This window comes from Pseudomonas sp. PS01303, from assembly GCF_029959385.1.
Taxonomy (GTDB): domain Bacteria; phylum Pseudomonadota; class Gammaproteobacteria; order Pseudomonadales; family Pseudomonadaceae; genus Aquipseudomonas; species Aquipseudomonas rustica.
The window spans coordinates 51,971-166,263 of sequence record NZ_JASCPK010000003.1; the positions used below are offsets into that span (position 1 = coordinate 51,971).

Genomic DNA, 114,293 nt, shown 5'->3' on the forward strand with positions numbered 1-114,293 from the left:
TATGAAACCACTGATCATAAAGAAAATGTCTACACCAGATGCGGCGCCGCCAAATATTGGTGCTCTAATGCTCTCGGGTAGATATTTAGCACAGTGATGCATTACCACCATTAGAGCGGCAATTCCTCGCAAATAATGAATTCCGTAATACATCCATAAATTCCTTTATGTATTAAAAATATTTGATATGAAAGACTAAGTGTTATCAATGTCTGGTTTTTAAGGCCGAATTTTCACATTAAACGTTGTCAATGGCAATCAGAGTCGAATTTATAGAGCGCCTCGACAGTTTAGGTTTTTTGCCTTCCGGAGAAAAGTCATGCCCATCACCGCGCAGCAATTGCTGCAGATCCTTCCGAACGCCCGCACCCAAGCGGGCGTTTTTGTTCCTGCCCTCAATACAGCTATGCAGCGCTACCAGATCGTCGGCAGTAACCGAGTTGCCGCATTCATCGCTCAGGTCGGCCATGAATCCGGCCAGTTGCGGTGGGTGCGCGAGATCTGGGGGCCGACTGCGGCTCAGGCAAAGTACGAGGGCAGGGCAGACCTGGGCAACACTGTGGCGGGTGACGGCTCCAAGTATCGCGGCCGTGGCCTGATCCAGATTACTGGCCGGGCGAGCTACGCGGCGTGCGGCGAAGCGCTGGGTATTGACCTGATCAATCAGCCTGAACTGTTGGAACTGCCGCAGCATGCCGCGATGTCGGCGGCGTGGTTCTGGAAGCAGAAGGGGCTGAACGACTTGGCTGATCGAGACCAGTTCAACACGATCACTCGGCGGATCAATGGCGGGCTGAACGGGCTGGCTGATCGACTGGCGCTGTGGGAAAAGGCGCAGGCGGTGCTGGCGTGACCGTGTCGTGGAGGCTGGCCGGGCTACTGGTGCTGGTTATCGCCGCCGCCGGCAGTGCGTGGCAGTTTCAGGGCTGGCGCTACGGGAAGCAGCTGGCCGAGCAGGCGCGGCAGCACGCCGACGCCATGAATCAACTGACGCAGGCTGCCGCCGCCGCGCAACAAGCTGAGCAGGACAAGCGTTTTGCGCTCGAGCAGAAGCTAGCGATCAGCGAGAAAACCCACTTCGAGAAAATGACCAATGTACAAAACGATCAGGCTCGCCTGCGCGATCGCCTTGCCACTGCTGATGTGCGCCTGTCAGTCCTCCTCAATGCGACCGACGTTGCCAAAGGCTGCGACGTGCCAGCCACCACCGGCACCGGCCGCTTGGATCATGGAACCCTACGAGCCAGACTTGACCCGGCGCATGCTCAACGAATTATCGCCATCACCGACAAAGGCGACCGGGGATTGATTGCCCTGCAGGCGTGCCAGGCTTATGTGAAAGCCTTGGCTCAATGACGCTCAGCTGCGCTTTCTATGATGATGAAGAGAGCCTCAATAGTGGCATCGGTTAAACAGCGCGCCGCTTCCAGCCCCTCCACGAATCCTTCTGCGCGCTCGACCGCCATGCGGATATCGACATCACCCTGTGCATCCGAAACCCTGCGTACCAGGGTGGAGATTTTGCTCTGGAGGGATTGTGGAAGCGTAAGGTCTTCAAGTCGTTTCATGTCGCGTCATCCATACAGCTACAGCATTGTGGTTTTGATTTGCATTATGTTCGGCAGAACGCCGGAGAAGGGAGGTTTGATCTCGTACCAGTTTTTGTACCAATTGATGTTCCCTTGAGGGACTCTACGGGGTCTCAAAGAGCGCTGAAACCCCTTGTCTAGCGCCTTTGGAATACGCCAGCTAATCCGCACATCATTTCAGTCTCAGTGCGGAAATGCAAAACCCCGAAGGTTCGCGGCTCCGGGGCTTCTATTTTCGCCTCCATCCCTTAATGTTTGGCGAACGTGGCGACGAGAATAACAGCGTTATATCCGTGATTCACTACTGCGATGAATGAATTGTGTTCGTTCGGCAGGACGCCGGGGGCGGGATTGTCTCTGTAGATTTCTTCCCCAAAACGCAACCGTTCGGGCCAATGTTTATTGAGTTCTGAACAGTCGCAAAATGTGGTGGTTTGCGGTGCTGATTTTGGGGGCAAGGCCTTGATTTAAAAGGCCTTGAACGATTCTTATAAGGCATCCCAGGCTTTGATGCCGAAAAGGTGCAACGTTTTACTTGAAACGGTCAAGGAATTGCCCCCTTTACAGGTGCTGGAGAAAAATGGTGACGGATTATGCCATGACCAAAGCGGTTCGCGGCGCCTCAGGTCGATTTGGCAATGCAAAACCCTGTGGGAGCGGGCTTGCTCGCGAAGGGGGCGTGTCAGTCAAAATATCTGTTAATGACACACCGTATTCGCGAGCAGGCTCGCTCCCACAAAGGGACTGCGTTCCAGCAGTGCGACATAGGTGCAAACGCCAGACGCATCCTAAGCGGCTAATATGGCAGTTCAACGCTGTCGATTGTCTGAGATTTCCGCTTTATGCAAACCGCTTACACCGTCCTGATCCTGCTGATGCTGGTCAGCGTCTCGCGTCTGGTCGGACGGGTCATCCCGCTGCCGCTTCCTTTAGTGCAAATCGCCGCCGGTGCCTTGCTGGCCTGGCCGACGCTGGGTTTGCACGTGGCCCTCGATCCCGAACTGTTCCTGTTTCTGTTCCTGCCGCCGCTGCTGTTTTCCGATGGCTGGCGCATGCCCAAACGCGAGTTCTGGCATTTGCGCGGGCCGATTCTGACGCTGGCGGTGGGCCTCGTGCTTTTCACCGTGGTCGGCGCCGGTTACTTCATTCACTGGTTATTGCCGACGATTCCGTTGCCCGTGGCTTTCGCCTTGGCGGCCGTGTTGTCGCCGACCGACGCCGTGGCCGTCTCGGCTATTTCGCAGAACCGCTTGCCGACCCCGCTGATGCACATCCTGCAGGGCGAGGCGCTGATGAACGACGCCTCTGGCCTGGTGACCTTCAAGTTCGCCTTGGCCGCAGCCATCACCGGCGTGTTCTCGCTGACCAACGCCAGCCTGACCTTTGTCGTGGTGGCGCTCGGTGGTCTGGCGGTCGGCGTGGCGCTGAGCTGGCTGGTCGGGCGCCTGCGCTCGTGGATGATCGCGCGCGGCTGGGATGATCCGGCGACCCACGTGGTGTTCATGTTGCTGCTGCCGTTCGCTGCTTATGTATTGGCTGAACGCCTTGGCGTGTCGGGGATTCTTTCGGCGGTGGCGGCAGGGATGATGCAGAGCTGGCTCGACTTGTTGCCACGCCAGACCAGCACCCGCCTGCTCAATCGCAGCGTCTGGTCACTGTTGGAATTCGCCTTCAACGCATTGCTGGTTTTTTTATTTCTTTCATGTAAACGTCACTTGCGGGCGCGTTACAGGCGTATTGATTCCAACGTTCTATCCGTTTAATCCAAGAAATAAGGGGTTTTAGGCGATTGTGTCGTTCGCTGGCACGCATCCATCATGGTGTCTTTTCATAAAAATGTAAACGCTGGATTTTTGACGCGATTTAGTCGGAAAAATGTAAACCTTGTGGCCGGTTTGCAAACTTATGAAGCCACAACCTTCCTTCAAAGAATGTAAACGGCGTCGGTTCTATTGGGGTTGACGGTTTACATTTGCACCGTAGATCCCTAGAGATTTTTACCTGATTTTCTCCGCCGCAGGTGCTTAGGCTGCCGCACGCGAAGCTACTGCGAGAGAATCAGCGACAGGGGGGCAAGATGAGTAACCACAACTGAGACGTGAGTTTGCCGTGCTTCACATGTTGGCACTCTACATTTTTCAGCGTCGCATGGTTATGTAAATGGCAACGATGTACTTCCACGATCCGCGAATCACTTTCAGTGCGCTAATTCTCAACCAGCACTGTTCTCTATTAATCCGCTCCAGATTCAGTAGCATTAATCCTCTTCCAGTATCGATGGACAGTCGATAGAGCTAGGCCGGTCTCGCGAGCAATCTGCGATTGATTCATCCCTGCCACCTTGAGCTCGCGAACGACGCTCTCCCCCTTTCTATTCTGAGGCTTGCCTGGCTTACGGTGGGCGACCTCCCCGTCAGGAAGCTGCTCAGCAAGAACTCTCAGTCCACCTTCTTTCTCAAAAGCGCGGAGCTGCTTTAGAGCGGTCTCCATTAGAGCCGGATAGGGGGTATTTAGCCGTTTGGATAGGCATAGAGCGAGGAGGGCTAGCGGGTCTATTCGAAGGCCCTCAGCAAGGCTCTCGAACTTTTCAAGAGTGATGCTTGTTTCGCCACGCTCTAGCGCGCTGAGCTTGGATTTCGCCGAGGCGTCGGAAAGGTCTTCGTGTCGAAGCTGACGCTGCAGGCGCAGGGCTCTAATTGCGCCTGCGAGAGCGATTCTAAGTTGCATGGCTCACTCAAAAGTCAGGATATAGCCACACAGGAGGGTTTCCGTTAAATATCAAAATGAGGTAGTATTGCGCATACTTTGATTTGAGGGCAGAACACAGCGGCCCTTCCGATCTATCTGCAGAGTCGTTTTAGGCAATTTTTGGAAATTACTGGTGAGCGGTGAGCCGTCACTGGAGGGCAGCGGGCCGACCGTCCAATAAGTCTCAAACCTCCTGCAGTCGGTTTATCACTGGTCATCAATTCAAGAGGCTTCAAATGGTCACGAGTTTCGATGAAGGACTTTTTGGTGACAGCGGAGCTCCTCTGGTTGGCTCGGAACTGAGTCTTGAAGGCGCGATGTCTGCAGCCAGAAAGCGCTACAAATGGATGCCTCTCTGCGCCGTAGAAGAATGGACAATCCTAGACGCCATCGTCACCGACGACGAGCGAGCCAAAGTAGCCGCCGCAGGCTGCCAACCAATCTTCATGTTTGCCCACAAAGTTGTGGACGACGAGCAGCGCCGTTTCGAGCCGGGACATTGGGTGCGCTCAAGTATGGGTACTGCGTTAAACGAAGGTTTTCTGTTCGAAACTCGGAATAGCGTCTATGTGCTCCTCGGGCCGGGTCATCGCAAAGCAGCAACCATCAAAGAGATCTTCTCTCTATTTTGAATTAACCAACCGGGCTGCTTTGCGTCCGCAGAAAACTGAGGCACCTGATGTTCAGAACACAAGACTCAGACCTAATCGGCGTTCCCGGCATTTTTGGTGAAGGCCTTGCGCATTGGCATAGCGTGTCACGGGTGCTCAGAACTCACTGGTATCACCTCACTGTTCGCTTGACTGACCAAGCTCGCAGCACTGAATTCGTTGACATGATTGAGGGGGAGCACAGGTTGCAAAGCATGCTCGTCACCCAGAGCGCTGAACGAGAGATAATTGATGTTCAGGTCACGACCCCCGCATGGATGAACAAAGGTGCCGGGTGGGACATGGAGCGCGTAACTAAAGTATCCCTCGGCTACGACAGTGATTTTGAGGTTTGCCTGATAGAGGTTGAGAGAGGAGCTATCTACCACAACTCGCACCGTCCAGACTTTCAAATCGATTCGCTGACAGACCTTCGCCCGATCTTTCTCTCGAGCATGATTAGATCAGGCTGAAAACTACCAAAGATCTTGCACGATACCAACGCGTTTGGTTCCGTGCGGAGTTCCCGATAACGACTTGCGGAAAAGCACCGGAGCGCAGTGATGCTCGACACCATAGATGTAAATTTCCACGGAAAACGCCACACGGATTTCGATCTCAAACGAATTATTAAAGCCCAGGAGCAAGGATTTGATGTGCCGGTGACCGCTTACCTTTGTGGTGTTTCCATCAGGTCGCGCGCAGGCATCGGTGTTGTTTTTGGCCACAAGCGTAAAAATCAGTACGGTCGGTTCGGTGATGGTCATCTGATCAGGACATCCGATGTGCTTAAGATCGAAAGAGAAGGTCGGTTTTGGGTAATGACTACGGTAAATAGCCGGTACGTGCTCGCAACATTCCAGCGTGAGAACGGGCGTGCGAGCCTGCGCGACTTTCTGCGCATCGCAAAGGGACAGCACCATTTCACGCCACGGATACTTCAGTAACGGTCTGTTCGTTTTTGCCGTGAGCGAGGCCTCCTTAAAAACCTTGAGAAGTCTTCATGATCGTGAAAGCCGGGGAAGTCATCTGCGTAGCATCAGGTGTGTTTGAGCAATACGACCGCGCCGGGCCATTTGTCGCAACGCAGGACTTCGACTTGGATTTATTTGTTGAAAAGGTGATGCCGCCGACTGCGGAACGATGGGAGATATCTGGTCTGATGAGAGACATCCCAAGACTGCTTCTGGAGCAAGGATTCATCATAAAAATGCCTTGTAAGAGGATTTACCTAGGCGCTTGGGGTGAATTCGAAATTAGGGAAGAGAAAGACGATGTCTGACCTTGCTCGTCATTACGTATGCGGTCATGGGCTGCACCAACGTTTGAATTCCTTCGCAGAATTATCAGGCCGGTTTGCGAATAATTATGAGCGACGACAAACGCATTGTTTGTAACTGGTAGGTAGCTGAAGACGGTAGCGGTGACATCATCATCAACATTCCACCAGAGATAGCTGACGCCCTGAAGCTTCAGGTTGGCGATGTGCTGAACATTGAGATGGTCAATGGATTGATTACGCTCTAGCCGAATCGGATCGGAGCAGTAGAGACTGACGCGTATCGCCGGGACAGCTGTTTTCTAAACCCCTGTAGATGCTGTAACAGATTGCTGCAGTGCAGAATTGCGCTATCAGGGAGGATTAACGCTTAAAGTTCCACGTTCACAGATTTAGTATCATGCCCCGCCATCTGACGGCCACTGAGCCCTAGGCTGAGAGGCAGTACCGACTGCTCTATCAACACCAGGGATTTTTACTCCTGCCAGACCCACGCATTCGCCCACTCGCGCTTTGCATCTTTAATCATCACGGAAAAATACTGGTCAACCAGTTCCATGACGCTGCTGGAGGGCAGACTCTTCTTCGCCCTGTTGGTGGAGGTATTGAGTTTGCTGAACGGAGTATCGATGCCATTGCCCGAGAGGTACAGGAGGAGCTCGCCTTTCGATCAGCGACGTCCGATTGATTGGCACCTTAGAAAGTATTTTCATCTACGAGGGTAAGACTGGACACGAGATAGTCCAGATCTACGATGCAAGATTTGACGACGTAACGGTCTATGACAAACCTTGGCCAGACGGCTGTGAGCGTGACGGTGCATCGTTCAGAGCCTCGTGGCATAACAGCTCCAGTTTCACTGCTACTTCCCGATTAGTCCCTGAGGGGCTATCTGATCTACTCATTAGAGCCTCGCTGTTGGTCTGAATCCGACGAAAGAAATACGCTCCTAACTACCAAATCGCAAAGGGGACTTATGAACGACGTGCTCTTACCAATCTTGCGGCGAAATTATCCCAAGATTTTTTCGAGCCCAGATCTTCGGGAAATTCGATGCTATCCAGGATGGCTGGATTTGCTCAACGACCTGTGTAATCAACTACAGACATACTTGGATGCTAATCCCAGCAAACCTCCGATAATCGTGAGCCAGGTTAAGGAAAAATTCGGCGGCTTACGATTTTACATATCTGGCGGCGATGAGTTTTGTCAGGCGATTGTGGATGCTGCGGAGGAGGCGTCGTTGACCCTTTGCGAGGTCTGCGGGCGTCCAGGAGCGCTGGTCGGGGAGAGGTGGGTCTGCGTCCGTTGTCCTCAGCATCTTGAATGGACGCCGGAAGCCACAAGCTAGGGGATCCCCTATGCGGTAACCTGCGCTTAATCACATGACCCGCTTGCTCGCGGTGTCACTTGGGCCAGACATTCGCTTAAACGCTGTGTCACCCGGCTTGGTCGATACGCCTCTGATCGCAGAGTGGACAGGTGCCCAAGAGTTGTGGCGAACTCGCTCACCTATGCGCAGTGCTGCGAGTCCAGATCAAGCCCCTCCTCAATGGCGTCTTGTTGTCCAACCGAGGGGCCGGCATTCACCAAAGTAGCTGCGCGCAGGGACATCCAATTAGCGCGATCACGCCCGTCTAGATCAATTTCACGAGCTTTTTGCAATGCAAGCTTGGGATCAGTATCCACCAAGGAACTGAGGTGTGATGAGAGCTTCGAAAATACGCTCGACATGTCTGGTATCTCCTTTCAAGTGAACGATTCAGCGATGCAGGCATGTCTCACTCATCCGCCAATACCTCAAGCGTGGCGAGCAGCTTGGCTAGCTCAGTAAGGTTGGCCGCAGTGACGATGTCATATTCTCCTCGACTGCTCAGCCGATACACATCTCGCGCCTTTTTGACGCGTTCGAGAAGAGGGACGACGATGCCGGATGCCCGCTCTAGGAAGTCGTTGATGTCTGCACGCGTCTGGGGAATTTTGTAACCCTTCGCCGCACTTGTGATGATGACGTCCGCATCCCGAAGCTTGGCTATGCCACTGGATCGAATTCTCTGGCCGTTGACCTCTCCCAATCCGCTGTCTTTTAGATGGGCCATGATCTCCGTAGTCAGCACATAATCCTTGGTGACGAATTCGCTTTGAAATCTTAAGAACCGCAGGATACTCAATTGAAGGCGCTCATCCTCATCAGGGTGTTCGCCTGCCCGCTCGCTAAAACGATCAGCCTGGCGGAGAGCTTCTTGGTGTACTTGGTAGTCTGCATACCCAGATTCATCCGTCGGCGGTGGCAGAAGAGACTGGTACTTGGATGGCCACTCAAGCATTCCAAGAGTCAGGCTGCGAAGGATTTTCTTGTAGGCAAGAACTGCTTCTTCCGATGCTTTCTCTTCGTAGATCTGAGCGACCGAGCCAGCAAAAAAGTCTGCAACCTGAACCAAAACGTTGTCCTTGCTGGCCATTGTCTGGAAAGCATCCTTATCGCCAAATAGGTCGTCCACGAATCGTTCTGCAACGTAGCTTTTGAGGCTCTCCTGAAATTCCTGGCCACCATGCTAGTCTACGATCATCTGGAGGTCAGGGTATACGCGGAACAAACGTTCATAGAGCAACCCGTTTACGTATTTTATGAACGAGGTTTTGATACGGAGACCGCCGTCTTTGTGAATTCGCGACTTATCAACGACGGTGAAATAGAGCTTGAATCGCAGCTCAGCTAGCTCGTTGAGGATTCGGGCACGGCGATTTGAATCTTTGGGTTTCAGATTGCTGGATTTGATCTCGCCAGTTTGAAAATGACGCATGCGGAGTGCTTCAGCTTGGGCATAAGCAGCTTCCAGGTCTTTCTCTGCCACCAGAATGGAGCACACGATGAAGAAGCCCGAGCTTCCTCCCTTTGACGTATCAAGGTCGGAATTCCCGGACTCATCCACGAAGGCATATGTTCTGTCCATGAGCTTGCTCCATCAACGACGTGCTGAGCGCAGTGGGTCGCCCAGTGGCAACGTGGCGAATTTAGTTCGTCGCAGTGGTAGTGCCTGGAGCGGGGCCTTCGCTGAACGTGTAGTTGATGACCACATCATTTCGGATCAAGACGTCGAGAGTTTTCTGAGTGCCCGTGGTCGTCACCTTCATGGTGACCACGTAGCTCTGGGCATGGGCTGAGCCATTGGTGTAGGTGTAGATCCACTTTTCGTCGGTCTCGCTGACAGCACTCTTGGCGTAGGGCTCACCAAACAGGGACTTCAACTCAGTAGTCGTCGTTTTGCCTTTGGTGATGCTCGCTACACTGGCCGACGGAAAGTCTCGTCCTGCGGTGTAGTGGGACGTAGCGCAACCGCCAAGTGCGACACAGATTCCCATTACTGCGATGAGCTTTTTCATATCCTTCCTTGATCGTAGAAAGCTCCAAATCTAGCTGGCATCGAGGCTAAAAGCCATCGTCTCCTTGATCGCCTGTGCTCGCTCTCGCCGACAGGGCACCACACACATAAATAAATGCACTCGAGGCCGGGCAGACCATAAAAACTCCGAACCATTGAACTCTAAATCGTGGGAGCAAGGGTGCCTTCATCTAAGAACGATACTTTCGGTTAGCAACCGGCTGGTTTTCGTTTATGAGCATGTCTGCGACGGCTATATACGGCCAAAAGCGGTCACTTAGCTTCTTCGCGAAACAGGAGCAGTTCAACCGTATTGAAAAATACTGTACGCACTCAACCAGGAGGGTATCTCGATGAGCCAGTGTAATTCAACTCTCAGGCAGTGCCGCAATGATGCTATTCAATATGTCGTTGTAGCGATCATAGAAAGGGCACTGATCGTCAGATAAAGCGAAATTACAGACTATGCATTCACACCCAACAAGCTTCAATGACAAAAGCTACCATTAAAGTAGCTTCTGCCAGCGACAAGCTATTTTTTTGTAGACTTGCTAGGCTTCAAGTCAGGATTGTTACTTGGCGTATCTTTATTGTCACGACGACGCTTATCAACTTCGCCGGTTGATTTGGCAATCGGTTTTGGGCCTGGTTTAAGCGCCATGAAATCTCTCCTTGATGTTAATTTTATTTTAGTTGCTGCGGCATCATCCTATTGGTACGGACGGATACTTTCAATAGGCAAGAGATACTTGATTTTAAGTATGTGAAAACTCGAATTAGCTTTGGCTCATCTACTGGAGTCTACCGACAGGTAACGTGTTGATCTTACGTTCATTGGCGACATCTTGCAGGTAGCACTGCACCTCCAGAATCATTCGAGCATCGCCAGACCGAACCTGTCTGCTACCTAGCCTTTACCGTCCACAACTGATCAACCTTCGTCGTATAGCTCTGACTCATCAACTCGCGGCGCATTGCCCAACCAGGGGCCGCAGGAACACTGGCTAAACGGACAACTCCCTTACCCCAACGGCTGTTGATCTCGTCCAGAACGCTCATGACCTTGTCCGCCATCGCAGGCTGCGAGTGCGCGAATAGGTCATCTGTGAATTCCCCTCGCGGTCGAAGATCCATCAGCAAAACCTCTGCTTTGCTGTACTTGAAGCCTGGTCGGAAGAGGCGATTGACCGCTTCGGTTGCAGCCTTGGTCATGAGTCGCACATCGTTTTTCGGGTAATGTAGGGGGCATGTGGTGGGATTATTCGCCCCAAAGACTTGGACGCCATTGGCGTAGCCTGGCATAAATTAAGGACAAAATATGTTCAGCAAATCTCAGATCATTACCATCCCAGTCCTGATCTCATCGGTACTTTTACTCACCGGCTGCCCGCCATCAGCGTCGTTCACCCAGTGGAAACGCGCTTCGACCACTGTTGAGGGTGTCAAAGCCGCAATGACAGAGTGTGGCGACCCGGTAGGTAGTTCGATAACCCACTTGCCAATAAACGAGCAAGTGCTGCAATTCCAGTGTATGCAGCGTCTTGGCTTTATTCGCAAGGACGGCTTTGAATACTGTGAAATAATGAAGAATATGCCAGCCTGCGTCGAAGAAAGGCAGGGGCGTCCTCTCAGTTTGTCGCAGCTCGAAGCGTTGCCGTTTGTAGAAGATGAAGCATTTCACCCAATCAAGCCTAATTCTGGTCGGGATGAACGTATGCAGGTCTCATGGCGTAAAGCGGGAGCATCACGTCATTTCGAATTCGAGGTAGCCAATGATAGTGAAGCCCTGCCGGTGATGTATGCGTGCGGCTATGCGAAACCACTTGGGTCGAATCTGGACGTCGCTAGCATAGGGCGCACTGCAGAAGTGCAGCGTTGCATGATTGATCACGGCTTTGAGCCCAAAAATAAAATTATGGTGGTTTGCCAGACTTACCCACAAGTGACGGGCTGTTCGTCGACAACGCCGTAGAGTTGATTCAGATAGAGAGCAGAGTGAAGAGGGGGCTTGTTCGTGAGAGATAAATATCTTCCTAAGTGAACGACGTGATAACTCATTAGCCCAGCTACCCTTTTCTACATCGATTTAACCGATACCACTTCCACGTACTTGTACTTCTTCCTCGCAGCCTTCACAGCCTCCTGCTCAGCAAGCAACGAGCTCAACGTATCAGCCTCGTGAATCAACTCGATCATTTTCCCTTCAAATTCGTTTCCAACACGTAACGTGACCCTCAGCCTAGGCGTAAATGATTTCGCCGCTTTCTTCTTGGCTGCTGGAGCAACCACCGGCTTTGTGAACACAACCTCTGGCACAGGTTCCAGAACTGGAGGAGCAGAAATCTGCACCTCAGGCTGAACCGTACCAAACAAGGCACGACGCATTTCTTCTTCGGTTAAATCAGAGTTCATAGAACATCTCAAAGTGGGCGGTAATCAGCTCGACGAATTCTACTAGGATGGCGGCTCCAGCGTGTCCTCTGGGAGCAAGTATGGTCACTGTGAATTCGGGCTACGTGGTCAACATTTCAACGTGGTAGTGGGCTAGATAGCGTTAAAAATGATGCAACGTAAGCTAGGCTATTGAGGGCTTAAGGGTTCATCGCAATGGTTGTCTGGCTTCGTCTTCGACAACTGAGTGAACTGCTCCAATGCGTTTTGGAAATCCTCCAATGCAAAGCTTACCGGCTTGCTCTCGGCGATCCATTTTGTCGAGATTCCAACTTCCAGTTTGTCCGAAATACTTCGACCGAAGCGCCGCCAGTGTACGGTGTCAGCCTCGATTACCTGCTCAGTGACCAAGACGATACAGTCGAAATTCATGTCATCGCTACAGACCAGCAACGGCACGATTGTGGAGCTTCCATCCTCCGCCGGGATGATGCGACGGTTCGCAAGAGCGTCTTCGTATTCGTCGATAAGCCAGATCAGAGAAAGACCAAGCCTTGCGACGTCTGACCATTCGAGATGAGTGGACAGCCATTGCTCAATGCCAATGCCGTCAATCATTAACCATGCGCAAGCGCTCCTGGCGAATCCAGGTCGGTAGTAAGCGGCGCTGATAACTTGGTGCATGGCGAAGTCCTTTAGTGCAGTGCTGCTGTGAGGATACTCCAGTGGTATCACGCCTAGGCGCCAGTAGATCACTACTCTCGGACGCTTGAAGGGAAGCTTATATTGCACCTGGACGGACGGGCAGCTTTCAACCTTGGCGCGACGATGAGGTCGGATTGTGAGTATCTTTCCCCGTCGGGCTTCCCTCACAAGCTGCTCCTTGGATTTTAATCAGGTACGATCCCGACGACTCATCAACAATCGAGATCGTGTCATGCAAGATGGCTGCTGGCACTTCCATCTCTTCGGTGCCAATTTCGCCACTGAAGTCGAGGCGCACAAATACGTGTTTGAACAGTGGGGGATAGAGCCCCTGAAACCGGGAGCGAAGCCGAGTACGTTTCGTGGGGAGACCGCAATCCTACCTGGCGAATAGCGGAAGATCTTGGGTTCAACATGGATTCAGATTTCGTTGAGCTCGCCAGTACACCAGAAGACGTCGCCAGTGCTGGCAGTACCGAGGACGTAGATAGTGGAATTCAACAGAGTCTTGAAAAAGTCTGGACGAAGGGCCGGTTCCTCCGCCGCCAGTCCGAGTGATTTTTCGAGGTTGTTTTCTTGCAGGGTATCCATGATGCCCATCGGCAGTTCCATCAAAACAGACAAAAAGTGAGCGGCAAAGAGCGCGCAGTTTTTCATGCCTTTGTGAAAACAGGAAGAACAGGAGGCTAATAAATTCAAAGCATACGCAGAGACACTCTGGACGGTATTGCAAGGAGAGCACCTCCACATCAGTGCTGTATGAAGCCAAATGCGGTTCGCCTCTAAGGGCTGCTTCTGGCGGATTCTGTTGAAAAAGTCGGCCATGGTTTCCGCAGTAGAAAAGTACGCGCTTGAGATTTAAATCTTTACATTGAGCAGAGGATTCCGAGCTCAGATTTCGCTTAGCGGCGCGCAAAAAAGAGTTTTCTGCGATTGGCGTTTGCTTCCCTGCAACAGACAGCTACCGGCCGACTCTGTTGAAAAAGTCGGTTCTTCCAGACTGCCCGCATACCAACCATGCCGTAAGCGAGGATAACGGGCGATTTGGTTATCGTGGTGCAAGATTGCTGGCCGCGCATGAGTGATGTCACAATGATGCACCTCGCCTGCATGCTCAACAATAACCGCGATTCACGGACTATCACCATGCCCAGCCTCTGTTGCTGTTCTAACACGCCAGGCGCGCCGGAGAGACTTCTCCTTGTTCGACTGCGTCGACTGCTTTGTTTTGTGCTGGTCTGGGGTCAGGCTGCGTGGGCGGTTCCTGGCGCTCAACAGAATGGCGCCGAACAGGTGATTGATGTACAGCTACGTTGGAAACATCAGTTCCAGTTCGCGGGCTACTATGCAGCCATCGCAAAGGGCTATTACCGCGAAGAAGGACTGGACGTGCGCTTGCACGAAGGTGGCCCCAGTGTCACACCAGTCGAAGAAGTGCTCTCTGGGCGTGCCCAATATGGCGAAGCCAATAGTGAATTGCTCTACGCACGCCTGCATGGAAAGCCCTTGGTAGCGCTGGCGGTGATTTTTCAGCATTCGCCTTCCGTGCTCGTGGCTCGCACAGACCAAGGTATTCGCACTGTGCACGATCTGATCAGCAAGCCGCTGATGTTGATGGATGCACAGACCGATGCTGATTTTCTGGCGATGTTCCGTAGCGAGGGTATACCCCTCGAAAAACTGCAACTTCTACCCAGCAGCTTTCAAATTGGGGATCTAGCCAGCGGTAAGGTGGCGGCGTTCAACTCGTACCTGACCAACGAGCCCTTCTACCTGCAAGAGCGGGGCGTTGATTACAACATCATCTCGCCCGCCAGTTATGGGATCGACTTCTACAGCGACATCCTGTTCACCAGCCAGGCCGAGATTGACGAAAATCCACAGCGGGTCGAGGCCTTCCGCCGCGCTACCTTGCGCGGCTGGCGTTACGCGATGGATAACCCCGAGCAAATCATAGACCTGCTGCTCAATCAGTATTCGGTGAAGAAAAGTCGCGCCCACTTGCAATTCGAAGCTGAGGCCATGCGTCCGCTGGTGGTATCTGACCTGATAGAGATCGGTCATATGAACCCAGGGCGTTGGCAACGAATGGCTGAAACCTTTCTCGAACTGGGTATGGTCGACAATATCGCCGGTCTGGAAAACTTCATTTACGATCCAAACCCGCCTCAACTGGTCGAGCGGCTGCGCAAGACCATTGTGCTGATCAGTATTGGCTGTGTGCTTGTCTTTATGTTTGCTCTGGTTCTTTTAAATGCCCAGCGCCATCTGCGCAACGAGATCAAGTTGCGCAAACTCGCCGAAGAGGAAGTACACAAACTGGCCTTCTATGACAGCCTGACTGGCTTACCCAATCGCAATAGTTTTATTCCCTTTGCAAGTCAGAAGTTGCTGGCCGCAAAGATCCGTGGAGAACATCTAGCCCTGTGCTATATCGACTTGAATCATTTCAAGCAGATCAATGATCGTTTTGGCCACCAGGCAGGCGATGCCATCCTGATCCACGTAGCCACGGCTATCAAATCCAGTATTCGCGAGTTTGAAATAGCCGCGCGCATGGGAGGTGACGAATTCGTAGTGCTGCTCGACGGCGCGCATCACAGTGGCGATATCCAGCGCATCACCCATGAAATCTGCAAGTCCGTCGACCTGCCCATTCCATGGAAAAACAGCCAGATCAAGGTCAGCGCCAGCCTAGGGGTGGCGTGGTATCCGGAAGATGGCGAAGGTCTGGACGATCTGATTTTCAAAGCCGACACCGCCATGTTCCAAAGCAAAGCCGGTATCGCTGTGCAGGCTTGAAGCTGCTTGCGTGGCGCCCCTCCGAAAAGACTTGGTAGTTAGAAACCAGTGCGCCACTGCGGTTTGCGTGTGTGTCGTCCTTCGCATGACGCTTCTAGTCAGCGCCGTGACTGACCCGGATTAAGCTGAATGATCTATGTAATTGAACGGGGATCACAGGTTGCGCAACGGCACCCAGTTATGCGGCAACAACTCGGCGATTTCACTTGCACGCTGCGTTAGCAGGTAACTGTTATCCCTACCGCTTACTCTGAGGTACGGAAAAACGGTTTGGAAAGGTGCTGCTCGAATGAAAATAGATGAGTTAAATGCTGGAAAAGTATGTTCATCTGACCGAGCTGGTTTTTTTGAGCCTCGGGCCACGAGCGCATCCAAAATCGATGTCCACTACAGACCGTCCCTGGAGCAAAAATGCAACAAGTGGCTGCGTAGCTTACCTTAAAGATGAAAATGGTCATCCTTAGGCTGAGTATCACCTTGAGCCAGCCCCCGGCGGTTGCACAGGAAGTTCCTAAAATCGTTGATAGGCATGGGCTTGGCAAAAAACCAGCCTTGGGCAAAGTGAACCCCAGCATCCACCAAGACGTCACGTTGCTCCTTAGTCTCGACCCCCTCAGCAATCATCTGTAATCCCTGAGAGCGGCCAATCTCTATGATGTTGAACAGCAGCGGCTTGCTAACGCGATTGCTGCCTATCTCGCTCACAAACGCTTTATCAATCTTCAAAAAGTCGAGATCGTAAGTAGACAGATACGACAGGCTCGAATTACCCATCCCAAAATCGTCGATTGCAATTTTAAAGCCATTCGCACGGATCGACTCCAACACTTTTTTAGCCTTGTCGGGCACGATCAAACCACGCTCGGTGACCTCGATCATGATGTTTTTAGGACGGGCGGCTGTCACGCGGATGAGCTCGAGAAGTTGTTGTTCGATCTCCTTGGAATGTATGTCTTCGGCTGAAACGTTGATGGCTATATGAGCGCTTGGGCAGTCTTTGAAGAGCTGCGTCGCGTCCTCGCGCACAATTTCAATGACTCGTTCGGTAATTTTCTTCATTAGTCCCTTGGATTCTGCGGCTGGGATGAAAATATCCGGACTAATGATACCTCTTTCGGGCTGATTCCAGCGAAGGAGAGCCTCAGCCCCAACACATCCGCCTGTCCCCAAGTTCATGACTGGTTGATAAAGCAGAAAAAATTCTCCCTTCTTGAGGCCGTCTAGGATCTGAGATCTGAATGACAGTCTTTGACGTGCAAATGCGCAGAGCAGAATGGCACCACCTACACCTGCCAAGATGCCTGCTACTAAATAAGTCGGTATGGCTGCAAGAACCATCTGATTGACACGCGCCTTGGGCATTGCCGCTAAGACCGAAGAGTCGCCATCACTGCTGAGTTTGATAGTGACCAAATAGTCAGTATCAAAAAATGACGTCGGTTGCCCAATGTAGTTGATCAGCCACTCGGACTTGAACGTACCTCTTGAGCGCACCACGTTTTGGTTGACGTTGCGAAAGTGGGTGATAGAAACATCAGGTTTGTCATCCTCGACATCGAGAACAAGACTTGGGGTGATGATCGCGGCATATCCATCTCGCTCGTTGATAACAAAGGTTGTGTCAGGGGCATTAGGTAAAATCAATCGATTCCAGCGTCGGCCTCCGGTACCGGTTGTGTGGCTGGCAGGCCCCAGATGTATGGGGGCGGTGGATAGATACAGCGCAGAACACAGCACGTCGTCGCCCTTGATGTACGCGAGGTCTTTCAGATAACTAGCATTGAGCAAAAGGCGTCGCATCAGGGCAACGTGGTCAGGCGAACAGGGCGCCAAGCCTGCTGTACGTTGGGCAGTTACTACCTCATCGACTTGCGATTGGGTGGTTACAGAGCGACGAATGACCTCATCCGCAACATCGCTCAAATCATCGCGCGCTCTTTCAGTGCCACTGCGGACAGCGAAATAGGCAGAAAACGCGATAACTGAAATGGCATAGATTATCGCGCCTAGCGCCGCCCAGTTTCGCAGATACTTTCTACGCATTTAGGTGCTATCCGATGTGCTGTCAATGACTGCAATTCTATACCAACAGAATTGTTATTTTGAGTCATAAATCTCTAGAGAAATCAATGGGTCGTGCCACACCTGTGTGCGCAGGCACGACTAAAAAGGGCGTTATGGTTCAGTCGGTCGAGAGATGTGACTAAAGCCTCACGAACACCTCAAGCATCTAAAGTCAAGCCCTCCAAGGGGGCGACCCAAAGGATGCTTGAGTTTGGGCACCAGTAAGGAGTCGATTTTGTGGAATGCCCGCAGCAGGTCATAAATAACGCACTGACTCGGCTAAGCGCCATAGGGCGAAGACTTTCACGTCTGGCTCTGTCAGCTAGCCGAAGGGTGAAGCGCCTTTCGGCTAGCTCGACTTGCTGGATCGCTGGGCAGAGGCAAGCGAGTTGCTGCGATCATGAACCTGATCCAGTCAGAATGAATCAATGGACATGACCAGTGTGCTTATCTCAAAAAACGTGCTTGCGCGGCTGCTGACGCAGCGAGCAACTGAGATTGAGTAACTGCTGCCGCATCAATGAATGCTTGTCTGATCTATGCGAGGTTGTTCGCTGGCCGCTCCCGATTTTCTACTTTCAGTCAAACGCTGAACATTGAGCAAGATTTGTAGGGCAGACGCCTACGGTGAAACGGCGTGTGTCCGTGCAGATTTCGTGCAGGAAAAACGCACGGCCTGTCCGATTATTTGATAAGAAGCCCTGGCGCGAAATCAAAAAAAGCCTGTTAAAACAACTTGAGAGACTACTTGCGCTTTTTTATGTGTTTTAGTTATATCGAGGGATAGAGGCCGTCGCTCTCGCCACATAATCGGCTTAGCGGTTTTAAGCGGGAGTAGTTTGACAATCGTTTTGATTTGACCCTATAAAACACGCTCACATTCTTTATTTGGGTTTTTTCCATGAAAGCGATGGTTTATTACGGTGAAGGCGACATTCGTTTGGAAGAGCGCGAAAAGCCAAAATTGCTTGCACCCACTGATGCGATAATCCGCATGACGAAAACCACCATTTGCGGTACGGATCTTGGCATATGGAAAGGTAAAAATCCCGAGATTGAGCAAGCGGCAAAAGATAAAACAGGAAGCTTTAATGGTCGCATTTTGGGTCACGAAGGCATCGGCGTCGTTGAAGAAATAGGCGATGCCGTAGGTAAATTCAAAAAAGGCGACAAGGTCATTATCTCCTGCGTGAGCCGGTGCGGCATTTGTGAGAACTGCCAAAAGCAACTATACGCCCACTGTCGCAATGGCGGCGGGTGGATCATGGGCTACATGATCGACGGCACTCAGGCAGAATTTGTGCGCACTCCCTTTGCAGACAATTCGCTGTACCTCCTGCCAGAAGCCCTCAACGAAGATGTTGCCGTTTTACTTTCTGACGCCCTACCAACCGCACATGAAATCGGTGTGCAATACGGCAATGTTCAGCCGGGCGATACCATCGCCGTCATTGGCGCTGGGCCCGTTGGCATGGGTTGTGTACTCACCGCTCAGCTGTATTCCCCTTCTAGCATCATTGTCATCGACATGGATGACAACCGTTTGGCCATGGCTCGCGAACTTGGCGCAACTCACACTATTAACTCCGCCCAGGAAGATGCTATCGCCCGCGTGCTAGAGATTACCGAAGGTCGCGGAGTGGATTGCGCGATTGAGGCTGTTGGCCTAGAAGCCACTTGGAATATTTGCCAACACGTCGTCAAAGAAGGTGGACACATTGCGAATGTGGGTGTGCATGGCAAGCCCGTGCAATTTGCGTTGGAGAAGCTCTGGATCAAGAATCTCACCATCACAACCGGCCTCGTAAACGCCAACACCACCAGCATGCTCCTCAAAACTTGCTGCTCCGGCAAACTACCGATGGAAAAGCTCGCCACTCATAGCTTTGGATTTTCCGAGCTGCCCAAGGCCTATGATGTGTTTAAACATGCCGCAGATGAAAAGGCCATGAAAGTCATGATTGACTTCTAAGAGTTCATCCGCAGCAAATAGGTTAACGGTGGATCCAAGCCGCATTGTGTGCGGTGTGGATCTAACCGTGGCGAAACTTATCGAGCCGCCGGTTCCTGCGCGTGGCAAGAAGATTTACGCGCGCCGGACGGGTACCGTTTGCCCACTTGAACCAATGCGACTCGTGTCCGAGACCCTCTTCTACGTGCTGCTCACCGGCCACTACGATTCGTCATCAACTGAGCCCGCGTGATCGAAGAACGGCCCCCCCCCCAGGACAGCCGCTGGATGCAGCTGTGGGGGTCTAAATGCTCAAAGAGACCCACTGTCAATTCGACGCGCAAGATCATTATGGTCTCGCGCGCGATGTCCAAAAGCTCAGTCAGCTGACTTTACTAAAGTCAGCCTGCACCCACTGGTTAGTGTCAATTGCCCTCGTTCAGCTCGCTTCGGGTGCCGGCTTTCCTAATTGCATTCGGGCGTTACTGCGAGCCTAGTGAAGGATCTACTCTGTGCAGCCTGCCAACCTTGAATAGTTTGGGCTTAGTCGCGCCTAACATCTCGAGTAGTCTAGGTGTATGGAACCACTCGCCAATCACGACATAGCAGTGCTCACAGTCGCTCAGGGCCATTTCACAATCAGGTCTGATGCCGCTCTGTAGAGATTCACCATGGACAGCCGACGCCCTCCATTGAAAATCCACGCTGAGTAAGTAGTTCAATGACGTCCATGCCCCCAAGTCGCCTAAGAAAACGTCCTGCAAATTATGATCTCAAGTGGATCATCAAAGCTTTGGGGCAAGGCTTCGATGAAGTGGCCACATCTGACCTATTATGAGTTTCCATTTGGTCGCGCGCTGGCATCGTTCTAATGCTCTCACAGGATCCAAGCAGGTATTCAGACAGTACATGCAAGCGTTTTAGGTGCCTGGCAGGAAGCCGGAGAATTACCAGTGATATCATCATCAACGTCACCAAGGCGGATTGTTGATGTGCTCGCGCTTCACGTTGCTGGCGTGCTGATCATTGGTGACGACGGATTGGTAGCGCTCAATTTGAAGCGAAGCGGAGCAGTTAAGGCTGACATGTAGGGCAGAGACAGGTCTGCGCCCGGGCATCATGCCTTGCGTGATTAAGCCGGCTGCCATTTACGCGGCAGCAACTGATCGATTTCATTCGCCTTTGTGCCGTCAGGCGCTAAAGAACAACCATAAGATGCGCGTGCGGATAATCACCATTCAGGCGCGCTGACTCAGCACATCCCTAAGATCAAATAGCTAGGCGCAGTGCGGCTTTGCCGCACCGAACAGGCAACCTTTTGGGCCAGCGCATCTCCTGTACCCGCATGTATGTCTGTGGGGTCGGATCGTATACCGATGGAGTACATGCGGATCATTGGGCAAGGCCTCTGATAACTCGATCGTAACCATCCGGATCAGAGGCTGGCCATTTCACGGTACTTGATTTATCGCCATGGGCTAGCGAGATGAGCACTATCTTTTCCGTTGCGCGCTTGGGTGCGGCTTTTACGGGTAGCGGAGCGAAGCACTATGATTCTTTCGGGCTTCAAGGTGGTACACGATGATCGCGGCAAATAGTGTAATGATGGCGAAAATCGTCATCAGGTCGGTACTGAAACAAGCATAGAAAATAGTAGCGGACAACCCCAGAGTGGCATAGCCGCATGCAACGCCACCTTTGGCAGTGTACCCACGATGCTTCGCGCCTTCTTTATGGTGCAGGCGTAGATAGGCCAGCGTGGTGACCGCATAGGCGCCAGTGAAAAGCACGACCATGGCGAGCAGTATGCTTTCAGCCGGGGCGAAGGAGATACCAAAACCCATTACCATGACCAGCCAGAGCGCCCTTGCCGGGATCCCTCTCTCCGTACTCTGCGCGAACATAGCAGGGAAAAACTGGTTGCGGGATAGGTCGAAGAGCTGACGAGATGCCGAATAAGACAAAGAGAAGAAGCTTGCAATCAGCCCAAATATTGCACCTAAACCGATCACCGTATGCAGCCCGGAAAAACCTCCGACATCTAAAGCGGCAAGCAATGGATCTCCTGCGCTTTTGAGTACCTCCACACCAGCAAGACTTGGAGCACCAAGCAATACGCCGGCGGCGGTGATGACTAGCACAACGATTGCTAACATCAACCCCCTAGGGATATCCCTAACAGGGTTGCGGGCCTCTTCCGAGGCAGTGACAGCCTGCTCGACTCCTACGAACATCCACAGCGCGTAAGGTAGTGCCTGAACCACGCCACTAAATGAAAGCACTGAGCCATCATCAGCTAGTTTTCGTAAGTCCAGGTGCGTCAGGCTGACTCCTGAGAAAATCAGCAATGTCATAACCGCGATCAAACCGGCGATTAGGATCACCCACATGGACTCTTTTGTTCCATACAAGTGCAGACACAGCACACCCGAAAACAGCAAAACCTTTATGAGCGTGCCGTCGAGTCCAAGCAGAGATTGTCCATATGCGCTGATAAACTCGCTGACAATGCCCGTACCCGCTATCAATGCGATGGCCATTGAAACATTTATTAGTCCGCCGGGAAGCCTTCCGAAAGCCAGCGTGGAAAATTTGGCAAGTCCCCCTGCACTGGGCCAGGTGCTGCCCATTTCTGATACAAGCTGCAGAAAACCGATGTAGAAGGCAAACATCACCACCGTGCCGACCAACATATTTTTCCAGCCATAGCTAAGTCCCAGATTCCACCCTGAAAATTGCCCAGCGATCACGATTGAAACCCCCAGCATAGCGATCATCGGCCAGCCAAGTTTATGTTGAGATCCCGACATGAAGCCTCCAAATGCGCGCCCACGTAGCGGAACGCTACGTGGGGCTAAAAATGAATTAAAGTGCTGGCAGGCAATAAGTAGCTTTGTGGGCAGTACGAGTTATTTTATGTGCACAGTGTTGGAGTTTTTATGCGAAGCGGCTGTATCGATATGGTGTTGGATCGACTATGGGCGACGTATTGGTTATCAAGTCTGCAGCAAGATAACCTGCAGCCGGCGATGTGCCGAAGCCGTGACCGGAAAAACCAGTGGCAAGGGTCAGGCCAGGTATCGCTGAAATCGGACTAATCACCGGATTGCTATCTGGAGTTACGTCGATCACCCCAGCCCAGCTTTGTTCTATTTGAGCTTGCGCAAATGCGGGCCAGGCCCCGATCAGGTTGCGCATGGCCTCCTGGTTTAAAGACTCGTTTACCTTAGGACTCATCGTCCGCACTTTTTCAAATGGCGAAACAGCACTGGGTGACCATCGGCGGGCCAAGCGCAGATCATCTAAGAAGTAGCGATTTAGCCCCACGCGCAAGTAGCCTCTTGAAGACCTGAGTTGCGGCAAAAAACGTCGACCGGTAAGAAGATGATCAAGCGTCAGAGGGGCGTCCAATGCGCCTCTCTGCATGATGATGTAACCACCATCGATATGCTTACGAAATGAAAAGTCCGGCGCACCTACTGCGATTTCAGTTGGGCCCTGCATGGCCTTGGTTTTCAGGACAGAAGCCACAAGCGGCAGCGTTGGCAGGTCTAAGCCTAGATTGCCCATAAACCGCCGTGACCATAAGCCGGCTGCGAGCAACACATGCTCGCATCGAATCTCTCCGCGTTCGGTGATAACACCGCTGACTCGGCCAGCCGACTTCACTATTGACCGCACGGCGCAACGTTCAATGATGATGGCCCCCCTCGCCATTGCGCCTCTCGCAATAGCGCTGCCCGCTAGTGTTGGCTCAGCTCGCGCATCAGATGGTGTATATACCGCTCCTGCCCAAGATCCGATTCCACCTGGGACTAACTTAGCCAGTTGCTCGCCACTTAAGATTCGAGTGTCCAAATCGAACGCCTTAACCGACTCTAGCCATCGCTCATGGGTCGACAATTGCTCAGCAGTACGCGCAGCGAACATGATGCCTTTGCGCCGAAAGCCCACATCATGGCCAGTACGCTGTGGCATCTCCTCCCACAATCGCTCAGCGGCGAGCGCCAATGGCATATCTTCAGCCAGACGGCTGGTCTTGCGCACCCAGCCTAGGTTCCGGGAAGACTGCTCTCCCAATAACGTGCCCTTTTCAAGAACTACAACAGGGATGTTCCGTTCGGCGAGACTCAGTGCCGCGCTAAGCCCGACAATTCCTCCACCAATCACTACAACCATCGTGGAGTGCGGAAGCTCTGAGTGTGTTTCAACTGGTGAAATCAAGGGCGACATATCGCTCCCCTTTATTCCAAATAATATTATCGAAGAGAGGGAGTGCTACCTGTTGATTCGACGAAGATCGGCTTCCATCCTGGATGCTCCTCTGTAGGCCGTAACCTCGATCTCGATTTTGTAAATGTCTGCTCCGAGGGGGGGGCAAGTAACAGTCATGGCAGGATCAACCCCTCTGAAGGTTGCGCCGATTACGTCCAGCGCCAATGGAATATCTTCAGGGTTTTGAATATATACGCGGGAGACAACGACGTCTGCGATGCAAGAGCCAACCGCTTGCAAGGCTGCTTCTAGGTTTTCAAAAACTTGAAGGGCTTGCTCTACGAAATCTTCCGGGATCTGCCGCGTTACCGGGTGACGCCCAGCTGTGTTCGAGACATAAACCCAATTATCGACTGCAACTGCCCGTGAATAGCTGGCCTTTTCCTCGAAGGCCGAACCAGATTTCAGCTTAATCAATTTGCTCATTTCACTGTGCTCGCATAATCGAAGAAAGAGTGCACCGGGGACACCCCTGTGCAAGGGACGCTCAGCGTAGCGCCGGCGTTTCCCAAAGGTTCAGCTTTACTCCGATGCCGCGTTCCAGAGCGTTGCGATACACCACTGTTCCCCATGCAACATCTTCTACGGGCATGCCACCGACGGACATTATGATGATTTCATCATCGTGGACGCGGCCAGGGGTGACGCCAGCGACTATCTTGCCAATGTCTTCCAGTTCATCGCGGGTCATCTTGCCGTCTGCAATCATGTCCATGAAGTACACGCCAATGATAGGAATGTGGTTGTGTGCAGGTTTGGGCATCTCTTCATACCAAGCGTCGTACAGCCCAGTGTTATCGAGCACCTTACGCACATCATTACGCTCCAGACCTTCGTCGATACGACACAGGGCGGGCATCACGAGGAAAGCGCCTGGCTTGACCCACTCGCGCTTCACCTCAGGGTATTTGGATGCGTCTCCAAACTCTCCTGAGTTGCAATAGGTCACGATGTCGGAGTCTCTAACCACTTCTTCAATGGACTCAACGATGCTGACGGTGGTGATCTGCGGATAAGTGGCATGTACCCATGTGATGAAGTCGTCGATGCTCTTCTGCCCCCGGCCCTTAACCTTGATGGTATCGATAAGTGGACAGGTGGCCATGAAAGCGGCTATCGACGTTTTGCCCATTACTCCTGGGCCGAGCAAACCGATGGTTTTGGAGTCCTTGCGGGCTAGATGCCGAGCGCCGACGCCGGGGACTGCGCCGGTGCGATAGGCCGACAGCAAATTTGCAGACATGTGAGCCAAAGGCGCGCCAGTGTCTGCGTCGTTGAGTGTAAACATCAAAATGGATCGTGGCAGACCTTTCTCTTTGTTCTCAATGTTGGAACCGTACCACTTTACGCCAGCGGTACCGAAGGTGCCTCCCAGATAAGCAGGCATAGCCATCATCCGGCGCTCGTTTGTTGGCTTGGGCATGTTCGGAAACGGCGAGTTTTCGGGAAAGGTAATCATTGCGCCATGGGAGTCATTGTTGGCCCCGGCCATGCGGTAGTCGCCGGCATAGAGCAGGCCGAACATTTCTTCCATCGTATCAACGCACTGCAACATGTCCGTGACCCCGGCGCGAATCATGTCTTGCTCAGACAAATAGATAAAATCGATCTTGGTTTTGCTCATGAAAGCTCTCCTGCTTCGCTTGAAATCGCCCTATAGGCATTCGGGGCGCTTGGCCGAAGGCATCGACCTAGGCGCTTGTGGCCTATTAAGAAATGGAGAGGGCGGGCTTGTATTGAAGATTTCCGACACGCATGCGGGCTCGGCTTCCTCGAATACGGATTGGCATCGTTTGTGCTTTTGCCAACATATGAGCAAGGGGGTCAACGCATGCACACGCAGCGCGCAGTTTCAAATTTCTGCCTTGAGCAGCCATGGTTCGTTTTCAATGCTACGCAGCGTTATTGTGTCGCTGAGTCTATTGATCCACGGATTTCCCACTTTTACAGCTTTGTCGTTGACCGTTCCGACTCGAGAGCACTGGCGATACCTGATGGTTGCGTAGATATTATATTTGACTGTGACGGGAACAATCCTAGTGCCCGGGTGTGCGGAAGTCCGGCTAAAGTTCGGCAGTTCGATCTGCAGCAGGGTCATAGATATTTTGGCGTGCGCTTCTGTTCGGGATACACACCTACGTTTCTTACGATGTCGGCCTGTGAACTCAGAGACCAAGAGTTTGAATTGAGCCACGCGATGAACGGGGCTGAGGAATTTCTTGAGCTGATGGTTATCCATCAGTCATTCGATAAACTGTGCAACGGCGTGGATAGTTACCTCAGGGACTGTCTGCGCCTCCCTGCTGCGGGCCTAACCGAATGCTTGCTGACGATGATAAAGCAGCACCGAGGTTGTCTTGCGATGAGCGATCTTGAGCGAAGATTTTCTTGCACTGGACGCACGATTCAACGCCAGTTCAAAGAATGCACGGGAATGTCACCAAAATCATTCAGCCGGATCGTCCGGTGCTACGAAGCGCTGAAGCTGCTTGAAAAGCAGAAATCCAGCACCTTGGATATCGCTTTGGAGTTAGGCTTCAGCGATCAATCGCATTTCCAGAGAGAATTCAAAGAGTTAGTGAGCATTACACCTCTTGACTACGTCAAACGTGCCGAGGTCAGCGAGTATCTGGCGTGCATCGAACTTGCAGGAGCCAATCGCTCGCTGAGTCGCCCTGTCAGGGTGCAATAAATGACAATTTGAACATTAGTGGTGCGGCCCGCTTTCCTTCATCACGCCAGACCACCTCAATATCGCCAATGCGATCATGTCCGCGAGAGGCACCCGAGTCAGAGCGCTCGAATCCAAACCGATTGTTTTTAGTTGCTCGCCACCTGTACGGGAAAAACGTATTCCAAAAGACAACGGCAAGGAACGCATCACAGGAATTGTCTGGTATGGGAAGTTCAGCTATCGATTGTAGAGCGCGTTGCAATCGCGTCTGCTCAAATGGATGAAGACCAAGTACACAATCTTTACACGTCAAGCGAAGCGTTGACTGTGTCTAATTTGGAGTGAGAATCTGGAGCTGTTCGCGCGTTGGTATTGATTACATGAGTAGAGTGTTTGGCCAAGAGTCGTATGACGCGAGATTTTCACGTACGGTTATGCGAGCAGCCGAGGGGTGAAACTCCCTTTGGCTGCTCGACTTGCAGGCTTACTGCGAAGCGGAGGACACGCAGTTGCGATCATGAGCGTGATCCATTCTGCGAGGCGCGATGGGCATGATTCTTATGCGTGTCCTAAGAGTGTTCATACCAGGCTGTCGAAGAAGAGGGTGAGTGAGGTCGATCAGGTGCTGCTTTAGTGGCAACCGATTTAATCACACAAGACGTAATACCCGGATGCATACTGTTCTCGTCCTACTCGTACGTAACAACCATTCTCAGATGGATATCTTCAAGCCCTGACCAACACTTGAACCAGGGGAGTCGGAATGATGGTGCTACGCCTTTTCATCATGTCGCCAAGGTCAGCCTTGACGTCCCCGGTCTCCTGCCGGTCTGCCTGTTCCATCGCCCCTGTTTCTTGGAAAGCTACGTTTAATCCAGCCACATTGAGCCGAAACTTAATCCAAGAGAGCCTGGATGTAGGTGATGAGGTGACCAAAACTGCTTCATCAAAACTCGTAGGAACTCGAAAGTCCCGTCTCGCTGAATGCCGAAAGCTCGAACAACAGCTCGCTGCCCAGCTCGCCGAGCTTGATGCCATGAAAAATGACTCTGGTTTGAAGGTCGAAATGGCGTTGGAGACCAAACTTCGTGGGTTGCTTGGTGAGTATGGCTATAGCTTACGTGACGTGATCAGTTTGCTAGACCCCGCTGCTGCTCAACGTAGCAATTCAGAACCCTCCTCAGCTTCGCCGAAGAGAGTTACTCGCAAGGCACGCGAGCTGAAGGCCTACATAGTACGCATGACTCATGACTAAAGCCTGGAGGGCTTCTTCGTGTGCTTCTGAGCCATTGCTGCCGCATCCTTGGTCGAAACCCCACCACTAGCACACCATCTTCAGACGGCATTATGGGGCGTACAAGATAGTTGGGTTCAGGGTCACCTGTTATCACCACCATGCAGATTAGTGTAGCGATTTCCTGAGCCAGGCTTCAGGTTCTCTGCAATCGTAATCAGTTGTCCCGTCGGTCTGCCAAACCTGACCGTCCTGACTAGCTCTATGTGGCATGACGCACGACGGACTTTTGCGGAGATGAACCCCCTACCAATCGTCTTAAATTTACATTTTCTAACGATTCTTCCTGAAGGTTTTGGGGGAGGCTGCCGATGTAAATTGAAAGGAGCCACAGATGAGGGCCCTAAACCAATTGAGTATTTCTCGATGTCGAAATCGTTCTTTGGGCGCCGTGATCGCGCAGCGCTAAGCCAGCTGATTTCATCCATTCTTGAAGGGGGCGACCCGCAAGTCTCAGGTTGCGCTGAAGCGCCGAGAGTTCTCGAAGCTTGGAAAGTCTTAAAGGATGACGAAGCCAAAGTAGCGGCACATGTCTCCGCCCTAGAGGCCGAACTTGAATCTGCGCGCTTGCTCTTGAGAGAGGCTTCTGAGAGTGCTGCTGCTCAAGAGATTAGATTTGATCTTGTCAACCGGGCCTCTAGCGAAGGCTTGTGGGACATGGAGGTCATTGCTGGAGATCCAGTAAATCCCAAAAACAGGTTCTGGTGGTCATCCCAGTTTCGAAGTCTCTTGGGGTTTAACGACGAGCGTGACTTCCCAAATGTACTTGCGAGTTGGGCTGATCGCTTACATCCGGATGACAAACAGGCAACGCTGGATGCTTTTGCAAAGCATCTCAATGACAAGTCAGGTCAGACGCCCTACAAGGTCAAAAATCGACTAGCTATGAAAGACGGAAGCTATCGATGGTTTTACGCCCAGGGTGAAACTTTGCGTAACGACCGTGGGATGCCTGTTCGCGTTGCCGGCTCGGTACGTGATATTCACGAAGAGCTTGAAAGGGATCAGATCCATGACGTGATCATCACACGGTTCGAGCTAGCGCGTGAGATGCTCTCAGATGGCCTCTGGGATATGGAGGTTATCGCTGGGGATCCCGTCAACCCTAAAAATATTTTTTGGTGGTCACCGCAATTCAGGAAATTACTCGGCTTCGCCACCGCCGAGGAGTTTCCGGATGTTCTCGATAGCTGGGCATTCAGATTGCATCCTGAAGACAAAGCGCGAACTCTGAACGCGTTTGGCGCTCATTTAACTGACCGGTCAGGGAAAACACCTTTCGACTTAGAGTACCGACTGAAGATGAAAAGTGGTGAGTACCGGTGGTTCAAAGCCCGAGGTCAGACACGACGAGATGCCTCGGGTGCACCGCTGAGAATTGTGGGGGCACTGGTCGATGTAAACCTGCAGCACGAGCAGGATGCGTTGCGTCAGGCGGAGTCCATCCACCAACGCGAACTAGAGGAAAACCTCGCTAATCTCTCACAAATTGTCAGCACAATCCAAAGTATTGCCAGCCAAACTAACCTGCTTGCGCTAAACGCTGCCATTGAAGCAGCGAGAGCCGGTGAGGCGGGCAGAGGTTTTGCGGTCGTTGCAGATGAGGTTCGCAAGCTTGCGACTAGGACGACAGAAGCAACTCAGCAAGCGGCCAGCATGATGGGCAAATAACTCAGTTGTGTGACCAATCTATCGCAAGGACGCGTCTGGTTACTGAAGTGGAATCAGCGGCCAGGGTGTCGCTAGAAACCATTTGAACTCGTACCGCGCTCCAGGTCTGTAAATGACGGTACCTATTCGTGCCGTTGTTATTACGGGTTTCTAGGGGGGGGCGCAATGCCAACACTTTTCGATCCAATTAAGCTCGGTAGCATTTCTTGCAAGAATAGAATCTCCATGGCACCTCTCACACGAAGGCGAGCCACTCGCACGCACATTTCTAATGACCTCATGGCCGACACTCTCGACACCACGCCGTCTCACTGCTAAATCGGTCGTAGGCCTTGATCCGGGGCGAGTGAAAGGGTGGAGCGCGTTGTGAGAAAGTCCAAATTAAAGATCCGTTGAACTCCTAACGTCACCTGATGCTCCATCAATAGTACGAGTCAGTACCTTTATTTCATGCAGTCTTTCAGCGTGAATCAGATGATGCACAGGAGATCCAAATGACACCTACTGAAATGCGTGCCGCCCGGCTGCATGACACCGGCAAGCCCATGGAAATTGAAAGCGTGCCCGTTCCGGAAATTCGCCCCACGGAGGTGCTGGTTAAGGTTGTCGCGTGTGGTGTGGTGCAAAACCTGCAAAACGTGATCGCGGAATGGGACGAAGTGGCACCCGAGCTGCCGCTGCCGAGACTTCCCGCTATCTTTGGCTTGGACGCAACTGGCGTGATCGAATCGGTCGGGTCACAAGTGTATGGCTTCAAACCTGGAGACCGAGTCTACGTAAACCCAGGCCGGTACTGCGGCTCGTGCAGGGCCTGCCAAGTGGGGGAGCCCGTTTCGTGCGACAGCTTCGTTCTAAACGGCTACTTCGGCTTGGGCAAAAATGGCGCGCAGATGTTCGAGGATTATCCCTATGGTGGTCTGTGCGAATACATGCCCGCACCGCAGTACAGCCTTGTTCGACTGCCTGATGCAGTGGATTTCGAAACTGCAACTCGCTTGGGCTATCTGGGGACGGCATATCGCGGTTTGATCCGAGCCAATGCAGGCCCCGGCAAAACTCTTCTCATCAACGGCATCACAGGCACGCTGGGACTGGGCGCAGTGGCCTTGGCCCTGGCGCTTGGTGTGAAAAAAATCCTTGGCACAGCTCGAAACTCGGATTTGTTCCAGAAGGTTCGCGATATGGGGCCTTTAGGGAGAATCGAGATACTTGAGTCTGGTTCGGAGTCCGTGAAAGAGTGGAGCCTGCGAGTGACTGACGGTGAAGGTGTCGACATCGTGCTGGATGCTTTGGCTCCAGGAGCGCCTGCCGAGCCTTTGGTGGAGGGTTTCAAAAGTCTGAATCGAGGCGGTAGGTTAGTAGATGTTGGCGCTGTCCAAGGCGACGTTCCCTTGGACTTGTTCTGGGCGCTTTCAAATGACATCACAATCATCGGATCAAGCTGGTTCACAACGCACCAGAGCCAGACGATGGTTGATATGGCCGGCGCAGGACTCTTGGATCTTGGATTTTACGAGCACAAGGTCTATCCCCTTGAGCAAGTGAACGAAGCTGTTGACGATACCAGCAGTCGCTACGGTGGGTTCACAAACTACGTGATCAAGATGTAATGATTGCCCTGGTTGCCAACCCCTTCATGGGGCTGGCAGCTAAATCGGATTGTCGAAAACTGATTGGCCGACATCCTTCGACAACATCCCGGCAACCTGAGCAACGTCTTTTGAGATTCGCTGGTTAAGAATCCCAAGATCGTCACCGAAAAACGCATGGAAGTAGAGAGGATGAAGTGCCAGCTCCACAAATCGTCTACCTATTGCCAAAGCAAGCTCAGCGCTCAAAGGCTCCTCACCGTTAGTCAACGCGTCCGCAACACTTTGAACACACGCCCCGAAGCCCATTCGAAACGCCTCTTTAGCGATTTCTGGAAAACGATCAGTTTCGGCCAAGGTAATACGCATGATTGAAATGACGTAAGGGGTGAGTGTGGCTTGTGCCAAAGCTGTACCCACCTGCACTAATTTTCTTTCCAGGTTGCCTTCGGCAGGCCCTGTGTCCATGTCTTGAAGAAACGTCTCTACGCACTTGCGCACCACAGCTTCAAACAGCGCCTCCTTGGTTGCATATCGGCTGTACAGCGTGGTCTTGCCCACGTGAGCTTGCTCTGCGACTTGGTCAAGAGTGGCACGTCCGAATCCGTGCTCCAAAAAAATGGCTGTGGCTGCATCAAGAATTCTCCGTTCGACCTCACCCGCCTGGTCAGCGCGCGGACGACCTGGTCTTGGGCGGGGCGAGGGAGGGGGGGGGGTGGCGCGATCTTGTTTCAAACCATCTGTCCGTCTTAAGAAGTGAGTTGCACAGTGTGCCATTTACTGACTGCACTGGGTTGTTAAGGGGCTGACCGATACCGATTAATCAGCGAATCACAAACGAAACGACGAAAGGAATCGGAGGCGCATGGATTTTAATGGTACGATAGCGTACTATTAATTCGCCTGGAAGCCTGCGCCCCTCATTCGGATGCTGCAGCAGCTTCACAAACGCGCTGAGGCTTGACCAGTCAGCGCTTGCAGACTCGACTCGGATTGGAAGCTGAGCGGTATTGCAACGGCAAATGAAGGTCACGACCGGCCTAAATTGCGCGCCTGGATGATGTCTGCAATCACAGAGAGAGATCGTATGTCGACTTCGTTGTATCAACAGTGGTGTGTGGCCCGGCTGAACGCTCTGCGCTTGCTCAACCATAAGGTGACGGCTCAGGCCGAGGCACTAATGAGCGAAGACGGTAATATCCAAGCTGGCGTGCGCCTGGAGGCTGCGATCATCTTCCAGGTCTTCTGCCGACATCCACGAACCCTCGCTTCGCTGGTACGAGAACTGTCAGCGTCTGCAGATATTGGTCTCACGGGCGACTCCACTTGCTGCACGTCGGTTGCTGATCTCACGTTCGCACAGGCTGACCAACAGCCAATTAGCTCTCTTTCAGGGCTGTGTGACCTTCGCGCAATGATTGCTTCCGCTCAGTTTTCTTACGACGAGCTGGGTAGCGCGGTCGGCGTTTTAGGGCTGTCAAACCAAAGGGACGATCTGCATTGGCTGCGCGACGAGTGTGCTGCTCACAATCGTCGCCTTGAAACGTTTGTCATCTCCTACCAGGTACAGCTTGTAGCGCCAATAGACCCTATTCAACAGTTTCCTCGTGAACCGGCAAAACCGCTGATACATCCATATGTCCCTGGGCAGATGGCTTCCTTCCGTGCTGCCGCCGACAAGTCTGTCCAGGAGGCCTGTTAGATGCTCGCAAAAAGTGAAATCTCATCTATCTACAAGTCTCTAAGTAACGCCTACCCGACGTTCGATCAGAGTGACGATGAATGGATGACCAATGGGCTGTCCAGCACGCCATTCCGAAGCATTGTCTCTGCTGCACTGTCGACCATGACGACTACCAAAAGAGTGGTGGCTGCGTGCGTGCCTCTGTACAAGAAGGTGGCGACGTTTGAGGAACTTCTGGCGCTGGATGATGAAGAGCTTCGAAGCATCATCAAGCCTGTCGCGCACTACAACAAAAAGACCAAAAGCCTGAAGATGATGTGCAAGCAAATCATCGACAGACACGGCGGCAAGCTTCCAGACACAAAAGAGGAATTGCTCCAACTGCAAGGCATTGGTCTCAAGTGCTCCAGTCTGATCATGAACTTCATCTTCGACACCCCATTAATTGCCGTCGATACGCACATCCATCGCCTGCTAAACCGTTTAGGGATTGTTGACACCACTTCAACGGATGTCACCACCAAGGTGATCAACGAAGTCACCCCTTCCAAATACAAAAAGCACGCTCACGAATGGCTAATTCAGCATGGGATGAAGGTTTGTGTTGCACGCAGCCCTCATTGCGATGACTGCATCATTTCCAGCCACTGCGCGTACTTTTCTGAACACTACGCTTAGTTCGGGCTGTGACGCTGGGTAACCTAGAACGCATAGAACCACTGGAGGTACAGAATGAGTGTGACTGCTGTTGGTGCCTTACTGGCGCAAGGGTTGCCCATCCCGGTTTTTTCCGCAACTGCCTCCGCTGGATTTCCGTCTCCTGCTACTGATCACATTGAAAAACACATCTCACTCGACGAGCTTTTCAACATTCGAGCACCTCATGTTTTCCTGGTCAAGATTGACGGGGACAGCATGCAGAAAGCCGGGATTTTCAGCGGCGACTTTGTGATCGTTGATCGCAGCAGGGAAGCCGTTGACGGCGACATAGTCGTTGCGTCGCTCAACGCTGAGCCTGTATGCAAGAGGCTCAGACTTGAAGGTCGACGGCTGAGTCTGGCGCCGGAGAACGACAGCTACCCCACGAGAACGCTGTCCGATGAGGATGAATTGATGATCTGGGGTGTGGTGCAATACAGCGTGCGTGATCATGGCCGGAACTGACGAAATGTTTGCTTTAATCGACTGCAACAGCTTTTACGCGAGCTGCGAGAGAGTGTTTAGGCCGGATCTTGCCAAGGTACCGATTGTTGTTTTGTCTAACAACGACGGTTGTGTGATCGCCCGTTCCTATGACGCTAAGCCCTTTGTCAAAATGGGCGCGCCTTACTTCCAAATTAAAGACTATCTCGATGAAACCGGCATCGCGACGTTCAGCAGCAACTACACCTTGTACGGCGACCTCAGCGAGCGGGTCATGACCATCATTGAGTCCATGGTGCCCAGGCTTGAGATCTACAGTATTGACGAAGCGTTCGCCGACCTCACCGGGATGCCTGGAGATCTGTCTGAGCTAGGAATGAAAATTCAGAAAGCGGTAGGACAGGGTACCGGCATTCCTGTGGGAGTTGGCATCGCCCCGACCAGAACGCTGGCCAAACTGGCTAACCACGTCGCCAAGCAGTACATGGAGAGGACAAAAGGCGTCGTCAATCTCTGCGACCCCAAGACCCTACAATGGGTGTTGCACAAGAGTCCAGTGGGCGAGGTCTGGGGCATAGGCAGAAAGCTTCGTACTCAACTTGAGGAAATGGGCATCCACACGGCACTCGACCTTTCGAAAGCTGACCCGAGGCTGCTCAGGAAAAAATTCAGCGTTGTGCTGGAAAAAACCGCTCGTGAACTTGGGGGAGTTTCTTGTCTCGACTCCCTGGAGGCAGACGCCGCAAAGCACGAAATCTGTTGCAGCCGCAGCTTCGGAGCGCGGCTGACGGAAGTTGAGCCGATAAAGGAAGCTGTTGCGACCTACGTGCAGCGCGCGGCGGAGAAGCTCAGGCTTCAGGATTCGCTATGCAAGACTATGAGAGTGAATATCAGAACCGGATTCTTTAACCCCAACGAGGTTAAATATTCCAATGGCGCGACTGTTGATCTCCCTTATCCCACCAACGACGTCAGGTTGTTGGTTCGCTACGCGACAGAGGCTGTGGGGCGGATTTTCAGGCCGGGAATAAGGTTCAGTAAGGCAGAGGTGCATCTGTTGGATTTACGCAAATCCAACGAATTCACTGACGACTTGTTCAGTGAAGTACAGCCCTTGGCGACGTCAAAGGTCATGGGGGTTTTGGATGACATCAACCAGCGCTGGGGCAAAGGAACATTGCGGCCTGCAAGCGTGCCCACCGACCCGGAGTGGGCCATGAAAAGCGAGATGCGCAGCCAGAGATATACAACACAAATCAGTGAGCTGTGGACAGTTAAGTGCAATTAGACCTAGCGACTCAGCGAGGGATGTCCAAAGATTTTTAACGTGAGTGCACAGGTTGAAAGACAGGCAAACGTACTACGTTGGATGGGATGTGGGGGGCTGGAATTGTGACAAGAATCCAGCAAGCCGGGATGCATTGGTGATTCTTGACTCAGCCAGAGAACTGGCCGGTGTTCCTTGGAGGGGTAATTTGCGCAACACCCTCAACGAAGCAACCAGCTCCGAGATGCTGGCCACCAAGATCCTTGAATTGTGCCAAGTGAAAATCGATCACGAAAATTCGTGCAGGTTGCTGTTCGCGATTGATACGCCGCTTGGATTCTCCAAGGCATTTGCTGACCTGATTGTTTCAAGGGTTGCTGCCGGTCAAATTCTTTCCTCATCAGCAAATCCCTATCTTCACAGGGAAACAGAGCGGTTTCTGTTTGAAAGAGGGCTATCACCTTTGTCTCCCATCAAGGACATGATTGGAAGTCAGGCGACCAAGGGTATTCACTTTCTGGCCCTGTTCGCACCAGATATCGAGAGGTGCGGGCTCTGGACAGATGGCCGTTATATCCATGCCATTGAGGCTTACCCTTCCGCATGCAAACGATCAGCCTGCATTGGTGGGATGCGTCGGCCTTTCTACGAAGATTCTGGTGGCAGTGTCCCAATTGAAAAGCTCAAGGCCGGCCCTGAGTTTTATCACTTGGATCTGGAAGACGCACTGACATGTGCTTTGATAGGTTGGTCATTTCAAAATAAACCAGATTTACTCGCGCATCCGACGCCAACCATCGATCCTTCCGAAGGTTGGATTTTTGTGCCCCGTGATGGACTGAGAAATTTGGAGCACGTTTAACTGTCTTTGCAACTCTCGCGTAGTAGACATCGGCAGATTTACAAACCCGAGGTCGCGTTGATAGTTAGCGCCCTGAGATGTTGATCACCCTCGAGCATTAGCTCCAGGTTTTGATTTAAGGCGTCAAACGAAAATCGAATTTGGTCAGTGTTCCGGTCTTCGCTCGAGACCATAACCTGAAAAGCTCGGCATAGACCAAAATACGGAGGCCTTACCGGGCCTCCGTTTACGTTGCCATTACCCTAAGCAACGATCCGTGCGTGAGACTTATCCGCCTCATACCCTGATAGCCTCAAAGGCTAACCAGGAATCACACTGCTTAGTACCCGTCCGGCCAAGTCACCTAAATGGGTGTCCGGTTTCATTAGACCACTACAGTTGGGCTCTATCGTCGATTTGATAAGTTCAGCGTCGGAGAGCGACGGATTTAGCCATAGTAAGGACGCGCTTGCAGAGGTACGTTGGCAACACCTTGCTTGAAGAAAGGATACCGAATCGATCTTTCCGAGCCTAAGATCTGTAACGCATAACCTTAGGGCTTTCAGGTGTAGGTGCTAAGGGCGGGCAGTTCCGCTCTATGACGCAAGACGTGATGCCCGGACGCATATTAACGAATTTGCCCAGGCTGAAGCCTATGGCGTGCAGCCTCGGTCAGCTGCGGAAGAGTTTTCTGACATCATCGAGTGGGCTATTGCTATGCCAGGAGCATCAGCACGATGCCTAGCAGCTGATATCGCCGCAGCCTATCAGGGCAAGTACCAGTTTCGAATTGAGGATCTGGAGTCTTGTGATGTAGAAACCAAGGCGCATCGAGCCCACTTGGTTTTTCATAACGAAGACATTCGGATGCTTTCAGCGAAGGTCACTATGGCTTTGCGAGAGCGTACCGGACGCTAATCGAGATCTAGCAAAAAGGTATGACCCAGGTGGTTGAGTGAAAGATCAGGTGTTGCACTAATTTTTAGCGACCAGCCTTCAAAAGCTCCATATTCAGCTTAAATGACAATTTTAATTTCTAAATAGATTCGAGTTTATGCCTTGATTCAATTCTTCGAGCAACTGGCTTTTACCTGCATCAACATATATTTTGATACGAACGATGTAGTTGCGATGCGGAATAATTCCCGTAACGTATGGAGATTTAATGGCGTATGCGGCAGCGCCATTATAGGTATAAGTAGTCAACGCCGAGAGCAAGCCTTCCTGTACGAGTGGTCTAGCATTATCAGCAGGATTCTCGAACGTAGCAACAATGTAAGCTCCATCAGGAATGGTCTTTTTACGCAGAAGATTTATTCCGTAGAAGTATTTCTGATCTTTCATCACGACGGAGAAACCACCGCCTAAAACATCAAAGTAGTTGCCTTTTTCCGCTTTGGGAGCCGACGCAGGAAAATGGGAACAGGCGGACAAAAACAAAACGATGAAAAACATTGCAACTTTATTCATGATATAAATCCTATTGTATTCTGAATTACGACCAATTGACCGGAACCTGGATCACCAGCACATTCTCGCTATTCACCACCAAACTCTCACTGTAGGCATTACAAGCGTCCCCTTATCCCCTATCTCTCGTAAGCGAAGCCTCGAGTCGAAAGGTTGGTCACCGCATAAAAGCGCCCAGCATCTGGCAGATGCTCATGACGATCGGAGCTTGCCAACACCCACACAGGGAAAATATGATCTGAAGGACGTGCTAACTCGCCTACCAAGATTACGGTCGAAGGACATCAGCCAGTTGCTGCCATCAGTGTGTACTGATCTAGCTTATACGATATATTGTCCTCTGTGAAGCACATGTAAATCACACTTGGTAGTTCAGGGAAATGGATATTCGTCTAGAAATTTTAGCATTTGAACAGTTGTTGCTAGAGCCGGAAACGAGAAAAAATGATCGGCTGCTTGAACAGCTGCTTGCCGAAGAGTTCGTTGAATTTGGAGCTGTCGGCAAAAGCTGGACAAAAGCGGAGGTGATCGCTGGACTTAAATCCCAGATTTTTATCAAAAGAACAATCGAGGATTTCAAACTGTGTGTGCTTGCAGATAGTGTCGCGTTAGCATATGCCGTCATCAAAATGCTAATGGCGATGAGTCTTTATCACTGCGTAGCTCCGTTTGGGAAACCTACAAAGATGGTTGGCACATGGTGTTTCACCAAGGCACGAGGGTCTCCGACTAGATGTCGGTACCAACGCCAATGCACATGAGGCGGTACCTCACACATATGAATCGGTTCTTTTGCTGATACGGCGCTCAACCTAAGTAGAGGTGTATTGGCCGTACGCTTACACTGCTTACCGCATCCAGCTTGCAAAGCTGTTCATGTGTGAGGTTTACGGACAACGCACCCAGGTTGTCGGTAAGTTGCTGCTTGGAGCGCGGCCCGATGATTGGAATAGAACCGTGTGTGCTAGCCCACGCAATGGCAACTTGGCCAGCACTGCCGACGATTTCACTTGCAATTTCCAGAACCGCATCCAAGATCAGGCTGCGCTGAGGGGAATTTTCAGCTTGAAATACTTTTCCATCGAAACCTCCGGCGCGACTTTTTTCACCTTGTCGATATTTGCCGGTCAGCATGCCACCCCTAAGGGAGACCACGTCACGATGCCAAGGCCCACAGCATAAGAGGCCTGGAAAAGGTCAGTTTCAGGCTCACGGTGTACGAGGCTGTGTTCGAATTGAGCCGCTGCAATAGGTAGCGCATGGGTGAGCTCGGCTAACGTGACCGCTCGGGAAAGTCGCCACGCCGGAAAGTTAGATAGACCGGCGTACAGAATTTTCCCTGCGCGTGCCAAATCTTCGAAGCCTCTGACGATTTCTTCCACCGGAGTTGCACCATCTGGGTGATGTGCCCAGTAAATGTCGATCCGGTCGGTTTTAAGACGTCTTAGGCTCGCTTCTACCGAGGTCACTAAGGCACAACGGCTGTTACCTGTAGCAAGCCTATTCGCGTTAGCTGCAGCACCGTTGGTGAATTTCGTGGCTAGCACGAAATCGTCGCGTCGTCCTTCAAGCAGAGTTCCCAGCAACTCCTCAGACTGACCGAATTGATAGATATCCGCGGTATCGACGAAGTTGCCACCGGCCTCTGCGTAGGCGCTGAAGATCGCCGCACTGGGGGCGGGATCTGCACCATAGCCCCAGCCAGTGCCGAAGTTGCCTGTGCCGAGTGCGAGTTCTGAAATACGCAGTCCGGTATTGCCGAACGCTTTGTAGTTCATAGCTGTGTCCGCTTGGGATGTTGATTTAATTGAGCCAACAAACGCAGCGGCTGCTGCCACCGGGGAAAACTGTGCTATCACGGATCGAGCATCAAACCACGCCAAACAATGTTGGCAGAATTGTTGACGGTATTGGATTCAGGCTTTTTTCGAGTGTCTCCATTTTGTACAAACGGTGCGCTCGCAATCTGTCCGCTTAATTCCCTCAAGCGTTTCTCAACAGCATTTGCCGTTTGCCTTAGCACTTTGGCATCTTCGCCAGACAAGACAGGGGCTTCAGCGGAAAGACCGCTTACTGCAATTTCTGCGAGCCTATCTCGAGTGGCGCGTCCTTCCGAAGGTAGATTTTCATCTGGCGATCCCACGACTGAAGCCGATGTTTCGACGTTTCTGCGGCCCATTTCTGGCTCCTCACCAAACACGAGTTACGCTACGGTAATCACTACTTTCCCTTTGGATCTTCCCTGTTCGACATATGTAAGTGCGTCAGCGATAGACGCGAACGGGTAGACTTTGTCGATAACCGGTGTGATGGCGCCCGACTCAACCAAAGAAGTAATTTCTTTCAGTTGTGCGCCGTTGGCGCGCATAAAAACGAATGAGTATTTGACCCTAGCTGCGTGTGATGCTTTTCGGATCCCGAAACTAAGCAAGCGCAGGATCTGCTTGACCGGCCAAGACAAACCTTGCGCATCGCCAAACTCGGGCGTAGGTGGCCCGGAGATGGATACGAGCAGACCGCCCGGCTTGAGGCACTTGACCGACTTTTTGAGAACAGCCAAATCCAAGCCATTGAGGACAACATCATAGTCGTTAAGGACGGTCTCGAAATCCTGTTTGTTGTAGTCAATAACGATGTCGGCCCCAAGTGCTTTTACCCACTCAACATTTGACGTGCTTGTCGTAGTCGCAACGAAAGCGCCGAGATGTTTGGCAAGCTGAATGGCAACGCTACCCACGCCTCCTGCCCCTGCGTGGATGAGCACATTTTGGCCTTTCTTAACCTGGGCAGTTTCAACCAGAACTTGCCATGCCGTCAGCGCGACTAAAGGCAGCGATGCCGCTTGCTCCATGCTGACGTTGCGAGGTTTCATGGCTAAAGCGACCTGGTTAACAGAAATAAGCTCAGCAAATGTTCCGATGCGATCTTGAGGGGGACGCGCATAGACTTCGTCACCAGGTCTGAACAGGCGGACATCTGATCCAACGTGAACCACAACGCCGGCAAAATCATTTCCCAATATCAAAGGAAAGGTGTACGGGAGAATCTGTTTGAATTCTCCTGTTCTGATCTTCAAATCCAGTGGATTGATGCTTGTAGCGTGTATTTGAACGAGAACGTCGTTGGCGCCGACTTTTGGTTCAGGTAACTCACCGATACTTCCACTGCTCTTGCCGTATTGGTTGATATAAAAAGCTTTCATGATTGGTCAACTCTTAGTAGCCGAGAGCGGGGAGGTTGGTGGCTGCCCCAGTGTTGGGGGGCTTTCAAGTGCTCAGGAATGTCATCGCCATGGGAACGAAGTCAGCGTGATGCTGGAAAATTCCTCCATGTCCGGCGTCTTCATAAATGATCAGTTGAGCGTTGGGGATGCGGCTTGCCAGCTCAGTCGAGTTGACAGTGGGCACCATGATGTCGCTGTCGCCGTTGGCAATAAGAGTTGGAACCTGTATGCGACTGAGATCTTGAGGCGCCTGGCGACCCCAAGCAGTTATTGCCCTCAGTTGTCGCATGAACGCTGATGGGGTGGGGCCTTTATCGCGTTCTTTTTTTCTCTCCGTCAGCCGTTTTAGAAAAGCGCGCGCCGCACTCTGACCGTTAGCCGATGGGGTGAAAAAAAGGTAAAACTTTGGATCGCGCATTGTCACTAGGCCCTTCAGCATTAACGGCCAAGCCACAGACCACACTTTGTCGATGCCCTGGCCACCAGCAGGCCCGGTTCCGGTCAAAATGAGTTTTCGCACAATCTCAGGCGCTTTTAGCGCGATGTCTTGCGCTACAAATCCACCGAGTGAGAAACCCAATAGATCGACTTTCTGGAATCCCAGAGTGCGTATAACCGCAATCGCGTCGTTTGCCATTTCGCTAACAGTTAAAGGTGCGGTTCCACCAGAGCCGCCGATTCCGCGATAGTCAATGGCAATGACCCGATGCTTCTTAGCTAGACCGTCAACGATTCGAGGATCGAAGTTATCCAGGACGGCGCCCCAATGGTTCAATAGAACGAGCGGCGATCCGTCTCTCGGGCCCAAGTCCCGGTAGGCAAATGTTGTTCCTTCTACATTGACCCACAGGTTGGCGGATTGGACGAACAGCCCCTGCGGCCCAGGATGATTATTTGTGGATTGAGCGGTCATTTGCGCACCGTGTCCGTTGGTGAGAAAAGAACAATGTGCAGCTAACGCTCTGCCTTTAGGGCACTGTGTGAGCGTTTGCTGCATCACGGTCACGCCTTATTTTTTATAGCGCTTGGCAACTTCGGCTTGGCGGATATCTGCCAACAAACCCTGGCGGGCAGTCTGTAGAACATCCCAGTGGGCCTCGTCTTGTACAGGTGGTATGGTCACTGGTTCTCGGCGATCAAAACCAACCATCGCGGCATCAACTAGGTCTCCGACTTCCATTATTTCGCTAATGGCATTGATGTCGTAGCCTCCGCGCTCCCAGATTTCGGTACGGGTCGCGGCTGGCAGTACGGCCTGGATATACACGCCTTTGGGGGAGAGTTCGAGGCTCAAGCCTTGTGAGAGAAAAAGCACAAACGCCTTGGTTGCGCCGTAGACCGACATTCCATATTCCGGTGCCAGTCCTACGACCGAGCCAATATTGACAATCGCTCCACTGCCAGCTTGTGACAGGCGAGGGGCTATGGCGCTGGTGAGTCGTACTAGCGCAGTCGTGTTGAGTGCGACTAGGTTGGCAACGCTGTCAGTGGATTGCTCAGTGAAGCTACCGGATAGAGCGGCGCCCGCGTTGTTCACAAGAATGCTGATACTGGCGTCGTCGCGAAGGCGAGTTTCGACAGTCGTCAAATCGGAAGTTTGAGTCAGGTCAGCCTGGATCACGTCAACGGTAACACCGTGTTGCGCGCGCAGACGGGAAGCCAAAGCGTCCAAGCGGTGTTTGTCACGGGCGACCAGCACCAGGTTGTGCCCGCGTCCTGCGAAACGCTCCGCGTAGGTTGCACCGATTCCGGTGGAGGCGCCGGTAATCAAAACGGTTCCAGGGATGCTCATAATAGGATGCTCTTTAATTGATGTCGGTTAACGATTCAGTCGCGATTACTGCTCAGCCTTGCTTGGAACTGGACTCGGCAAGTGTCGGGTAGTCGATGTAGCCAGTCGCACCGCCGCCGTAGATAGTCGCGGGGTCGAATGCGGACAACTTAGCGTCGGTCTTGAGCCGCTCTACCAGATCAGGGTTGCCAATGAACGGACGACCGAAGGCGATCAAATCCGCTTTGTCATCGTTGAGTTGGGAGGTCGCGAGATTCAGGTCATAGCCGTTGTTGGCGATGTAGGTTTTTTTGAAGCGATGGCGCAGGGAGCCAAAATCAAAAGGCGCGACGTCGCGCGGCCCGCCAGTTGCACCCTCTACCACGTGGATGTAAACCAGGCCCAAGTCATCGAGCTGGTCAACGACGTAGTCAAATTGTGGTTGCGGGTCACTGCTTGAAATACCGTTGGCTGGTGACACTGGAGAAAGACGAATACCTGTTCTGTCGGCACCAATTTCTTCTACCACAGCGGCAGCGACTTCGAGCAGCAAGCGAGCACGGTTTTCAATGGATCCACCATAGGCATCTGTGCGCACGTTGGAGCCGTCTTTGAGGAATTGATCCAGCAAATAACCGTTTGCACCATGGATCTCTACGCCATCAAAACCAGCTGCAATCGCATTTGCCGCTGCAACCCGAAAGTCATTCACGATCCCTGGCAGTTCGCTGGCATCAAGGGCTCGGGGTTCGGAGGCGTCCTCGAAGCTGTTGTTGACGAAAACCTTCGTCGCGGCTCCCAGGGAAGAGGGCGCCACTGGCGCGGAGCCATTGGGCTGAAGGTCAACGTGGGAAACGCGCCCTACGTGCCAAAGCTGCATGAAGATGTGCCCGCCTTTCGCGTGAACGGCTTGTGTGACTGCGCGCCATCCTTCTATCTGCTCCTGCGTGTAAATCCCTGGCGTGTCCTGATACCCCTGACCTTGCTGCGAGATTTGAGTGGCCTCGGAAATCAGGAGGCCGGCAGAGGCCCTCTGGCCGTAATAGATCGCAGCAAGTTCACTTGGGACGAAACCCGATCCTGCGCGGTTTCTCGTGAGCGGTGCCATCACGACTCTGTTGGAGAGTGTGAGTGAGCCAAGTGTGTAGGGCTCAAACAAGGTCTTGTCGTTCATATAGATTCCATGCTCGTTGATCAATGACGGCCATCTGCTCCCTCGCGGCAAAGATACGCTGCAGGGGCTTTTATGATGTCGACCATAATCAAAGGTGTCAACAGTTTTGATTATGGTCGACATCAGAGTATAGTAAGGCCAACATTAGTTAGGCTAAGGGGGGCGCAATGAAGATCACCAAAACGCAATCACTCGCCAACCGGGCTCACATTGTGGACACAGCTTCAGAACTGTTTCGTGAGCGTGGATACGATGGTGTCGGTGTGGCGGAGCTGATGGCCACTGCTGGCTTTACTCAAGGCGGCTTTTACAAGCACTTCGGTTCCAAGGCTGATCTGATGGCTGAAGCTGCTGAAAATAGCCTTTCGCAATCGCTCGCCCGTACCTCCGACCTCGATGTGGCGGGTTTCGTAAACATGTACGTATCTAGGGATCATCGAGACGGTCGAGGCGAGGGTTGTACGATGGCGGCACTTTGTGGTGACGCTGCGCGTCAGTCAGATGACTTGAAGGCAACCTTTGCCACGGGTATAGAGAGCACGCTGGCTGCGCTCGAGGAAAAGTACCTAGAGGGTCTGGATGTGCCGAAGCAGGATGCTCGAGCGAAAGCGATTGACCTGCTAGCGCATGCAATAGGAGCTGTCATGTTGTCGCGGGCATGTCCGGATGACTCTCCTCTTGCAGATGAAATACTGGAAGTTTGCCGAACCCAGCTATTGACGTCGTTATCGGTCAAGGACGGCAGCCAGGATCGCAGCCGCAACAAGTGAATTGGACGCTTTAGCCTTTGTTTCCTCCAGAAGTGATGTAGTACCTACGACCCCTGGGGCCTATACAGACGTTTCCAGAAGAGCAGGGCAAGATGATCCGTAACTTTGAGCTACCCTAGGAATTTTCTGAGCGCATGTCGCGCTGTACGGACTGGTCACGCTTTAGAAGCGGCGTCGCAGTTCGCCGCGTCGCACACGCTTTTGAACGATAACCATTTATCTGGCTAGCCATCCAAGCTGATGCGAGCCCAATCATTCTTCTTTTCGCATACCTGTACCTTCTCGCCGCGTCTCACGTTGGAGATTACCCTGCAACCCAGCTTGTCACGCAGATTCAACCTATCCGCGTTTACGAACTGATTGACTGGTAGGGTCTGTGCTGGCTGGGTTGCTGGTAACGGAGCAGAAACTAACATACTCCGGGTGGTCTGTTGGCTAAGCGGGGCCGGAGTTGGAGGCGTGTCTTTTCCCCCACGGCCCAAAGGACTGCGAATAGAATCAGAAGCGAGATGAACCGTGACTCAGATTTTACACGCGCATCCTTTGCCTTCGTTTAGCTTGCTCCCGACGGTCGCTTTCCATAGTGCAGTAGTGACGTGACTGATAGCTTAGCCAAGCCTCCACTTTGCGCAGCCTGCCTACCTTAAAGATTGTTGGCTTTGCCGTGTCTATTATCTCGAGTAGTCTTTATTTCTCTAATGGGGATGGGCACCACGTGGCAATGATCTGAGCGTCAAGAGCAAACCTGACAACAACATCTGCAGCAGTTATATGGTGATCCGCGCTATATAGCTGTCGACCGCCTGCAGCCAAGCCACGCTTCGTCGCCCAGTGAAGTCAAAGATGCTCTTGCTGCCGATAAAACTGGTGGTGTGAATTGCCCCGGATTAACTAAACCTTGCACGCTCATTGACCCCATAGGGTTGAAGTCGATACCCGGTGCTGCTCTCATTAATTCACTCGATTTCTCCAGCAGCTTAAGTGGGTTTGATTAGGGCAAAGAACGTGCTCTAACGTGAGGCAGAGATTACTTCAGTTGAGCTGATTGGATGAACCAACCACTATGCTGCAGCTTTCGGTTGTCCATGAGAGGAACTCTTTGGGAAAACCAACAGCGTGTCGGAATGGTTAAGTCTGCCGAGCTTTTCCGTAATGCTGATCGATCTCCTGGTAAATTGGATAAATCGTCGCAAAGAGACTCGATTTGATCCTTTTGTAAACCACGGGTAATAAACACCAGCCGGCTATACCCATCTGCGAATTCACCTTCTGTAGGCCAAGCGGGCAATCTTACGAGCGGATAAGCGATGTCTTGTACACATTGCACGACCAGTGGTCTGGAGTCATCAGCTGCTAACATCAAGCCCTTAACTCGCAGCAGGTGTTTACGGTATTTGCGCAGTATGTGCCCCATCACGAGTGAGAATCCGAACCAGGGGACTTCCTGGGTAAAGCGAACGACAAAACTTTGGGTTTCACTGGTGTGATGCACACTGGAATTGTATGTGCTGGAGCGCCAAATGCTTCTGTCGTTTTGCTCTGTAACGGCTTTGCCATCGTTGCTGACTTGTCTCAGACTCACCTCTGCTCCCTGCGTGAACTGAGTGCTCGCCATCCAGGTCGGGAGGCTTATTTTCTGCCGGTGCGCGTGCCCATACAGGCCATTGCCGGCCAATAGATCGAGGGGAGCCTGGCCTCTGCGCACAAGCGTTTGTGCAGCATGGGCATTGAGTTGTGAAAGGCTGGCTTGCAATTGCTCCACGGCCTGGGTTCCCGCCAGGTCGCACTTGGTTATCAAGAGACGATCCGCGGCTACGATTTGTCGCGTGGTTTCAGAGTAGTCTTGAAGCTGCTCCTGTCCATGGGTTGCGGAAACCGTCGTGAGAACGCCATCGCACAGGTAACGGGCGCTGACAAAAGCATCCTCCATCAAGGTATAAATAACCGGCACTGGGTCTGCCAGGCCGGTGGTTTCGATAATGACGCGGGTGATAGGTGCAATGTATTGGCGGGCACTTCTCTCGGACAAAGACTTGAGTGCACCAACCAAATCTCCTCGGGTGCGACAGCACAGACAGCCTGAATCCAGCAGCACAATCTGATCATTGATATGGTCAACCAAGTGATGATCAATACCGACATCACCAAACTCATTGACCAAAAGTGCCACGCCCGACATGCCGGGCTGGCTGGCCCAGTGGTTCAACAGTGTGGTCTTGCCCGAACCGAGGAAGCCCGTCAGGACAGTGACAGGAATACGGTCTACTGCGGCTTTTTTGAGGGCGTCGGTGGCGTGAGAAAGTTCAGGCGTCGAGGTCTTCATGATTGGATGAGTCTCCATGAGTTTGATTTTTTTGTTATAGATGGGCGTCTCCACGAACCCTAAACTGCCGGGTTCGGGGAGAGCACCACTTAACGTTGCATCAACCTACTCAGGCGCGTCTGCGCAGTAACTCCAAGGTTTCCAATACAGTCTCGGGATGAAGCCCGGGATTAACTGATGCAAAGTAAAACTCGCCGTCGGTCAGAGGATTGGGAACGCTGTGAGTGAACTCGGCGCTGATATCCCTACCCCGGGACAACGATCCAGTGTTGGCTCTTGCCTCTGTAATCACGGTGTCGAACTCATCCAGCCCGCTATCAGGTACCGAGGTACCTGGAGGCAAGCGCAGACCAAGCGACCAACCATAGTGCCGCACCACGTTGACGACAGAACTGTAGCGCTGCAGGTCGGCGGCGCTGAAGGCAGAATCACCCGCAGCTTCCTCCAATAACACTCCGCTTACAGGGGTGGTGGACACTGCCCGCAGCAGATCGGCCAGATACATGCTGGCATCCTCTACGATGTCAGCATCCGGTGTTTCGTCAGGTTGGTCGGCCAACCAATTGGCATGGCGCAACCAATGCCGTGGTGAAGGCATGGCAATCACCAGTGGCACCCGCCCCCGCAACTGAGAGTCCACCGCACCGATGACTTCAGCGAGCAATGCCTTGGGCTCCTCCTCACTTAACAAGGCACGCAACGCTGTCGTCGGACGGCGCCGCTTGGGAAGGCGGCTTTCTAATCCACCATTACGGGCTATCCATGAATCGAACAGCTCGCCTACTTCCAAAACTGCGACATCCGTTTTAAGCAAACCGTGGGCCTGTGAAAACCAGGCGAGAAAACTCGCCGAGCTAGTCCAGACATCGGCGTCTGCGCTACCTTGCAACAGACGCCGGGTATAGGCTGAGGATTTAAGCCATATACGTATGGCTCCGTTGCCTGCCGGTAGAGGCAAATGCTCGGCAAATGGCGTACTCATCTTTTTTCATCCATTAATGCTCCTGCTGCTGCAAGCCGGTTTTCCAGTTCTTCGATACGTACATCTTTTGGATGACGCATGTAGTTAGGCATGGGCTCGTTGGCATGGCGGGTTTTGTCCGGAGTGCCCATGTAGAGTGTTTCGGTGTCGTCACCCCAGCAACCGAAGAATGGAAGATGAGCAGGCGGCTTCGGTTTGTTCCAGGACTTGATGAACTCCGCGTAAGGGATGCCACGGGAGAGCCGGTCTTTGCGTTCGTTGTCGCGCAGCGTCCGAGTCGCCTGATGGTCGATAATGAGGGTGTCTGGAGCAATTTTGACCTTGTACAAACGCTCAGCCACACCATGTGAGATCAGCTCTTCTTCTAGGTCTTTAACGACCAAAGCCGGATCGCGTTCCAGCAAGTCGCCGTAACCCGCACCGGCCCCTTGAGAAATCATGAACAGCTCACCGCGATTGGAAATCTCAAAACCCATGCCCATGTGATGGGTGGTGTAAGTGGCTCCATCAAATGACTGATCGTTCATGATCTCCTCGATGGAGTGCTTGAATTTTTCCGGTTCATTGAGCAGCACATCGTAGACATCCACGCCCTTGACCTTGGACAGCGGATAAGTGCCACAGGCATATCCCCCAAACAGGCCTTGGAGCGGGGGAACCTTGGCACCTTGAGCCGTGGTCATGAAGCCCCATTCTTCACTATCTTTGGTCGCCACAATCATGGTGTAGCCCTGGCCGCCACGAAATTTGCCCGGGGCGATAGCGTCGCGGGTCATTTTCTTGGAGACCAGTTGCAGGAACGGTACGTCCTCTTCGTTCAGTTCTTGCTCGCCGACATCCGCCATGGTGGCGAAGATTGGCTGCAAGCCCGGTTCGCCATCCATGTCCACGCGTGCACCACCGCCCATGCCGTTGAGGTCAGCACACAGGTTGCCAAGCGTTTCTCCATGCTGGCTGACACCGCCCCAAATGAAGGTGTTGATCATATTGAAGCTGGGCGCATGGACTTTGGTGTATTTTTCCGGGCAGCTATAGAGGAATTTGGCGACGGCGTGTTGGCCGGCGGTGAATCCGGTGAATATGGACATCAAACTCTGCGAGTTGGGTGCGTTGTAAGACGAGTTAAGGATGGAGAAGGGGTCTGTGATCACTTCGATAGGCGCAAAGGCCGCTTGCCCGCGGGGTAGATCGGGCCAGATGTAGCACATTACCAACTGCGAGAGCATGCCCTTAAGTCCGGCGAGGACGGTGTTAGTAGGGCGGTTGGTAAATTCCGGTGCAGAGCCACGGAAGTCGAAGATAAGCCTGTCGCCCTTTTTGGTCAGTTGGCAATTGATTTTGGCGATGCAGTTTTCACGCAGCGTGGAGTCTTGAACGATGAACGTGCGCACGGTCATGTCAGGCCATTCGCTGATACGACGTTTGACCTCGGTGCGCACGTTTTCCATGGTCAAGCGCAGGGTGGCAATCAGGGCATCCGGGCCATCGGTTTTGAGGACATCCTCAATTCGCTGCTTAATGCGCAGGCAGCCATAGAGTTTGACTTTCATGTCCTCGTACTGGAGCTTGGGCTCGCGTACCGAGTTTTGCAGGAATGTCAGCAAGTCGCGTTTGATCTGGTAGTTTTCCACTACCTTGAACGGGCTCATTTTCAGCCCTTCATCGCTAGGGCTTTCTGCCATAGACGGCATCCCCCCGGGTTCGATCGCACCGTTTTCGCCTTCATGAACCGTGGCGGCTACCCAGCAAACCAGTTTTCCTTCGTGGAAAATCGGAAGGATCATGCTCTGGTCGGTGTTGTGTACGTTGCCATAGCGTGAGTCATTGTGAATGAAGCCATCGCCGTCGCGGACACCCACAGTAGGTTCGTTGATCCAGTTCTTGATGATGAACTTAATCGGATGGTGCACCAAGGCTGAAAACAGCAGCACGCCGCCAGCACTGGCGATTGCTAGATCCCCCGATGCTGAGTAGACGCCGGTGATGACATCGCCCCATTTTGCACCCGGGGCGGCACCCATCTGTTCGACCATCTCATAGCCTTCGTCACAACCCGATTGCAGGCGGTCACGAATCTTCGCGATTGTGTGGGTGTCATTTTGTTTGTGGATGCTGATGTCTTCTTGTTCCGAACGCTCCATCAAGTCATGGTTGTTCATGATCTCCGGATCCGGGGCGAGGAATAGCGTCGTGTCCTCAAGGAATTTCTTGATCAGCGCAGCATCTTCTGGACTGGGAGCCTGGCCGGGTGTTTTGATCGAAATATCGTTCATGTCTGGATCCTTTCTCGAGTTTTTTAAATTCAATTGATCAATGGGTGGATTGATCGCGAAGAAACCAAGAGGCGTTCTGCAGTGCCGCGACGAAGTTCCATCCAGGGTTAACCAGGAAGGTGGTGACTTCAGAGGCCACAATCGCCGGCCCACGTATTTGCACTCCAGGATCAATATCTGAACGATTCCAGACCGGTGTATCAAAGGCCTCCTTGTGGCCTGCGAAGTAGCATTGGCGAGTAGACGAAGGTGCTGGTGGTTGTTTGCGCTGCTCTAATGGCACTGGCTTGATGTTGCCAAACTGCACTGTCTCATGGTGCACATAAGCAGCCACTCGGATGGTGTTAATGCGGATACCGGCTTCTGGGGCTTGTGATCCTTCTCCGAATCGGCTGCCATAGTCAGTGGAAAACTGGGCTATGAGGGCCAATACATCGGCAGGGCCATGCACCGAGTGCTGGGGAATGACTGCCGTTGTCTGGACTAACTGGTTGCCGTAGCGCATGTCCAGTTCCAGGTTGTGACGGATGTCCTCGCGCTCGATGCCTTGGCGCAAGAGGTCTTGAGTGCCGCGTTCCTTGAGCGCCGCCACGATATCGTTGAATCGGTCGTAGTCGTCGAACAAGTGACGCGTGTTGGAGTCGTACAGCACCATGTACAGAGACTTTTCGTGGATATGTAGCTGGTGAATATTGCCCGCACCTACGGCTGAGAACACCGAGCTGAATGGCGGAGCAAGGATCCTGTCAATGTTGAGGTTCTGCGCAATGCTGCAGCAGTGCAACGGGCCGTTGCCCCCATAGGCCAGCATGGTGAAGTCTTTGGGGTCGTAGCCTCGAGCACGCAGTTCCGTGAACAGGCCGTTAGCCATGTTGTCGTCGACTTTCTCGCGGATGAGCAAGGCTGCCTCGATCACATCGCAGTCCAAATCTTCGCAGATGGTGTCTTCGATGGCCGTCACGGCCCGTCGCGCATTGAGGGGAATGGAACCTCCTGCATAATTTTCTGCGCTGAGGTAGCCGAGTACCAAGTCGGCGTCCGTCACCGTTGGCTTCAAACCGCCACGGTCGTAGCAGGCAGGGCCAGGGTCAGATCCCGCTGACTCGGGCCCACATTTAACGGTGCTGTACATGCTGTCAAAGCTCGCGACCGAGCCGCCGCCTGCACCCAAGGTCACCAGATGCACCATAGGTACCGAGACCATCCAGCGGTCGATGACGGGGTTGAAGTCGTAGTGCTTGATGCCCCCATCGACCACAATACCGATGTCGTAGCTCGTACCACCCATGTCAGTCGCAACGACGTTTCCGAGCCCCGCCTGCATGGCCAGATGCTCTGAGGCGGCGATACCCGATACCGGGCCAGAGTGGATAGTTTGCAATGCGTCGGTGGAGTTAAGCTGGGCCATGCCGCCCGAGTTATGAATCACCAACATCGGCTGTTCGTATTGGTGCGTACGCAGGTTTTGCTCCAGCGTCGAAAGCGCGTGGTACATGGTGGAGTGAAGATATCCGTCGATGATAGCCGAGGCTGAGCGTACGTATTCACCCTTACGACCCGATACCTGGTGCGACAGGATGATTGGGATAGCTCCCAGCAAATGGGAGGGATATTCCTCCTGCAGAATCTCTTCGATACGTTGCTCGTGTTCCGGGTTAACCACGGAATTGAGTAGTGAGACGACAATGATCTGTGCGCCTCTATTCACCAGTTCGCGGATCTGCAAGCGAACATTGTCTTCATCAAGGGCCATGACGAGCTTGCCCTCGAAATCCAGCCGCTCGCGAACGCCTCGAATCATGCTAGGTAGCACCAGTGGATCAGGTCGACTGGCGTTGGGTATGTCCGTTTGGCCGAGGATGTCCAGCCCCTCGCCATAGCCGCGACCACGGCTCAGAGGGACAGTTGCCTCATAGCCGCAGGTCACCAGCATGCCGATTTTGGGGCCCTTGTGTTCGATCAAAGCGTTGGTGCCCAGGGTGGTCGCATAGCGAACCGAATCCACGCTCGAGAGGACATCGGCCAATTCCAAGTTAAGCGTCTTGCAGCCTTTGCCCAGTGCTTGATTGAAACCCAGTGCGAGGTTGTGATGGGTGGTCAGTGCTTTGGTTTCGATGTATTTGCCATCCCAAACCACGAAGCAATCGGTGAATGTCCCACCAATATCGACAGAAACTCGTCTCATATCATTTCCCTTTTTCTTGTAATTGAGTGGAAGTGAATTGCTTAGTGTTTGTGGTCGTCTGAGCGCTGGATTACAGCAGGGCCGACGCTTACTTCGAGAACTTCAGGACGGCTCGCCCACTGTGCGCGCAAGGCAGGCAGATCAGGCTGCATGTCATGCAGAGGAGGGTGACCAGGAGGGACATACTCGGTTTCTACCTGGGTACCGCATTTGGCACAGTAATACTCAAGAATGCGTACCCATTCCGGATCGGGGCTGAACGTGTATCGATATTTTTCCGGTGCCAGGATAGGTGGGTGGATATCCCGTGGATCACGGTCATATACCAGCATGCCTTCCTTGTATCCCTTATGGGCTGTACCGATGACGTGGTCGCAAACCCGACATTCCCATTGCTCCGCATCCAGGTCTAGGCGCAGGTATTCGGTCATTAATACTTTCATGTTCATGCCTCCCTGTTCAGTAAGATGTCTTGGTGGTCGCTGATGACAAACGTCCAACCGTCGAGCACCTTGCAGGTGAAGAAGTCCTCTTCGATGATCGCGGGCCCTTGGGCAAAATCGCCGACTTTCAAATCAGCTAATCGATAAACCGGAACATCAACGCGACCATTATTGCGAGTCAGAACATTACGAGTCGTACTGGAGAGGGCGGCAGTTGTAGGAACGAATCGAACCGACTGATTTGCGTCTTGACGCAATTGTTTGACAGCAGTGACTTCAAGTTCGGCGATGTGAGCCTCAGTCAGTGCAGATTGATAACCCGACTCACTTTGTAGTGGGAAAATGAGTTCCTGGCCTTTGGTATCGGTTATAACAAGGCGTGATTTGATGACGTAGTCGTCGGCTTGAAAGCCTTCAGCGAACATATCGCGCCCGGCCTTCAGACTCAGCTCTGCCAATGCGTCTTCAACATGGTCGTGGCTACGTTGGTCAGCGTCCAGCACCACGCTGTAACGATGGGAGATATCACAGGTGCCGATGCCGAACGCACTGAACACTGCTGCCATGTAAGGAACTGCTACACGATTGATGCCGGCGTTCTCGGCCACGCCACAAGCATTGAGAGGGCCTGCTCCACCAAAAGCAAGCAGTACGGTTTCCCGGCTGACTTGGGTTACGCGCAGTATCTCACTGGCAATCTTGGCCTCATATGCGCGCTCCATCTCCCTCAGGGCAGCGTCCGGCTCCAGGCCCAGAGGAGAAGCGATATGGATGGAGATAGCGGTCGCCGCGCGATCCAGATCCAGTTGCATGCCTCCACCAAAGTAGGATTTTGGATCAAACAAACCCGAGAGCAAGCTGGCATCGGTAATAGTTGCTTGCGTGCCGCCTCGACCAAAAGCCGCAGGCCCAGGTACAGCCCCGACACTGTCAGGGCCGATAACGATTTTGTTATCGACCACTTTGAAAATCGAACTACCACCAGCACCGGCGCTGGTGATTTCACTCAGAGGGAATGAAACACTGATACCTTCAACCCGACCTCGCCGCACTTCGGACACGCTTCCCTCTATGCATTGGCCGATGTCAGTGGTGGTACCGCCGACATCTATAGCAACAACGTCACTCATCCCATAACGGATCGCAAAGGATTTCATACCCTCCATGCCGCCACGGGGCCCGGAGCTGTAGGTTTTCACGGCGACAGTTTTGGCAACACGGGACGCATCGCCGTCGTTGCGAAATATCAGCAGTGGATTTTTCGTGTTGAAGCCCCGGAGCCGATTTTCCGCATTGAACAGAAACTGCTCCATTGCAGGGTGCAGAAAGGAGTTAATCAGGGCTGTCCAAGTGCGGCGTACAGGATCCGCATCCATGCTCAGGTCACTGCCATAGAGCGTAGGGACAGCGCCAAGTAGATGGCGGGGGTATTTGCGCAGCACGACTTTGCGGAAAATATTCTCCAACGCTTCGAAGTTCTTGTCAGAAAAACTGACGACGATGCGGTTGGCGCCCGCGGCGGTGAGAGTGTTAATGGATTTTACAATTTCCATCTCCGCATGTTCGATGCCCAGTGTTGAGGTGTCCAGCAAACTGACGCGTTGGCCCACCAAGGCATCGTACAAGTCAACATCATGCTGTTTTATCAGTTCTGAGAGTTCACTGTCGTTGAGACTGGTGATCAACCCGAGCTTAGGGCCCTTTCTCTCGCATATTGCATTAGTGCCTTGAGTTGTGGAGTAGCGGATCAGGTCTACTTCCTCAAGCAGCCGCCGTACATCGGGCTCCCCATAAAGCACGCCGGAGGCTTTTTTCAGGCCTTCGAAAAAACAGTTGCTTAGATCATAGGGAGTGGTGAGTACCTTGGTCTTTTTGACGTCGGTATCGGTGAGTATGCAGATGTCGGTGAGTGTTCCACCGTTATCAATATTAATTTGTAATGTCACGGGTCTATGTCCTTTTGTTTGTTATCGGTCGAATGGTGTTGTTATGCACCATCCTCCGTATTGCCGTTGCCGGCTTAGGCTCTTGAGCGTGTGACGCTTCACTGCATGTGAGCAGCTTCTTTGCGGCTGCGAAGTAAGAGAGAGCAAACGGCATGCCATAACGTCGATGATATTTAGTCAATTGATTTCTATGGTATTAATTATTGACTCTAAGTTTTCTTTGGGCGGGTTGATGGGTAAACCGTTTGATTCTCGGACGGATGAGTGGATGATTTTCGTTCGATTTCAAGGGGAGGCAAATCTGGATGTCGTTCGGGCTTTGAATAAACCAATACGACGCCGCTGATCTTCTTCATCTGTGTGTGGGGGTGCGCGCGTGCGGGTGAAGGGGTACAGTTAAGACGCACCTCTATGAGGTGCGTGGTTTGAATGGGCGTATTGTACTTTTAGCTCTCGCCCTGAAAACCAGACAGGGACATCAATAATAAGAATAGAGGGTGTGTCTATGAATGCTCCGTACCTGGAATTCGTCTACCCGAGACCAGAACACGACGGTCAGGTATTGGCCGCTTGGGAGAGCGTCCTCAATGGCGCTGAAACACCTGCTTCGGTCTTGCGCTATCCAGTGGGCGACTCCTGGAGGCGCTGCCTGGACAAAAACGTCAACCCTACGCTTCGACACGCGCCGGAACCGGTAAATCGGGCGCAACTCGAGACCATACGCGACAGTCAGGCGCGCCTACTGGACGTCAGTACAGAAGCCATGGCGGTGGCCAATCAATTTCTTGCCCAAACCGGAACGATCATTGTATTGGCCGATAGCAGCGGCATGATTATCGAAACAGGCGGTGACCTGCAGACCCTCAAAAGCGCGGAACACATTCATCTGCTTCCTGGCAGTCCGTGGAGCGAAGATATCTGTGGGACTAATGCGATTGGCACCGCGCTGATGCTGCAACGTCCTGTACAGGTACATGCCGGTGAGCATTTTTGTGAAGGAATCCAGCGATGGACTTGTTCTGCCACAGTGATCCGCGACCCGTCTGATGGCCATATTCTTGGGGTACTGAACGTTTCGGGAGAGTCTCAGACCTACAACCGCCATACGCTGGCGTTGGCCGTCAGCACAGCTGAGCGGATTGAATTGGCCTTGGCCAACCAAAAAGCCGAAACCGGCTATCGGCTGCTGGATGCGTCATTGGATCTGTGGCGGGATAGAGGCGATTGCATCATGTTGTTTGATGAAAAAGGCTTCCTGATAAAGGCAAATACCCATGCCTATGGTGCGTTGGTTGCTCGAGGCGTAGATATCAGTTTCACTCGTGATTTTCGACTGACTTCACTCTGCCTGGATGATAAAGGACGATTGACAGATGTCTTGCCACAGTGGCTGTCAGTCGACTGGCTGCAGCCGGTTGTTGCACAAGGTTTGCGTTTGGGAACATTACTCCGTATCCCCTGTAAATCCCTTGGCCGGCCTGGTGTTGACAGAACGGCCGACCATAGAGAAATGGAAACACTGGTCGGATTTGACCAGATCACCGGCAAGAGTCCGGCGCTGGTCGAAGCTCTTCGCAAAGCCAGGCAATTGGCCTGCTCCAATGTACCGATATTGCTGCAGGGAGAAACCGGGGTGGGCAAGGAGGCCTTCGCCCAAGGCATTCATTATTCCGGCGTGGGTAAAAATGGCCCGTTTGTTTCCATCAATTGTGGAAGTCTCTCCAAGGATTTGCTCTCCAGTGAATTATTTGGCTACGCCGAAGGCGCATTTACCGGGGCTCGTCGTGGAGGTATGAAGGGCAAGATAGAGGCGGCAAACGGGGGCACTCTGTTCTTGGATGAAATAGGTGAAATGCCCTTGGACTTGCAGAGTTATCTGCTGCGAGCACTGGAGGAGGGGGAAATATATCGACTGGGCGAGACAGAACCGCGCAAGGTCAACTTTAGATTAGTTGCAGCGACACACCGTGATTTACGTGAGGATGTTACAAATCAACGCTTCCGAGGCGATTTGTTCTATCGGATAGCAGTGACAAGTGTTGGAATTCCCCCATTGCGTGATCGCAAGGAAGATATTCCAAGGTTGGTGGAGCACCTGCTAACCAGCTTGGCCCATCGACACGGTATTCCAGTACCCTTAGTGGAAGACGAAGTGCTGGGCTATCTAGTTGCTTATTTGTGGCCGGGTAACGTCCGGGAATTACGTAACGTGATTGAGGGCATGTTGCTGATGGGCGGGGAAGTCTTGAGGCGTTCTGATTTGCCCTCCTATGTGCACGAAGTCGCGATTGTGCGCAGCGACAGACCCGTTGGTAGCTTGAGGGAAAGCGAGTGTCAGGTCATTGCCAGCACAATTGAGCGTTATCGAGGCAATCTTACTCTGGTCGCCAAAGAGCTTGGCATAGCTAAAAGCACTCTTTACTTGCGCATGAAGCGTTACGGAATTAACCGTCAAGCGTAAGGCTACTTTTCCCGCATTAACATCAGGCACAATGGGGCTCAAATCCCCATTGAAACCGGATCCACAATTAACTGATCGCAGCTTCTGCTGCCAACACCGCACTGTTGCTCAAGCGTTTAGCACCGGCGCTTTTAGTTCTGTGCGGGGCTATTGCCCAACTCTGCCATCGGAGGGGGCTGCTACCAATTCGACCCCCTATCAAGTGATGACGGGGTTCGCTATCGAGGCTAAAGAGGAGTCGTCCCGCTTGTCGGAAATGCCTGCTGACGCTGACAATGCTGAGTACGCAGCTCGCTCAGGGCTACTTGAACTGAACGGCTTTCCGCAGTGGCTTCCAAGTTTATCTGGTTGTACTCGCGTCTTATCCAAGGTCTGCGTCCGGGCATCACTCCTTGCGTGATAGAACTGGCTGTCATTTATGCTTGAGCATGCTCGATTTCACTCGCCCACTACGTCGACAGGCGCGTGAGATCATCCTTTAGATCGGCGTAAATGACTTGGTCGGACGCACACAGACAAACACTTGATTCGATCCCTCCATCATTTGCTTCTTGCGTCATAGTCAATGGTGGAACTACTGCCACTCTCAAATCTAAAGGGCTAACCGCCTTTATCGTCCTCGGAGAATTTTTAATTAATGGCCAATATGCATTTTGAATGCCGAGGGAATATTCCAGGAGCGACCCATGGGTGAGAGTTCGTGGAAGCCAAGTGGGACGGTCACGACTGCGTAATGCTCGAAGGTGTCCTCTACGACCTGTCGATCTTTCAAAGCAGCTGCGCCACTAAAACGCCAATCAACCTCAAAACCTTCATCAGCCAGCAGTTTGGTAAGGGTAAGGGAGCACTGGCTTGCCGGTATGCATGGAGTTTTGTCCAAATTTTTCTCAATGGGGTGTGTCCGGCCAAGTCATCTACTCAGCCCCGGAAAAACCAAGTTAGCTCCCGCCAATTACCACGAATATAGGTATTGGGAGCGCTAGCTCCAACCAATTGTACGTCCAACACATTTGGGTTGTATTCCCGTTACTGGCTTAAGACACCTAATTCTTGGTGTGCCAGTCAAAGAGTTTTTTTCGGATATTGAAAGCAAGATCGAACAACGGGAGTTTCTTTTAGAAGTTATCCACAGCGATGATGCTGATGAGCTACGGCGGCTGGTCGCGTTTGTAGGGAAGGTTCGTAAGTTACAGAAGAGGCCCTAACGTAAAACTTCTATCACGCTGCGGCTCAAGCAAGCCAATAATTAGATCTAATCTTGCATGACAACAGCATATTCAAATTTTGTCGTCATCAAGCGGTAAAACTTTGGCCATATAAAACGCTAAAATCCAACCCAAGCCCGTCCAACCTGCGAGAAAGTTCAGTTTGAAAGTCGATGCTCGTGCCTTGGACTTAGTCCTGATAGAACATATCGCTGGAAAAAAGTACAAGGCCATAGTGCTGGATGTGAAAACCATCCTGGCAATTATCGCAACTGCGCCATCTCCTTCTTTGCACAGATAGCTGACAGCACACACCGGAATCAATATTGCCAGCCCGAAAACCTTCATTAAAACGCCCTCTGAGGTAGGTGTCATCATGCCAATGAAGGCACGATGAGATCGTTCTGTGGGGGGGCTAGATCGAATACGGTAAGGGATCTATCGCCTGATAGGCAGTTATAGGCAGTTACAGAGCTCTATGAGGCCTCAGAAAGACGCAGCTATCGCCTGTGCAAGCTGCTGGTCGGACATCAGCGGAGAGCTGTAAGTAGCCCTGTAGAAGCGTGACGCCTGTTCAAACTGCGAGCCACGAATTTCGCCATCTGAGCCAATGAATGCAAGTGCATCAGGTTTGGCTGGCTTGAAATTTTTCGTGGCCAGCATCGTCAGCGCTGTCGTTCCTGAAAGAAGGACGGTTGGAGCCATTGTTATCATCATCAGTTAGGCCGCTAGAGTTTTGCCCTGCAACCCTTGGCCGATCGATTGCTTGAATTACTGCATCAACGCCTGATTTTGCATGCCGAAGAAACCCCGGTGCAGCAAATGGATCCCGGCAAGGGAGAAACCAACCGGGCCTATCTGTGGTGTTATCGCAGCACCGACCCTGGATGAGAGGTCAGGCGTTGCCATGTTCGACTATCAGTACCGGACGCAGTGGTGAGTATCTTCGTCACAGAATTTTCGAGTCCGCGAAGCATCCCAATACCGACCTGCATGCTGAATCAACCTGTAAGTTAAGTCGATGATTTTATTGAGGTGTGAATACTCGCGTTGCCGGACTTGTCATTTTTTACGACACGCAATGAGTGTGGCGCGCATTACTGACTCACATTTTCCACATTGTTGCCGATGCTTTACCTATAGGAATAGGAGCAATACCGATGAGAAACAATCAACCGGTCACGCAGCGCGAGGTTGTTCTCGGGCTTCAGCAAAAACTCATCTCCACAACGGACGCACGAGGTGTCATAACGTACTGCAATGATGCGTTCGTCGATATAAGCGGTTTCGAGAAAGCGGGCCTGATCGGCGCGCCCCAAAATATCGTTCGTCACCCTGATGTACCTCCTGCCGTATTCGCCCATATGTGGGGCGCGCTAAAGCAAGGCAAGCCATGGATGGGCATCGTCAAGAATCGTTCGAAAAACGGAGATCACTACTGGGTCAATGCCTATGTCACCCCGATTTTCGACGGTGTCCAGATCGTAGGCTACGAATCGGTCAGGGTGAAGCCGACCGCTGAACAGATTCGTCGCGCGGAAACGCTGTACAAACGCATCAGTCTCGGGAAATCAGCCATACCATACCGTGATAGATGGCAACCGGCTCTGCTCGCTTCGTTGCCGACTGTTGTCATGGGTTTAGTAGGCACGCTGTGTGGCGCGATGCTCGGCATTCCTGAAGCTATGATGCTAGCTGTCGCAATATCAGTACCTATAGGCCTGCTAGTGTCGCATCGACAAAACCAAGGGGCGTTGCGTCTGCTGGGAATGTCGGAAGCTTCAACCTCCGATTCGCTGCTGGCGAAGATGTACAGCGACGAACGCGGCCCTCAGGCGCGCCTTGAAACTGCGTTCGTCAGCCAGGCTTCCCGACTCAAGACCTGTCTCACTCGATTGCACGACGCGGCTGAACAATTGAACGAGTTGGCCGGCAGATCCGATAGCCTTGCTGCGGACAGCTTCCGAGGACTCGAACGCCAGCGCGTCGAGACCGAGCAAGTATCAGCCGCTGTCAATCAGATGGCAGCCACAACGCAAGAAGTCGCCAGCCACGTTCAACGCACTGCTGACGCCACCCAGGAAGCCAGTGTGCTCACTGGGCGCGGACGCGAGGTGGCTCGAGACACCCGCGAAGCTATCCAATTGCTCTCGACGGTGGTGGGTGAAACCGAGCTAACAGTCGCTCAATTAGCCAAGGACAGTGATGAAATTGGCACAGTGGTCGACGTGATCAAAGGCATTGCCGATCAGACAAACTTGCTGGCGCTGAACGCGGCCATTGAAGCCGCTCGGGCGGGCGACATGGGCAGAGGTTTCGCGGTAGTCGCCGATGAGGTGCGTCAACTGGCTCAACGTACAACTGAATCAACCGCACAAATCCATAGCCTGATCTCAAAGTTGCAGGTCTCGTCTAACAACGCTGTAAAGATCATGGCGAGCGGACACCGCAGGGCCGAAGAAGGTGTGGCATGGGTGCTTGAAGCGGACAAAGCCCTGGTGGGTATCAGTGAAGCCGTAGCGAATATCACTGACATGACTACCCAGATTGCCGCTGCGACTGAAGAGCAAACTGCGGTTGCTGAGGAAATCAGCCGCAACATCAACACAATCGTGGATCTTGCCGATCAGACGTCTGAGCAAGCAAGGCATTCGGCTGAGCTAAGCAGCGAGTTGACTCAGACAGCCAAGATTCAATATTCGTTGGTTGAGCGGTTCAACCGTTAGTTCATCAGAGTGAAAGCGCAGACGTCACATAAGAGTTTTGCTACTTATAAAAGGCGGCGTAAATTTAAAGTCGAATTTGACTAAATACTCCGTAATATTAGGTTTTGGTTTCTTTCGATGCTCGGCGAGCAAGTGGTCAAGCGTTTTTTAACTGAAATCGGCAGTTCTTCGTCGCGGACGCAGACATATTCTGTCGACTAGCCCAAGTATCGGCAAGGCGTACCTAGCGAAGTTTTAGCTCTTGGGCAAAGGCCTCTGCTGCAATCTTGGGAAGTATGCCGATGCCTAGGCGTAGTTCGGCTAACTAGGCCAGCTATGCATGATCTCTTTCTCAGAGAGTCATCAGATTTAGAGCGAAGATTCTCTATCTGCTCTCTTGCTCGATATTTAGAAATTTTGAGAAATTGATAGCCAACTTGAGCGCTCCGCTTGCGTAGATTACTCAGCGCTTCCAACGTACTTCGTCTTAACAATGATATGCGCCCAATGATGACGGCTGCAGTTGATGCCGTGGAGCGTACTCTCCGATCTGGTTTAAATACACAACGCAGAACTGCTTCTCGTAAACCTCTTCCAGAAGGGTGAGTACACCGATGATCTCTTTTTCAACTCCAAATCTAAGTCCACCGAGGACGTTATGGGCGCATTGTATGCGATCAATAGACGATGGGGCAGGGGGCCGTCTCCATACATCCTGATTAGTGTGTGCGGAGAGAGATAGTGAGCCAAAGTTTCGCGACCTGTGTTGATGATTTTTTGACATTGTACTGCCGACAACTAGCAACACTACGAGCTATCAGACGGTACTGAGAGTAAAACTAAATCACGGTTATGTTTGATGAGTGCTATGAGAGGTGTTTAGGCAGTGGCGTTTCTAGAATACATATTTCAAACTACAGCATTAAGAGGTCGAAATGCGAATTATTATTAAAGGCAATATTTCCAAGATTTATATACAGAGCTGACTTTGTCTATGAGGCACCAGGAGCAAAAAATAATATTAAATAAAAAAAATTATTAGCCGATAAATTTTCTGATCAATGGCACGCCTCTAGGTTAACCAGATCTCCCACTATGAAGAGAAAACTCTATGATTTGGTTCCTGAATCTACGCCTTGCGGCAAAGCTGTCGATATCGTTTTTGGTATGCGCATTGATAACTGTCGCGATCGGGTTCGTCGGGATGAGCGGTAACTCCAGGTTAGGCGACACAATCGCATCCATATTCGGCAACAATGTAACATCAATTAACAAGGTAAATGAGTCGCTTCAACAAGTAATTTATCACAATAGAGATCTGTACCTGCTGCTGGCACAAAAGGCTGGTAATGCAAGTGAAGCGGAACTCGCAACCACTCAAAAAGCATTATCTGATCGTAAGCGTGCGGTAGAGAGTTCATTCGCAATTTATCGTAGCACCCCTCTACGTGAAGACGAAAAAGTGCTGGGTGATAAATTTGAAACTGATTGGCCTTCCTACATAAAGGCGGCCGAGCAGTTCTCCAATACCTTGAACTCGGGGGATTTGCCAGGAGCGAGGTCGCTTCTGACAGGAGATGTAAGTAGTAAGTACGGTTTCGCTGAAAAGGAAATGCTGGGGATCATAGCATCTAATATTGATCAAGCAGACGATATGAAACGTGAGAGTGACGTACTCATTCAGAGCTCTAAGCTCACGTTGATTGCGGGCATGGTGATTGCTTTCGTTCTGGCAATGGGCTTGGGTCTTCTAATCACACGCCTTATTACGCGCCCCCTGTCTTACGCAGTAGCGGCTGCAGAGCTCATTGCCGCCGGTGATCTTACACAACGTATCGACGCAGGTAGCCAAGACGAAACCGGTCAGTTGCTTTCCTCCTTGGGTGGAATGCAGGCTAGCCTTAGAAATACAATCCAAAATATATCGAGTGCTTCAGATCGGCTTGCATCGGCAGCAGAAGAGCTAAGCGTCGTGACGGACGAAAGCACACGAGGCCTCACTCAGCAGAACAGCGAAATCGAGCAGGCAGCCACTGCTGTCAACGAGATGACAGCAGCTGTCGATGAAGTCGCTCGCAACGCTGTTACTACAGCAGAAATATCGCAACGCACGAATCAAGATGCCATGGCTGGTAAGAGCAAGGTTGGAGAGGCAGTTCTAGCAATTGAAGACATGGTTGGCGAAATAAATTCGTCTAGCTCGCAAGTTCAAGAGTTGGCTCATCAGACGAAAGAGATTAGCAAGGTACTTGAGGTGATTCGGTCGATTGCTGACCAAACCAATCTGCTGGCCTTGAATGCCGCCATTGAAGCGGCTCGAGCTGGGGAGCAAGGTCGCGGCTTTGCGGTGGTGGCTGACGAGGTGAGAGCCTTGGCTCATCGCACCCAGTCCTCCACTGTCGAAATTGAGGGGATGATTAATAGCGCGCAAACAAGCGCTACCTCAGTAGTACAAACCATGAGTAAGAGTCAGCGCCAGGCAGATAACACACGTCAGTTGGCGCAGGCTGCAGGCGTTGCGCTGGAATCGATCACTGAAGGCGTCGCTGCAATTACAGAGCGGAATCTGGTGATCGCAAGCGCCTCGGAAGAACAGGCACAGGTTGCTCGTGAGGTAGATCGTAATCTCGTGAACATTCAAAGCTTATCAGCTCAAACTGCTACAGGAGCACATCAGACCAATGCTTCGAGCCACGAACTATCGAGGCTTGCAGTGTCCTTCAATCAGCTGGTAGCCCAATTTAAGCTTTAGATCCGGATGAAAAGTACGTTTTACTGGCGCGCCTTTTAACTTACGTTACGCAGCACGATGCCCCGGTAAAGCCCATCAGACCTGATTCTTTGGCGTGGCATTGGGCTCTCCGGTCTGGAGAACGCTCCCTGCCAATTGCTCGTACAACTCATGCACCATTCTTGAGCTCACGGCCTTGGCAATCAAGGCTAGCGCGATGAGGCTGATCACCATAATGTGACTTTAAATCATCTCCATCACAATAGTGGCGGAGATGATTGGAGACTGAGTGACCGCAGCCAGAAAACCCATCACACAGAGTGCGATAGTTGGCTGCGCGGCCAGTTGGAACAGCTCTGCGGCATCCGCGCCGACAGCGGCTCCTACCGCCAGTGAAGGGGCAAAAATCCCGCCAGGGATACCCAAAAATATGTCACTACGGTCGCCAAGAAACGCGTAATTGGTGCGTGCCAGGGCAGGACAACACCGGATGCGATGACCTGGGAGGTAATGCCGTAGCAACTACCGAATTACATTCTGCCACTTCGCTATGGACGATATCGATCACTTCAAACAGATCAACGACAGGTATGGCCATCTGGCGGGAGATGCCACAAAAAATCAGTGTGCGCGACAACTGGCCCCACAAAACAACCTGTGATGCCTTTTCCCCCTGCGCGATCAATTGCGCTGTGTTCACCTTTGATCTCCTCACACTCTCAGCACTCTATTGTTAAGTATCAACCGCACGCATGCTCATTGGTTCATTCTTGAGGTGGATACACGAGCAGCTTTCTAAATATTGATACTTCTGCTTCATTCGAGTGTCTATTCTGTAGTAACGTGACTATACTAAACCCTCAGGAAATTCCCATGTCCAAACTAGCAGAATTCCGCCAGCTTGAGAAACACCTCGCCGAGCAACTTCAAGCTCTCGAAGCTCTTAAGGGCGACGCCGGTCTCAAAAAAGAAATTGAATTTGAAACGAAGCTTCACGATTTGCTCGCAAAATATGGCTACAGCCTGAAAGATGTGATCAACCTGCTTGATCCACAGGCTAGTCATCGCGCTCCAGTTACTGCGCCAAAAACCGGCACACGTAAAGCCCGCAAAGTGAAGGTTTATAAGAACCCACACACCGGTGAAACCATTGAGACGAAAGGCGGTAACCACAGAGGCTTGAAACAGTGGAAAAGTGATCACGGCGCTGCGACAGTAGAGTCTTGGCTCGTCAAGTAATCTCTGGTGAGTACAAAGGGCCTATTGATGGCCCTTTTTTTGGCTCAACTTATGTTGCGCCGGCAGCGCTCCGGCAATAACGAACCTCCTTCCATCAGCGCGCCCATTTCTTCCTCCACGTAAAGGGAAGGCCGCAGGTAAAGCAGGTTTTACTGGAAGCTCACTCTTTTTCAAAGTTGCTCGCCTTCAACTGGCTTACTGGTACCCCCATGGCGATGCCCGTTGGCTTTGCGACCTCCCTCGTTGCATCCGACTGCCGTAGCCGCGCAGAAACGCCCCAGGCAACTCGCGAGGCCCACTGCAGAGCATACGCAACATTTTGATAGCAATACGCTATCATATCGGTGCGTATTACTTACTAGATGACCTTACTCAGTCTACGTATCGTCAAGGCATCAAGCGTGATGGGCTGGTAGCACCGTTCGCGTCTTCCAAATCAACAGAGGCCTGTACAGGTCATGTTTCCGAGATATATATGAAGAAAACGCTTTCGTTGGCCACACGCATAGGGCTTAGTTTCGCGGCCATCCTGGCGCTGCTCATATTGATAACCGCCATTGGCATTCACCGCGTTGCGTTCATTGACTCCACCTTGGGCGACGTAAGCGAAAATGCCTCAAAAGTGCAGCGCTATGCAATTAATTTCCGAGGCAGTGTCCATAACCGCGCCATCGCTATTCGGGATGCGGTGCTGGTGAAGACTGATACAGATTTGGCAAAACACCTATCGGAGGTCACAGCCTTGGAAAAGGCCTACTCCGATTCGGCGGCTCCAATGGATCAGTTGTTCAAGGACGCAAGCGTAACAGTCGAGGAGGTTCGATTACTGAACGCTATCAAGGACATCGAACAACAAACCCTTAACTCCACCAGGGTGGTAATCTCCCTGCGCCAAGCGGGTGACATCCCAGGAGCTCAGGCGCTGCTGATGCGTCAAACGTCTTTGGATTACAGTGAGTGGCTGAAACGCGTCAATGCACTGATCGACTACGAGGAAGTATCAATCAAGGCAAAGCTGGGAGCAGTGCAGGCAACCGCAAGCCAGTTCAGTACGCTGATGCTTATCGCGACAGGTATTGCTTTGCTGCTGAGCATCACGTTGTCGGCTGTAATTATTCGCTTCGTTAAATCCACGCTGGGTGCCGAGCCCACAGATGTTGCATTGGCCATCGAGCGACTGGCAGCTGGTGATCTGAATCAGACGATTTCCACAGATTATCCCGGCAGTGTGATGGGCGTCCTGAAAGACGCGCTAGGACATCTCGGAGAGACTATTCAGCAAGTACGTAAGGCGGCCCAAGAGGTCAATCACTCGTCCACCCAGTTGTCTGCCGCATCATCGGCTAACAATGAGCAGACCAGCTTACAAACCCGCGAAGCGGAGCAGGTAGCCGCAGCCATGATGCAAATGGCCGCGACGGTTAATGAGGTATCTGGATATGCCGCGCAGGCCGCTGATGCCTCCCGGTTGGCTGATACTGAAGTGGGAAGTGGGAACAAATTGGTTGCAAGCACCACGCTTGCCATTGAACAGTTGGCAGTAACTCTCGAGCAAACCACTGCTACCGTGAACCAGGTGTCCAAACACAGTGAAAATATCGCGTCAGTGATCGACGTAATCAACTCTATCGCCTCACAAACCAATTTGCTTGCCTTGAACGCTGCCATTGAGGCAGCGAGAGCTGGAGAGCACGGGCGTGGGTTTGCGGTGGTAGCTGACGAAGTGCGTTCTTTGGCCAATCGTACACAGCAGTCGACCGAGGAAATTCGGGAGATGATCAGTACGCTTCAATGGGGTACCGAAACGGCATCCCAAACTATGCGCGATAGTTGCGAGCTAGCGAGCCAAACGGTCACACAAACCCGCAGCGCGCAGAATGCATTGGCAAGGATCAGCGAGCAGGTTGCCGCAATCAGTCATATGAACGCCCAGATCGCGAGCGCCTCCGTGCAGCAGAGTAGCGTGACCGATGAGGTTGCTGAAAATATTAACCGCATTCATGGCTCGACTGTTGAGTCTGCCAACGGCGCGCGCCAAGTGGCGGCAGCTAGCATCGAGCTATCAGGTTTGGCGGATCGTCTTACCGCTAAAGTGGCGTTCTTCTCTGCGGCTTAGTGGATTCAGGACAGCTTTTCACAGCCGCACTGACGTTTATGTTCGACTGCTGGGCTACTCATCAGGATGTTTCGACAAGAAGTAATAAATATCCCATCAAACCCCATAGCGCTTGTTTCCCCCTGAGGTAATGCAGTATCTACCGCCCCTAGGCCCTATACAAACGGTGCCGGACGAACAAGGGCAGGAGGATCCATGACTCGGCGCTTGCCGAGGAACAGGCAGAGGAGCAGGTCTCGCCTGACGGACTGGTTCCGGTTTGGTAGCGGCGTAGCAGTTCGCCCCGTCGCACAGGCTTTTGGACGATATCCATTTAGCTGGCTGGCCATCCAAGCTGACGCGAACCCAGCCATTCTTCTTTTCGTATACCTGTACCTTCTCCCCGCGTTTCAGGGTGGAGATGACCTTGCCACCAGGCTGATTACGCAAATTCAATTTATCAGCGTTTACGAACTGATCGACTGCTGGAGGTCGTGCTGGCCGGTTTGCTGGTAATGGGGCAGAGACTGGCATGCTCGGCGTGGCCTGTTGGTTAAGCGGGGCGAGAACTGGAGGCGAGTCTTTTTTTCCCATTGCCCAAAGGACAGCGCAGAGAATCAGAAGCGGGATAAACAAAGACTGAGCTTTTTTGCGCATATCCTTTGCCCTCGTTCAGCTCGCTCCAGGCGGCTGCTTTCCAAAGTGCGGTAGTGACGTTACTTCGAGCTTAGCCAAACCTCCACTTTGTGCAGCCTGCAAACTTTGAAGAGCTTCGGCTTTGCCGCTTCTAGGATCTTGAGTAGTCGTTGTTTCTCTGACGGGGAAGGAAATCAGTCATCAATCTCGACATTGCAGTGAGCAGAGTCGCTAAGTGCCCATTTCACGATCATGTCCGCAGCAGCCCTGTAGTGATCAGCCATGTACTGCCGCCGTCCCTCAACAGCACAGCCACGGTCAGCTAGCTGATCGGTGACGTCGGCGATCCCCAGGTCTCCAAAGTATCCGGTGGTGTTAGGATAATGAATGCCTGCCAGTGACACCTTGGCCACACCTTATTCTCGCTCAAAATACGACAGAAAATGCCATCCACCCGTGGTGCTCCATGCGTGCGGAAAATTGATCGCAGCTTTTCCAGTGATGTAGTGCTCGTGTGAGACACGTTTGAGATCAAAATCAAATAGTGGCTGCCTCATGGGAGCTTGCTGAGACGCGCCAAGCCCTGTTTTAGGTGGCCCGCGTTCTCGCCGATTGCCTCCAGGGCGCCCCGGACGTTATCTCCTACGTCCGCATGACCGTGCGCTTCTACGTTGAGGGTCAACTCCATTATTGCTGCCTCCAAGACGAACTGGTTTTGATACATCCTTTCCAGCACATCCGGCAGCGAGTATTCCTTTGGCATTGACGTGTTCTCCTTAGGGGACGCTCAGCATAGCGCAGCACAAGAAATGGTAGGTGTCTTGCGGATGAATCCAGAGGTTCATCAACTTTGAACTAATCATTGAGCGCATCTCCCTAACTCTGTGCAGGTTGCCTCAAGCCCAGGCTTCTCCTGGGCTACCCAATTACAGACGAAGGTTTTGTTAATCATGAAGAGCGAACAGGTCGAAGGTGTTGTAGAGAAGGTTGCAGGCAAAGCTCAGAGCGCCGTAGGCAAAATGCTGGGTGATTCAAAGATTGAAGCTGAAGGTGCTGGACGCCAAGCTGCAGGTCAGCTGACACAAACCTACGGCGATGCACTGGACAGCGTGTCTACGTTCGTCAAAGAGAAGCCAGTTGCTGCACTGGCAATCGGTGCTGTTGCTCTACTCGTGCTCAAGAGGTTGCTGAGTCGCTGAACATCAGTAACTTGAGTTAAGTTTCCCTCGTACTCTCTGGCGTTCCGTAGCTAGAAGTACGAGGGCGTTAAGTCTACGGCCTTTCGAGCTGTCATCAGCTCCCTTTATGAACTCATCGCTAGCAGCCATTACCATCAAAAACCGGTCACCTGCGTAGTTCTTTTGTCGCTTAGTGAAAGCCCTGAATACACTCAATCTTTCACTTAGATCGAACTGAGGGGTCAGAGGTTGCGAGCCCGATTCGCCAAAGTGATTACGTTCGCCAATCGCAATGGCCTAACCTCAGCCTAAATAGCCTATTCATTAGATTTGATCCTCGACGAGAACGTCGGATGACGGATCGGGTTTTTAGGGGAATTCCCTCATTGCAAGCTCTACGTCGCGCTACTAGGATTGCATTCAATATTTGGCCCAATCGAGGACAGACCATGGCTACATCGCAGAGTGACGACAAACGCCCAGCGCCAGATCATGCAGAGGACAACGCCTTTTTCCCATCGCCATATTCGCTAAGCCAGTTCACTTCCCCGAAATCTGATCTCAGTGGTGCTGACTATCCCAACGCTTACAAAGGTGGGCGATGGAAGATCCTACTGATTGGCGCGGATGAGCGATATTTGCTGACAGACAACGGCACGATGTTTTCCACGGGCAACCATCCTGTTGAAACCTTGCTGCCTATGTATCACCTCGATAAAGCAGGCTTTGCTTTCGATGTCGCGACGCTGTCTGGCAACCCGGTGAAATTTGAGTTTTGGGCCATGCCTTCAGAAGATACTGAGGTGAAGGATTTCTACGCTAAATACCGCGAGCAGTTCAAAAGCCCTCTGAAGCTGGCTGACGTGATAGAAACAGCGTTGGGTGATGACTCGGACTACATAGGCGTCTTTATACCTGGTGGTCACGGGGCTCTGATTGGGTTGCCGGAAAGCACTGAAGTGAAACGTGTCCTGCAATGGGCCGTCGCTAACGACAAGTTCGTGATTTCCCTATGTCACGGCCCAGCAGCGCTGCTAGCGGCGGGCCTTGGGGAGTCTAAGTCCTCCTATATTTTCAACGGCTACAAGATGTGCGCTTTTCCCGACTCTCTTGACGCGAAGACACCTGAAATCGGCTACATGCCTGGCCATTTGACCTGGAAGTTTGGCGAGCAGTTAAAGGCGCTGGGGGTCGAGATTATCAATGAGGGGATTTCCGGGGCTACTTTCAAAGACCGAAAATTGCTAACCGGTGACAGCCCTCTGGCGGGGAATAACTTGGGTAAATTAGCGGCGGGCGCTCTTCTGAAGGAGGTTGAGCCGACTTGAATAACGCGCCTGTAGAGGCAACGTTGCTCGCCGCTCTCGAAATTGAAGCGGCGCGCGATCTCGGCACAATCCAAGATGTCGTCCGTCGGATTGCTAGGCCCTATGGGTATGATCGTTTTGTACTCTTTTCGGCTTCTTCCGCAAGCGAAGAGGTTGTCGAACGCCTTTATTGGGTCGAGGGGGATTGGTTTGGCGAAGGCCAAGGGGTTGATGCTGAGACGTACGTAAGACGCTGCCCGGTTACTCGTCATATTCTGAGTGCTCGTGAAGCCTTTTTCTGGAAGAAACAGCACCTGCATGGCGAAGACTGCTATCAGGTCATACGCTCACCTAGCGGGCCGGGTCTACAGGGATTGCAGGTTCCCGTATTCGGGCCGTTGGGGCTTGAAGGTGCCATGAGCTTTGGCGGTGAAGGGATAAATGGATCGGCGCGAGTACGGCTTGGATTAAGTATCGTCGCTACGGCGGCTTTTTTCTCCGCTCGACGTTTACTCGAGGCACCAGTGGGTGAGGTGGTTAACAGCCTTTCACGGCGAGAGCGTGAGGTTCTGGCTTGGATATCGGCAGGACGCCGGCAAGCGGATATAGCTGCAACTCTTGGCTTGTCTGAGCGTACTGTTGAGAATCACCTGCGCTTGGCCCGCCGACGTCTTGGAGTCGCAACAACTGCACAAGCGGTCAGGTTAGCGATTCGAACAGGTCAAATCGAAGGTTAAGACCGGAACCGTAGGCGGCGAATATCCTGTGTTGTCTCAATCACGATAAATGTTGACCCGGCAATCCTGGTGGAAAAGTGAAGTGCGATCATTGGCAAGCGGAGCGCGCAGGCGGGAGGATGAAAGCCCGCAGGGCCAAGACTCGGCAACTCGAGGCTTGGTTAACGACAGCCGCCCTCGTAGAGGCCCGCTCGACCTTGGCTCCCTAGAGCGCCTTTAGGAGACGTTCAAGCGTCTGATGCTCCCATGTGCTGAGTAACGCAATGGGATCTGTTCCAAATCGATCCCCTGCGCCAAACGACCATCGGAGTCCTTCTGGACTCACGCATTCTTCGCAGTGGTCGAGCGTGTCATTGTCGTTGTAGATCGATATATGCCAACCCTCGACGCTCACCACGAAATGGCCCGCATAAATCTCACCCCAAGACGCCTGACTCACCTTGGTCATCGTCCGTCGCTCGAAGGTGACCTCTCGCAATACCTGGCATACCTCTCTCGCCGAGAGTTCACCCGCATTGCGTTCGCTAACGCTACCTACCTGGGATGAACGCGCTACCGCTCTGGCCTCTTTCAGCCTTTGCTCAGCATACATAGCTGAGTCATCATCTAGCAGCAGCGGATATCCTGCAGCCGAGAGAGCTTCGGCGAGCTCTTCAATGAGTAGACGCTCGGGATCACGGGCCGCTTGGTAGGCCCTGCCTGGTACGCGTCGAGTTGTGTCCATTCGCGGCTCTCCAGAAGGCCTATGACTAAGAGCGACTAAATTACTTTTAGAACGATAACAGAACGCTTTGAATTGCGATTCTACGCTGCGAATCATGAGGACGGTATGCGTTACGATCTATGCTTCACAGAGGTGCAAACACCAAGCAAACCGAAGCAAGAGGTGATGGTTCATTCCGACCAAGGCAGCCAGTACAGCAGCTACGATTGGCGCAGCTTTTTGAAGGCAAACAATTTGGTTGCCAGCATGAGTCGCCCAGGCAACTGTCATGACAACGCCGTGGCCGAGAGCTTTTTCCAGCTTCTGAAACGGGAACGGATCAAGCGGAGAATTTACACCACAAGGGAAGATGCTCGGAGTGATGTGTTCGATTACATCGAGATGTTCTACAACGCAAAGCGCCGACATGGTTTCAACAATCAGCTGTCACCGGTAGAGTATGAAAAGCGTTACGCAATTAGCTTGCAAGGTGCCTAGAAAACCTGGGGCTATTCAGGTGAGGCTTGGATGAGTCACTGCCCGCAACTGCCAGTGTCAGCAAAAAACAACTGGCTGGAACCTCAGGCATTCTCCTAAGCAATCCTCGTATCACTATAGGCGTTGAATGGATGCTTAGTTAATCAGTCTTGGTGGGGGGGCGTGCATTACCTGCGTGTATCCAGGCAGACAGACCTCTCTGGAAATGCGTAAGCATCTAAAATGCATCCAACTTTGTGTCTCCTTGGTTCGACTCACCCAACTGGGCATTCTTAATCAAATAGGTGCCTAGAGACGCACAAAGCCCAACGATGAGCTCTGCTTCATTGAACGAAGGTTCTCGTCCTTCTCGTATGTGACGACCATTTTCAGATGCATACCCCCAAGCCTTGACCACTGCTTGATCGAGCGGCGCTGGAATGATGGTGCCGTTCCTTTTCATGATGTCGCCAAGGTTAGCCTTTACGTCCCCAGTCACTTGACGGGCGACGCACTCTAGCGATGCCATGGCGTGCTGAATGGCGCCTGTTGGATCTGGATTCGGACGGCGTGAAAGGTCACCTATAGCTTCGTGTAACTCTTTGCTGGCGGTGACATGGCCATAGTCATGCTCAGTTTTTCGCGCATGGCGCACAATGACTTCAAATGACTCGGGCCCACGGATCTCAACACGGCCATCTGCTACCTGCCACCCGATGCCGTTCTCGACGAAATATTCATTCAGTTCCGTGTGGAAATGCTCGTAGACGTCAGAGCTGTAGTTACGCTCACCTAAATCATGCTGAATCCGCTCGATTACGTCGTAAACCTTGTACCACTTGCACTCCCTCAATAGCTCGTTGACCTCCCAGTCAACATTGGGGAAATCACTCCAATTGTTCTGGTCGGGCTGTTTTTTTAACGCCTTGCACAGGATGGCTCGCAAATCTTTCGGCTTCAATCCGCAGTCGTAGCAGAGCTGAACCAAGTAGCCTCGCAGCTCCTCAGGCGCGTCTTCCCTGACTGTAATCTCGGCTTCAGCAGCGTTGGCGAATCCATTGCGCTTAGAAAATGAGTCCTTCATAGACAACTACTCCATCGTACCTGTGTACTGGCAAGCTACGTTCAATCCCGTTCTCTGTCCATCAAGCTAGTCGCTTTGGCTGAAGCACAATCTAGAGTGCCTGGACGTAGGTGATGAGAGGTGACCAGAACAGGATCATCACCTACCATGTGACGTATTGCGCCATCAAAACCCATAGGAACTCGAATGTCCCGTCTCGCTGAATACCGAAAACTCGAACTAGAGCTCGCTGCCCAGCTCGCCGAGCTGGATGCCATGAAAAATGACTCTGGCTTGAAAGCAGAAATGGAGTTTGAGACCAAACTGCGTGGCTTGCTTGCTGAGTACGGCTACAGCTTGCGTGACGTGATCAGCCTGCTGGATCCTACAGCTGCGAAACGTGGGAAATCCGCCCCTTTGGCTGCGCCTTCAGAGAAAGGTACTCGCAAGGCTCGCGAGCTGAAAGTCTACAAGAACCCGCATTCGGGTGAAATTGTCGAGACCAAGGGTGGGAATCACAAGCTGCTGAAGGCTTGGAAAGCTGAGCATGGTTCGGATGTCGTGGAGTCGTGGCTCTCCAAGTGAGTCACAGTTAGCACGAGCAAAGGCCCTCCATGAGGGCCTTTTGTTTTTGCGAGAATCATTCTGCGCTAGGATGTATGGATGAGACGACGGCGGCATCAACTCGGATGGCAAATGTCGGGCTGGGCATTATGCCGGCTGCCCAGTTCAGAGATTTTGAGCAAGATCAATCTTGTGATGTCGTAGCCTCGTGCCATGCTCGGACTACCTCCACTGCAAAATCTCCAGCGTTGTAAGTCGCTGTTTTTTGAGCAACTTGTTTAGAGTCGCGGCCATCCATCGTACTTGATTGAGGTTCGCCTGTGTCCGCTACTCCCTTGATCCACAATGATTGACTACCTTCAGGCACACCTCTGTAAAAACCGAAGCTTTCCATATCGAACGCGATGACGTCTGAGAATGCCTTTGTAATAGCCTGGATCAAGGGAGCATCCGGATCCTCAATTTTCACACTCGCGCTAGCCACAGCTTTGTCGACAACTGTCTCGTAGTCTCGGTCGGTCGTGGCTACAATTCGAGCAATTCGTTGGAAGCCATTAGCGGCGATACCAAAATGAGGCCTGTGTTGAGTCTCACCATTTTTGAAGCGCTCGTGATCAAAGCCAACCACTTCAGAAGGAATTACAACGGTACCGATTTTCAAACTACGACCAGGCATACCCATGCACATGCCGACCATCAATATTAGATCAGGGTTAAGTGCGTGAGACAATGCAGCGACCCCTCCGGATGCTTCAACATTGCCCTGTTGAGCCAGCGTAGCAACGTACCACTCAGATCCGTTTTTGGGGTCGGTGAATTTGGACGCTGCGTAGCGCTTATCCTGACCAATAAATCTTGTTTTGGGCTCGCACTCAAACAAATCGGCGAACTTGACCGTCAGAGCTTTAAGCTCTACCTGCGCAGCAGCTATGCACAGTATCTTTAGAGGTTTAGTAGATGATTGGACTTCAAGGGGCGGGACTGCAGATATAGTCATAATGGGCTGATTTGGTAAGTAGATTGTGGCGTTGGCCGGAGTGATAACCGGAGGTGTGGTGATCGGTAATGCGGAATTTTGCCAGCCTACAGCGTCGATGATTGATCCGAGTGAAAACGGAGAACATGTTGAGAACTCTTTCAACTTATCCTTTTCCAGCAGCAGCCGTTGTAAACTAGGATATGACAGGTTCGTACCATAAGACGGAAGCTCGAACGTGCTTGAAAGATATCTCAGATCGGTTATAAAACCTGCACCTAGCCCCCGTGCGTAGCTGTCGAAGTACCCTTGATTTATGACATCGCGAATCCTAGCTCTTACCAGACTTGGCGCACCTGCCAAATCCAAGATTTCGTAAACGTGCTCTGGGATGAAGGCTAACCGCCCTAGCTCATTCGGTACTATGTCGAGACGCTTCTCTAGGCTAGAGGATAATTCAGGCGCGGCATCATGCAGGCGCCGGATCAAGCTTTGATCATCAACTGTGGATCGCCAATGGTCAATAATATCTTTAGTCGCGCTACGCTCACGGCGAATATACGTAGGGAGTTTTTCGAGTGCGTATTGCGCCTTGTACCAGATATGCTGGTCGCTACCTGGCCGATAAAAACCTTCATCTTGTCGCTCAAGCACATAATCTTCTAAGCTAGTTGAACTTCCTAGTAGGACTATCATCCCCAGGCCTATAAGTTCCTCGAACTCACTAAGGATGACACGGCAAAAACCAGACTCAAAATAAGAGGCTGCTGGAATGTACACTGTCTCAGAAGTGGCGACTGCCATTCTTGTGGCAATTCGCATCTCGCGCTGAAAGTGAGGATTTAACGACATCTTTCCTTTTTCTTCGAGAAAGTGCACATCAAAGAAATGAAGGAATAAGCTTTTTAGACGCACTGAGTTCATGAAGGCTGACATGTGGCATCACTCAAAAAGTTTCAGTTGTCTGCTAGGGCTCCGTGTCGCCTCCATGTAGTCTTCGATAAGAGTATCTAAACGACCTTTGAGTGGTATGGCCTGCCATGCGGAAAGTTCATCGAGATACGCGTGTGGTATGCTTTGTATCAAGTAGATCTTTTTGAACTGTGCAAATGCGACTGCAATTTCCGCGAAAGTGTTAGGGCCGACGTAGTTAAGTATTCCATGGCGATCAAGATTTACAGCGAGGACGCCCCATGTCTCTGGGTGGCGGACTTGCCTGATATGCTTGTGTGAAACTTCGCGCTTGAACTGCTCAAGATCTTGCAGCGAATACTGATTTAAAGCATCCTTTTCTGCTTCAGGAACAATTGTAGGAATACCTGCGTTATTAAGGACTTCGGCATAAGCGCAGAGTTCAGAGTAAACACTCATACTCCCGATCAGCACAATTTGGCGCTTCCTTATTTTAGTGCGTCTAATTTTAATGACGCGTACACCTTTTCTGCTTTTCGCCAAATTAATTGTGATTTCAGTCATCGACAAAATCTCCATTTATAAGGCGAGTCTCGAGAATTCCTTCCTCGTTGTTGACACCAGAGAAAAGCCATTCAGGGCTCCAATCGTCTTGCTCAAGCAATGCGCTGAGGCGAGCGACGTCCACGACGAAGGCATCTGGGATGTGCACAGGGAAATCTCCTGGACGTTCGCTGAAATAGATTGGCCGCTTCGATTGCAGGATGCGCCCTACCTCATAACACGTTGTTCTACCAATGTACCCGTAGGGAAGCACTGCATATACTAGGTCGGAGCGCAGTATGCGATGAAGCGCTAGAGACTGGATAGCTGCGTCTGAGCAAGCTTGAGGATCTGTATGAAATCGCACGAAATCAATGCCTTCTTCTACGATTTCAGCGCTTTCCGGAGAATTGACGTGGAGGCCAATATTTCGGAAGATTTCGCAAGTTCTTTGAATTTCGCGGTTATGCTGCTTGAAGCTGCCAATTACCGAAATCGTTCTCGTCATTCTAGCGATTCGCACAATCCGTGTGGGGCGCACATTATCCATCGTTTGGAGCGCTTGTGGAACAACTAGCCATCTCCCCAGCAAGCTCACTGTGCATTTGGCAGCAGACCTTGTTCGAGTTTTCCCCAATCAGGTTCTAGGTGTGAAGGCGCGTTCACATCATTCTTCTAGGGTCATGACGTCAACGTCCGTTGAGACAGGAGCGAATCACGCCCGTGCAAATAATCCCAAATCGAAATGCGCACGAACCCTGCTCCTATCCAACAGTCTGGCAACTCGAGAGAGCATACCGTTTCAAGCAGTCGCGACCGAACGGGGCCACTCGAAGTGACCGCTTTGACTTTCCATGCCGAGCTCACTTGTTTACGCGAGGAAGGCATTTATATAGCGCTGAGACCTTCTATGCCCGAGGCATCTACAACTAGCGTTAAGATTTAACTACTGACCACTTTCCAAGTTGCGTCGTCTGGATGCAGGGTTAGCAGGTAGCCACGACAATTGGGTACATGATTAGTGATTTCATAGTCCCGCCATTCCGCCATAGCTCGACCATCAATTTGCTGCGGCTTGCGCTCGATCAACCACGCCACTGCATTGATGAATTGCCCGTGTGAGAACACAGCCAAATCGTCGCCAGGATGCGCTGCAAGCTTATGCAGAAACGCCTGAGCTCTAGATACAAAGTCCAAGAACGACTCGGCGCCTTCACCGTCTCCGAATGCAGGGTCTGATTTAGACCAATATGCGTCTACCCACTCCCGCCGTTGAGCAACTGTCGTGTTCGCACATCGCGCAGGCTCAAGGTACGTGAATTCGTGAATGGGCCAGATTTCAAACGGGACGGAAGAGAACAAAGCCACGGTCGCCGTCGCTGTTGCGCGGGCTCTGGAGAACGGCGAGGCAATGATCAGATCTGGGGCTTGGCTGAATGACGAGGCCACTAGATGCGCTTGCTCGACACCCTTAGACGTGAGCGGGATGCTCGCGTGATCTAGGCTGGCTTCACCGGCGTTCGCGGCACTCTCTCCGTGTCGGATTAACCTGACATGCTTCATCGAATACTCCCACTGACTGGGACGCACAGCGTTCCATCCGTTACTGAAATTCAGGGCTGACGGTGAGCTATGGATTGGTGTTCCAACGATACCAGAACGCTCTGGCTATTAATGGAGCACGGGCACATCCGGAAGGACTGGCGCGCAAGGCCGCTATCCTAGCTGAAGGTTTGCGCACTTAGCCACGCTTCCACTTTTTGCCATCGGCCCACCTCGGAAAGCTTTGACCTTCCTGTATCTAGAATCTCACGCAGTCGCTGTTTTTCAGCTCTAGAGGAGAACCAATCATCAACCTCGACACTGCAGTGGATGGACTCACTCAATGCCCATCTAACGATCATGTCCGCAGCGGCTCGGTAGTGATCGGCCATGAACAGCTGCCGTCCTTCAACAGACCATCCTCGCTTTGCTAGCTCATCGGTCACGTCAATAATGCCCTGGTCGCCAAAGTAGCCAGTGGTTTCAGGATAATGGATACCTGCTAACGACACCTTGACCACGCCGGACTCCCGATCAAAATAGGAAAGGAAATGCCATCCACCGGTGGTGCTTCCAGGATGAGGGAAGTTGATGGCGGCTTTCCCTGTTATGTAGTTTTTTCGGGAGACGCGTTTGAGGTCAAAGTCGAAGAGTGGCTTGTTCATGGCAAGCTTGCCTCCACGGTTAGCTTTGTTAAGCCTAGCGTTGGCAGCTGTTCACTAACCGTAAAGGGGCGATAGGTACGTTCAACATGAACTGAATCTTCACCATCTCCGTGCTCAAGCCGGCAGCAGCGAGCACGCGATTCCACGTCGCGTAGTCCAGTAAGTCGATTGCGCGCTGAACGAGGAGGGGGGACTCCATCGGAATCAAATCGTCAAACTCTTCGCTTTTTGTAAACCCTTTACGCGCTAGGTAGGTAAAGCCACTCTTCGCTTGATCGGCAGTTAGCAGATCCAATGCACGAGCCCGATAGATTAATGCCTTGAAGCTCACCTTCCAGCGAAGCTTTAGCTCCTTGAGCGCTGGCCAGTTCAGGTACTTCCCTCTCATGGTCGGAAACTCCGCAGCGAAGCTTGCTCGTGGCATCAGGAGTGCGCTGGCGAACTGGTTGGCTTGTTCCTCAGTCTCACGGCACCCTGTCTCGATCCCTTGATGCATGACTAGATGGCCGAGCTCATGGGCCAGGTCAAACCGTTGCCTTCCAGGGTTGGCCTTGGATGTATTGCGAACGATTAAAGGACGTTTGTTAAACAGAGAAAAAGCATCAATTCGGTCATCAGCGTCTGCAAGGTTGACCACCAAAACGCCAATCTTCTCTGCGAGCTTTGTCACACTTGATAGCGGCCCTAAGCCTAATCCTTGTTCCCTGCGAAATCGCTCCGCTACCAACTCAATCTTCCCAGCACCGGTGACAGGTTCATCAAGGGCAGCGAAGTCCACGACAGGAAATGCGACCTCCTTGTCCAGCTCATCAACCAGCAACTCGAACATCTCAACTTGAGCGGCGATGGTTTTTTTGAGAGTAAGAGTCGAAGTTCGGACGCTCCGGAAATGGCATTGCTCTAGCTCGACGCCACTTTTTCGGGGGGCAAAGAAAAAGCTTTCCCCAACCTTCAGGACTTCGCAAAGCCGCTCCAGTTGATTAGGGGAGGGTATCGCGTTGACCTCAAGCTTGTGCGCGTACTGCCTGGTAACGCCAAGTAGCTCACCAATCTCAGCAAGGGATCGCCCCGCCGCGCACCTAGCGAGGCGGAGCTTGTCGGGCGAAAACTCATCACCCAAAGGCAGGAAGCCTGTTGTGTTATTCATCTTTCGAGTCGGTATCTTTCATTTCTGTCTGTGCGGCGTCTTTCTCGCGACGGATCGGCAGCGAGTCAACAATCTCAACGACTGGCGAAAGCGCGGTCGTGCGAACCGAGACCAAAGGCTCATAGTTGTGAACCCATTTGCAGATAACGTTCCGGTTCGTGTCGAAACCCAAGATCGAGACCGTCAGGGTCGGCCCATCAGGGTTACGATCACTATCTACGTATACCCGCCAAGTGAGGTTGCCATCGTTGGCTGGCCCGAGAAGGCTGTCGTGATATCGCTCGACTTGGTTTTTTTGTAAACGATGCCCTTTCTTGCGTAGGTCAGGGTCATCAGTTACGAACTGCATCAAAACCCCGTTGACGCTGACTGTGTAATCCAGTGTTTTGTTGACGAGTCGGAACCAAGGAAGGTCACCCTCACGTTGAAGACGTATGAAGCGACCATGGATGCGCCCATACGGAAAAACCCCTCGTGTCCAATTGGTGTCATCGTCTGTCGAAGTAGCCTCTAGTGCCTTATACGCAGCGTCCAAGAGGTTATTGAAAACGACATCGAGATGGGCTCGGCTGAGCTTCGGCTCAATCTCGCTTGGATGCTGGAATTCTGGCATTTGACTCTCCGAAAAGCGTGCAAATTCTAAGTAGTGTCAACTGGCATTTTTGTGCATTTTCTAGTGATTGTCAACCAGGTAGATGCAGGTGTTATTGTGATCACTGTGTCCGTGATTGGGCGCTTTTATCAGTACCGTCAGGACTTGATCAAGCACGGTTCTGTCACTCTGGATAGTCCCGATGGACGAGCTGATGGCACTGAGCTATGTTCTCTTGCAAGATAAGCGCGAGACCGCGCGATGACTCAAGAAAGGAATCGACGCGATGATTTACCAATGCAATGGATGCAGCAGAACTACCTTCGAGATCGCATGCCCGTGGTGCATGGGCTCTCAGGTTTCGCCTTCATCAGAGCTCACGTTGCGACACCTCACGCCACTGGATCCTTCGTTTTATCCCGACTTTCAATACAGATCCAAAGGCTTGATTCAAGACTTTTTCGGGAAGAAGAAGGAGCAAGCCCAGCTCAACGATCTTCTGAACAACGTATTGAGAAAATACTCGGAGCTAAAGCAGCCGTACTTCACGAACTTCATTCACACCACCCGGGAGCGCGCAGGTAGCAGCGATGACGCAGGGGTACCCGGCCCACGGTTGGATGGTGTGTACAGCGAGAGAGAGCTGTTCAGGGAAGTCTTGATTCGCAAAGGCTTTGACGAACTTGAAGGTCTTCCATCCCTATTGGACAAGCTGCTACAGACCACCGCCTTCAACTCTGTCTATCTGGGCTTCTCCACAGAATTGACCCGCCACATTCGGACTGATCTTACCGACACCTTACGTTCTTGGATTGAAGAGGCAGGAACGACCTTCAGGTCTGACTTGGCCTTGTTCTATTACTACCTGTGGGAAAATGACGTTGCTTTCCCCAATGTGCAATTCAATCCCCAGGCGGCGTCGACATCTGGTGTGCCACTCCTCCCGATACAGGTTTTCCGGAATGGCCTGAGCCTCTGCGAAGAGATTTATTTCGATATTCTCGTCGAGCGTCTGGGATCTCAGCTGGAGCATTTTAATCCGAATCAGTTCATCACCATGTACCTGGTGGATGCTATGGATGGGTTTCAGTTTGAAGCCTTCCTGGTTGAGATCTTCCAGACCATTGGCTATGACGTCAAAGAGACCAAGAAGACGGCTGATCAAGGCGCCGACCTTTTCGTTACCCGGTTCGGTAAAAACATGGTCATCCAGGCTAAGAACTACTCTGGCTCTGTGGGCAATGCTGCTGTGCAGCAAGCCATCTCTGCTAAAGCGTTCTACGGGTGCGACGAGGCTATGGTAGTCACGAACTCCTATTACACAAAGTCTGCAAAAGAATTGGCCGTTACGGCGGGCGTGCGGTTAATTGATCGTGATGGACTCCAGATGTATCTCGATGACTATAACCAGAAGCTGATTGAGATTTTTCAGGCAGAGGCCGACGAAGCTTGAAATTTTTGTAAGTTCAAATGAAGTCGATAGTGAAGCTCACTGCTAAGGCTCCTTCAACGTATGTATGACCGGAATAGATTATGACGATCCCGATTGAGTTTACGGTTTTAGGTAACCCGTCTTCTGTTAATTCGACCTCCAACAAGAAGAACATATGGAAGGCACTGGTTGAGAATGTGGCTCGAGGAGCTGTAGCGATCAAGTACCCTGGGATAATTCCCTACGAGGGAGCGGTAACCGTAAAGGTGTTTTATTTTCCAATAAGTCAGCAATATATAGATGTTGATAATGGTTTGAAGCACACCATTGATGGTTTCGCTCCACATATCCTTAAGAACGATAAGACAGTAGCTCGGATCATCACTGAACGCTTTGCTCCAATACCCAGCGCAAGCCTGGTCGTCCCTATCGGTTTCGCGTCTGAAATCGCAGGGGCGCTGATGATTGCTAATGGGGCGGGGCTTACGCCTTCAGGTTCCGCTCTGCCTAAGCAACATGCGACCGCCGTTAAAGTTGAAGCTTATGCCGATAATAATGGGAGTTTTTGGTAATGGAAGAGTATGAAAGGTACCAGCTTGATTTGATAGTAAGTGAATACAGAAGTAAGGGATATGTTATTGAGGTAGAGTCACAGCTTCCGGGGATTAGTTCGAGATTTGACGCCGTCGCTCGAAAAGAATCTGAAGGTAAGATGGTTTTGGTAGAACTCGTAAATCCAAATCTTTCGGAGGGTCAGATAGCTGTTCGGCGACGCGCAATCGCGGAGACGGCTTCACTGTTTCCAAATGCATTGGTTGATTTTCGCTACATTGATACTAAGAATTCTGCGTTTTTGGAGTTCAACAAGAGAGATGACGATTTTAGGTATCAGCAATTCACTGATCTATTAAAAGCTAGATTTCCTGTATTCAACAAAAAACCGAAGTATGCATCTAGACAGATGCTGAGCCTATGGGTGGGCTACGCTTGCCTTCTTAGGGGGTTCGGACGTTTCTGTAACCACCCCGACAGTGAAACTGCCTCAATTTTAGATCTATACAACAGTTTTCTGAGGAAGGGAGGATTAGTGCCAGCGGAGCTGACTGATGATGCGGTGAATCATGACCTGTTTCAGATGTATGAGGTGGTTGTAGCTGCAACGCAAGGTGCCATTGTAGATGTGGAGTATGTGAAACAACTTAGGGGACATTATCAATCCCTTCGGAAGCAAGCAAAAAATTATAGCAAGAATGGTATGCCAGGAGATAAAATGCGCTGGTAGTCATCATCATTTTCTTGAAGGCCTTCATTTATCCAGAATAAAGCAAGTGCGAATGATCAAGTGTAGGGCTCCAGAAGTTATGGTTGAGCAAGAGTAAATTAAATGAATGCAGGATGCCGCTTAGGTTGGCACCCGTTTAATCACTATACAGAGTTGAACTTGGCTAAGTTTAGCCGGGAGACATCGAATCCTCCGCGAGAATTACTATTCTCGGGGGGGATCTGCTGCAACTGGTGATTACATTTAGGGAGTCGAATAACTTCAACGCCTCCACGGAGTTAGTCCTCTTCAGGGGGGATTCTCTCCAAGGCGGCCTTGAGCTCGTCGATGATCTGCCGATGCCCAGACAAGTCTGGCATGGCATTCTCCAGTATGAAAGGCTCTGATTTACCTAAGCGCTGTTGCAGGTTTGAAGACCAGATTTCCACCGACGCATAACAGTACAAGGCGAATTTAAACTCCTGTAGAGAGAGCTCCGACGGGATGTCACTTCTGCTATCACGCCGTTCATTTAGTAAGCCACAACCCGCTAGAGGATCAATTAGCAAACGTTCGTTTCTGAAATCCATCCAAAAAATAAACGCCACTCGACCGTTGGCCGACTCCAGACGAACACCTACCTTCCCGTCATCCATGCCAGCGGATATAAGGCGCATATTTCCAAGGGGAGCGCATGACTTTCCTTTGCGTGCGAGTACGTAAAAGTCATCAGGAATTTCGCATTGCCGGTTCGGAGCGAGCTCACCCTGCTTCAGGCTGTCCAACTGCTCCTGGTCAAACAGAGCACGAAATCCTTCGAGCTCATACAGGTGCTCCCGTTCATATGCCCACCGTGCTGGCACCCCAAGACGCTCCTCCATAGCGAGCTCAGCAAGATGTCTCATCAGTGGCTTGTCCATGTGAATCCGCTGGTGATCAGCCGGGTCATCAGGATCTACGATATCGTCGCGTTCGGCATGTGCGATAGCATGGCGGCCTTGTGTTGCTAGGTAGTCGGAAATGTCAGTCCCAAGAGCCTGCAACTCATCACGACGTGCGATTGAGTCTCTGTCCGTTAATACCGGGAGGGCCTGCTGGATCCACGGCCCTCGTTCTCGGCCAACAGGCAGAGAGCGGGCAAACGCTTTGTAGAATCCGAGAAACGAGTAGAAGGGATTGCCGAGTGACAGCCCTTCACGATAGTAGGCCATCGCTTTGCGGGCTTCATCGCTTTGAGGGGAGTGGAGGTTCTCGTCAGAAAAAAACTCGGTAAAGGCGTTGTTGCGAAGCATACCTACTCGATGTGGATGGCTACCACCACCCCACATGACTATCTCTACTTTCGCACCCTCACGCCAGGCCATTGCAGTCGCCAAGCGCATCACTGCCGCTCGCCCTTCATTGACAGTCATGTCTTGACCATTAACTCGAAGCGCGATTGCAGGGAGGCTCCGATGCTGCCCTTCGGATATAGCTGGTTGCAGCAAAAACTCTATCCCCTCAAAGGTTATCAGCTGAGCCCTATTTGGCCAGAAAACCTGGGTTTCCAGCCCGCCAACCACCCATTCGCCTCGTTGGGCCTGATATTGCTCTGCGCGTTCGAATGGATCATCGGTTGCAAGCATCGTGAAGCTCCTAGGATTGGCCGCTGCTGTATCGCCCCAGTTTATATTGGTTATCGATGTGAGCGACCTGATTGCGTGCCTATCTTCTAGAGCCCGCTTTCGTCCAAGGTGTTTTGTGAACGTAGTTTATTCAACGATGGATAAACGATTCTAAGCCAATTAATAGCTGAGTCTGAAGTGAAGGAGTCGCTAAAACTGTGTATCTCAATTAGCCCAGGACTATTAATTCTTGCGCAATTGAGCGTCTCAAACGCCTTATCGTGATCGCCTGATGCTCGCCATCGCTCAACCAGCGCGAGATCCATACATGCTTCTAATTTAGGAGGTACCTTGATTCCGGACGTCTTATGTCGTTTTTTGAAATAGGCATTATGCTGCCTTATATGTTCTTCAATAGGCCAGTCTGTTACTTCTCCCGTCGCAGTGTGAATTATTAATGACTCGATAGAAGGAAGGTTTATAGCTTCGTAATCAATGCTTTCAAGCTTGGTTTCAGGGTGAAGAGTCGGATGGGTGAAATAAGCAAAGGCAATATATAGGCCGACGAGGGCCCGATGATGCTCAGGCTTAAGTTGGCTGCGTTTGGCTAATCCTATTTCTAGAACCCTTCGAACGTCATACAATTGTCCATCTGGGTGGTTGGTGAAGAATTGGTCGAGAAGTGAGATGTATCCCTCAAAATACAGTCTAAAACTCTCATTCGAAAGGCCATCCGTTCTTGATATCCACGTGCTAGGACACATTTTTGCCTGAATTATATTGGGGCTTTCCCAAGTGTAATTGTAAGGTTCCTTCTCAATCTGTTCTTGGTTTTCTATAAAGGACTGAATTACTGACTTTGCTACCCTTCTTAAACCACGAAGAGTCAAGATTAGCTCGCCACCTATATGGACTGTCTCACTGGAGCCTGAAAAAGCTAAAAATTCGTTGGGAAGCGGCTTGAGAGTATGCACGTACTTAGAGCGTACATTGTAGATATTATTCAGAGCTTCCTCGAAATCCCTTTTACCTACCGGCGATGGCTCGCCAGAGAGCTCGACAGAGAAGTGGACATCTCTGATGTGGCTACGGATGAATGCCTTGAATCGTTTGTTAGCGGCCACGTGTTCAACTTTTATCAAGGTATCCTTGATGGCATCTGCATGAGCTTTTTCTATGCCCTCCATAGCTTTTTCAAGCGGTCGGCGCTTCCGATCCTCTATGTCTGACCAACTGCTTTCATATCCGTCGAAATCCTGAACCAAAGTCTCCATGGACATGACAAGGAGGGTATACGAGAGATTTACATCCTCTTCAAGGCGGTGAAGTGCTGCAACGTACGTCCGGATTGCCTTCATAACGCCTAGAAACTTAACGCGAGGTAGACCAATTATGCTTTTCAGTAAACTCTGAAAGTTAGGGAGATCCTCAGGTTTAATATATCTATCTTTATCAAATATTTTGGGTATTAGCTGTTGAGGTGTGTCGCGCCGATTAATTGCCCCGGCTCTAATAAGTCGATCAGCTACGGACGAGCTTGGCGTGCAAATACAATCTAGCGCGAAAGACAACACGCTTGCACAGTCATCAATATAGGCGTCAATACCATTAGAATGTAAAACGCCAGGGCCAAATTCGGTGCCCTCTACATGCTCTGTGAAATCCCAAAAAAGTGCATTACCGTATTGGGTGTGCGCAAGGGGGGTGAATGATCCTATTGCTGTATCAACAGTTGTGTCACTTGGTAGATGTACATTGGTGTATAGCACCCCTTTTAGGCGATTGGTGTGCGAAGGGTGGGTAAATAATTTAGCTGTCGCGACCTGAAGCATGGCTACTCCTTTAGGTATGTCCAGATGAAGGTAGGCAACTCGTATCGTGTTATTTATTAGCTGGCCTCATGGGTCGACTTTAACGCTGCAAGAGCCTAGTTCACAGCGTACCCGATGGACGATCAGGTAGCTCGCATTGGTGATCAGCGTCTTCAACCTATGACTGCCCTTCTGAACGTATGCCTTAGCAATGGGAGACCGACACCTATAGCGCTGTGGCTCACGCCTAAGATGGATGTTCCCGACCTATGAGGCGGATATGTCGCAATCGGCGGTTAGGGATTTTCATGAGCAGGCCCTCCTGGCGTTCGCAGTGGGTCGTGGGTATGCCGTTGAAGTGCGCCTGTGCTCCCGACTCGACGTCAGGCTGTTGAGAGTGGAGGTCACATTGTTGCTGGCGTGGAGCTTAGTAACCATCCGCAGGGGCAAGCGGAGCACGCAGTCCTTGGGCGGAACGCGTCAGACGGCGAGTGGCTTGGTACACGACGCAGGCGTGCAAGAAGCGCCAAGTTTTAGTTTAGTCAGCCACTGGGTGGGCCATCGGAGCGAATGTAAGCGCCTGATCGCCGGCCCTGACGGACATCGCAATCATCACCTTGTTACCTTCTACGAGAGCGATGTCACACGTGTTGGAGACTGTTTCGCTGGTGGCCGAAACTTCGCTAATCAACGTAAGCATGTACGAGGCCACCAGCTGTCTCACCTGATCAGTAGGATAAGAATCGAGTGCTGCAGTCACCACGCCCTGTAGCTTGGCCTGCAGCTCTTGCGCTTGCTCCAAGGAAAAACCGCCAGGGAAGCACATCACTCTTCCCTCGGTTAGCCCGCATAAGGATTCGGCGCTGTGATGCTGGTGGAAGTAGACGAACCGTGTAATCGCTTGATCATTTACCACAGTCGGATATGTGAACATCCATGAGGTCTCGGCTAGATCTGCTTGAAGACGAGGGTTTTCGGCATGGAATTCTGAGAACGAGTGGCGGGTACGCAGGATCAAGTCCAAGACATCATCAGGGCTGTTGAAACCGTGATCTCGAACAAACGATTTAACTGGATCTAGCATCGCCAATGAGCCCGCCCCGGTGATGACGCCAAATTTTGTCCTAACGATCTTTTCCTCATTGTCACCGCAAGGGATTTTCAGGCCGTCCTGGGTGATTTGGGTGACACGCTTGTCGGCGGCGATGATGACCTCATCACCTAGATGAGCAACCAAAATACAAGTCATGACTTCTCTCTCTATGAACATCGGCCAAGCCGGCAGGGTAAAGGCGCGATTGTGGAACCCCTTCGGCTCAAGACATGGCCTAGCCCTGGCTCACTGCAGCCGATCCATCAAGGCGCCCACTATTGAATATGGTTTGCAGAGCGCCTTCAGCAGGTTTTCAAGCATCTGATGCTCTCACGTGCTAAGTAGAGCTACCGGCTCAGTCCCATATCGATCCCCTGAGTCGAAAGACCAGCGCCGTCCATCCGAACTCACGCACGCTTCGCAGTAAACAAGCTCATCACAGTCGTTGAAGATCGTAATGCTCAATCCCTCGATCTCGACCAAGAACATGCCGGCATAGAGTTCGTCCCAAGTCTGAGCGCATACTCTGACCATCACGCGTCGCCCAAAGATCACATCGCGCAATACCTGGCAAACCTCTCTCGCTGTGAGCGCAGGCGTAGGTTCTTCAGGACAATCGGTTAAAGTCATAAAAGAAACCAGCCGGCTTTGATCGTTTTGCCAAAGGTACACTGGCACGCATGAACCAGATACTCACAGGGGAGGAGGGGATGAAGGTATTTTTGGACTGCGAATTCACTCAGCTTAACCGCGACACGAAGTTGATTTCGCTGGCACTCGTGTCCGAGGCCGGCCACGAATTTTACGTCGAGCTCACAGATACCTACCAAGTGGCAGACTGCAGCGACTTCGTGATCCAGAACGTCCTGCCTCAGCTCAACCTCCCTCAACATGGGCAACCCTTGGTCGAAGCTCAAACCTCACTGCTCGCTTTCTTGAGCACCCTTGAAGGCCCGCTCGAGATTTGCTCGGACGCGCCGGATTGGGACTGGGATCTCTTCTGCCTATTGGCCTACGTAAATCATCGTTGGCCTGCCAACGTTGCCAATAGTCCAACCAACCTGATCCTGCTATTCAGGCATCTCGAAGCGGATGATATCGGCGACGTGACGCTCCCGGAACTTCCCCATCACGCGCTGCTGGATGCTCGCCTCTTAGCCGACCTTTATCGCCGACTGACTGCCGGTTCCAATCGAGGCACTGAACATGGCTGATGATCTTCGTACGCGTGAGTCTGTTAGGCGCAAAGCCCTCTGGACACTTTCGCACCTGGTGCCGGGCGACCCACAAGCTGCCGCTATTTTGAATGTGCTTGACGACATTGAAGACCAGGAGCGCGTGGACTTAAACCAGAGTCATCCACATCTCGATATTGATGCTGTCCGCAAAGCAGTCCTGATTGAGCGCCACAGTTCCGGTATCAACATCGTTGACGAGGCCAGTATTCCCCAGCCATGGCGTGAACGCTTTCTGCAAGCGAGCATCGGATCGACGCGTCTAGTCGATGGCCCGTACGCCCATGACTGGGACAAATTTCTGACTCAATGGCAGGCTGAGATGAAGCACTTGGATGCTCACATGTCTGCAAGGCGTGAGCATCAGCGTTAGGCGTCTGAGGGCCCTTCGATTGTCTACTTTGGATAGTGCTGACTATGCTGGCAACACTAAATATCTGAGGTGTTACATGTCCCGTCTCGCTGAATTCCGCGCGCTTGAACAACAGCTTGCTGCCCAATTGGCAGAGCTTGAAACACTGAGAAACGATGATAGTCTGAAGCGCGAAATTGAATTCGAAACGAAACTACGTGACCTGCTAGGTGAGTATGGTTACAGCTTGCGCAACATCATCGCCATCCTGGATCCTCAGTCCAATAGCCGCCGCGCTCCAGCTGCTGCTGAAACTAAAAGCAGCCGCAAAGCTCGCGCAGTCAAGGTCTACAAGAATCCTCACTCGGGCGAAGTTGTCGAGACGAAAGGGGGCAATCATAAAATTCTGAAGGAATGGAAGGCCAAGTTCGGTTCCGACACAGTCGAGAACTGGCTGGCCCAGTAACATCTGTTGAGTACAAATGGAGGGCCCTGCGGGGCCCTTCTTTATGGGGATAGGAAATGCTTCGTTCAGTAGCGCTTGAGTTGGCAACCAGGTTCGGCATTGCCCGTCAGAGCAAGCTCTTTTGTCTGCGTTTTATCAGATATCTGAATGTGCTCGAGAACGCATGATCTAGCCTAGACTTCGCTTCACCGAACCGCCACCTCGATAGGTAGGGGGTCGTAGCATCCCACTGTAAGGCGCCTTGCTTTTTGAAGGCATTTGAATAACACCTAAACGAGAGCATGTTTTGAGCAGGATTGAGCAAGGTGCAGTTTTTGGTCAGTGGACATTGGGTCAGCTCCTCGGCAAGGGCGGCAATGGCGAGGTATGGGAAGCCACAAATGAAGGTGGAGAACACCGAGCGATAAAAGTCCTCATACGCGGCGGCACTGATGAGCCATATCAGCGTTTTTGTCGAGAGATAGAGGTGTTGAAGGGGCTTGGCATCCCAGAGGGAATCGTGCCTCTACTGGACAGCTATATTCCGGCGAATCCTAAGAGGGAGAGACCTTGGTACGTCATGCCGTTAGCTGTGCCTTACTTGGACACCATAGAGCACAAGAACCCATTCGAGATTGCCACCGACTTTCAGACTCTAGCAAAGACTCTGAGTCGGCTGCATGGCGGAGGTATCTCTCACCGAGATATCAAGCCTGCTAACTTCTTGGTTCTGGACGGTCAGATTTGCCTCTCAGACTTTGGTCTGGTGAAGCTCCCAAACGCAGAAGGGTTGACACCCGAGCGCCGGGACGTCGGTGCGAAATTCACTATGGCACCAGAAATGAGGAGAGCACCAATTGAGGCCGATGGACAACTGGCAGACATTTATTCGTTAGCAAAATCGCTCTGGATGGTTCTGACCCGTAGACCGTTAGGGTTCGATGGGCAGTATGACCCGCGTACTTCAGTAGGGCTACGCCACTACTTTCCCGAACTCTACCTGACGCCACTTGATGAGCTTTTAGCTACCTCTACCGACCACGAACCCAGACAGAGACCTCCTCTTGAGCATTTCATAGAGATGTTGGAGCAATGGAAGGGCATCAATGACGATTTCGATACCAGAAATGGGCATGAGTGGCGAGAGGTCGCGGATAAAATATTCCCGTTAGGGACGCCAGCTAGAGCTCAGTGGGAAGACCGGCTACAAATCTGCGCTGTGCTGAATACCGCCGCATCGAGTTCCGGGTTGAATCATATGTTCTATCCGACAGGAGGGGGAATGACGCTGATAGCGGCAGACCTTGCTCCGGAAAACGACATGATTGAGCTGCAGGTCAGTGATCGTATGTTTGAAATTTGCTGTCCAGAGCGCCTCTATTTTGAGTCATGTGCCGGGAAGCCAGAGTGGAATTATTTCAGGCTTGAACTCAAGCCTATCTATCCTGCGCTAGATAATGATGCTTTCGTATACCTTGAACACTCTGAGGAGCTTACTGAGATCGCACCTGGTGTTTATGCACCTCTAAATGCCTGGTTCGAAAATGAGTATCGAGGCAGACCTCTGAGTGAGGAGGCAAGGCGTGTCACGCGATTGTCACGCGGCAGCTTCGTGATCTTCAGCAGTTCTTCTGTCTACAATCGCGTACCAGATACCTACGACGCCCGGCATAACACCATGTCCGCTGACGAATTTAGGGCCTATATTCAGCGGAGCGCTAGTAGGAGCTAGCTGGTAAGGATGAACCAAAACCCTTTCCAGCCTAACCCAATTGCGCCGATGGGAAATTCGAGAGTCGGCGCGGCTGGGGCGGTCACTTGGGGTGCAGGCGGGGGGTGCCGAAGAGCGCTCGACGTATCCCATCATAACGTTAATTACAGGTTGTCCATTAGGTTTGCACGTTGTCCGTGCGTTCGTCCTGAGTGTCTATAGTTAGATTAATATCTGCATTGCACTTGAGCGCTTCTGATCATATGGTAGGTAAGGTTGAAGTTAGAGATCGACGTAGGTCTGGTTTCAGATAATCGGAAATTATGATTGGAGTGAGAATTTTGCTCATGTCGCTGGCGAAGTGTGCCCCAATTTTGAAAATTGGCTCGTTTGGCTTGAAATAGTCATCCATTGTTCTGTCGCGAACTCTATCCAGTATTAGAGTCGTTACAGTGGCTAGTGAGCGCAAAGAGTTGTATAAATGACTGCCGCTTGAGAAAGTTGAAATAAGTTGCCAGTGTCTATATTTGTCTGCCATGATGAATGAATACTCTGACTGGAAACCATCTAGGCATAAATAGTGGCAAAGTCGTTCGTGAGTGAAGTTTAAATCCCGGTACCACTCCATGAGCTCTTTTTGATAAAGAGAATAATCTGAATTCGGTTCGGGTTTTTTTATTATTTTCTTACAAATCCCTTCAATGTCAGTCCATTCTTTTTGTATAGTGTCAAGAAATTGCGAGGAGACTTGAAGTGTTGAGCCGCTAGTGGAAGACGCTTGAGTAAATGTTTTCCCATAAAGTTCTATTGGCTTGATTATTGTTATTTGGGATTGTATGTCGCAAATCTTTTCTTCGATTTCTTTTTTGTTTGCTATGTGGTCTGCAATTTTAAATTGAAATTTATGACTTATCTCGCGCCCTTTTATTTTGTCAAATTGGTCGACGATAAACTTTACGTGACCATAGTAAATGTCATTTCGATTTTTTAATTCGCTCTGACTGATTTGTTTCTCGGTTTGGATTGTCCGGTGTACATTGTTGACTATGGCGCCAAGGGGGACTGAAGTCGCCAGCATAATTAGTGGTAGTTTGCTAATTGCCTAGAATTGTGCGTAACCATCAGCGGATAATTCTAGTGTGTGATCTTTCCAAGCCCAGAAGCCAAATATTAAAAATAGATAAGCTGGATAAGTTGTGGCGATAATGAAAAGTGGCTGTTTAAAGAGTTGTCGATCATCTAGGGTAAGCCAGCCATTGAAGTGGAAAATTATGGCCAGGCCAAGTGAGCTTGCAAGTGCTGAATATAGAAATTGCATGTCCTGGTCTTGAGTGATGCTGACAATTGACGTTGCTGTGCCTAATATGAGTAGTGTGAGTAGTGGAATAAAGTTTTTCATAAATAGTAGGTCGTTTTTGTTGATGAGGTAAGTTTTATGTAGAGGTTGAGGTTTATCGAGCAAACCTATATCCCACGATTGCAATGATGGCTTTTTCGGAGGCACGAAGACTGTATAGTTTGCAGGGTATTCGCAAGCTTAAGCAAGGGCGAGAAGGCTACATCCAGTAGCTAGGCAGATAGTACCAAACCTCGCTGGGGACTTGGAGTTTCGCAAGCGGAGCGTGAAGCCCAAGATGGGCTATAGATCGAGGACGACAGCTTCTAGGACTTAGTTTACGTTGACACCAATGGTTTGCCTGAGCCTCCTACTGTTCGCGCGGATTGAAAACTGCCCTAGGGCAGATTGCCGATTTGTCAGCAGCAATTGTGGATTGGCGTAAAGCATATCTTCAGCGGCGCGGAAATGTTCTGCCATGTAGATCGCGGAATCGAAACGCCACCCACGTCTGGCGGGATCCTCGCTGGCGTCAAACGCACCAGTAGCACCAAAAAGAAACGAAATATCGGGGTAGTGGATACCCGCTAATGAGACTTTCACTTGCCCAGCGTCCCTGTCGCAGTAGCCAAGGAAATGCCATCCTCAGGTAGTCGATCCCGACCAAGGAAAATTAATCGCTGCTTTCCCGGTGATGTAGTGAGTTTCAGTGACCCGAGCAAGGTCGAGATCGAAGTCTACCAACAGCTTGTCCTCGAATTATTGGGGCTCAAGGTAGTGCTGAATCGGGCAAGCGGAGCGCGCAGGCGCGAGGATGTCCGCCCGCAGGGCCAAGACGCCTAGGCGGCTTGGTTTACGACAGCCGTGCTCGAAGAGCCGCGCCCGCATCACTCTTTGGCATAAGCCTCCAACCGCTATCACTCTGTTCTTACATGAGTTGGTATCCGTACGAGTAAGGCGAGGGGATGACTGTTGTAAAGGTGCTTGCCGAGTTTGATGAGTGGCTGGCCAGGTTTGGCAAACGCTACCTGCACCTGAATACCGGCGGTGATGAGTATGTAGGATTTATCGTGGATGCCGACCGCCTCGACATCATGATCGCGATGGCCAAAAAGGCCGGCATTGAGGCGAGGCTTGAAACTTTCTAAAGGGCAAAAGCCTCAAGCAGGTTGCCTGCTTGCTACCGTTATTTTTGAACTAAGTCTTTGTATAACTCTCGGGCCTCAATGATCTGATCCCTGAGCTCCTGGGGTGTTGGCGCTGATTAAAAACTGACCCACCCTGCCGATTGAAAATTGACCCAGGACGGATTGCTGATTTTTGCCCCAGCAATTGTGGATAAGCTTAGCAGCAGTGTTCCGATTCAAGACGCATCAAGCCCCACCGCATGCAGCAGGGCATTTATGGTGCGGATCAAAATGGCTCATCGTCCTCGACATCATCTCCGTCCTTGCGCTTTCGTTCCCGTGACTTGATCTTTGTCTGGGCGGCCAAGGTGCTGTGTTGTAGGCGGTAGGACTCGTTGCCCGTTTCGACGATGTGGCAGTGGTGTGTCAGCCGATCCAACAACGCGGTGGTCATCTTGGCGTCGCCAAACACACTCGACCATTCCGAGAAGCTTAGGTTGGTGGTGATGACCACGCTGGTGTGTTCGTACAGTTTGGACAGCAGGTGAAATAACAGGGCACCGCCGCTTTGGCTAAAGGGCAAATATCCCAGCTCATCCAGTATCACCAGGTCTGTGCGCAGCAGTCCCTGGGCGATTCGGCCTGCCTTGCCATCGTACTTTTCACGCTCCAGCAGATTGACCAGATCCACCGTGGAAAAGAAGCGCACGCGTTTGTTGTGGGCCGTGATTCCGGATACAGCCAAGGCACTGGCCAGGTGTGTTTTCCCGGTTCCAGGGCCGCCGATGAACACGACATTCTGCGCGGTTTCAGTGAACGCCAAGCTTGATAGATCGCTGACCAGCCGGGCATCAGCGCTGGAAGCGCTGAAGTCAAAGCCAGCTAAATCACGGTGCATGGGGAGTTTTGCCATGTTCATCTGATGATTCACCGAGCGCACCGCGCGATCCGCATGTTCCTGCTGAAGCAGATGTTCCAGCAGCCATTTCGATGAAGCCGTCGACGCTGTTCCTTGAGAAACCAGTTCTTCCCAAGCACTGGCCATGCCGTGCAGGCGCAGTTCTTTGAGTTCAGTCATTAGGTCACGCATTGCGATTCTCCTCATCGGTCGCACGGAGCCGGTCGTAGCGTGCCGTATTGGCAACAGGCGCGACCTTGAGTTGCAGGCTGGTTTCTATACAGGGAGGTGGTGCGGTGGAGGTCAGGCGGGCAACGACATTGAGGATGTGATCGGCGCTCAGACTTCCCGATTCAAGTACCAGCTCCACCGCCACCAGCACTGGTTCGAGACCCGCAATTGGCACAGCAGCCAGTACCTGCATCATGATTCGATCACCGTTGGTGTGACGCCTCAGTCCTCGTTTGAGAAGCCGTAACGGTTTTGGCAGATCAGCAAATGGCGCGCCGTTGCGCAATGCACCAGGCTTGCGTTCGATAAGTGGGATGTAGTGCTGCCAGTCAAAACTGACCTGATCTCGATCAAAGAGGCGCTCGTGACTGGCGATCACCGTTTCGTCAGCAATGACCACGATCCGCGAAGGGTACAAACGGCTGCTGACCCACTGACCGACTCGCTCACATGGCACTGAATAGCGATTTCGCGCCACGCTGATCAGGCAGGTGCTGGAGACCCGCACGGTACGCTCGACGTAGCCATCAAATGCCGTCGGCATTGGCATCATTTCGACCTGCTCCAGCTGCAAGACCTCGGCCACCGTCAGTCCGTTGTACTGCGGATGCACCAGTTCGCTCCAGAGCGACCGGCAACGTTGGCCGAGCCAGACATTCAGTTCCTCAAAGGTATGGAACATGCAATTTTGAGCATCGAGCCAGATTCGTCTGCGGCTGTCCTGCACGTTCTTTTCGACGATACCTTTCTCCCAGCCAGAGGCCACGTTGCAGAAGTCCGGATCGAACAGATAGTGCGCGCACATCACGGAAAACCGGGCGTTGACCGTGCGGCCTTTGCCTTTGTTAACCTTGTCGACAGCCGTTTTCATGTTGTCGTAGATGCCGCGACGCGGCACACCACCCAACGCTCCAAACGAACGGGTATGGGCATCAAACAGCATCTCGTGGCCTTGGCTGGGGTACGCAACCAACCAGAATGCGCGGCTGGCGCACAGCTTCATGTGGGAGACCTGGATACGTCGAAAAATACCACCGATCAGCAGACCTTCTTCGCTCCAGTCAAATTGAAAGGCCTCACCGAGCGCAAACGTCAGCGGTACAAAAGCGCGTAAAGACTTGCCTTGCTCGCCTCGCCAAGAGCGGACAAACGCCGTGAGCTGGCTGTAACCGCCGTCATAACCCTCGGCCTTGATCTGCTCAAAAAGTGCTTTGGCGCTCCTGCGGTTGTGTTTTGGCCGGAACGAATCGGCCTTGAGCGCCTGTTCCAGCGTCTCGTGGAAAGGGCTGAGTTTGTTGAAGGTTGCGCACCGTTGGTACGCCGGCTGAGTGGCTTCGGGTGCTCTGACCCATTTTCGGATGGTGTTTCTAGAAAGCCCGGTACGCTTGGCTATCTGATGCAGCGAGAGCTTGTCGCGGAAGTACATCCGCCGGATTTTCCCCAACATTTCCATGCTGATCACCCTGTGTTCTCCTGCTCAAAAAGTGAGCAGAAGCAGTTGAACACCTGGGTCAGTTTTCAGTCGGCAGAACAGCCTCTACTGGGTCAGTTTTCGGTCAGCGGCAACACGAATAGCCTCATGAAGGGCCAGATTCATAACGCCCCCCGACCTTTTCACCTAAGGTGCTGCTGACTATACTGCCATCACTAATTATCTGAGGTGTTACATGTCCCGCCTTGCTGAATTTCGCGCCCTTGAGCAACAGCTTGCTGCCCAACTGGCAGAGCTTGAATCCTTGAAAAACGATGATGGTCTAAAACGTGAGATCGAGTTCGAGCAGAAGCTCCGCACTCTGTTAGGCGAGTACGGTTACAGCCTTCGCAATATCGTCGCCATCCTCGACCCTCAGTCCGCTAGCCGCCGTGTTCCAGCCGCTGCTGAGACCAAAGGCATCCGGAAAGCTCGATCCGTTAAGGTGTACAAAAATCCGCATTCCGGTGAAGTCGTCGAAACCAAAGGCGGTAACCATAAAGTTCTAAAAGAATGGAAAGCTGAATACGGCTCTGACAAAGTTGAGAGTTGGCTCTCGAAGTAAAGTACGGGGAGCGCAAGAGAAGGGCCAGCAGGGCCCTTCTTTTTTAGTGATTCAACTATTCGCTCGCTACGCGCACGCCTATGCTGCTCATTTGAATCTAGCGACTCAATTTGCGTAGCAGGTGCAGCTCAAATTCGGACTAGCTGTTCACTTTCCTCACGAATTCTCAAGACCTCCTCTTCGACAGCCCCTACAACCGCCTTGGCTTGAGGCAAGTTGTATTGGTCAGCAAGCTTGCGGAGCAAGGATAGTGCGGCCTCCTTCTTACTGATGCTTTTCTCTGCATAAATTTGGCGAAGGTAGTTCTCTGCTTCTTTACGGTCGGTGGCGAAACGATCGGCCAGGCGAGCAGTATTTAAATTGTGAATTTTGCAGACATCAATAGTGTGTGTTCCTTTTGAGCTGTTTGCTTTGGGGTGTATTCGGTTCCATCGATCGAACTCTAAATGATCATGCCACTCATCCAAGTGAGGGTGCACGATTGTATAATCGTGTGATAGCGAAGGTGGGGTGGATGTGGCCACCTGGTCTACAGTAATTTCAGTAGTCCATTTTCCTCGATTGCAAACTTTGCATGCAACTGCCAGGTTTGCATATTCAAACATGAATTGAGGGTGGCCGGACTTGTCTATTATGTGTTCTGCATCATAAGTTGCTTTATGGTTTTGGAGTTCCGAACTGCAGTAGCAGCAACGCCTAAGTTGACCATTCCAGTAGTGGTCTTTTATTTCATTCTTGAACTTTGTAATCACAGCTTTGTCGGCAGGTACTTTTGTGTCCCAAAAGTGCTTGTCAGCTGCTCCTTTATTCTTGAGTAATTGGTGCTCAATATCTGTGAAAGATTTTGGGGTGGTAAAAATAGGTGGCTTAGCTCTAATCATTGCGCACCTCCAATCAATTTTCTGAAAGCATTCTGTAAGCATCATTTATCATCGCAAGAACTTTATCATCTCGCGTAGACCCCTTGGAATAAATATGCCTAAGCCTTTTGAGCTTCTCCAGGGCCTGCTTACGCTCTGCTTTAGTGCCGCCTTCTGCTTGAGTTACAGCATCAAATATTTTACTAGCCATCTCTACGCTATCAGTGATTGGAGTTTCAAAAATATCCAGCAAAGCATCCTCAACGGAAGCTTTTTCATCTTTCAAATCGACCTCTTGGGTGGTAGTCCCCATTCGTATCACGCCTGCGCCAGCGTTCTGTGCACGCTGTACAATTAGTGGTGAATGGGTTGCTACGATTACGTGGCAATCTTTGAACGGGGCGATCGAAGCCAGAAGAATGTCGAAATAGAGTTGCTGCCAAGTGGGATGAAGGCTTAATTCAGGTTCGTCAATTAACACCACTGCGCCATCGGATAGCGAAGAAACCAGACTAAGCAGTGAGCAAAGTATCTGCTGCTGACCAGAGCTTGAGTAGGAAATGTCCGAGCCCGGGTGTTGCTCGGATCCTATGAAGCAATTGACAATTTTTAGGAATCCGAGTTTTCTTAAAAACGCTAGAGACTGAAGTGTCGCAAAGTCAAGCAGATGCCGATTGTTAAAGTCAAAGCTCAGTTTGAAATTTCGGTAGTCGACTGTTGTTCGCTCTAGTTGCTCCATTGCACTTTCAATTAGACTGGCTAAAGCTAGATGGTCTGACAGTGATGCTTCAACCGCTAGTGGCGAGCGAGCCAATGTGCCAATGGGAACAGCGTTGATCGCTTCCGTGATCATGTTTCGAACGGCAGTTCTCCGATCTCGTGCGGAAAAGAGGTCTGCTAAATTCTTTTTTGATGAATATTTAAAGCTGAGTTTGCTACTGAATTTGAGGATTGATAATGCGTGAGCCAAGGCTCCGGCATACTCAGATGACTCACTCAGCCTGAATATCGAATTTTCTAAAACTGATTTGGAAAGATTGGGGCCGATTGACCTAGTCCCACGATGAATTCCTGCACAGATATATTCATCTATTTTGGATAGCGGTTCAGTTGTGTAGCTTTCGAGTAATGACTTTTGAATTGATTTGGGAGAAGGGAATCTACTGAATGGGCTGAATGTTTGAGCAACGAGTTTAAGAGGCTTTGCCTCTTCAGGGTCTCTATAATTAGTGTTGTCAATGGTGTAAATAACAGAGGGGGTAAAGGATGTGGATTTCGGTTTTTCTCTGAAGAATTGCAGTATTGAGTTTAGAAGTACGGTCTTTCCAGATCCATTTGCCCCTGTAATAATGTCAATTCTGTTAGTGTTGAAATCATGTTTGCCGAGTCCATTTGTAAATCCAACGGAGGTATGTATTTCGCGGATCCGCATTGTAAGAGTCCTTTCTAACTCATGAAGCATTCAAGAAAGCAGCGATGCACGGATGATAGCGACCTTGATAGCGTTTTGCCATGCTGTAAGCTCGCATATTTCACCTACTGCAAAGGTTCATCTTAACCAGTCGCTTGCTTGGATACCGAGGCACGGCAATCAAAAAGGTAAGACCTTTCAGCGAGCATCACCCGAACAGTTCGCCTGCGGCCTCGTTGTGCCAGCTGATCTTTAGGCGGTTTCTTTAATCCATTTCTAGTATGTAGCGACAATGGTCGCACAGTGCATCCGAATGAATTTCCTCAATGTCCGCATCGTCATCAAGTATTGTCCCGCATTGCCTACATTCGGAGGCCTTTGGGCCATCCCCGCAAATCGCGCACTGGCTTTCCTCGATAACATATGAATCACGTTCACAGCGTGCGCAGACATCTAGCGGGCCGTCCCCACCTTGAGTGGCCGCAATGTATAGGTCTTTGAAATATTTCCCTGTGAGCATGGAATCGACCACATCATCAAACTGCGATGTGGCTTCGCATCGAGTACAGTGAAACGTTGTTATCGAATGTTTGTCGACGTCGCCTGAGGCTTTCATGAGCTTGGCCCTGCATTTAGGACAATGCAGGTGCTCTGTGGCGCTTGCAAGAATTTTCGAGTGCCAAGAGACGCTACTGAGTGACTCTAGACACGCTTTTCGCTCTCGCTCGTAGAAAGCTTCCTGCTCAGTTAGAAACGTCCAGATGTCTTTTCCAAGCAGGCTTACTGGACTAATACCTAAATGGACGGGAACGAACTGCTGTATCAAGTGAAAGCAGTTTGCAACGGTTTCTAGCAGCACCGATGTCGGACGGGTGCTGTAATAGTGTTCAATATCATTTCTTGTGTTGGTGAGAGCTTCAAGAAGCTTCCACTCGACTCCATCGACTCCCAGTCCATCGAGTCGAGAAATTATCGTCCGTACATCTGCCGTCTTTTTCCCGCTGCCCACCCAAATGGGCTGACCATCTGGCCCCATGATGGGAGTCACCTTTTCCTTGAGCAATGCCTCGCTTGAGTCAGGTGTGCTCATGGCCTGCAACTTGACCTTGAAAAGCAACAGTAGTCCCGCGGTCAGATTTCGAATGGAGGAAAGGGCTCGAGCTTCATCGTGTTCTGCAGCTCTGAAATCCTCCACCCCAAGCCGGATGGAAGCTACAGCGTTATCTCGCATTGACATCCCTTTGTCCTTACCAAAATTCCTGTTTATGAGATCCAGAGGGGCCGCTCATCATTGAAAACGCTTCCAATCCGCCGCTCGATGGTAGAACACCATATCAAGCGGCGATCCTAGAAATTACCGTGAAAGCCGGACTCGCAGTCGACGAGCACGCTCCTTAAACGCGGTCTCACCACCTTCGAGAATCTCGCATACCCGCTCACGGATCAACCTGTCCTCCAGTCCGCCCGATAAGTAGGTGATAGGAGGCAACTGCCCGTTACCATGAGGGCCGCATTCGGCGATGATGATTTGGTCGGCATCCGTGTTCACGACGAGGTTGGCATTGTGGGTCACCATAATGACTTGTCGAGTCGACTTGGCGGCCATGAACAGTGGGACGAGATCATTGTAAATTGACTTGGGGTCGAGGTTTTCTTCTGGCTGATCAATGATCAGTGGCCGGCTGTCTTTCGCATCAAGCGAAAGGTAAAGAAGCAACAGCACAATTCCTCTGGTGCCAGGAGAGAGCTTCTGGATTTCGACGCCGTCGTAATTTATGGCGTAACGTACAGAAATATGGTCGGTGCCGTAGAGCCATTGAGCCAAGCGTTTAGTCCACCGTCGATACTCCGCAATATCCGATGTGGCTACCGGCGCGTGCTCAACTAGCTGCTCCTGATAGTTTTTAATAAAATCTCTCAGCGCGAGAAGCACGCACTCGTCATCTCCATAGAGCCAAGGAGTATTCAAAGACTCGAGCACTTTCTCGCGCAAGCTTCCCCGGCCTCTGAAAGGGCCCTTTTTCGATAGGTTGAGCAACGACTCGCCCTCGGCTGCCCAAGCTTCAATGTCGACAGTTCTGGCTATTGAAAACGAAAGTTTATTGAGAGTCCCTTGGGCACTTTCCAATCGCTGTTTGATGGGTGAGTAGAGCTCCTGAAGGACTTGCTCCTCAGCTATCAGGGCAGAGAAAACCCGCTTGTATGACTCACAACGTTCACCTACCAGAACTTCGAGACGCTGGGAGGCCCCCACATGGTCGTTTAGCTTCTCCCTGCTTGCCCGCAATAGCTCAGTTTCCGTTGTGATTTTTATTGAAAGCTCTTTGAATCGCTTTGCGGTGTCTTTGTCGATGCTGACCAACTGCTGGAGTCGATCAATTTCTGCCAGCAGCAACGAGAGATTGCATTCTTCAAGCTTGGCGCCTTCAGCGATAAGCGGCTGTTGAGCGTCTTCGTTCGGAGCCGGTGGGGTTCCTATCCATGCGTCTCTGCTCTTTTGAGCCTTGAGTAGCATCTTTGATAGGATGGCTCCGACGTCGCCTTCGTAGTCCCTGAAAAAAGCACTCCACTCATCATTCCCCAGACCACTTTTGGTATGGCGTGCTTGGATGTCTCTAAGATCACTGGGCGCCACGACTTGGCGAACATTGTTGACCTCATCCTGCATCAGAAGAATCTGCTGCTCTTGGGCTTTGTAATACCTCACATAGCCGGCAACCTTTTCTGAGGCGGCGGTCAGCAACTGCAGTCTGGACAGCCTGACCTCTGAGCCCTTCGCGACAAGCTTACTTCTGTCTTCGGTTAGCCGTTTGACCAGCGAATCTTTTTCCAGCACCTGCGTAGTCAGCTGGGGCACGAGGCTGCGTTTTTCGAGTTCGGTGTTGATTCTCTCTGACAGACTGCCGAGTGATTCTTCCTCCCGCCGCCTAGCCTCTCGATATCGCTCAGAACGGATGTCTCTCAGGTCATTGAAGCTGATGGCACCCTCACGCTCGGTGGGGGAGTGCGACTCGTAAATTACCCGCTCGACCTCTGCCAGGAGGCCGTCCGTCATACCATCAGCTGAGCAAAGCTCTTCCACGAACTGCTGCGACAGATACCGAGCTCTTGGGTACACGAACTCATCGTCAGTCGTCTGGTTGAGCGGGCTGGCCTGCGTGTCACCGTTGCACCAGGTGATATTCACTTCAGCATTTTGTAGGTGGTCTTGGGCTCTCACCAAGAACGAGTGCCCTGTAATTGCGTTGCCCCTTGCGTCACAGCCTGCCGCCAAGATGTCAGCCAGAGCGGTCTTTCCTGAGCCTCTTGCGCCTACCACGGCAATCAGGCCCGGGTTCAGAGCCAGGGATGGTGTCTTGAGCCATGGTGCATTGGTTATATCGACTTGGGAGATGACCTCGGAAGCATTTCCGTAAGGCGGTGGTTCCTCTCCAATGAAAGCCCTGCCTGCCGGGTCGATACAAGCCTGACGAAGCGTATCGAAGGTAGGGCTTCCCTTGAGCCAGCTAAATCTCTTCCCATCAGGCGCCCCAGTCTTGGCAGTTTGATGGGCATCGCTGCCATGCAAGCACGGCTTCAGGCCGTTGTACCGCTCAACCAAGCTCTCCGCGGATAAAGCTTTTCTACCAAGCCAAAAATCCCTTTGGTTCGGATTGGAGGCAAAAATGACATGCGCGAACCGCTCAATTTCCTGCCGCAACACTTCATCTGCACCTTCTTTCAGTGCGGAGGTACCGTCATTCTCTTTTGCCGCGACTGCGATGATGAGGTTGGTTTGTGCCCACTGGCTGTTTTTATGCTTATCCTTCAGCTCCTGAAACGAAACCTTGAAGCGCTCAGCACCATGGCGCAGGGCCGCTTGGTCATCTTGGATGTCAGGGTTCGCTCGCCTTCCAAGCCTTCTCAAATCGCTTGGGGTGCACCTGAACTCGTCGTCGAAAGCCTTGAAAGTAAGCGAGGCAAGAAAGCGCTCAAGCTCTTCTAGGTGATTTTCTTCATCGGGACACACCAATAGGTGGGCGTTGATCCAGGATTTTGCAGTTCCTACATCGAAGCGAATTTCGACATTAGGAAAGAGAAGTTCGCAGCTTGCAAGCCTACCCGCTTGCTTGTGCTCAACTAGCTGTCTGTAGGTATCAAGCAGGTAATAATCCGTCACCGCGATCGCGCTGATGGCGGGAAGGGCGTCTTCTAGGGCTTTTAGATATCCGTCCCAATCACCTCTGAACTGATCGTTGAACAACGTGCCTGGTGCGTGTACGTGGGGATCCCATCGAAGCCAGCGAGATCCAGAGGAAAGAGGCGTTGGTTCAGTCTGCATATTTACATCCTAGTAGGCAGATGGGAGACACATTGCGGTCACGACGCCCGAGCAGGCGGAGCGCGAGCATGAGCTGTCATCGTGCCACTATTTTGGATTCGGTCAGCTGTGTCAATCTGCTCCCGATGGGGCGAGTGCCCTTACCTAGTGGCGGACAAATCGCCAACGATCCAGCTGCGGTGTAGATGGAGATGGGCTGGAATAACTTGCGAGAGACATTACCTGAGGGCAGACGGTGCCATATCTGATCAATGATGAATGGTTTGCAACGAAGGACGGAGTCAAAGATCGCTGCCGAGAGATTCTGGCTAGGACGCCTGACAGCACGTTGGTGAGTGACACTGATTCTGATTTTCTGTACGGACTTTTCCAGCACCACGATGAATGGGCGGAGAAAGCCGGAGAGGGCGTCAAGTGCATCACCACCCAGATGACATCTCACGGTACTCGCTGCTTTATGCTCCGCCGGCATTGCGATACGGAAATTGACATTGGCTTCACGCACGCGGTGAAGCTCATCCCTAGCACTCGAGCAAAAGAGCGTCAGCCCCAAAAGCTTCTCGACTTTCGCGCAGGAGCTCGCACAGCAATCACAGAACAGATCCGACTTTTCCGAGACCAAGGGTTGGTCGGTGCTACTTCGTGTCCGGTGACAGGAGAATCACTGGGGCGACATAACGTGGCCGTAGATCACCTCGCCCCCAACACTTTTGATCAGCTGCTCTTCAGTTTTTGTCAGGCAAACCAAATCAATCCGCTTGGCGTGGTCGTGGGATCGCGTGATGGTGTGGTCGCCTTTCTGGAGGACGCGAACCTGCGCATATCCTGGGAAAATTATCACCTGAAGCACGCACAGCTGAGGATCCTCTCGAAGACCGGTAACCTCAAGCTATCCAAACCTTCCATACCTTGGGCTCAGCTATACACCCCCCTGTGAGGAACTGGCGGCATGCGGGCGCGAGCCTCTTGAATTGCAAGGTGAGCTCATCGATAGGGAATCCGAGTGGGCGTAGTGGGAGAGCAGGGTGGGGCATCCTCCTGCCGAGGCTGCGCAAGTTCCAACCAGGTGCCTGCACAGAAGCGTTCAGGCTGAGTTAATTCTCGACCGCTATGCGGGGCCACCTCGGCGGATGAGTGCTGCGCTGGCGCGATGCTTGTGTTAGCCCCAGAGCCCGTAGTGGAGGGGAATATCACCCAAATACATGCTGCTGCGCCCGCAGCCATGAGAAGTCGTTCTAGCGTTTTGACGAACCCTTCGTGTTTTTTCGTCCTGGCATCTTTGTAAATCAGCCACAGCCTCCAGCCGTAATCCATCACGCTCTGCTGGTGGTGAGCGCTCGTAATGGAGAGATACCTGAAGAACGTGGAGAACAGCTCCCGGATCAGCTTGTCGGTCAGCTTCTCAGGGCCCGCGTACAGCCCCAGAATGATGTTCTCTTCGTTCATTTTCAGCACTGCTGAACGATAGGGTGCCATGAAAACCGTGACAGCTCCCGAGGGAGATTGGTTGAACCACATGGCAGCGTCTTTTTCGAGGAGCGTTTTGGCGACGCCTTGGGGGTGCTCGTCGCCTTTTTCCAGCGTATCGAGGCCTAACAGCCGGAACCCACACGTCAACTGCAATTGGGCAAGATATCGGCCTTCAGGCAGATGCCGGTAAGCGTCTGGAACGACTGGGTGCAGGAAGAAAGAGCCGAAATGACTGGCAAGCGGTGAGTTTTCAATCTCATCAAAGACTGCTTGGATCCGCTTCACCATGGCCGGCCACATCTGCCGACGCGCCACAGAGTTCACGTCATTGAGCTTCATACGCTCAGCGTACTTCTCAAAATTTTTCATACCAGGATGCTGACGGTGATGAGTGCGAGTCGGACGCGAAGCGTCAGCTTGTGAATTCATTGGTTAACGCGCTCGTTATTCAACTTCGGCGGTGTAGGGATCGTAATGGCGATGTGCGTACTCGCCTCCTTTTTTCCAGACGATCCGGCCGATCGCAGCCTCGTTTGAAATCTGTGCGACGTACTTAACCTGCTCAACTTTGCCTACTGCTGCAGCATCCTTCACTGCCCGCGCAATGTGGTTACGAACCTCCTTGATCCCATCCGCATTGTTAGCAATTTGGCCAAATCGGCCACACCATACAGTATCGACACCGCTTAGTTTGACCCATCCCCGTTCCTTGAGTCTGGCGTCGAAGTCATTCCGCTCGGCTGTCGAGGCATTCTTTAAGTCGAGGGACATCATTGCTCTGATCACTGTGCAGACCTTGCGTAAACAGTTGGATTTACCAAGGAATGCCTCTTGCGATCCCAATGGCGTAAGGCCATCTTCCATCGTCAAGGGTCTCTAAGTCCAGCGTTACAAGCTCATCAGCAACGGTGGTGTGGTATCTGATCCAATCGGCAAGCGGAGCGCGCAGGCATAGCCGTAGAGGCGAGGATGGAAACCCGCAGGGCCGAGACGCCGTCAGGCGGCTTGGTGCATGACAGCCGTACCTTGGGCGCCCCAGTCCCCACGAATACGACTTCCCATTACGGTGAGCTATCATCGGGAGCAAACAGGAGGCTCTATGACTCGAGACACCAAGGACACCGTCTACTGTAATGTCCAGATGCCTATGGCCATGGGGCGAGAGCTTTCTCGGTTGGTGGCTGAGCTACGCGCATCAGGCAGTCATCCTGGACTCGACTCAGTCTTCGAAGAGATACAGTGCGAGCTGGATTCGTCGATCGAGTTCGTAGAAGAGCAGCTCCGTGGTGAAGGCGGATTCGGCCGGCGGCCACACTGATTCTTCTAAGTTGAAACTTTCCTACACCGGAGTCAGATGCAACTGGCAAGCGAAGCGCGCACGCCCCTCAGGCCGAGGCGCGAGGATGGAAGCCCCCGGGCTGAGACGCGGCGAGCGGCTCGGTTCACGACAGCCGTCCCGAAGGGCGCGCACAGACAACTCCACGAACATTCATGTCATCGCGGCAAAGTTGTCATAATTAATTTTCATGTCCGCTAAAGTTTTTTGAACGACAAACCGTTTATGTTTGTATTTAGCTGCAATGGTGAAGGTATATGGTTAAGACAGTTGATTTGTCGATGAGTACGCTCTTTAAAGCTGAGCGTTTGATGATATGTCGTGCCTTCATCGAGGAAAGGCCGTTTACTGCCTCGGTTGAACTAACGAACAATGTTGTGACGTGCACTCTCGATGGCTCTGATTACTGCTTCACAGCGCAGCAATGTGGGGAGCTGGCGGACAGCCTCGCAACCTTGGTGCAAGCCAGCTATGAGCAGGTGGGTAACAAACCTAAAGTGGGGCGAGCGCTGAAGGTGAATTATTGCAAGATTTTTTACCAAATGATTTTATCAACTACCCCAGCCGCCCCGTGCGACCAACTGCACGGCTATGGCTACAACTCGGACAATATGCACCTTGGTGCGTCTGGATCTTTCCGATATCCCGGTACGCGTGATTCCTACAAGCTATTCGTAGGGTTCAATGATGAGCTTTGCCTTCCATTTTTGGGTATCGAGGACTGGGTGTACACCTTCAGCTTTGACGAAGCATCCTGGCTAATCGAGCATTTATGCGTTGGAGGCTATTTGCTCGCACGGATAGAACGACTAGAAGCAGAATCTAAGAAGAACGTAAGGAGTTATCAATGAGTGCATCAAATGCAGATCACGCTGTCGTAGTGGAATTCAAGCGAGACTTCCTGTGCTGGCGAGGTCGGGAGTTCCATGAGCGATATGAATGCCGTGTCGCAAGCACTGACAGGAGAGGCGCGAGAATTGAGTTTGAATTCGAAGGGATCAATGTCGGCGCGGAAGTAGCGGCAGATATTGCCTTTTGCCTTTCCGAAGCTCTGGCAATCTCAGAGCAAACGGATGTGGAGCACACGACGGCTGCAGTAAGTAACGAAGGCTTACTTACTAGGAAGTATCTGTTGTCGTGTGGCGCTTGGCAGTTCAGCGCAACGGGTGTTTTACATATTGAGAATGCAAGCCCTGAGCTTCTTGGCGATGCGATCGACGCAGGTGCCTTCGTTGCTGTTCGAACCATAGAGGAAGGGGGCTTCGAGCTAGAGTTCGGAGCGATGGGCTACTCGTTTTCTGCCCAGGATGCATCCTGGTTGCAAGAGAAGCTCCTTGAAGTTAGCCAGCAGCTTCCAAAGCTGCACTCTCGAGTAGTCTTACTCGACGCAGGATATGGTGCTTGGAAACCCTAAGTATTTACGACGTACTAGACTGATGAGGGCATTCAGCCGTTTAAGCATAGCGAGCGTTCAGTAGTGAAGCAGGTGCCCGGTGTCGAAAACGTAACCTTTCGATTACTGCCGTATCTCGTTCGTTAGGTTAGCGCGTGTCTCGTGAAACGGGGCAGATTCAGCCACAAGTCAGTAGGACATTCAGCATCACTATTTCTCAACCAAATCTTTGTACAGTTCTCGTGCGGCGAGGATTTGATCTCTGATTTCTTCAGGATCAATCCTCATTCCGCCACGAGGAGTTACCTGCAATGTTTTCAGGGCGTTGGCTGCCTTTATGAACGCTCGCTCTTCCGCCTGAATCCACTCAGGGCGTTTGTCCTTCCAAAATGACCATGCCATTTCGCCTAGCCTCACTCCACGATGGATGGAAGCTAGTATGTGGTAGCCGCAGGGAATGTCCAAGCTAGGTGGTGACTTTGATCATTATGCAAGCGGAGCGCGCAGATCAGGAGGGTCGAAGGGCATGAGGATGGAAGCCCGAAGGGCCACGACCTGTCGTAGACAGGGCTTGGTTAACGACAGCCGTCCCTGCTAGGGCATGCCACGACAACTGCAGCGTCGAAGACTACCGCAAGGCGCGCTGTTCAAATGACCGAGGCACAACGCCCAGCGCGCAAAGGTCGTATGTCTCGCGCAATGCCACCTCGTCACCAGACGACACCCTGACATGGGTAAAGATCGTCGACAGAAACCGTCTCCTTTCGCCGTTGCCAAGCTCAGACCAGATCCTCGCTTGCCCTTGTGCATCAGGAACAGCCAGCCGGTCGAAGAGATACTCCTCCAGGCTGTTCAGACGTTGCTGGCCATCAATCAATATTTCACTGTTTTCGGCCAATGCCTTGCCACCGCTTTCTGATTCGTACCAGTCATTCGTGAGGTAGCTTCCCAGATCCCCACCCGACCATACTGCAGAGATGAAGCGAGACTTCTGACCGAGGTTCCACTCCAACCCACGCGCCCACGATGGAACAGGCATGCCCATAACGAATCGCGCCGCCCACGGAAACTGCTCACGCACGGAGGAGGGGTCTACCAGATACTTTTCCCAATGGCCGACTAAGACCTCGAGGGGGCAATGACTGACGGTTGTAGCCAGAAGACGCTGCGGCATATGGATGTGCAGGTCTGATGCTCCGCCGTCGGCGTAGCGTTTAAAAATGGAAGTCATGGTTTTCCTGGTAGGCTCAGGTTGGTCGAAATATTCGGGTAAGTACGGGCGCATCGCCAGGCGTCGACCGTAGCAATGATCAGCAGATCCCGATCTGTGGAGATATTGATCTGGCCGCTGTCGGCCAAGGCTTGTGCATAGCCCTCGGCGTAGGCTGCCGCTTTGTCGAATTCGGATGTGCAGGTTGACGATTTGATGTGGCTGATCAGCCGCTCCCATGTGCGCCGCTGGCGGTTGCCGAGAATCGTGCAGGGGAACGAAAAGGCGCCGCTCAGGCGCTGTGCGAAGTCATGTGTAGAGAGGGTCAAAGCCATCGCTCAAAAAAGGTACTTATCCATCACAAACGGTTGGTTTCGGAAAACCTTGAGCCTGAAGCGATTTTTTTTTGAAGAAAAAACATGTTTGCCCAAATGCGGCAGCTTGGACTGATGTGTTATTGGACTGTCACGTCAGGCAAGCGGAGCGCGCAGACACGAAGATGGAAGCCCGGAGGGGCAAGAGAGCCATTGAAAATGGCTGGCTTGATTCACGACAGCTGGCCCGAAGGGCGTGCCAAAGCGGGTTTGTATGAATAAGCCGTCTGACTGAATTTTGCATGCAGTCAGCATTACTCAAACACCTTGCTCCAGTCCCGTTTATTGAGCTCGCTGCATGCATCTGGTGCGCCACCGAATACACGTCCAGATACCTTCGCCATGGTCGCCTCTGTCGTGTATTGAATCGGTGCCCCATCCTCGCCAATCAGCACCCCCTTGGCACCACTCAACAGAGCATGACCAGCTACGACATCAGGAGCGCTAACAGGGTAACGCGAGATACCGAAAACACCGTCTCCAGCAGCAACTTTAGCGAGTCGATATGCTATAGACGGCATCGCGTCAAACTCACCGGCGCGCATAACTGGTTATTGATTTCGGGCTTTCCCGTAGCTGCTGCGCTAACCATCACGGGCAGTCTCGGAAAGTTTATGATCTGAGAGGTCAACAACGATGCGATTGTTTTTTCTGACCAGCTGATCCATCCCCTTGGCCCAGGTAATGCAGTCAGAGATTCCGGACGGAGTAACAGGTACGTGCACTAAGCACCACGCTCTTGCATTCACGTTTGCGGGAAAGCATAAATCCATTCGGCATACGATGATCTAGACGTCAAGGTCATCCATCTGCCAAATTGGTATAGATATCTCACCGTTTACATACTGCTGAAAACGGTGCTTTTTGGCAAAGCTTGAGCTGGATGGAGCGATTTTTCTCTCGAGGCTCCGCAAGAGCTGATAGCTTTCTCGGAGGTGAAATGCATGGGTGACGTGTTGACTGCGGACAACCTTATGATTATTGATCACGTGACGCGCCGCACATTGTTCACGCGGAGTAGCTATTTGCCATGTGCAACTGACGTTCCCGCGCTAGCAACGCTAGCTAACAGTTGGTGAAGCTGGAACCATCAAAACCGAAGACGGCCTAGAGCGCGAGATTAAATTAAGGCAGCCAGCGAATTGAATTCAACCTCACGCCCAAGGTTGGGACAGCCGAAATTCACGTATCGAGCCCTTTGCCTTTGAATGCGCTCATAAACGCTGTAGCGGAGAAATCAGAGGCGTTGAAGATCTCCATCTTACGTCCTTGATGCATCGATAGGATGACTCGTGCCATACCTATGTAGTGATCAAATGTTGTCTTCAAAAAAGTGTGTCCCATTTGCCTTTGCAGAACTTGAGCGACAGCATAGTTAAACAGTATTTCATTGGATTTCAATAAATCGTCTCCGAATGATCTAATAATATATTGGGTCGGCCACCAGTTTCGGCTGTCGTAGAATCGAATGTTCTTTCTTAGGTTGCTATTGTTAGCCATCGCTTTTTTCTTGGCCGCAACTGTACGACCTGAAATAGTATCGGGTGTGACAGGACGACCATCCTTGTTGAGAAATAAAACCGAAAGCGGAGGTTTGGTGCCGTAGCGCTTACGATATTTTTTGGCACGCTCTGCATAGTAGGGTTTGATATAGTTTTCTTCCAATGCCTGCAGGGCGTCTCTGTGAATGAGAATGTCTCTGGATTTGTTGCCTTTGCTATTGCTTACTGCGTAGTTAACGGTCGATTCCTCAAATGTCATTGAGGAATACGGCATGATATGACTGTTGTCACCATTGCCGAAGTAGGGGAAGCGACATAAGTCCATGGGGCGCATTGCGGTATCTAATGCAAAATGAAATAGCGCCGCGTAAACCGGATCTGAGTAGTTCTCCATCAGTTGTTTGATTTCATATGGAGTGATCAGTTGGTCACTTATCGACGCTTGGCGGTTTTCTTTGTCCAAGACGCGAATGCTGGTTGAATCGAATACTCTGATCGCTTTGTAGGAGACATATTCCTGGTATCTCGCACTCTTGAACGGAGGGATCCAGTTCTTCAATAGAACGTTGACGCCAGTGTAAAAGTTGTTTTCAGTCAGCCAGCGAAAATAATTCATCAATAGCTTAGCTTCATCAAAAATAGTCTTGGAGGACGGTCGTATAGACTCTTTAGACTTACGCTTGATCTCACGGAAAGTCTGCCACCGCTTCACATTTTTATTTTGCACGTGGAAATGGTACTCACTAGGGGGGAAGCCTTGGAATTCCTCAAGAGTAGAAAGATACCTATAAAACATCGAGATAATGCTAGCGTACCTGGATGAAGTTTTTTTAGATTGCCTAGTTTGAGATTGTAAGAATAGATTTGCATGGCTCAATAAAGTGCTGTGCTTTGTGGTCTCGTGAATTAGAATAAAGTGTGATGCTTCTCTGTTGGAATCTGGATTAACATAGGAAACATATTTTTTTGTGATGATGATCATGCTATTTTCCATTATCCACGCTGAAGTAAATGACACGATCCACACCCTTGGAGAGGTGCACGTAATCAGCTTTTTCAGCATGTTCAAGCTCTTCTAAAGGAGTGCTCGATGCTCGAAACTTTCGCTGCGCAACGGCATCGGCAATCGTCCTGCATTCAGGAACATATATAGATGTTCGAAAACTTTTTGGTATCTTTCGAAGGTGGTTCTTGAGGTCTGCAGTATCGAATATTGGAAGTCTCAAGACTATTTCGTCTGATGAGTTTGGAGGAAGTCTTTCTAAAAAGTAAGGAAGGTCACACAAAAATTTATCAATGAATATAATTAGGTGAGTGCTTCTGCCGGCAAGGTCGTTGAGCTTAACAAACTGACTCTGAATTTTTTCGTGCTTGGATTCCGAATAGGATCTGTAGTCTTTGTTTTTTTTGTAGGTGGCGTACGCTGATTTTAGATCAAGGTCGAGTATGATCCTGGATCCATTTAATAATTTTAAATCGTATTCGGTTCTTTTAATTGTAGAATTAGTTAGCTGTGCTTTGAGCTCATTTATCTGTGCTGTATAGCTGCTGATAAGACTGCTTTGTTTTTCAAGGGTGATGTTAATATTGCTGTTGTCAAAGCTAATAAGATCACTCTGCATTAGCGAGGTTATGTGGTGTTCGCGGACGGCAATTAGTTCGGCTTCATGTTTTTTTTGAATATTTTGCAGGCTTAACTCTAGGTCGGTGGCGCGTTTCTGAGCGTTTAGAAGAAGTTGCGTCACAGCACTAGGTTCGTGGCCAAGCAACAGGTCATTGATATTTCTATTGCCTTTTATATATTCTACTAAGTCGCTGTAGTATCTTTGTAACGATTGACGGCTTATTCCTGCTTCATCTGCGATTTTTCCAACGTGCAATTTTTTTCCTGCAGCCGAATAGTAATGATCTACTATGATTTTAATCAGGCGGTTGCGGGTTTCTGAGCTCATATCAAACCTCAGCTAGCGAAATGAGAGTACCCTGTTTTTCCATGCGCTGTTGTTGCGTATCATCAAAATCAGGGTGGTGGGTATGGAAAGTGCTCAGCGTCAGATTGTCCAGGTGAAAACGGTATGATTTGATCTTGCGAATAATTTCATTCCTGGTGCGATCAGGCAATGTGACAGCATCGTTGTCCAGAATCCTTTGGTAGAATTTGATATTGTCCGTTAGTGCAGTTCGCGCCTTGCCTACAACTACGATTTTTCTGCATTCATAATGGCAGTTTGATGGATCAGGCTTCGGGATAGCGTCGCCGAAATCACGACCTTTGATGCATGGAGGGAGGTTGTCTTGACGAAACTGCTCAGCAGTCACGCAATAGGTACCGACAGCCGTCCGTTTGATGAATAGTGGCTTTCCACCCGCCAAGAGGTTGGACACGTAATCGAAAACTGACAGCGGGATACGTCGGCCTTCAAAATCGTCGGGCTTCGCCGCCATTTGCTCTGATATTCGAATCGCTGTTTGACCGGAATATGAACCCTCACGGATGGCGGTAATAATTTCTTTGAGCTCTTCGGTAAACGAGTGTTCTATAGTCATCGCCACTGTCCGAACCATGGCCGGATTGCGGGCAATATATTGCATCGTCATCTTGAAGGTTTTATGGCCGAAAAGCGCTCGGATTAAGTCGATATTGCGTTCGTCCTGATTGATCAAAATTTCCGCAATGGTTTTCCTGAACCTGTGAACGTGCAAGCGCTCAATGGGTAGCAGTTCGCTAAGCTGAGTAATAACGTGTTTAAGGATCTGCGGGGTAAACTGCTGAATTTCATTTGGCATTTTCGTACTTGCATTACTGCGAAACAACCAGTGTCGCTGACTCTTCCGGCCTATGTTGCGAAGCTTGCTGTACGCTATAGCGCTTTGTGCAACAAATTCTGGTAAAGGCAAATGCTCGATTTCACCGTTGTAGTTAGGGTCATTTGCGGTTTTAAAACGTACAATACGTAGCCAGAAATTCCCTGTGCCTTCTGCATTATCGTTGGTGATGTCGTTAATGCTTAATGGGGCAAGCTCGGAAGCCCGTGCCCCACTAATCAAGGCAATCATTATGAATACGGCATTTCTGACATGATCCAGTGCGGTGTACCAGTTGGTTTTCCACGAATAAAACCAGTTGTTTCCTGCCCGCTGATGGCTCGTTTTTGTACGATTAAGCTCCATAATCGTACGGCCTTCCACCACAACGCGAAACTTCTTCTCAAGCTCTTCGTCGACTTTTGATCGAGTTATCTTTCCTTTCAGATTTGCTTTAAGGACTGCATCAATGTGTGGTTCCAGTAGTGCAAGTTCTGGTGCCGCTTTTTCAATCCAAAAAAGGGCATATTCCATCAGGTGTGCCAGTTCGTTCTCTGAAAAAGAAACCCAGGTCTGATATGTTCCCTTAAAGACATTCATCATGTCCGCTTTGCGCTCAGGGCTTTCCATCTTGTTCAATGGAACATTTATTCGGAGCTCTTCGGGGATTAGCCCATTTTCAGAAACAATTATCCAAAGTTTCAGGATTCGATACAGTCCGAAATATTGATATGGGATGTTTGAGTTCTTTGCCCTGTCAAGCGCTTCGTTGATGAGCTTGGAGCTTATAAGTTCAAGGTGCGCTGTATTCACCTCAAGATGAGTATCTATGAACAGGTGTTTCTCAAGAGCACTGAAGTCGTTGCAGTACGTGAGCGTTGACTTGTTGCTGTTTATGCCATGCATCAGGGAATTTTCAGGGAGCAGATAGAATGATAGCGCCCTTTTGAGTTCGTTCGCACCGGGAACCACGTGCTCGAAACGGATGGAGATTACGTCAG

The 114,293-nt window shown here is 51.6% G+C and carries 106 protein-coding genes and 10 pseudogenes (2 of these 116 running past the window's edge); 48 read left to right on the plus strand and 68 right to left on the minus strand.

The window, feature by feature from the left end:
- Nucleotides 1–153, minus strand: partial view of an acyltransferase gene (locus QMX93_RS02225; protein ID WP_212546176.1) — the beginning only. It extends 948 nt beyond the left edge of the window; the window shows 153 of its 1,101 coding nt (coding positions 1–153); its start codon is at nt 151–153; its stop codon lies off the left edge, out of view.
- A gap of 166 nt (nt 154–319) precedes the next feature.
- Here QMX93_RS02225 and QMX93_RS02230 point away from each other — a divergent pair, with 166 nt between their 5' ends.
- Both QMX93_RS02230 and QMX93_RS02235 read left to right on the plus strand, forming a co-directional pair.
- Nucleotides 320–853: a glycoside hydrolase family 19 protein gene (locus tag QMX93_RS02230; RefSeq protein ID WP_282352214.1), complete on the plus strand. Its 534-nt coding sequence runs from the start codon at nt 320–322 to the stop codon at nt 851–853.
- A complete protein-coding gene (locus QMX93_RS02235; protein WP_282352216.1) occupies nt 850–1,356 on the plus strand; it encodes a lysis system i-spanin subunit Rz in 507 nt (168 codons plus the stop codon). Before QMX93_RS02230 ends, QMX93_RS02235 begins: the two co-directional genes overlap by 4 nt.
- Here QMX93_RS02235 and QMX93_RS02240 read toward each other — a convergent pair.
- Nucleotides 1,350–1,568, minus strand: coding sequence for a hypothetical protein (locus QMX93_RS02240; RefSeq protein ID WP_212545341.1), 219 nt, complete (start codon nt 1,566–1,568; stop codon nt 1,350–1,352). The two genes, QMX93_RS02235 and QMX93_RS02240, sit on opposite strands and share 7 nt — an antisense overlap.
- A gap of 863 nt (nt 1,569–2,431) precedes the next feature.
- On the opposite strand from QMX93_RS02240, the gene QMX93_RS02245 reads away from it, so the two are divergent.
- Nucleotides 2,432–3,352: a Na+/H+ antiporter gene (locus QMX93_RS02245; protein ID WP_282352223.1), complete on the plus strand. Its 921-nt coding sequence runs from the start codon at nt 2,432–2,434 to the stop codon at nt 3,350–3,352.
- Between the two features lie 469 nt (nt 3,353–3,821).
- On the opposite strand, the gene QMX93_RS02250 is transcribed toward QMX93_RS02245, so the two are convergent.
- Entirely contained in the window at nt 3,822–4,316 is a 495-nt protein-coding gene (locus QMX93_RS02250) for a transcriptional regulator (RefSeq protein WP_098949356.1), read from the minus strand.
- A gap of 257 nt (nt 4,317–4,573) precedes the next feature.
- On the opposite strand from QMX93_RS02250, the gene QMX93_RS02255 reads away from it, so the two are divergent.
- From QMX93_RS02255 to QMX93_RS02280, 6 genes and pseudogenes are all read left to right on the plus strand, one after another.
- Nucleotides 4,574–4,969 (plus strand): hypothetical protein, encoded by a 396-nt coding sequence (locus QMX93_RS02255; RefSeq protein ID WP_098949355.1) that lies wholly within the window; start codon nt 4,574–4,576, stop codon nt 4,967–4,969.
- Between the two features lie 47 nt (nt 4,970–5,016).
- A complete protein-coding gene (locus QMX93_RS02260) occupies nt 5,017–5,460 on the plus strand; it encodes a hypothetical protein (RefSeq protein WP_098949354.1) in 444 nt (147 codons plus the stop codon).
- Between the two features lie 90 nt (nt 5,461–5,550).
- Nucleotides 5,551–5,934 (plus strand): hypothetical protein, encoded by a 384-nt coding sequence (locus QMX93_RS02265; RefSeq protein ID WP_098949353.1) that lies wholly within the window; start codon nt 5,551–5,553, stop codon nt 5,932–5,934.
- Nucleotides 5,935–5,990: 56 nt separating this feature from the next.
- Nucleotides 5,991–6,269, plus strand: a complete 279-nt coding sequence (locus QMX93_RS02270; RefSeq protein WP_098949352.1) for a hypothetical protein — start codon at nt 5,991–5,993, stop codon at nt 6,267–6,269.
- Between the two features lie 478 nt (nt 6,270–6,747).
- Nucleotides 6,748–7,193 (plus strand): annotated as a pseudogene (locus tag QMX93_RS02275) (NUDIX domain-containing protein).
- 427 nt (nt 7,194–7,620) lie between these two features.
- Nucleotides 7,621–7,804, plus strand: a pseudogene (locus QMX93_RS02280) (SDR family oxidoreductase); the annotation flags it as partial.
- Here the strand turns inward: QMX93_RS02280 and QMX93_RS02285 are convergent.
- The 6 genes and pseudogenes from QMX93_RS02285 to QMX93_RS02310 all read right to left on the minus strand — a co-directional run.
- Complete coding sequence (locus QMX93_RS02285; protein ID WP_178081014.1) at nt 7,779–8,000, minus strand: hypothetical protein; 222 nt, start codon at nt 7,998–8,000, stop codon at nt 7,779–7,781. The pseudogene QMX93_RS02280 and the gene QMX93_RS02285 overlap by 26 nt on opposite strands.
- Nucleotides 8,001–8,047: 47 nt before the next feature.
- Nucleotides 8,048–8,767 carry a hypothetical protein gene (locus QMX93_RS02290; RefSeq protein WP_256588648.1) on the minus strand — a complete coding sequence of 240 codons (720 nt, stop codon included), beginning with the start codon at nt 8,765–8,767 and terminating at the stop codon, nt 8,048–8,050.
- Nucleotides 8,768–8,821: 54 nt separating this feature from the next.
- A complete protein-coding gene (locus QMX93_RS02295; protein ID WP_256588647.1) occupies nt 8,822–9,220 on the minus strand; it encodes a DUF3800 domain-containing protein in 399 nt (132 codons plus the stop codon).
- 61 nt (nt 9,221–9,281) lie between these two features.
- The gene (locus QMX93_RS02300) at nt 9,282–9,650 is read right to left on the minus strand and encodes a hypothetical protein (protein ID WP_038443869.1); all 369 of its coding nucleotides are present in this window, start codon (nt 9,648–9,650) and stop codon (nt 9,282–9,284) included.
- A gap of 531 nt (nt 9,651–10,181) precedes the next feature.
- Nucleotides 10,182–10,310, minus strand: a complete 129-nt coding sequence (locus tag QMX93_RS02305) for a hypothetical protein (RefSeq protein WP_256588646.1) — start codon at nt 10,308–10,310, stop codon at nt 10,182–10,184.
- 242 nt (nt 10,311–10,552) lie between these two features.
- Nucleotides 10,553–10,885 (minus strand): annotated as a pseudogene (locus tag QMX93_RS02310) (DUF4113 domain-containing protein); the annotation flags it as partial.
- An 82-nt stretch (nt 10,886–10,967) separates the two neighbouring features.
- Between QMX93_RS02310 and QMX93_RS02315 the strand changes: the two are divergent.
- Nucleotides 10,968–11,621, plus strand: a complete 654-nt coding sequence (locus tag QMX93_RS02315; RefSeq protein ID WP_098949351.1) for a hypothetical protein — start codon at nt 10,968–10,970, stop codon at nt 11,619–11,621.
- A 104-nt stretch (nt 11,622–11,725) separates the two neighbouring features.
- On the opposite strand, the gene QMX93_RS02320 is transcribed toward QMX93_RS02315, so the two are convergent.
- From QMX93_RS02320 to QMX93_RS02330, 3 genes are all read right to left on the minus strand, one after another.
- A complete protein-coding gene (locus QMX93_RS02320) occupies nt 11,726–12,061 on the minus strand; it encodes a hypothetical protein (RefSeq protein WP_098949350.1) in 336 nt (111 codons plus the stop codon).
- 168 nt (nt 12,062–12,229) lie between these two features.
- Nucleotides 12,230–12,724 carry a hypothetical protein gene (locus QMX93_RS02325; RefSeq protein WP_098952558.1) on the minus strand — a complete coding sequence of 165 codons (495 nt, stop codon included), beginning with the start codon at nt 12,722–12,724 and terminating at the stop codon, nt 12,230–12,232.
- 441 nt (nt 12,725–13,165) lie between these two features.
- Nucleotides 13,166–13,570: a hypothetical protein gene (locus QMX93_RS02330; protein WP_256588644.1), complete on the minus strand. Its 405-nt coding sequence runs from the start codon at nt 13,568–13,570 to the stop codon at nt 13,166–13,168.
- A 252-nt stretch (nt 13,571–13,822) separates the two neighbouring features.
- Here QMX93_RS02330 and QMX93_RS02335 point away from each other — a divergent pair, with 252 nt between their 5' ends.
- Nucleotides 13,823–15,547 (plus strand): GGDEF domain-containing protein, encoded by a 1,725-nt coding sequence (locus QMX93_RS02335; protein WP_256588643.1) that lies wholly within the window; start codon nt 13,823–13,825, stop codon nt 15,545–15,547.
- A gap of 438 nt (nt 15,548–15,985) precedes the next feature.
- Here QMX93_RS02335 and QMX93_RS02340 read toward each other — a convergent pair whose 3' ends face one another.
- A complete protein-coding gene (locus QMX93_RS02340) occupies nt 15,986–17,590 on the minus strand; it encodes an EAL domain-containing protein (RefSeq protein ID WP_098949349.1) in 1,605 nt (534 codons plus the stop codon).
- 922 nt (nt 17,591–18,512) lie between these two features.
- Here QMX93_RS02340 and QMX93_RS02345 point away from each other — a divergent pair.
- Nucleotides 18,513–19,583, plus strand: a complete 1,071-nt coding sequence (locus QMX93_RS02345; RefSeq protein ID WP_098949348.1) for a zinc-dependent alcohol dehydrogenase family protein — start codon at nt 18,513–18,515, stop codon at nt 19,581–19,583.
- A 1,505-nt stretch (nt 19,584–21,088) separates the two neighbouring features.
- On the opposite strand, the gene QMX93_RS02350 is transcribed toward QMX93_RS02345, so the two are convergent.
- The 4 genes from QMX93_RS02350 to QMX93_RS02365 form a co-directional block, all read right to left on the minus strand.
- A complete protein-coding gene (locus QMX93_RS02350) occupies nt 21,089–22,372 on the minus strand; it encodes an amino acid permease (protein WP_098949346.1) in 1,284 nt (427 codons plus the stop codon).
- 127 nt (nt 22,373–22,499) lie between these two features.
- Nucleotides 22,500–23,795 carry an FAD-binding oxidoreductase gene (locus QMX93_RS02355; RefSeq protein WP_098949345.1) on the minus strand — a complete coding sequence of 432 codons (1,296 nt, stop codon included), beginning with the start codon at nt 23,793–23,795 and terminating at the stop codon, nt 22,500–22,502.
- 45 nt (nt 23,796–23,840) lie between these two features.
- Nucleotides 23,841–24,263, minus strand: a complete 423-nt coding sequence (locus tag QMX93_RS02360; RefSeq protein WP_098949344.1) for a RidA family protein — start codon at nt 24,261–24,263, stop codon at nt 23,841–23,843.
- 61 nt (nt 24,264–24,324) lie between these two features.
- On the minus strand, nt 24,325–25,461 hold the full coding sequence (locus QMX93_RS02365) for a tyramine oxidase subunit B (protein ID WP_282352291.1): 1,137 nt from the start codon (nt 25,459–25,461) through the stop codon (nt 24,325–24,327).
- Between the two features lie 207 nt (nt 25,462–25,668).
- Between QMX93_RS02365 and QMX93_RS02370 the strand changes: the two genes are divergently transcribed.
- The 4 genes and pseudogenes from QMX93_RS02370 (at nt 25,669) to QMX93_RS02390 (ending at nt 31,086) form a co-directional block, all read left to right on the plus strand.
- A complete protein-coding gene (locus tag QMX93_RS02370; protein WP_098949342.1) occupies nt 25,669–26,529 on the plus strand; it encodes an AraC family transcriptional regulator in 861 nt (286 codons plus the stop codon).
- A 910-nt stretch (nt 26,530–27,439) separates the two neighbouring features.
- Nucleotides 27,440–27,742, plus strand: a pseudogene (locus tag QMX93_RS02375) (histone-like nucleoid-structuring protein, MvaT/MvaU family); the annotation flags it as partial.
- 429 nt (nt 27,743–28,171) lie between these two features.
- Nucleotides 28,172–29,476 (plus strand): PAS domain-containing protein, encoded by a 1,305-nt coding sequence (locus tag QMX93_RS02380; protein ID WP_098949341.1) that lies wholly within the window; start codon nt 28,172–28,174, stop codon nt 29,474–29,476.
- Nucleotides 29,477–29,970: 494 nt separating this feature from the next.
- Entirely contained in the window at nt 29,971–31,086 is a 1,116-nt protein-coding gene (locus tag QMX93_RS02390; protein WP_098949340.1) for an alcohol dehydrogenase catalytic domain-containing protein, read from the plus strand.
- 39 nt (nt 31,087–31,125) lie between these two features.
- On the opposite strand, the gene QMX93_RS02395 is transcribed toward QMX93_RS02390, so the two are convergent.
- A complete protein-coding gene (locus tag QMX93_RS02395) occupies nt 31,126–31,842 on the minus strand; it encodes a TetR/AcrR family transcriptional regulator (protein WP_098949339.1) in 717 nt (238 codons plus the stop codon).
- Between the two features lie 310 nt (nt 31,843–32,152).
- Between QMX93_RS02395 and QMX93_RS02400 the strand changes: the two genes are divergently transcribed.
- The 5 genes from QMX93_RS02400 (at nt 32,153) to QMX93_RS02420 (ending at nt 36,021) form a co-directional block, all read left to right on the plus strand.
- Nucleotides 32,153–32,767 (plus strand): hypothetical protein, encoded by a 615-nt coding sequence (locus tag QMX93_RS02400; protein WP_138183480.1) that lies wholly within the window; start codon nt 32,153–32,155, stop codon nt 32,765–32,767.
- Nucleotides 32,768–33,427 carry an endonuclease III gene (gene nth, locus QMX93_RS02405; RefSeq protein ID WP_098949337.1) on the plus strand — a complete coding sequence of 220 codons (660 nt, stop codon included), beginning with the start codon at nt 32,768–32,770 and terminating at the stop codon, nt 33,425–33,427. It abuts the gene before it with no gap.
- Nucleotides 33,428–33,481: 54 nt separating this feature from the next.
- Nucleotides 33,482–33,913 carry a S24 family peptidase gene (locus QMX93_RS02410; RefSeq protein ID WP_098949336.1) on the plus strand — a complete coding sequence of 144 codons (432 nt, stop codon included), beginning with the start codon at nt 33,482–33,484 and terminating at the stop codon, nt 33,911–33,913.
- Complete coding sequence (umuC, locus tag QMX93_RS02415) at nt 33,900–35,180, plus strand: translesion error-prone DNA polymerase V subunit UmuC (protein ID WP_098949335.1); 1,281 nt, start codon at nt 33,900–33,902, stop codon at nt 35,178–35,180. The genes QMX93_RS02410 and umuC overlap by 14 nt, the downstream gene beginning before the upstream one ends.
- A 187-nt stretch (nt 35,181–35,367) precedes the next feature.
- The gene (locus QMX93_RS02420; protein ID WP_256588638.1) at nt 35,368–36,021 is read left to right on the plus strand and encodes a hypothetical protein; all 654 of its coding nucleotides are present in this window, start codon (nt 35,368–35,370) and stop codon (nt 36,019–36,021) included.
- Between the two features lie 1,008 nt (nt 36,022–37,029).
- On the opposite strand, the gene QMX93_RS02425 is transcribed toward QMX93_RS02420, so the two are convergent.
- Nucleotides 37,030–37,470 (minus strand): hypothetical protein, encoded by a 441-nt coding sequence (locus tag QMX93_RS02425; protein WP_098949333.1) that lies wholly within the window; start codon nt 37,468–37,470, stop codon nt 37,030–37,032.
- A 380-nt stretch (nt 37,471–37,850) separates the two neighbouring features.
- On the opposite strand from QMX93_RS02425, the gene QMX93_RS02430 reads away from it, so the two are divergent.
- Nucleotides 37,851–38,231 carry a nuclear transport factor 2 family protein gene (locus QMX93_RS02430; protein WP_178081012.1) on the plus strand — a complete coding sequence of 127 codons (381 nt, stop codon included), beginning with the start codon at nt 37,851–37,853 and terminating at the stop codon, nt 38,229–38,231.
- 46 nt (nt 38,232–38,277) lie between these two features.
- On the opposite strand, the pseudogene QMX93_RS02435 reads toward QMX93_RS02430, so the two are convergent.
- From QMX93_RS02435 to QMX93_RS02460, 6 genes and pseudogenes are all read right to left on the minus strand, one after another.
- Nucleotides 38,278–39,248 (minus strand): annotated as a pseudogene (locus tag QMX93_RS02435) (aldo/keto reductase).
- Nucleotides 39,249–39,325: 77 nt separating this feature from the next.
- Nucleotides 39,326–39,649, minus strand: coding sequence for a hypothetical protein (locus QMX93_RS02440; protein WP_138183479.1), 324 nt, complete (start codon nt 39,647–39,649; stop codon nt 39,326–39,328).
- Between the two features lie 24 nt (nt 39,650–39,673).
- Complete coding sequence (locus tag QMX93_RS02445; RefSeq protein ID WP_098949332.1) at nt 39,674–40,672, minus strand: NADP-dependent oxidoreductase; 999 nt, start codon at nt 40,670–40,672, stop codon at nt 39,674–39,676.
- Nucleotides 40,673–40,736: 64 nt separating this feature from the next.
- A complete protein-coding gene (locus QMX93_RS02450) occupies nt 40,737–41,606 on the minus strand; it encodes an alpha/beta hydrolase (RefSeq protein WP_098952554.1) in 870 nt (289 codons plus the stop codon).
- 96 nt (nt 41,607–41,702) lie between these two features.
- Nucleotides 41,703–42,485: an SDR family oxidoreductase gene (locus tag QMX93_RS02455; protein WP_098949331.1), complete on the minus strand. Its 783-nt coding sequence runs from the start codon at nt 42,483–42,485 to the stop codon at nt 41,703–41,705.
- 52 nt (nt 42,486–42,537) lie between these two features.
- Nucleotides 42,538–43,638 carry an alkene reductase gene (locus tag QMX93_RS02460; protein ID WP_098949330.1) on the minus strand — a complete coding sequence of 367 codons (1,101 nt, stop codon included), beginning with the start codon at nt 43,636–43,638 and terminating at the stop codon, nt 42,538–42,540.
- 167 nt (nt 43,639–43,805) lie between these two features.
- Here QMX93_RS02460 and QMX93_RS02465 point away from each other — a divergent pair, with 167 nt between their 5' ends.
- A complete protein-coding gene (locus QMX93_RS02465) occupies nt 43,806–44,408 on the plus strand; it encodes a TetR/AcrR family transcriptional regulator (RefSeq protein ID WP_098949329.1) in 603 nt (200 codons plus the stop codon).
- A 1,027-nt stretch (nt 44,409–45,435) separates the two neighbouring features.
- Here QMX93_RS02465 and QMX93_RS02470 read toward each other — a convergent pair.
- The 6 genes from QMX93_RS02470 to QMX93_RS02495 all read right to left on the minus strand — a co-directional run bounded on the left by QMX93_RS02470 (nt 45,436) and on the right by QMX93_RS02495 (nt 54,560).
- Entirely contained in the window at nt 45,436–46,731 is a 1,296-nt protein-coding gene (locus QMX93_RS02470) for a GTP-binding protein (protein WP_098949328.1), read from the minus strand.
- Between the two features lie 109 nt (nt 46,732–46,840).
- A complete protein-coding gene (locus tag QMX93_RS02475; RefSeq protein ID WP_098949327.1) occupies nt 46,841–47,713 on the minus strand; it encodes a hypothetical protein in 873 nt (290 codons plus the stop codon).
- On the minus strand, nt 47,710–49,986 hold the full coding sequence (locus QMX93_RS02480) for a hydantoinase B/oxoprolinase family protein (protein ID WP_098949326.1): 2,277 nt from the start codon (nt 49,984–49,986) through the stop codon (nt 47,710–47,712). Before QMX93_RS02480 ends, QMX93_RS02475 begins: the two co-directional genes overlap by 4 nt.
- A gap of 37 nt (nt 49,987–50,023) precedes the next feature.
- The gene (locus tag QMX93_RS02485; protein ID WP_098949325.1) at nt 50,024–52,171 is read right to left on the minus strand and encodes a hydantoinase/oxoprolinase family protein; all 2,148 of its coding nucleotides are present in this window, start codon (nt 52,169–52,171) and stop codon (nt 50,024–50,026) included.
- 41 nt (nt 52,172–52,212) lie between these two features.
- Nucleotides 52,213–52,614 carry an acetone carboxylase subunit gamma gene (locus QMX93_RS02490; RefSeq protein WP_178081011.1) on the minus strand — a complete coding sequence of 134 codons (402 nt, stop codon included), beginning with the start codon at nt 52,612–52,614 and terminating at the stop codon, nt 52,213–52,215.
- Nucleotides 52,615–52,616: 2 nt separating this feature from the next.
- Nucleotides 52,617–54,560 (minus strand): hydantoinase/oxoprolinase family protein, encoded by a 1,944-nt coding sequence (locus QMX93_RS02495; RefSeq protein ID WP_098949324.1) that lies wholly within the window; start codon nt 54,558–54,560, stop codon nt 52,617–52,619.
- A 505-nt stretch (nt 54,561–55,065) separates the two neighbouring features.
- On the opposite strand from QMX93_RS02495, the gene QMX93_RS02500 reads away from it, so the two are divergent.
- On the plus strand, nt 55,066–57,021 hold the full coding sequence (locus QMX93_RS02500) for a sigma-54-dependent Fis family transcriptional regulator (protein ID WP_098949323.1): 1,956 nt from the start codon (nt 55,066–55,068) through the stop codon (nt 57,019–57,021).
- A 1,277-nt stretch (nt 57,022–58,298) separates the two neighbouring features.
- Here QMX93_RS02500 and QMX93_RS31025 read toward each other — a convergent pair.
- Together QMX93_RS31025 and QMX93_RS02515 are read right to left on the minus strand one after the other, a co-directional pair.
- Nucleotides 58,299–58,604, minus strand: a complete 306-nt coding sequence (locus QMX93_RS31025; RefSeq protein WP_098949322.1) for a superinfection immunity protein — start codon at nt 58,602–58,604, stop codon at nt 58,299–58,301.
- 108 nt (nt 58,605–58,712) lie between these two features.
- Nucleotides 58,713–58,998 (minus strand): annotated as a pseudogene (locus QMX93_RS02515) (DUF2388 domain-containing protein).
- On the opposite strand from QMX93_RS02515, the pseudogene QMX93_RS02520 reads away from it, so the two are divergent.
- The 3 genes and pseudogenes from QMX93_RS02520 to QMX93_RS02530 form a co-directional block, all read left to right on the plus strand.
- Nucleotides 58,968–59,105 (plus strand): annotated as a pseudogene (locus tag QMX93_RS02520) (transposase); the annotation flags it as partial. The pseudogenes QMX93_RS02515 and QMX93_RS02520 overlap by 31 nt on opposite strands.
- 281 nt (nt 59,106–59,386) lie before the next feature.
- A complete protein-coding gene (locus QMX93_RS02525) occupies nt 59,387–60,952 on the plus strand; it encodes a PAS domain-containing methyl-accepting chemotaxis protein (RefSeq protein ID WP_098949319.1) in 1,566 nt (521 codons plus the stop codon).
- Nucleotides 60,953–62,042: 1,090 nt separating this feature from the next.
- A complete protein-coding gene (locus tag QMX93_RS02530) occupies nt 62,043–63,683 on the plus strand; it encodes a methyl-accepting chemotaxis protein (protein WP_098949318.1) in 1,641 nt (546 codons plus the stop codon).
- Between the two features lie 75 nt (nt 63,684–63,758).
- Here QMX93_RS02530 and QMX93_RS02535 read toward each other — a convergent pair.
- Nucleotides 63,759–64,207: pseudogene (locus tag QMX93_RS02535) on the minus strand (chloride channel protein); the annotation flags it as partial.
- A gap of 5 nt (nt 64,208–64,212) precedes the next feature.
- On the opposite strand from QMX93_RS02535, the gene QMX93_RS02540 reads away from it, so the two are divergent.
- Nucleotides 64,213–64,323 carry a diguanylate cyclase gene (locus QMX93_RS02540; RefSeq protein WP_098949317.1) on the plus strand — a complete coding sequence of 37 codons (111 nt, stop codon included), beginning with the start codon at nt 64,213–64,215 and terminating at the stop codon, nt 64,321–64,323.
- A 212-nt stretch (nt 64,324–64,535) separates the two neighbouring features.
- On the plus strand, nt 64,536–64,901 hold the full coding sequence (locus tag QMX93_RS02545) for a histone-like nucleoid-structuring protein, MvaT/MvaU family (RefSeq protein WP_098949316.1): 366 nt from the start codon (nt 64,536–64,538) through the stop codon (nt 64,899–64,901).
- A gap of 97 nt (nt 64,902–64,998) precedes the next feature.
- Here QMX93_RS02545 and QMX93_RS02550 read toward each other — a convergent pair.
- A pseudogene (locus QMX93_RS02550) lies at nt 64,999–65,075 on the minus strand (DUF2256 domain-containing protein); the annotation flags it as partial.
- 301 nt (nt 65,076–65,376) lie between these two features.
- On the opposite strand from QMX93_RS02550, the gene QMX93_RS02555 reads away from it, so the two are divergent.
- Entirely contained in the window at nt 65,377–67,017 is a 1,641-nt protein-coding gene (locus QMX93_RS02555) for a methyl-accepting chemotaxis protein (protein WP_098949315.1), read from the plus strand.
- Nucleotides 67,018–67,113: 96 nt separating this feature from the next.
- Here the strand turns inward: QMX93_RS02555 and QMX93_RS02560 are convergent, their stop codons facing one another.
- From QMX93_RS02560 to QMX93_RS02570, 3 genes and pseudogenes are all read right to left on the minus strand, one after another.
- On the minus strand, nt 67,114–67,653 hold the full coding sequence (locus QMX93_RS02560; protein ID WP_098949314.1) for an SH3 domain-containing protein: 540 nt from the start codon (nt 67,651–67,653) through the stop codon (nt 67,114–67,116).
- Between the two features lie 59 nt (nt 67,654–67,712).
- Nucleotides 67,713–68,189: pseudogene (locus QMX93_RS02565) on the minus strand (hypothetical protein).
- Complete coding sequence (locus QMX93_RS02570) at nt 68,186–68,395, minus strand: hypothetical protein (protein ID WP_098949313.1); 210 nt, start codon at nt 68,393–68,395, stop codon at nt 68,186–68,188. The pseudogene QMX93_RS02565 and the gene QMX93_RS02570 overlap by 4 nt, the downstream one beginning before the upstream one ends.
- A gap of 187 nt (nt 68,396–68,582) precedes the next feature.
- On the opposite strand from QMX93_RS02570, the gene QMX93_RS02575 reads away from it, so the two are divergent.
- The 3 genes from QMX93_RS02575 (at nt 68,583) to QMX93_RS02585 (ending at nt 70,854) form a co-directional block, all read left to right on the plus strand.
- Nucleotides 68,583–68,831, plus strand: a complete 249-nt coding sequence (locus QMX93_RS02575) for a CsbD family protein (RefSeq protein WP_098949312.1) — start codon at nt 68,583–68,585, stop codon at nt 68,829–68,831.
- Nucleotides 68,832–69,259: 428 nt separating this feature from the next.
- A complete protein-coding gene (gene hchA, locus QMX93_RS02580) occupies nt 69,260–70,138 on the plus strand; it encodes a glyoxalase III HchA (RefSeq protein ID WP_098949311.1) in 879 nt (292 codons plus the stop codon).
- Nucleotides 70,135–70,854, plus strand: coding sequence for a PA1136 family autoinducer-binding transcriptional regulator (locus QMX93_RS02585; protein WP_098949310.1), 720 nt, complete (start codon nt 70,135–70,137; stop codon nt 70,852–70,854). Before hchA ends, QMX93_RS02585 begins: the two co-directional genes overlap by 4 nt.
- A gap of 205 nt (nt 70,855–71,059) precedes the next feature.
- On the opposite strand, the gene QMX93_RS31030 is transcribed toward QMX93_RS02585, so the two are convergent.
- A complete protein-coding gene (locus tag QMX93_RS31030; protein WP_349016222.1) occupies nt 71,060–71,578 on the minus strand; it encodes a hypothetical protein in 519 nt (172 codons plus the stop codon).
- 72 nt (nt 71,579–71,650) lie between these two features.
- Here QMX93_RS31030 and QMX93_RS02595 point away from each other — a divergent pair, with 72 nt between their 5' ends.
- The gene (locus tag QMX93_RS02595; protein ID WP_349016224.1) at nt 71,651–72,055 is read left to right on the plus strand and encodes an IS3 family transposase; all 405 of its coding nucleotides are present in this window, start codon (nt 71,651–71,653) and stop codon (nt 72,053–72,055) included.
- A gap of 217 nt (nt 72,056–72,272) precedes the next feature.
- Here the strand turns inward: QMX93_RS02595 and QMX93_RS02600 are convergent, their stop codons facing one another.
- Nucleotides 72,273–73,118 carry a hypothetical protein gene (locus QMX93_RS02600; RefSeq protein ID WP_098949309.1) on the minus strand — a complete coding sequence of 282 codons (846 nt, stop codon included), beginning with the start codon at nt 73,116–73,118 and terminating at the stop codon, nt 72,273–72,275.
- 186 nt (nt 73,119–73,304) lie between these two features.
- Between QMX93_RS02600 and QMX93_RS02605 the strand changes: the two genes are divergently transcribed.
- The gene (locus tag QMX93_RS02605; protein WP_098949308.1) at nt 73,305–73,682 is read left to right on the plus strand and encodes a histone-like nucleoid-structuring protein, MvaT/MvaU family; all 378 of its coding nucleotides are present in this window, start codon (nt 73,305–73,307) and stop codon (nt 73,680–73,682) included.
- Nucleotides 73,683–73,845: 163 nt separating this feature from the next.
- Here QMX93_RS02605 and QMX93_RS02610 read toward each other — a convergent pair whose 3' ends face one another.
- The 8 genes from QMX93_RS02610 to QMX93_RS02645 all read right to left on the minus strand — a co-directional run bounded on the left by QMX93_RS02610 (nt 73,846) and on the right by QMX93_RS02645 (nt 80,059).
- On the minus strand, nt 73,846–75,573 hold the full coding sequence (locus QMX93_RS02610; protein WP_098949307.1) for a hypothetical protein: 1,728 nt from the start codon (nt 75,571–75,573) through the stop codon (nt 73,846–73,848).
- 6 nt (nt 75,574–75,579) lie between these two features.
- Nucleotides 75,580–76,113 (minus strand): hypothetical protein, encoded by a 534-nt coding sequence (locus QMX93_RS02615; RefSeq protein WP_098949306.1) that lies wholly within the window; start codon nt 76,111–76,113, stop codon nt 75,580–75,582.
- Nucleotides 76,106–76,600, minus strand: coding sequence for a hypothetical protein (locus tag QMX93_RS02620; protein ID WP_282352380.1), 495 nt, complete (start codon nt 76,598–76,600; stop codon nt 76,106–76,108). The genes QMX93_RS02615 and QMX93_RS02620 overlap by 8 nt, the downstream gene beginning before the upstream one ends.
- 173 nt (nt 76,601–76,773) lie before the next feature.
- Nucleotides 76,774–76,980, minus strand: coding sequence for a nucleotidyltransferase family protein (locus QMX93_RS02625; RefSeq protein WP_138183477.1), 207 nt, complete (start codon nt 76,978–76,980; stop codon nt 76,774–76,776).
- Nucleotides 76,981–77,034: 54 nt separating this feature from the next.
- Nucleotides 77,035–77,655: a histidine phosphatase family protein gene (locus tag QMX93_RS02630; RefSeq protein ID WP_098949305.1), complete on the minus strand. Its 621-nt coding sequence runs from the start codon at nt 77,653–77,655 to the stop codon at nt 77,035–77,037.
- Nucleotides 77,656–77,813: 158 nt separating this feature from the next.
- Entirely contained in the window at nt 77,814–78,299 is a 486-nt protein-coding gene (locus tag QMX93_RS02635) for a hypothetical protein (RefSeq protein ID WP_098949304.1), read from the minus strand.
- 34 nt (nt 78,300–78,333) lie between these two features.
- Entirely contained in the window at nt 78,334–79,446 is a 1,113-nt protein-coding gene (locus QMX93_RS02640; protein WP_098949303.1) for an XRE family transcriptional regulator, read from the minus strand.
- Nucleotides 79,439–80,059, minus strand: coding sequence for a hypothetical protein (locus tag QMX93_RS02645; RefSeq protein WP_010218781.1), 621 nt, complete (start codon nt 80,057–80,059; stop codon nt 79,439–79,441). The genes QMX93_RS02640 and QMX93_RS02645 overlap by 8 nt, the downstream gene beginning before the upstream one ends.
- 265 nt (nt 80,060–80,324) lie before the next feature.
- Here QMX93_RS02645 and QMX93_RS02650 point away from each other — a divergent pair, with 265 nt between their 5' ends.
- The 3 genes from QMX93_RS02650 to QMX93_RS02660 all read left to right on the plus strand — a co-directional run bounded on the left by QMX93_RS02650 (nt 80,325) and on the right by QMX93_RS02660 (nt 82,752).
- Nucleotides 80,325–81,491, plus strand: a complete 1,167-nt coding sequence (locus QMX93_RS02650) for a restriction endonuclease (RefSeq protein WP_098949302.1) — start codon at nt 80,325–80,327, stop codon at nt 81,489–81,491.
- An 80-nt stretch (nt 81,492–81,571) separates the two neighbouring features.
- Nucleotides 81,572–82,042, plus strand: a complete 471-nt coding sequence (locus QMX93_RS02655) for a RusA family crossover junction endodeoxyribonuclease (RefSeq protein ID WP_010218777.1) — start codon at nt 81,572–81,574, stop codon at nt 82,040–82,042.
- Nucleotides 82,042–82,752, plus strand: a complete 711-nt coding sequence (locus QMX93_RS02660) for a hypothetical protein (protein WP_098949301.1) — start codon at nt 82,042–82,044, stop codon at nt 82,750–82,752. Before QMX93_RS02655 ends, QMX93_RS02660 begins: the two co-directional genes overlap by 1 nt.
- Nucleotides 82,753–83,030: 278 nt before the next feature.
- Here the strand turns inward: QMX93_RS02660 and mauJ are convergent, their stop codons facing one another.
- The 3 genes from mauJ to QMX93_RS02675 form a co-directional block, all read right to left on the minus strand.
- Entirely contained in the window at nt 83,031–84,356 is a 1,326-nt protein-coding gene (gene mauJ, locus QMX93_RS02665; protein WP_178081009.1) for a methylamine utilization protein MauJ, read from the minus strand.
- A gap of 86 nt (nt 84,357–84,442) precedes the next feature.
- Nucleotides 84,443–86,167 (minus strand): hypothetical protein, encoded by a 1,725-nt coding sequence (locus QMX93_RS02670; RefSeq protein WP_138183476.1) that lies wholly within the window; start codon nt 86,165–86,167, stop codon nt 84,443–84,445.
- Nucleotides 86,168–86,684: 517 nt separating this feature from the next.
- On the minus strand, nt 86,685–87,395 hold the full coding sequence (locus QMX93_RS02675) for a hypothetical protein (protein ID WP_098949299.1): 711 nt from the start codon (nt 87,393–87,395) through the stop codon (nt 86,685–86,687).
- Nucleotides 87,396–87,919: 524 nt separating this feature from the next.
- Between QMX93_RS02675 and QMX93_RS02685 the strand changes: the two genes are divergently transcribed.
- The 4 genes from QMX93_RS02685 (at nt 87,920) to QMX93_RS02700 (ending at nt 91,003) form a co-directional block, all read left to right on the plus strand.
- The gene (locus tag QMX93_RS02685; RefSeq protein WP_138183475.1) at nt 87,920–88,453 is read left to right on the plus strand and encodes a 3'-5' exoribonuclease; all 534 of its coding nucleotides are present in this window, start codon (nt 87,920–87,922) and stop codon (nt 88,451–88,453) included.
- Nucleotides 88,446–88,847 carry a hypothetical protein gene (locus QMX93_RS02690; RefSeq protein WP_098949297.1) on the plus strand — a complete coding sequence of 134 codons (402 nt, stop codon included), beginning with the start codon at nt 88,446–88,448 and terminating at the stop codon, nt 88,845–88,847. Before QMX93_RS02685 ends, QMX93_RS02690 begins: the two co-directional genes overlap by 8 nt.
- Nucleotides 88,848–88,923: 76 nt before the next feature.
- Complete coding sequence (locus QMX93_RS02695; RefSeq protein ID WP_098949296.1) at nt 88,924–89,292, plus strand: histone-like nucleoid-structuring protein, MvaT/MvaU family; 369 nt, start codon at nt 88,924–88,926, stop codon at nt 89,290–89,292.
- 286 nt (nt 89,293–89,578) lie between these two features.
- Nucleotides 89,579–91,003 carry a protein kinase gene (locus QMX93_RS02700; protein ID WP_178081008.1) on the plus strand — a complete coding sequence of 475 codons (1,425 nt, stop codon included), beginning with the start codon at nt 89,579–89,581 and terminating at the stop codon, nt 91,001–91,003.
- A gap of 238 nt (nt 91,004–91,241) precedes the next feature.
- Here QMX93_RS02700 and QMX93_RS02705 read toward each other — a convergent pair whose 3' ends face one another.
- The 3 genes from QMX93_RS02705 to QMX93_RS02715 all read right to left on the minus strand — a co-directional run bounded on the left by QMX93_RS02705 (nt 91,242) and on the right by QMX93_RS02715 (nt 92,921).
- Nucleotides 91,242–92,060, minus strand: coding sequence for a hypothetical protein (locus QMX93_RS02705; protein ID WP_098949294.1), 819 nt, complete (start codon nt 92,058–92,060; stop codon nt 91,242–91,244).
- A gap of 24 nt (nt 92,061–92,084) precedes the next feature.
- Nucleotides 92,085–92,381 carry a hypothetical protein gene (locus tag QMX93_RS02710; RefSeq protein ID WP_138183474.1) on the minus strand — a complete coding sequence of 99 codons (297 nt, stop codon included), beginning with the start codon at nt 92,379–92,381 and terminating at the stop codon, nt 92,085–92,087.
- A gap of 270 nt (nt 92,382–92,651) precedes the next feature.
- Nucleotides 92,652–92,921, minus strand: coding sequence for a hypothetical protein (locus QMX93_RS02715; protein ID WP_178081007.1), 270 nt, complete (start codon nt 92,919–92,921; stop codon nt 92,652–92,654).
- A 362-nt stretch (nt 92,922–93,283) separates the two neighbouring features.
- Here QMX93_RS02715 and QMX93_RS02720 point away from each other — a divergent pair, with 362 nt between their 5' ends.
- Nucleotides 93,284–93,466, plus strand: a complete 183-nt coding sequence (locus QMX93_RS02720) for a hypothetical protein (RefSeq protein ID WP_098949293.1) — start codon at nt 93,284–93,286, stop codon at nt 93,464–93,466.
- A gap of 265 nt (nt 93,467–93,731) precedes the next feature.
- On the opposite strand, the gene istB is transcribed toward QMX93_RS02720, so the two are convergent.
- On the minus strand, nt 93,732–94,535 hold the full coding sequence (istB, locus tag QMX93_RS02725) for an IS21-like element ISPsy20 family helper ATPase IstB (RefSeq protein ID WP_029241171.1): 804 nt from the start codon (nt 94,533–94,535) through the stop codon (nt 93,732–93,734).
- Nucleotides 94,528–96,027, minus strand: coding sequence for an IS21 family transposase (istA, locus tag QMX93_RS02730; protein ID WP_138183595.1), 1,500 nt, complete (start codon nt 96,025–96,027; stop codon nt 94,528–94,530). The genes istB and istA overlap by 8 nt, the downstream gene beginning before the upstream one ends.
- A 214-nt stretch (nt 96,028–96,241) precedes the next feature.
- On the opposite strand from istA, the gene QMX93_RS02735 reads away from it, so the two are divergent.
- The gene (locus tag QMX93_RS02735) at nt 96,242–96,610 is read left to right on the plus strand and encodes a histone-like nucleoid-structuring protein, MvaT/MvaU family (protein WP_098949292.1); all 369 of its coding nucleotides are present in this window, start codon (nt 96,242–96,244) and stop codon (nt 96,608–96,610) included.
- A gap of 128 nt (nt 96,611–96,738) precedes the next feature.
- Here QMX93_RS02735 and QMX93_RS02740 read toward each other — a convergent pair whose 3' ends face one another.
- The 4 genes from QMX93_RS02740 to QMX93_RS02755 all read right to left on the minus strand — a co-directional run bounded on the left by QMX93_RS02740 (nt 96,739) and on the right by QMX93_RS02755 (nt 103,202).
- Nucleotides 96,739–97,491: a hypothetical protein gene (locus QMX93_RS02740; RefSeq protein WP_098949291.1), complete on the minus strand. Its 753-nt coding sequence runs from the start codon at nt 97,489–97,491 to the stop codon at nt 96,739–96,741.
- Nucleotides 97,492–97,504: 13 nt separating this feature from the next.
- A complete protein-coding gene (locus tag QMX93_RS02745) occupies nt 97,505–98,902 on the minus strand; it encodes an AAA family ATPase (RefSeq protein WP_282352415.1) in 1,398 nt (465 codons plus the stop codon).
- Between the two features lie 244 nt (nt 98,903–99,146).
- Nucleotides 99,147–100,118, minus strand: a complete 972-nt coding sequence (locus tag QMX93_RS02750) for a hypothetical protein (RefSeq protein WP_256588633.1) — start codon at nt 100,116–100,118, stop codon at nt 99,147–99,149.
- A gap of 117 nt (nt 100,119–100,235) precedes the next feature.
- Complete coding sequence (locus QMX93_RS02755; RefSeq protein WP_098949289.1) at nt 100,236–103,202, minus strand: TrlF family AAA-like ATPase; 2,967 nt, start codon at nt 103,200–103,202, stop codon at nt 100,236–100,238.
- Nucleotides 103,203–103,437: 235 nt separating this feature from the next.
- On the opposite strand from QMX93_RS02755, the gene QMX93_RS02760 reads away from it, so the two are divergent.
- Nucleotides 103,438–104,139, plus strand: a complete 702-nt coding sequence (locus QMX93_RS02760) for a DUF3223 domain-containing protein (protein ID WP_098949288.1) — start codon at nt 103,438–103,440, stop codon at nt 104,137–104,139.
- A 47-nt stretch (nt 104,140–104,186) separates the two neighbouring features.
- Here QMX93_RS02760 and QMX93_RS02765 read toward each other — a convergent pair whose 3' ends face one another.
- Entirely contained in the window at nt 104,187–105,041 is an 855-nt protein-coding gene (locus QMX93_RS02765; RefSeq protein ID WP_098949287.1) for a hypothetical protein, read from the minus strand.
- Nucleotides 105,042–105,116: 75 nt separating this feature from the next.
- Nucleotides 105,117–105,542 carry a hypothetical protein gene (locus tag QMX93_RS02770; protein WP_138183473.1) on the minus strand — a complete coding sequence of 142 codons (426 nt, stop codon included), beginning with the start codon at nt 105,540–105,542 and terminating at the stop codon, nt 105,117–105,119.
- Between the two features lie 229 nt (nt 105,543–105,771).
- On the opposite strand from QMX93_RS02770, the gene QMX93_RS02775 reads away from it, so the two are divergent.
- The 3 genes from QMX93_RS02775 (at nt 105,772) to QMX93_RS02785 (ending at nt 107,422) form a co-directional block, all read left to right on the plus strand.
- Entirely contained in the window at nt 105,772–105,990 is a 219-nt protein-coding gene (locus tag QMX93_RS02775; protein WP_098949285.1) for a hypothetical protein, read from the plus strand.
- A 275-nt stretch (nt 105,991–106,265) separates the two neighbouring features.
- The gene (locus tag QMX93_RS02780) at nt 106,266–106,859 is read left to right on the plus strand and encodes a hypothetical protein (protein ID WP_098949284.1); all 594 of its coding nucleotides are present in this window, start codon (nt 106,266–106,268) and stop codon (nt 106,857–106,859) included.
- Entirely contained in the window at nt 106,856–107,422 is a 567-nt protein-coding gene (locus QMX93_RS02785) for a hypothetical protein (RefSeq protein ID WP_098949283.1), read from the plus strand. The genes QMX93_RS02780 and QMX93_RS02785 overlap by 4 nt, the downstream gene beginning before the upstream one ends.
- A 189-nt stretch (nt 107,423–107,611) precedes the next feature.
- On the opposite strand, the gene QMX93_RS02790 is transcribed toward QMX93_RS02785, so the two are convergent.
- The 6 genes from QMX93_RS02790 to QMX93_RS02815 form a co-directional block, all read right to left on the minus strand.
- Nucleotides 107,612–107,803: a hypothetical protein gene (locus tag QMX93_RS02790; RefSeq protein ID WP_098949282.1), complete on the minus strand. Its 192-nt coding sequence runs from the start codon at nt 107,801–107,803 to the stop codon at nt 107,612–107,614.
- Nucleotides 107,804–108,029: 226 nt separating this feature from the next.
- Nucleotides 108,030–108,632, minus strand: a complete 603-nt coding sequence (locus QMX93_RS02795) for a DUF262 domain-containing protein (protein ID WP_098949281.1) — start codon at nt 108,630–108,632, stop codon at nt 108,030–108,032.
- Nucleotides 108,629–108,946: a hypothetical protein gene (locus QMX93_RS02800; RefSeq protein ID WP_256588632.1), complete on the minus strand. Its 318-nt coding sequence runs from the start codon at nt 108,944–108,946 to the stop codon at nt 108,629–108,631. Before QMX93_RS02800 ends, QMX93_RS02795 begins: the two co-directional genes overlap by 4 nt.
- Nucleotides 108,947–110,167: 1,221 nt before the next feature.
- Nucleotides 110,168–111,469: a tyrosine-type recombinase/integrase gene (locus QMX93_RS02805; protein ID WP_178081005.1), complete on the minus strand. Its 1,302-nt coding sequence runs from the start codon at nt 111,467–111,469 to the stop codon at nt 110,168–110,170.
- 1 nt (nt 111,470) lies between these two features.
- Nucleotides 111,471–112,439 carry a hypothetical protein gene (locus QMX93_RS02810; protein WP_138183472.1) on the minus strand — a complete coding sequence of 323 codons (969 nt, stop codon included), beginning with the start codon at nt 112,437–112,439 and terminating at the stop codon, nt 111,471–111,473.
- A 1-nt stretch (nt 112,440) separates the two neighbouring features.
- Nucleotides 112,441–114,293 carry the 3' portion of a tyrosine-type recombinase/integrase gene (locus tag QMX93_RS02815; protein WP_098949279.1) on the minus strand. The gene runs 226 nt beyond the window's last position, so 1,853 of the gene's 2,079 nt are visible here — the last part of the coding sequence; the start codon falls outside the window, past its right edge; its stop codon occupies nt 112,441–112,443.

Bases quoted from the DNA above. Each gene is read 5' to 3' on its own strand.
- QMX93_RS02300 (WP_038443869.1), bottom strand. From the start codon at position 9,650: ATGAAAAAGCTCATCGCAGTAATGGGAATCTGTGTCGCACTTGGCGGT.
- QMX93_RS02750 (WP_256588633.1), bottom strand. From the start codon at position 100,118: ATGTCAATGCGAGATAACGCTGTAGCTTCCATCCGGCTTGGGGTGGAG.
- QMX93_RS02345 (WP_098949348.1), top strand. From the start codon at position 18,513: ATGAAAGCGATGGTTTATTACGGTGAAGGCGACATTCGTTTGGAAGAG.
- istB (WP_029241171.1), bottom strand. From the start codon at position 94,535: ATGCGTGACCTAATGACTGAACTCAAAGAACTGCGCCTGCACGGCATG.
- QMX93_RS02395 (WP_098949339.1), bottom strand. From the start codon at position 31,842: ATGGCACACTGTGCAACTCACTTCTTAAGACGGACAGATGGTTTGAAA.
- QMX93_RS02475 (WP_098949327.1), bottom strand. From the start codon at position 47,713: ATGAGTACGCCATTTGCCGAGCATTTGCCTCTACCGGCAGGCAACGGA.
- QMX93_RS02410 (WP_098949336.1), top strand. From the start codon at position 33,482: ATGAGTGTGACTGCTGTTGGTGCCTTACTGGCGCAAGGGTTGCCCATC.
- QMX93_RS02525 (WP_098949319.1), top strand. From the start codon at position 59,387: ATGAGAAACAATCAACCGGTCACGCAGCGCGAGGTTGTTCTCGGGCTT.
- QMX93_RS02380 (WP_098949341.1), top strand. From the start codon at position 28,172: ATGTCGAAATCGTTCTTTGGGCGCCGTGATCGCGCAGCGCTAAGCCAG.
- QMX93_RS02260 (WP_098949354.1), top strand. From the start codon at position 5,017: ATGTTCAGAACACAAGACTCAGACCTAATCGGCGTTCCCGGCATTTTT.
- QMX93_RS02610 (WP_098949307.1), bottom strand. From the start codon at position 75,573: ATGTCAGCCTTCATGAACTCAGTGCGTCTAAAAAGCTTATTCCTTCAT.
- QMX93_RS02560 (WP_098949314.1), bottom strand. From the start codon at position 67,653: ATGCGCAAAAAAGCTCAGTCTTTGTTTATCCCGCTTCTGATTCTCTGC.
- QMX93_RS02340 (WP_098949349.1), bottom strand. From the start codon at position 17,590: ATGCGTAGAAAGTATCTGCGAAACTGGGCGGCGCTAGGCGCGATAATC.
- QMX93_RS02790 (WP_098949282.1), bottom strand. From the start codon at position 107,803: ATGGCATGGTCATTTTGGAAGGACAAACGCCCTGAGTGGATTCAGGCG.
- QMX93_RS02250 (WP_098949356.1), bottom strand. From the start codon at position 4,316: ATGCAACTTAGAATCGCTCTCGCAGGCGCAATTAGAGCCCTGCGCCTG.
- QMX93_RS02795 (WP_098949281.1), bottom strand. From the start codon at position 108,632: ATGACTTCCATTTTTAAACGCTACGCCGACGGCGGAGCATCAGACCTG.
- QMX93_RS02305 (WP_256588646.1), bottom strand. From the start codon at position 10,310: ATGGCGCTTAAACCAGGCCCAAAACCGATTGCCAAATCAACCGGCGAA.
- QMX93_RS02745 (WP_282352415.1), bottom strand. From the start codon at position 98,902: ATGCGGATCCGCGAAATACATACCTCCGTTGGATTTACAAATGGACTC.
- QMX93_RS02315 (WP_098949351.1), top strand. From the start codon at position 10,968: ATGTTCAGCAAATCTCAGATCATTACCATCCCAGTCCTGATCTCATCG.
- QMX93_RS02635 (WP_098949304.1), bottom strand. From the start codon at position 78,299: ATGAACAAGCCACTCTTCGACTTTGACCTCAAACGCGTCTCCCGAAAA.
- QMX93_RS02785 (WP_098949283.1), top strand. From the start codon at position 106,856: ATGAGTGCATCAAATGCAGATCACGCTGTCGTAGTGGAATTCAAGCGA.
- QMX93_RS02540 (WP_098949317.1), top strand. From the start codon at position 64,213: ATGGACGATATCGATCACTTCAAACAGATCAACGACAGGTATGGCCAT.
- QMX93_RS02600 (WP_098949309.1), bottom strand. From the start codon at position 73,118: ATGAAGGACTCATTTTCTAAGCGCAATGGATTCGCCAACGCTGCTGAA.
- QMX93_RS02545 (WP_098949316.1), top strand. From the start codon at position 64,536: ATGTCCAAACTAGCAGAATTCCGCCAGCTTGAGAAACACCTCGCCGAG.
- QMX93_RS02390 (WP_098949340.1), top strand. From the start codon at position 29,971: ATGACACCTACTGAAATGCGTGCCGCCCGGCTGCATGACACCGGCAAG.
- QMX93_RS31025 (WP_098949322.1), bottom strand. From the start codon at position 58,604: ATGATGACACCTACCTCAGAGGGCGTTTTAATGAAGGTTTTCGGGCTG.
- QMX93_RS02295 (WP_256588647.1), bottom strand. From the start codon at position 9,220: ATGGACAGAACATATGCCTTCGTGGATGAGTCCGGGAATTCCGACCTT.
- QMX93_RS02765 (WP_098949287.1), bottom strand. From the start codon at position 105,041: ATGAAAAATTTTGAGAAGTACGCTGAGCGTATGAAGCTCAATGACGTG.
- QMX93_RS02245 (WP_282352223.1), top strand. From the start codon at position 2,432: ATGCAAACCGCTTACACCGTCCTGATCCTGCTGATGCTGGTCAGCGTC.
- QMX93_RS02620 (WP_282352380.1), bottom strand. From the start codon at position 76,600: ATGACGAGAACGATTTCGGTAATTGGCAGCTTCAAGCAGCATAACCGC.
- QMX93_RS02335 (WP_256588643.1), top strand. From the start codon at position 13,823: ATGAGTGATGTCACAATGATGCACCTCGCCTGCATGCTCAACAATAAC.
- QMX93_RS02255 (WP_098949355.1), top strand. From the start codon at position 4,574: ATGGTCACGAGTTTCGATGAAGGACTTTTTGGTGACAGCGGAGCTCCT.
- QMX93_RS31030 (WP_349016222.1), bottom strand. From the start codon at position 71,578: ATGGACACAACTCGACGCGTACCAGGCAGGGCCTACCAAGCGGCCCGT.
- QMX93_RS02625 (WP_138183477.1), bottom strand. From the start codon at position 76,980: ATGCCTTCCTCGCGTAAACAAGTGAGCTCGGCATGGAAAGTCAAAGCG.
- QMX93_RS02530 (WP_098949318.1), top strand. From the start codon at position 62,043: ATGATTTGGTTCCTGAATCTACGCCTTGCGGCAAAGCTGTCGATATCG.
- QMX93_RS02710 (WP_138183474.1), bottom strand. From the start codon at position 92,381: ATGAAAAACTTTATTCCACTACTCACACTACTCATATTAGGCACAGCA.
- QMX93_RS02490 (WP_178081011.1), bottom strand. From the start codon at position 52,614: ATGAAAGTATTAATGACCGAATACCTGCGCCTAGACCTGGATGCGGAG.
- nth (WP_098949337.1), top strand. From the start codon at position 32,768: ATGCTCGCAAAAAGTGAAATCTCATCTATCTACAAGTCTCTAAGTAAC.
- QMX93_RS02810 (WP_138183472.1), bottom strand. From the start codon at position 112,439: ATGAGCTCAGAAACCCGCAACCGCCTGATTAAAATCATAGTAGATCAT.
- QMX93_RS02445 (WP_098949332.1), bottom strand. From the start codon at position 40,672: ATGAAAGCTTTTTATATCAACCAATACGGCAAGAGCAGTGGAAGTATC.
- QMX93_RS02500 (WP_098949323.1), top strand. From the start codon at position 55,066: ATGAATGCTCCGTACCTGGAATTCGTCTACCCGAGACCAGAACACGAC.
- QMX93_RS02400 (WP_138183480.1), top strand. From the start codon at position 32,153: ATGTCGACTTCGTTGTATCAACAGTGGTGTGTGGCCCGGCTGAACGCT.
- QMX93_RS02735 (WP_098949292.1), top strand. From the start codon at position 96,242: ATGTCCCGCCTTGCTGAATTTCGCGCCCTTGAGCAACAGCTTGCTGCC.
- QMX93_RS02555 (WP_098949315.1), top strand. From the start codon at position 65,377: ATGAAGAAAACGCTTTCGTTGGCCACACGCATAGGGCTTAGTTTCGCG.
- QMX93_RS02350 (WP_098949346.1), bottom strand. From the start codon at position 22,372: ATGTCGGGATCTCAACATAAACTTGGCTGGCCGATGATCGCTATGCTG.
- QMX93_RS02470 (WP_098949328.1), bottom strand. From the start codon at position 46,731: ATGAAGACCTCGACGCCTGAACTTTCTCACGCCACCGACGCCCTCAAA.
- QMX93_RS02355 (WP_098949345.1), bottom strand. From the start codon at position 23,795: ATGTCGCCCTTGATTTCACCAGTTGAAACACACTCAGAGCTTCCGCAC.
- QMX93_RS02455 (WP_098949331.1), bottom strand. From the start codon at position 42,485: ATGAGCATCCCTGGAACCGTTTTGATTACCGGCGCCTCCACCGGAATC.
- QMX93_RS02430 (WP_178081012.1), top strand. From the start codon at position 37,851: ATGGATATTCGTCTAGAAATTTTAGCATTTGAACAGTTGTTGCTAGAG.
- QMX93_RS02330 (WP_256588644.1), bottom strand. From the start codon at position 13,570: ATGGCCGACTTTTTCAACAGAATCCGCCAGAAGCAGCCCTTAGAGGCG.
- QMX93_RS02655 (WP_010218777.1), top strand. From the start codon at position 81,572: ATGACGATCCCGATTGAGTTTACGGTTTTAGGTAACCCGTCTTCTGTT.
- QMX93_RS02670 (WP_138183476.1), bottom strand. From the start codon at position 86,167: ATGCTTCAGGTCGCGACAGCTAAATTATTTACCCACCCTTCGCACACC.
- QMX93_RS02650 (WP_098949302.1), top strand. From the start codon at position 80,325: ATGATTTACCAATGCAATGGATGCAGCAGAACTACCTTCGAGATCGCA.
- QMX93_RS02485 (WP_098949325.1), bottom strand. From the start codon at position 52,171: ATGAGACGAGTTTCTGTCGATATTGGTGGGACATTCACCGATTGCTTC.
- QMX93_RS02365 (WP_282352291.1), bottom strand. From the start codon at position 25,461: ATGAGCAAAACCAAGATCGATTTTATCTATTTGTCTGAGCAAGACATG.
- QMX93_RS02640 (WP_098949303.1), bottom strand. From the start codon at position 79,446: ATGAATAACACAACAGGCTTCCTGCCTTTGGGTGATGAGTTTTCGCCC.
- QMX93_RS02270 (WP_098949352.1), top strand. From the start codon at position 5,991: ATGATCGTGAAAGCCGGGGAAGTCATCTGCGTAGCATCAGGTGTGTTT.
- QMX93_RS02325 (WP_098952558.1), bottom strand. From the start codon at position 12,724: ATGCACCAAGTTATCAGCGCCGCTTACTACCGACCTGGATTCGCCAGG.
- QMX93_RS02440 (WP_138183479.1), bottom strand. From the start codon at position 39,649: ATGGGCCGCAGAAACGTCGAAACATCGGCTTCAGTCGTGGGATCGCCA.
- QMX93_RS02575 (WP_098949312.1), top strand. From the start codon at position 68,583: ATGAAGAGCGAACAGGTCGAAGGTGTTGTAGAGAAGGTTGCAGGCAAA.
- umuC (WP_098949335.1), top strand. From the start codon at position 33,900: ATGGCCGGAACTGACGAAATGTTTGCTTTAATCGACTGCAACAGCTTT.
- QMX93_RS02285 (WP_178081014.1), bottom strand. From the start codon at position 8,000: ATGTCGAGCGTATTTTCGAAGCTCTCATCACACCTCAGTTCCTTGGTG.
- QMX93_RS02780 (WP_098949284.1), top strand. From the start codon at position 106,266: ATGGTTAAGACAGTTGATTTGTCGATGAGTACGCTCTTTAAAGCTGAG.
- QMX93_RS02805 (WP_178081005.1), bottom strand. From the start codon at position 111,469: ATGATCATCATCACAAAAAAATATGTTTCCTATGTTAATCCAGATTCC.
- QMX93_RS02370 (WP_098949342.1), top strand. From the start codon at position 25,669: ATGCACACGCAGCGCGCAGTTTCAAATTTCTGCCTTGAGCAGCCATGG.
- QMX93_RS02265 (WP_098949353.1), top strand. From the start codon at position 5,551: ATGCTCGACACCATAGATGTAAATTTCCACGGAAAACGCCACACGGAT.
- QMX93_RS02675 (WP_098949299.1), bottom strand. From the start codon at position 87,395: ATGACTTGTATTTTGGTTGCTCATCTAGGTGATGAGGTCATCATCGCC.
- mauJ (WP_178081009.1), bottom strand. From the start codon at position 84,356: ATGCTTGCAACCGATGATCCATTCGAACGCGCAGAGCAATATCAGGCC.
- QMX93_RS02230 (WP_282352214.1), top strand. From the start codon at position 320: ATGCCCATCACCGCGCAGCAATTGCTGCAGATCCTTCCGAACGCCCGC.
- QMX93_RS02615 (WP_098949306.1), bottom strand. From the start codon at position 76,113: ATGACTGAAATCACAATTAATTTGGCGAAAAGCAGAAAAGGTGTACGC.
- QMX93_RS02320 (WP_098949350.1), bottom strand. From the start codon at position 12,061: ATGAACTCTGATTTAACCGAAGAAGAAATGCGTCGTGCCTTGTTTGGT.
- QMX93_RS02645 (WP_010218781.1), bottom strand. From the start codon at position 80,059: ATGCCAGAATTCCAGCATCCAAGCGAGATTGAGCCGAAGCTCAGCCGA.
- QMX93_RS02465 (WP_098949329.1), top strand. From the start codon at position 43,806: ATGAAGATCACCAAAACGCAATCACTCGCCAACCGGGCTCACATTGTG.
- QMX93_RS02240 (WP_212545341.1), bottom strand. From the start codon at position 1,568: ATGAAACGACTTGAAGACCTTACGCTTCCACAATCCCTCCAGAGCAAA.
- QMX93_RS02630 (WP_098949305.1), bottom strand. From the start codon at position 77,655: ATGAAGCATGTCAGGTTAATCCGACACGGAGAGAGTGCCGCGAACGCC.
- QMX93_RS02360 (WP_098949344.1), bottom strand. From the start codon at position 24,263: ATGAGCAAATTGATTAAGCTGAAATCTGGTTCGGCCTTCGAGGAAAAG.
- QMX93_RS02800 (WP_256588632.1), bottom strand. From the start codon at position 108,946: ATGGCTTTGACCCTCTCTACACATGACTTCGCACAGCGCCTGAGCGGC.
- QMX93_RS02705 (WP_098949294.1), bottom strand. From the start codon at position 92,060: ATGCTGGCGACTTCAGTCCCCCTTGGCGCCATAGTCAACAATGTACAC.
- QMX93_RS02775 (WP_098949285.1), top strand. From the start codon at position 105,772: ATGACTCGAGACACCAAGGACACCGTCTACTGTAATGTCCAGATGCCT.
- QMX93_RS02660 (WP_098949301.1), top strand. From the start codon at position 82,042: ATGGAAGAGTATGAAAGGTACCAGCTTGATTTGATAGTAAGTGAATAC.
- QMX93_RS02480 (WP_098949326.1), bottom strand. From the start codon at position 49,986: ATGAACGATATTTCGATCAAAACACCCGGCCAGGCTCCCAGTCCAGAA.
- istA (WP_138183595.1), bottom strand. From the start codon at position 96,027: ATGGAAATGTTGGGGAAAATCCGGCGGATGTACTTCCGCGACAAGCTC.
- QMX93_RS02685 (WP_138183475.1), top strand. From the start codon at position 87,920: ATGAACCAGATACTCACAGGGGAGGAGGGGATGAAGGTATTTTTGGAC.
- QMX93_RS02720 (WP_098949293.1), top strand. From the start codon at position 93,284: ATGACTGTTGTAAAGGTGCTTGCCGAGTTTGATGAGTGGCTGGCCAGG.
- hchA (WP_098949311.1), top strand. From the start codon at position 69,260: ATGGCTACATCGCAGAGTGACGACAAACGCCCAGCGCCAGATCATGCA.
- QMX93_RS02690 (WP_098949297.1), top strand. From the start codon at position 88,446: ATGGCTGATGATCTTCGTACGCGTGAGTCTGTTAGGCGCAAAGCCCTC.
- QMX93_RS02570 (WP_098949313.1), bottom strand. From the start codon at position 68,395: ATGCCAAAGGAATACTCGCTGCCGGATGTGCTGGAAAGGATGTATCAA.
- QMX93_RS02460 (WP_098949330.1), bottom strand. From the start codon at position 43,638: ATGAACGACAAGACCTTGTTTGAGCCCTACACACTTGGCTCACTCACA.
- QMX93_RS02425 (WP_098949333.1), bottom strand. From the start codon at position 37,470: ATGAATAAAGTTGCAATGTTTTTCATCGTTTTGTTTTTGTCCGCCTGT.
- QMX93_RS02605 (WP_098949308.1), top strand. From the start codon at position 73,305: ATGTCCCGTCTCGCTGAATACCGAAAACTCGAACTAGAGCTCGCTGCC.
- QMX93_RS02695 (WP_098949296.1), top strand. From the start codon at position 88,924: ATGTCCCGTCTCGCTGAATTCCGCGCGCTTGAACAACAGCTTGCTGCC.
- QMX93_RS02755 (WP_098949289.1), bottom strand. From the start codon at position 103,202: ATGCAGACTGAACCAACGCCTCTTTCCTCTGGATCTCGCTGGCTTCGA.
- QMX93_RS02740 (WP_098949291.1), bottom strand. From the start codon at position 97,491: ATGATTAGAGCTAAGCCACCTATTTTTACCACCCCAAAATCTTTCACA.
- QMX93_RS02450 (WP_098952554.1), bottom strand. From the start codon at position 41,606: ATGACCGCTCAATCCACAAATAATCATCCTGGGCCGCAGGGGCTGTTC.